Here is a 113,014-nt window from a genome sequence, read left to right as displayed (position 1 = left end):
CTATCGGCTCGGTGCTCGACGAGGTGCAGCAGTTTCGGCCGCGCGCCATTGCTTATGCCGCCATGTACCACAAGGAGGTGGCGCTGTCGGACAGGTTGGCGGGCACGGTCGGCGTCATGATCAACTGCCGCGAGGCGGCCGGCCGCGTCACCGCGCTGGTGCCGGACGAAGAGGGCGGCGCGCGGGAGATCGTGCGTTATCTCCTCGTCGCCGGCCGACGGCGCATCGCCTTCATCAACCTGCCGGGCATTCTCGCCGGCACGCTGCGCGAGATGGGGTTTCGCGCGGCGCTTGAGGAGGGGGGCATCGACCCCGTCGGCGTGTTGCCGGCAGTGCGCCGCAGCGTCTACAGCGACCGCGCGCCCAGCCTTGTTGCCTCTCATGTGGAGGCGCTTCTGAAATCCGGTCAACGGCCTGATGCCATCCTGTGCGGCAATGACCGCGTGGCGATGGAAGTCTATGCGGCGCTTGCCCGCGCCGGCCTTCGCATTCCGGATGATATCGCGGTGGCAAGCTTCGACAACCAGGTCGAGCTTGCCTCGCGGCTGGACCCGCCATTGACGACGATGGCCCTGCCGCACCGCGCCATGGGCCGTCTTGCCATGGAGATCCTCCTGGCCGAGCAGCCCGAACCGCCGCATCTGCGGAAACTGCCGTTCCATCTGGTCGAACGGGCATCCGTCTGAACATCGAATAGTGTCTAACAGGAGGAGAATATCAATGAAGACTTCGATGGGTAATCGTTTACTTTCCGCGCTCTTCGCGTCCGCCGCGCTGGTCGCAACCGCCGGTTTTGCCGAGGCGAAGACCGTCATCCACGTTATGCACCAGGGCGATCCCGGCTGGGTGAAGGCCTATGGCGACGTTGCCGCCCGCTTCGAGGCCGCCAATCCCGATGTCGACATCGAGATGATCTACGCGCCGCATGATGCCTATAACGAAAAGTTCAGCGCCGCCGTCATGGCCAAGCAGCTGCCCGATATCATGGAGCTCGATGCTCCGTTCCTCGCCAACTATGTCTGGTCCGGCTATCTGCAGCCCGTCAAGCCGCTCATTGACAAGGATCTGCTCGATGACATGACGGATTCGAATATCGCCCAGGGCACCTATCCGATCGACAAGGACCTCTATGCGCTCGGCCTCACCGACTCCTCGGTCGTGCTCTACGGCAACAAGAAATATCTAGAAGCCATTGGCGCCCGCATTCCGAAATCGGTCGACGATGCCTGGACCCGCCAGGAGTTCGAAGGCTATCTCGAGAAGCTTTCCAAGCTCGAAGGCGTGAAGTGGCCGATCGACACCTTCCGGGGTTACGGCATCAAGACCGAGTGGATCACCTATGCTTACGGCCCCCTGCTCGAAAGCGCCGGCTGCGACCTGATCGACCGCAAGACCTGGAAGGCCAGCGGCACGCTCGATGGCGAGGCCTGCGTCAAGGCGCTGACGATGATGCAGGACTGGGTGAAGAAGGGCTGGGTGGTACCGACGTCGTCGGGCACCAACCAGTTCTACGCCGAGGGACAGCCGGCCGCGCTCGCCATGGGCGGCCACTGGTTCTACGCCGAGGCATCTGCAGCGATGAAGGACAATATCGTCGTCATGCCGCTGCCGAAGATCGGCGACAAGGGCGTGAGCCCGAACGGAACGTGGATCTGGGGCATTTCCGCAACCTCGGAAAACCCTGAGATCGCCGGCAAGTTCCTGAGCTTCCTGCTGAAGGACAAGGACTACCGGGAGTACGCCAAAACCCAGTCTGCCTATCCGGGCCTGAAGAGCTTCGCCGCCGCATCCCCGCTCTATGCGGAAGGCGGTCCGCTCGCCATCGCCTTTGAGCAGGCTTCCAAGACCGCGATCGCCCGTCCGCCGCACCCGGCCTATCCGACGATCACTTCGGCCTTCATGCAGGCCGTCGACAAGATCTTCAACGGTGGTGACGCGCAGGAAGCGCTGACGGCCGCTGCCAAGAAGATCGACGAGGATATCGAGGACAACGCCGGCTACCCGCCCTTCGACGAGCAGCAGTAAGAGGTTTTGACGGGGCCGGTTCTCGGGCCGGCCCTACACCATCTCCGGACGATACCGATGAGGAGGAAACAATGACTTTGCAACAGACCTCCACGCCCGCTTTGCGGCGTCCTGCCGCACGCCGCGACAAGCAGCGGCTCTGGCAGGAAATGGCGATGATCGCGCCTGCCGTTCTGCTTCTGACGATATTCCTGATCACGCCGTTCCTTTTGTCCTTCTGGACGGCGATGACCAACCAGCCGCTCGTGCCGCGCCCGACGCCGGTGCGCTTCGTCGGCCTCCTGAATTTCGAGCGCGTCTTCACCGATCCGTTGTTCTGGACCGCGCTGTGGAACGTTACGCGCTTCACCATCTGGGTGCTGCCGGTGCAGTGCGGCCTCGCCTTCCTGACCGCGCTGCTCTTGCATCAGAAGCTGCCGATGCAGAACCTGCTGCGCGGCCTGTTCTTCCTGCCGGCGATCACCTCCATGGTGGTGGTCTGCGTCATCTGGGGCACGCTGTTTCAGTATCCGAGCGGCCCGCTCAACCAGATCGTCGGGTTCCTTTCCGGCGGCACGATCCAGCCGATCGACTGGCTCGGCGACCCCAACTGGGCGATGTTCTCCATCGTGTTGCTTTCGGCCTGGCAGGCCTATGGCTTTCAGATGATCATCTATCTCGCCGGCCTGCAGGGCATTCCCGAAGAACTATACGATGCCGCCCGCATCGACGGGGCAAGCGCGCTGCGCCGCTTCTGGCACGTCACCATGCCCGGCCTTCGCCCGACCCATGTCTTCGTGCTTGTTATCACCACCATCCAGGCCTTCAAGCTCTATACGCAGGTGGCGATCCTCACCCAGGGTGGCCCGAAGGAAAGCACCGAAACCGTTGTCCACTACATGGTGCGCGCCGGCTTCGAGGAGCAGAAACTCGGCTACGCATCGGCCGTTTCCGTCATCCTCTTCGTCATCGTTCTTCTGATCGCGCTCCTGCAACGCAAACTCCTGAGGCGCTTCGATGTCTGATATCGCTTTGAGCCAGCCAGCCCCGCTGGCAATCGCAACGGGCAGCGGCAAGAGAAGCCTGCGCATCGTGCAGAGCCTCTGCATCCTGGTCATCGCGCTGGTGATGATCTCGCCGCTGTTCATGTTGCTGATCGCCAGCCTGAAGGACGACCGCTTCCGCATCCTCGCCGACATGGGCAGTTTCCGCGCCTTCTGGGTCAGCGACCCGACGCTGTCGAACTACAAGGAGATCGCCCATTTCTCCGGCGAGCTGGCCTATGGCCGATATCTCTTCAATTCGCTGGTGATCCTCGTCGCCACGGTCGTCTCGGGTCTGGTCATCAATTCCATGGCGGGCTTCGTTCTGGCCTGGGGCTCGCTGCGCGGCAAGGCGGTCCTCTTGGCGCTGGTCGTCGCGCTCTATGTCATCCCGCAGGAAAGCATCATCATGCCGCTCGTCGTCATGATGTCGCGGGCGGGGCTGACGGATACCTTCGCGGTGCAGATCCTGCCCTGGGTGGCAAGCCCGCTCTATGTCTTCCTCTTCTACCAGTTCTTCGCGCAGCTGCCGAAGGAACTGTATGAAGCGGCGGAAATGGATGGCGCATCGGCCTTCCGCATCTACCGGTCGATCTACATGCCGCTCAGCCTGCCGGCGCTCGCCACCGTCTCGATCCTCATGGGCATCGAAAGCTGGAACCAGTATCTCTGGCCGACGCTGGTCACCCAGACCGATTATGCTCGGCCGATTGCCGTCGCCATCGCCACCTTCTTCGGACAGGACAGCATCTACTGGGACCGCGCCATGGCCGCCTCGGTGCTGATGATGATCCCGGTCCTCATTCTCTATCTGGCTTTCCAGCGCTGGTTCGTCAGTTCATTCGTCGGCTCCGCCGTGAAAGGTTGATTATGTCTCTGCAGGCCAAGTCCGAAACGTCAGCACCTGAAACCATCGAAGCGGCGCTCCCCGAAGGCACGGTGCTGCATCTCTGGCTGAAGGCACGCCATGCCGCCAGCGAGGCGAAGCTCTTCGTCGCCGTTGATGGCAACGACATCGGCGAGCCCTCGACCCGCCGCACGGGGGAATTTGAATTCTTCGCTGTGACGCTCGCGAAAGGCGGTTGGGCTACGCTGTCCTATGATGCGGCAACCACAGCGCTCTCCGTCGCTTATGTCTTCCGGCCGGAAACCGTGATGAAGGAGGGCATCAGCGTCCTCCACAGCGATGCCCGCACCGCCGCCCCCAACGTGCCCGACAGCTACCACTTCCGCCCGCCCTTTGGCTGGATGAACGATCCGAACGGTTTTGGACGGTTCGGCGGAAACGCTCACCTCTTCTACCAGCACTATCCTCATGAGCCGCGCTGGAACACCATGCACTGGGGCCATGCCGTCTCGAAGGATTTCGTCCGCTGGACGCATCTGCCCATCTTCCTCTTCCCGGCGGCGCATCTATCGGAAAAGGACGATGGCCGTGGCGGCGCCTTCTCCGGCTCAGCGATCCCCGGCACCGGCCCGGAAGGCGAGGAAATCCGCGTCTTCTACACCGAGCATGTGCGTGACCGGCAACCGGAAGAGCAAATCCAGCTTTCCGCCGTCAGCCGCGACGGCATCGTCGCCGGCCTGCCGGAAACCATATTGCCGCTGCGCCCGGAAGGCTTGAACCTCACCACCGATTTCCGCGACCCCTATGTCTTCAAAGGCCCGGACGGCCGCTTGAAGATGCTGCTCGGCAGCCGCGACAGGCAGGGCGGCGTAGTACTGCTCTATGAAACCGCAGACGCGCAAGGTGCCGATGGCTGGACCTTCCTCGGCATCATCCATCGCGAGGACGGTTTCGGCATGACGGCGGCGGAATGCCCCTGCATGGTGCCGCTTTCCGGCAAAAACGGACAGACCCGCTGGGCGCTGATCTTCGGTCTGCTCACCAGCCGCGACCCGGCCACCGGCCGCCGCAACCTCACTTCCGTCACCGTCGGCGGTTTCGATGGCCGCACCTTCACCGCGGAGTTCGAACAGGAGTTGGATTTCGGTTCGGATGCCTATGCCTTCCAGGCCTTCGTTGATGGCGACGAGCCGGTCGGCATCGCCTGGCTCGCCAACTGGACGGATTTTTCCAAGAAGGACGATTTCCCGACGGCCATGACCCTGCCGCGCCGCGTGCTTCTCGATGGCGACACCGTGCTGACCCCGCCGGTCGCAGCCGTCGAAAGCCTGCGCCATCAGTTGCTGGACGACACCGCGCTTGCCGCCGGCAAGACCGTGCCGCTCGGCACCGGCGCCGTCGAGATCACACTTGATCTCACCGAGCCGGGCGCCGCCTTCGATCTCACCTTCGATCATCCGGATGTCGATCTCGGTGTGAAACTCGATGCCGATGGTCTGGCGATTGTCTTCGACGCCCGCACCGATAAGACGCCGCCGCGTTACATCGCCACCGGCGCGAAACCGTCGAGCCTGCGCATCTTCCTCGATGCCGGTTCCATCGAGGTCTTCGCTGACAACGGCCGCTGGACGGGGTCCAAACGCATTCCGGGCTTTGCCGCCGCACGTTCGGCAACGCTCACCGGCGTCGTCGCCGAGGCCGGCGTCTGGCAATTGAAACTGTAAGGGAGGACAGACAATGGCATCGGTAGCAATCGACCGGGTTCTGAAACAATACGGCGCAGCCTCGGTAATCCACGGGGTTTCCGCGGATATCGAGGACGGTGAGTTCGTCACGCTCGTCGGACCGTCGGGCTGCGGCAAGTCCACGCTTCTGCGCATGCTGGCGGGGCTGGAGGATATCAGCGGCGGTGAAATCCGTATCGACGGCCGCGTCGTCAACGACGTCGCGCCGAAGGAGCGCGATATCGCCATGGTGTTCCAGTCCTACGCGCTCTATCCGCACATGACGGTGCGCGAAAATATGGGCTTTGCCCTCAAGCTGCAGGGGCGCGACAAGGCGACAATTAACAAGCTGGTGAGCGAAGCCGCCGGCATTCTCGCACTTGAACCCCTGCTGGAGCGCCTGCCGAAACAGCTTTCCGGCGGCCAGCGCCAGCGCGTCGCCATGGGCCGCGCCATCGTACGCCATCCGAAAGTGTTCCTGTTTGACGAGCCGCTGTCCAACCTCGACGCCAAACTGCGGGTGACCATGCGCAGCGAGATCAAGGAGCTGCATCAGCGCCTTGGCACGACCATCGTTTACGTCACCCACGACCAGATCGAGGCGATCACCATGGCCGACAAGATCGTCGTCATGCGTGCCGGCCGCATCGAGCAGATCGGCAAACCGCTCGATCTCTACGACCGTCCGGATAACACCTTCGTCGCCGCCTTCATCGGCTCGCCGTCGATGAACCTCTTCGAGGGTGGCGTCAGCGACGGCGGCTTCCGTATCGAAGGCGGCGTTTCCCTGCCACTTCCGCCGCAATTGAGCCAAAGCGCGGCGCGCACCTACGGCATCCGCCCGGAAGACCTCGACATTGCTGAGACAGGCATTCCGGCCACCGTGCTGACTGTCGAGCCGACTGGTGCGGAGACCCATCTTTCGGTGCGTGTCGGCACGCAGACGGCAACCATCGTGCTGCACCGGCGGGTCGATTTAAAGCCCGACCAGCAAATTCACCTCGCGCCCAAATCCGAGAAAATCCACCTCTTCTCCGCCGAAGGCAATCGGATAGACTGATCCTCCGGCGCCTCCCGCTGAGCCGCGTCCGTCATTTGACGGGCGCGGTTCGGTTCCGGTACCATCCAGCCTTGCGTCTTGGTTTTGGGGTGGTCGGCCCTTCAGTTGATCGAATGGACCAATTGCGCGGCGATCTGCTGCCACAGTTCGAATCTCTTCAAGAGCGAAGATGTCAAGGTAGAGCGCTCGCGGGTCTCGCGCGCCATTGCGCAACGGCGCGAACTGGTAGGTTCACGGTGCAGGATAGGCCATCGCTGGCGACCGATAATGTTACCCGCCGCCACCGCTTGACATTTACCGGCACGGAAACCATCTGACGCCCGGTTTCTGCGAAATGGGGATTATCGATGACCACGGTACAAGAACGGCAGCCTGAACAACATGCATTCGAAGCTGATGTCAGCCGGCTGCTGCACATGATGGTGCACTCGGTTTATTCGGACAAGGACGTCTTCCTCCGAGAGCTGATTTCCAACGCGGCGGACGCCTGCGAAAAGCTGCGTTACGAGTCGATTTCCCGGCCGCAGCTCTCGACAGATGGAGCTCAGCCGGAAATTCGGGTCACGCTCAATGATGAGGCTTCGACCCTTGTCGTCGAGGATAATGGCATCGGAATGAGCCGCGACGAGATGATCGACGCGCTCGGCACGATCGCGCGGTCTGGAACTCGCGCTTTCATGGAGCGGCTGGAGGCGGCCAAAGCGGGGGAGAAAGCCGAATTGATCGGCCAGTTCGGCGTTGGTTTCTATTCTTCGTTCATGGTTGCCGACAAGGTCGATGTAATCTCCCGGCGCGCCGGGGAGGAGCAAGCCTGGAAATGGTCGTCCGATGGCAAGGGCAGCTATGAGATCGTGGCTGTTGACCTCAGCGAAGCGCCCGTCACGGGAACGCGTGTCGTGCTGCATCTGATGGACGACGCAAAAAAATATACCAGCAAATGGACGGTCGAAAAGATCATCCGCGACCAGTCCGGCCATGTGCCGGTTCCCATCCGCCTCGCGGAGAAGGAAGGTGCCGAGGCTTCTCAAGTCACCGATGGTGCGGCGCTGTGGACCAAGCCCAAGAGCGAGATATCAAAGCAGGATTACGACGATTTTTATCGCGGTGTATCCGGCCAGTACGACGAGCCGCTGACCAATATCCATTTCCGCGCCGAGGGCCGCCATGAATATACGGCGCTTGCCTTTATACCCGGCTCGCAGCCGTTCGATCTTTTCGATGCAGATCGTCACGGTCGCATGAAACTCTACGTGAAGCGCGTCTTCATCACCGATGAAGCAGAGTTGCTGCCACGCTATCTGCGTTTCGTGCGAGGTATCGTCGATACGTCGGATCTGCCGCTGAACATCTCGCGCGAGATGATCCAGGATAGCCCGATCCTTGCCGCCATCCGCAAAGGTGTCACCAGTCGCGTGCTGACGGCGCTGGAAAAGATGGGCGAGGGTGATGCCGAGACGTTCGGTAAATTCTGGGATCTATTTGGGGCAATCGTCAAGGAGGGGATCTACGACGATTTTGAACGCCGCTCCCAGCTGCTCAAGCTGTCTCGTTTCCGCAGCACCGCGTCGAACGAGGCAACGCGCAGTCTGGCCGACTACCTGCGTGACATGAAAGAGGGGCAATCGGCGATCTACTACATCACGGGCCTTTCCCTTGATCAACTGAATGCATCGCCACAGCTCGAAGGCTTCCGCGCCAAGGGGATCGAAGTCCTCCTGCTCACAGATTCCGTCGATAGCTTCTGGACGACAAATGCCCGGGACTTTGAAGGCAAGCCGTTCAAATCGATCACGCAGGGCCTGTCCGATCTGGACGACATAGCTGGCAACGATGAGGGCGGCGGCGACAAGCATGAAGCCTCTCCGGAAGTTGCCGCGTTTATCGACTTTGCTCGAGGGTTCCTTGGGCAGGAAGTCGCCGATGTCCGCGTCTCTGGCCGATTGACCGAGAGTGCGGTTTGCCTTGTCGCCTCTGAACATGGCCCGGATCGACAACTCGAGAAAATACTCCAGGGGGCAGGCAGGCTACAGACCGCATCGAAACCGGTCCTCGAGGTCAATGCGCAGAGTAGTCTGGTGAAGGCCATCGCCGCGATGAAAGACCAGGCCTTTCGGGAAGATGCTGCCTGGCTTCTCCTCGATGAAGCGCGAATCTTGGACGGCGACAGGCCAACAAACCCGCGCGCGTTTGCTGAGAGACAAGCCAGGCTTTTCGCATTGGCGATGGCGCAGAACACATAGTCGCCTGATATTATCGGGCCTCGGGCGATCGCCTGAGGCCTCGTCATATGCTGGTCAGGTTAGAGATAAGATAGTAGCCTAAAACAAAGAACTGGCTAGCCGCGAGCGTCGTCACTGAGGGTCCGCGGTTCGAATCCGGCCAAGGCCAAACCCTCACGGCATCTGAGCCCCACTCACAGCAACGTACACCGCATAAACAGACCGTGTTGCCGCAATAAACAGCCGGTTGCGTCTCGGCCCGCCGAAGGTGAGGTTGGCGACGGTTTGGGGGATGCGGATCTTGCCGATCAGTTTGCCTGCGGGGTCGAAGCAATGGACGCCATCGGCGGCACTCGACCAGAGGTTCCCGTTCATATCGGTGCGGATGCCGTCCGGGATGCCGGTGTCGATCTGGCAGAAGACGCGGCCGTTGGCGAGGCTTGCGCCGTCGACCACGTCGAAGGCGCGGATGTGGCGCGGCAGGTTTTCGTCGTGGCTGGCTGCCGAATCCGCGACGTAGAGAATGGTCTCGTCGGGCGAGAAGGCAAGGCCGTTCGGCTGGGTAAAATCGGTGACGACGGCGGAAAGCGCGCCGGTCGCCGGGTCGAGCCGGTAGACGTTGCGGGTCGGCTGCTCCGGCACGGCGCGATAGCCTTCATAGTCCGACATGATGCCGTAGGTGGGATCGGTGAACCAGATCGAGCCGTCCGATTTCACCACCACGTCGTTCGGCGAATTGAGCCTGGCGCCCTCGAAACGATCGGCGAGCACGGTGATCGAGCCGTCGACCTCGGTGCGGGTGACGCGGCGCGTCCCATGTTCACAGGAAATCAGCCGTCCCTGCCGGTCGCGTGTATGGCCGTTGGTGAAGTTGGAGGGTTGGCGATAGACGGAGATGCCGCTCTCCGGCGTCCATCGCAGCATGCGCTGGTTGGGAATATCGCTCCATAAGAGCTGGTTCGCGTCGTTGAACCAGACAGGCCCCTCCGCCCAGCGGCAGCCGGAATAGAGTTCGTCGAGGCCGGCGCTCGTGACGATCAACTGCCGGAAGCGCGGGTCGTGAATTTCGTAGATGCTGGCCTCGGCCATGGCGGTCTTCCCAATTATCGCATGCCGGCCCGGCGGCCGCCGGCGAGCATGATGACGCTGATGATGATGAGGCCGGTCATGATCAGGCGGATGCCTGCGCCGAGCCCGTAGGTGTTGAGCATGGAGACGACCAGGAACATGAAGAGCGATGCGCCCCAGATCCCCGGCACGTTGGAATCGCCGCCGGCGACCGCCGTGCCGCCGATCACGACGACGGCGATCGACATCAAGAGATATTCCGAGCCCATGTTGAGCGCCGCGCCGCCGGAAAAGCACGCCAGCAGATAGCCCGCGACCGAGGCAAGAACGGCGCAGAAGAGGTAGGTGACGAAACGCGTGCCGTCGACCGGAATGCCGGCCATGCGGGCTGCCGGCATGCTCTGGCCGATCGCCGAGATCCAGCGCCCATAGATGGTCTTCTCGAGCAGGAACCAGGCCAGCAGCGAGATGAGGAGTGCGACGATCGCCACATTCGGCACGCCGAGCGTGTGCGACGTGGTGAATTCCGCCAGCATGCTCGGCGGCTTGATGCGCAGTCCCCGGTTCGTCCAGATCGCGGCGGACTGCACGATGAAGCTCATGGACAGCGTGGCGATGATCGGCGGAATGCGCAGCGCCTTGATGAGCGCATAGTTGCCGAGGCCGACCACGAGGCCGATGACGATGGCGACGAGAAGACCGGGCAGGATCATGCCGTTTTCGACATTCATCAGCTTCAGCGCCACCGTGCCGGCAAGCGTCATGGTGGCGGGAACCGAGAGGTCGATATTGCCGGGGCCGAGCGTGATGACGAACATCTGGCCGATGCCGACGATGACCGAGAAGGCCGCGAAGGTGAGGGCTGCCTGCGACAGGCCGAGCGTGCTGGCGCCGAGCGTCACCATGATCGTCAGGAACCAGACGATGAAGGCGGCAAGCCACGACCAGATCCACGGTTTGCGAAAGAGGCGAAGGAGAGGGGTCATCGGCGCTTCTCCCGCTTTTCCAGGCGGTTCAACATCAGACGAAGTCCAAGCACGATGATCAGGATTGCGCCCTGCGCCCCGATCTGCCAGTCCGGCGAGATCCGCAGGAAGGACAGGAACGAGCCGGCGAGCGTCAGCGTCAGCGCGCCGATGACGGCGCCGATCGGGGAGACGCGGCCGCCGATGAACTCGCCGCCGCCGAGGATCACGCCGGCGATCGACAGCAGCGTGTAGCGCAGCGCGATATTGGCATCGGCCGAGGTGGTCAGGCCGACGAGGGCTATGCCGGCGAGCACAGCGAAGAGTCCGGCAAGGCCATAGGCGGCGGCGCGCGCCGCGACGATCGACCAGCCGGCGCGCTCGACCGAGCGCTGGTTGCCGCCGATGCCGCGCATCAGCACGCCGAGCGAGGAGCGCATGACGAGGAGATGGGCAACCACGGCGATGACGATGCTGGCGACGATCGCCATCGGCGCCAGCGGCGGCTTGACGGTCATCAGCCAGCGTACCCAATCGGGCGCCTGCCCGCCCGGCGCCGGCAGCAGTAATACGGCAAGGCCGCCCCAGACGAAGCTCATGCCGAGGGTCACGACGATGGAGGGCAGGTCGCGCAGATAGATGACGACGCCAAGGGCCGCATAGGTTGCGATCGCCCCGGCAAGGATCAGCACGCCGGTCACGGGAGCATCCCGCAAAAAGGTTGCGGTGACGCAGGCGACGAAGCTGACGAATGTGCCCATCGAGAGATCGAGATCGTTCACCGCCATCACGATCATCTGGGCGATCGTCGCCAGCGCGATCGGCACAGCCAGGTTGAACAGCAGGTTGAGTCCGACATAGCTCATGGCGCGCGGCTGCAGCCAGAAGACGGCGGCAAGCAGCAGCGTCAGCGACAAGGCGGGAATGGCAAGACGCATCGCGTCGGACGACAGCCGGACCGTCATGCGGCGACCCCTTCGAAGGAGGCGGCGATGATATTCTTCTCGTTGACGGCGTCGCCGGCAAGTTCGGCCGTGATGCGGCCTTCGCGGAAGACATAGACACGGTCGCAGAGGCGGACCTCGTCCATTTCGGTCGAGTACCAGATGAAGGTCCGGCCATGCGCCGCTTCCTCGCGGATGATCGCGTAGACCTCCTGCTTGGTGCCGACGTCGACGCCGCGCATCGGATCGTCCATCAAGACGACAGGCGCGCGTGTCGCCAACGCCCGGGCAAAGAGCACCTTCTGCTGGTTGCCGCCGGAAAGCGACAGGATGCGATTGTCCATATCGGGCGTGCGGATCTCGATCCGCCGCTTCCAGTCAGCGCCCTTCGTCTCCTCTTCGCCCGCGCGGATGAGGCCGCGCCGGGAGAGGTCACCGAGCGAGGCGATGGAGAAATTGCGCAGGATGCTCCACAGCTCGAAGACGCCGTTGAGGCGTCGATCGCCGGCGACGAAGGTGACGAGCGGATCGCGCTCCGGCAGCCAATTGCCGGATTGGGCGGCATGCAGGGCGAGCAGCAGCTCGGTCTGCCCGTGGCCGGCCAGACCCGCCAGTCCGATGATCTCACCCTTGCGCGCCGCAAAGGGCAGGCCTTTCGCCTGATGGGACAGAATGAGCGGGGCGGTGGAGTGTTCGCGCGCCGAGCGCTGCTTGGTCTCCTCCTTCGCAACGGTGCCCATCGCTTCCACCAGGCCGTGATGGTCGAAGCCCTGCGCCGGGCGCTCGGCGACGACACGGCCGTCCTTCATGACGACGATGCGATCGGAGGTTTCGAGGATCTCGTGCAGGATATGCGAGATGAAGATGACGGACCCGCCCGTGGCGATGAAGCGGCGGACATGATCGAGCATCTGCCGGGCAAGGCTTGCATCGAGCGACGAAGTGGGTTCGTCGAGGATCACCAGACGCGGCGCAATGCCGGCGTCGGAAAAGGCCATTGATATCTCGACCATCTGCCGCTCGGCGATCGAAAGATCGCCCACAGTCCGGCTGCTGTCGATGCCGTGGCGGGGAAAGACGGCATCGAGGCTTTTCTCGATGATCTCTGCGGCGCGCCTGCGCCAGCCGAAGCCGCCGAGATGGCGATGCATGATACGCGTGTTCTCGACGATCGAAAGGTTTGGGCAGAGCGATAGCTCCTGGAAGACGCAGCGTACGCCGCGGGCACGCGCCGCGTTGATACCGTAGCGCTCCAGCCGCTCGCCGTCGCTCGCCACGCTTCCTTCTTGCGGCGTGAGGCCGCCGTTGATCACGCTGACGATGGTGGACTTGCCGGCGCCATTGTGTCCCACCAGCCCGACGCATTCGCCCGGCATGACGCGGAGGGTCACGCCGTCGAGTGCCCTGACCGCGCCGAAGCTCACCTTGGCGCCCTCGACGGCGATCACCGCCTTCAAAACCTCATCCATGCTGCCCGCCATGCCTGCTTCGCAAAGAATGCCGCGCGGCCAATTGCGGCCGCGCGGCAGTCGTCGGGAGATTTACTTTGCCGACTCGATGACCTTGATTGCGTCCGCCTGCGTGTATTCCACATTGGCGACGCCGCCGGCCTGGGTATTGGCGAGGTTGGTTTCGAGATTGTCCTGGTCGATGCGCAGGAAGGGCACGACGAGGTCCTTCTTCACCTCTTTGCCGTCGAGGATCTGCTGCGCCACCCAGAATGCGAGCGTCGAGACGCCGGGTGCGATCGACACGGACATGGTCTCGTAGCCCTTCGCGTCCTTCTGCTCCTTCCACCATTTCAGCTCGTCTTCGCGGTTGCCCATGATGATGATCGGCATCTTCCGATCGGTCGCGGCAATCGCCTGTGCGGCGCCATAACCGTCGCCGCCCTGCGTCACCACGCCGGCGATGTCGGGCAGGCTCGGCAGAATGCCGGCAACAGCCTTCTGCGCCACGTCCTGCGCCCAGTCGCCGTGAACGGAGCCAACAATCTTGAACTGCGGGAACTGCTTGACGCCCTCGTGAATGCCGGCCGAGATCTCGTCGTCGACGAAGACACCGGCAAGGCCGCGGATCTCGAGCAGGTTGCCGCCGTCCGGAATCTTCTTCGACAGGTACTCGACTTCGCTGCGGCCCATTTCCTTGAAGTTGACGGCGATGCGCCAGGCGCAGGGTTCGGTCACGATGCCGTCGAAGGAAACGACGGTGATGCCGGCGTCGCAGGCTTCCTTGACCGCACCGTTCAGCGCCGTCGGCGAGGCGGCGTTCAGCACGATGGCGTCATAGCCCTGCAGGATCATGTTCTGGATCTGCGCGGCCTGCTCCGTCGCCTGGTTCTCGGCAGTGGTGAAGGGGTCGGCTGCGGCAACGGTACCGGCCTTCACGGCCTCGCCCGTCACCTTGCCCCAACTCGTCAGCATGGCCTGGCGCCACGAGTTGCCGGCATAGTTGTTGGAAAGGGCGATTTTCTTGGCCGACGTGTCGGCAAAGGCGGAAACGGGCATCGCGGCGCAAGCAATAGCGGCCGATGCCAGAAACATCTTGCGGATTGTCATGTCTTCCTCCCTGATGATCGCGCCGGCGGCGGATCGCTTCACTCCTGCCGGCCCAATCGGGCCCGAGTGAAAATTGTTCTTGCACTGAGCTTCCTCCTCTCAGTAAGGGCAGGATGCGGGAGATCGATCGGCCTGTACAGTGTCAAGGCGGCAAGTCGTTTGCGGGTTTTGCGCAACAAGCTGCGGGTTTACGCAAGACGGCGGCCCTTCCGCGGGCGCTTACTGGGAAGGGATCGCGGCGGGTTGAGGAGCCTGCTGGCATCTCGGGGAGGAACTGACGATGCTGCATCTTTCACCCGCAGCCATGTTCGACCACTATCTCGGCATTTCCCGGCTGCTCGCGGGCCAGCTCGATTTCCGCTCGGCCATCCGTTCCGTCGCAGCCGAGGTCGCCCATATCATCCCGCACGACCATCTCGATGTCTGCGTGCTGCTGGAGGGCGGCAATTACCACACGGCCTACGAGACGGGGATCGAGACCGCCTGGGGCGATCTGGCCGGCGCGCCCGTCGTCAACAGCCCCATCCGCTCGCTGCTCCGGGGCGAGGTGGACTTTCTGCTGGCGGACGACGCCATGACGGATCCGCGTTTCCACTTCGAGGGTGCGTTCAAGCGGCCGATCGTCGAACAATCGCTGAGGAGCCGCCTGCATGTGCCGATGAAGGTGCAGGGCACGATCATCGCGGCACTGTCCTGTTCGTCGCACCGGGCGGGCGTCTATACGATGGAGGATATTGAACGCGCCCGCATCATCGCCGACCTGCTGACGCCCTATTTCTTCGCGCTGCAGGCGGCCGAGCAGGCGCAACGCTCGGCCATCGTCGAGGCCGAAGCCCGCGCCCGCGAGGAGGGATTGCGGCAAGGTGCGCTGAAGCTTACCGAAGCCCTGGAGCAGGAACGCCAGCGCATCGGCATGGACCTGCACGACCAGACGCTTGCCGACCTGACGCGGCTTGCCCGGCGGATCGATCGGCTGTCGCGCAACGGCGAAGTGGCGTCCGAGGCACTGGAGCCCGTTTCCCGTTCACTCCAGCATTGCATGCAGGATCTGCGGCAGATCATCGAGCAGGCGAAACCCTCCGTGCTCCAGCTCTTCGGCCTCGCCCAGGCGATCGAGCATCATCTCGACCGGTCGACCCGCGACACCGGATCGGCCATCGAATGGGGCCTCGTCGACGAGACCCACGGCGCGTTGGAACGACTGGAGCCGACCGTCAGCGTCGCGCTGTTTCGCATCGCCCAGGAAGCGATCAACAATGCGGTGCGCCATGCCGCTCCGCTCACCGTCACGGTGCGGCTCGAGGCCGACGACGAACGGCTGTCGATCGAAATCTTTGACGACGGAACCGGGCTCGCCAAGGCGCGGGGACGGATCGGCGGCGGCATCGACAATATGAAGACCCGGGCGCGGCTGATTTCGGCGCGCTTCACCACCGGGCCTGGCCACAACAATCGCGGCACCGTGGTGCGTGTCGTGCTGCCGCTTGGCCCACACGACCCGGCGAACGGGCCAAACTGAGGAGAAGGGCACGATGAAAGTTCTGATCGTCGAGGACGACCCGCTGCACCGGTCCTATCTGCACGAGGCCGTCAACGCGGCCCTGCCGGAATGCGACACGGTGATCGAGGCGGAGAACGGAACCGTCGGCGAGAAGCTCGCCCGCGACCACAAGTCGGCACATATCGTCATGGACCTGCAGATGGCGAACCGCAACGGCATCGAGGCGGCGCGCACCATCTGGAAGGAGCGGCCGGAGACCCGCATCCTGTTCTGGTCGAATTATTCGGACGAAGCCTATGTGCGCGGCGTCTCGCGCATCGTGCCGGATGGCGCCGCCTATGGCTATGTGCTGAAATCCGCCTCCGACGAGCGGCTGAAGCTTGCGCTGCGTTCGATCTTCATCGAGAGCCAGTGCGTCATCGACCGCGAGGTGCGGGGCCTGCAGCAGAAGAGCCTCGGCCAGACGAACGGCTTCACCGATTCCGAATATGAGATCCTCGTCGATATCGCGCTCGGCCTCACCGACCGGGCCATCGCCAAACGCCGGGGTCTGTCGCTGCGCAGCGTGCAGAACCGCCTGCAACAGCTCTACGACAAGCTCGACGTCTACCAGAGCGCCGGCGACGACCACGAGGACGGCCGCTTCAATCTGCGCGCCCGCGCCGTCACCGTCGCCTTCCTGCGCAAACTGCTGAATTACAGCGCACTGGAGCGGGCGGAGGCAGAGCTGCAGGAGTGGCTTGACGGAAAGTAGTGTCCCCGCGGCGTCTGCCTTTCACGGCGCATGCGCCAGCGCGATCGCGTCGGCAGCTTCCTCGCAACGATCCACAAGCGTGCTGGTCGCCACGCGAATATGATTGCTGGGCAGGACGGAGAATTTGCTGCCCGGATTGACGGCGATATTGCGTGCGGCGAGCGTCACCATCGCGAATGGTTCGGAGACGACGGGCACCCACAGGCACAGGCCCTGGCCTGGCGGTATCGCCATTCCCCGTTCGCAGAGTGCGTCGGCAAGAGCGTCGCGCCTCTGCTGATAGATCGCGCGCGCCTCGCCGATGAGCCGCCAGGTTGCGGGATCGCGCAACAGCCAGGCGGCGGCACTCTGCAGGATGCGGCTGGTCCAGCCGGCGCTGAAGGAACGGTAGGACTGGATCTGGTCGACGATCGGCGCGGAGCTCGACAGGACGGCGAGACGCAGATCCGGACCGAGGCTTTTCGAGAGTGAGACGATATGGATCGTCCGCTCCGCAAATCGGCCACCCAGCGAATGCGGAGGCGCTGCCGACACGTCGCCGACGCCATCGTCCTCGATGACAAGCGTATCGCTGCCTTCCAGCACATCTCCGAGTTGATCGAGGCGGGATGCACTGACCGTCGTGCCGGTCACGGAATGCAGCCGCGGCTGGAACAGGAAGGCCGCCGGCCGTTGCTGCAACGCCTCGCGCAGCGAATCCGGCAAGGGGCCGTCGCCGTCGCAGGCGACGGGGATGATTTTTACCCCGAGATCTTCCAGGATATCGAGCAGCCGCATCGCGGTCGGATGTTCGATCGCGACCGACGAACCCGGAGAGACCAGCGCATGCAACACCGTATAGACGGCGTTGTAGCCGCCATTGGTGGCCAGAAAGGCTTCCGCCTCATAGGGCCATCGCACAGAAACGGCGTCCTTCAGCTCCGGCACGATACGACTGCGCTCATAGCTGTTGAGGTCGGCGGCTGACGCGCCATAGGCCATTGCTTCGGAAAGGCGGGGAAGAAGTGCAGCATCCGGCCCGGCCAAGGTGAGGTCGAGCACACCAGCGGCATAATTTCCCGAACTCGCAAGACGCTCCGGCCTGGCGACAAAGCGGTCGCCGCTGACCCAGGTGCCGTTGCGCCCCCGGCCGCTGATGATCTTCTGCCGCCGCAATTCGCTCCAGGCCTGGGAGATCGTCGCTGGGCTGACACGCAATTCGTAGGCGATATCGCGAATCGCCGGCATGCGCGTGCCGACCGGCAGGGCACCGGCGCGGATCAGTGCACTCGTTTCGAGGGCAATCCCCCGCATGCTGCGATCGGCTATTTTTTCGGCAAACCAGGAGGCTTCGATCGTATCGCCCATTTTTCTCTCACTTTAAATGTTCAATAACGTAATAACATTTGTACTCATCATTTTGAACATTTAATTTCCCGCTCGTCGAGCCATTTCAGTGAGTTTTTGCATGCCTGTGACGCTTCGCATCGCCCTAAGAGACTGGGATTACATGACGCCGCTTGTTCTCGGCGATGTCAGTTCGTCCCGTCTCGACATCAAAGTGGATCGCGTCGGCACGCTGGTCTCCAGCCTTGGCGATGACCAGGCTCATGACGCCGCGGAAATGTCCTTCAGCCGCTATTCGCAGATGCGTCATGACGGCGATGATCGGATATTCGGCATGCCGAACTTCATCATGCGCAGCTTCCGCCATCGCTGCATCATCACCGCCAAGGGCAGCCCGATCCGCACGCTGTCCGATTTGGCCGGCAAGAAGATCGGGGTGACTGGCTGGCGCGATTCCGGAAATACATGGACCCGGGCCGCGCTGCGCCGCGAAGGCGTCGGAGTCGAGGATGCCATGTGGTATGCCGGACGCCTGACGGAGGCCCATCCGATCGCCGACCGGCTCGATGGTTTTGGACGGCCCGGCCGCATCGAGGCGGTCCCCGGCGAGCGCCCGATGGTCGATCTCTTGCTGGATGGCGGGCTGGATGCCGTCTTCACGCCTTTCATGCCGAAGGGTTTTTTCGAGCAGGAATCGCCCCTGCGCCAAGTGCTGGATGATTTCCGCGCCGCTGAAGTCGCCTACTTCCACGAGGTCGGTTACGTCCCGGGCATGCATCTGATCGGCTTCAAGGCTGATATCGTCAGGGAGCATCCCTGGATCATGGATGAACTCAGCGGGCTGATCGACGAGTCCCAGCGTCTCTGGCTGGAGAAGCGTGAGAAATATGCCGACACCACGCCCTGGATGATCGACGAATTGCGCCGCTGCGCGGCCGACCTGCCGCCGAACTGGAACGTCAGCGGGTTTGCCGAGAACGAGGCGATGATCGCCGACTTTGCCGAGGAACTTTACGAACAGAAGATCATGCCGCGCCGTTTGACGCCCGCCGAGCTGTTTCCGTGGCACGCCAAGGCCCGGTGAACGAGGCCAGCGAAACTCCCTCACAGGCCTCGACGTTGAATTAACATTTTCGCAAAACCAAAAAAGGGGAATGACATGCATTCGAAACTGATCGCTTCCGCCGCCCTGATGGGCTTGATGATGACGACGTCGGTCTTCGCCGAGGAGTCCGCCGTCGCCAAGCAGACCGTCAACGACGCGCTTCGCGCTCGCCTGCCGGAGAAGATCCGCACGGACGGCAAGATGATCTCCGTCAACAACGGTTCTTTTCCTCCCTATGAGATCGTCACCGGCACGGAACTGACCGGCGCCAGCGCCGATCTGACCGATGCGATCGGCCAGATGCTCGGCGTCACGATCGAGCACGAAACTGTCAGCGGACTGACCGCATTGCTCGCCGGCATCAATTCCGGCCGATACCAGTTCGCCTTCGGTCCGATCGGTGACTTCAAGACCCGTGAAGAGGCCAATGACTTCGTCGACTGGGTTCAGGAATACGTGGTCTTCTCCGTCCAGAAAGGCAATCCGAAGGCCATCGCTTCGCTCGACAGCGCCTGCGGCAATCGCATCGCCGTCATGGCCGGCGGCTCCGCCGAAAAGGTGATCCAGGCTCAGGTCGAAAAGTGCAAGACGGCGGGCAAGCCAGCGCCCGAAGTGCAGTCCTATACCGACCAGCCGAGCTCGATCCTGGCGGTCCGCTCCAAACGCGCCGATGCCTTCTTCTCGTCGCAGGCACCGTTGACCTATTTCGTGTCTCAGGCAAACGGCCAGCTGGAACTGAGCGGCGTCGGCCAGAAGAACGGCTTCGACGACCTCTATCAGGGCGCCGTCGTGCCGAAAGGCTCGCCGCTCGGCCCCGTTTTGCTCGACTCGATCAAGGCGTTGATGGATAACGGCACCTATGCCGCCATCATGAAGAAGTGGGGTCTTGAGAACAACATGATCAAGCAGCCCGGCCTCAATCTTGGTGGAGCCCTGCCGAAATGAGCAATCACGGCGTGACTGCCGCATCGCCTTCGGGCGGTGCGGACTTCCGGGATGTTGCCCACGCCCACAAGCCCTTTCGAACGGGTCGGCTCGTCCTATGGATGGCCGTGCTCCTCATTGCCGCGAACTTCCTGTGGATCGTCGCCCATAACGAGAATTTCGGCTGGCCCGTCGTCGCGGCCTATTTCTTCGATCCGACTGTCATCAGCGGCCTCTATGTCAGCCTGGGTCTGACTGTGATCGCCATGGCCATCGGCATCGTTCTCGGCCTCGGGCTGGCAATCGCCCGGCTGTCGAACGACCGGCTCGCAAAGTCGCTGGCATCGCTGTTCATCTGGTTCTTTCGCGGCACGCCGCTCTTGGTGCAACTGATCTTCTGGTACAATCTCTCGACCCTTTTTCCTGAACTTTCGATCGCCATTCCGTTCGGCCCGACGCTGGCGAGCTGGGAGACCAATTCGGTGATCACGCCGATGACGGCGGCGATCGTCGGTCTTGCCTTGAACGAAGCGGCCTATATGGCCGAGATCATTCGCGGCGGCCTGCTCTCGGTCGATCGCGGCCAGTTCGAGACGGCGGAAGCCTTCGGCATGACCAAGGGCAGGGCGCTGTGGCGGATCATCATTCCGCAGGCGATGCGCTCGATCGTGCCGCCGACGGGCAACCAGCTGATCAGCATGATCAAGGCGACCTCGCTCGTCAGCGTCATCGCCATGGCCGATCTGCTCTATTCCGTCCAGTCGATCTACAATCGCACCTTCGAGATCGTGCCGATGCTGCTTGTCGCGGTCCTCTGGTACCTGTTCATCACCTCGATCCTCAATCTCGGCCAGAGCTATATCGAGGCCTATTACGGCCGCAGCGAACGGCGCAACAATGCCGTCGCCGCCAAATCCGAGACCCTTGTCGAGGAGGCAAGCCATTGACCGCCGCCGCGATTGCAAAGCCGCTCGTCAGAGCCCGCAACGTCCACAAGTCCTTCGACCAGCTCGAAGTGCTGAAGGGGATCGACCTCGACGTCATGCCGGGTGAAGTCGTCGTCGTGCTCGGCCCGTCCGGCTCGGGAAAATCGACCTTCCTGCGCTGCATCAACCATCTCGAAGCGATCAATAAAGGGTTCATCGAAGTCGATGGCGAACAGATCGGCTATCGCCTGCGCAAGGACCGGCTGGAAAAGCTGTCCAGCAACAGGATCGCTCATCAGCGGCGCAAGATCGGCATGGTGTTCCAGCAGTTCAATCTCTATCCGCATATGACGGTGCTGCAGAACATCATCGAGGCCCCGGTCGGCGTGCACGGAGAAAGCCGCAAGGCCGCGACCGAGAACGCCATGCGGCTTTTGGAGCGGGTCGGCCTGTCGGAAAAGGCGGGGAGCTATCCCCGCCAGCTCTCCGGCGGTCAGCAGCAGCGCGTCGCCATCGCCCGCGCGCTTGCGATCAAGCCGAAGCTGATGCTGTTCGACGAACCCACCTCTGCGCTCGACCCGGAGCTCGTCGGCGAAGTCCTGTCCACCATGCGCGATCTCGCCAAACAGGGCCTGACCATGATCGTCGTTACCCACGAGATCGGTTTCGCCCGCGAGGCGGCCGATCGGGTGGTGTTCATGGACGGCGGCAATGTCGTCGAGATGGGCAAGCCAGAGGATGTCATCGGCAATCCGCAACATCCCCGGACCCAGGCCTTTCTCGCCCGTTTTCTCTGAGCGATGTCAGTCGGTTGCTTCGACCCTCGGGCCGGAGCAACGGTTCTTTCGATCAATACTGGATGTTTTCATGCCCACGCTCGACAATGCCTATGCCCGCCTTTCCGATTTCGAAGCCATGGAAGCGCAGTTGAAGGCGACCCGCCAGTACCTGCATGCCCATCCGGAACTCTCCTTCGAAGAGGCGGAAACGGCGCGTTATGTCGCAGAAAAGCTGGAAGGCTGGGGTTATGATGTGACCCGCAATGTCGGTGGCCATGGCGTCGTCGCGCGGCTCAGCGCCGGCCGGGGTAACAAGGGCATCGCCATTCGCGCCGATATGGATGCATTGCCGATCATCGAGGCAACCGGACTTCCCTATGCCAGCAGCACGCCCGGCAAGATGCATGCCTGCGGCCATGACGGCCACACCACTGTGCTGCTTGGGGCGGCCGAATATCTTGCCCGCACCCGTCGCTTCAACGGCACGGTGACGCTGATTTTCCAGCCGGCGGAAGAGGCGGGCAAGAATAGCGGCGCCCAGGCGATGATCGCCGACGGCCTGTTCGAGCGGTTTCCGTTCGACGCCATCTTCGGCCTGCACAATCATCCTGGTGCTCCCGAAGGCACCATCCTGCTGCGATCCGGCCCGATGATGGCGGCGTCCGATACCGTCGAGATTACCATCAAGGGCAAGGGCGGCCATGCCTCACGGCCGCACCTGACCATCGATCCGGTGGTCGTGGCGTGCAACCTCGTCGTCTCGCTGCAGACGATCATCTCGCGCAACCTGGATCCAACCCAGACGGCGGTCATCACCGTCGGCACCATCCATGCCGGCGATGCCGTCAACGTCATTCCGGAATATGCCAAGCTCGCCTTGAGCGTGCGCTCCTTCGAACCTGGCATTCGCGATCTCTTACAGGAGCGCATCACCAAGCTTGCCCACTCGGTGGCCGAGGGTCACGGTGCTTTGATCGAGATCGACTATGATCGCGGCAATCCTGTCGTCGTCAACTCGCCTGCCGAGACGGATTTTGCCCGCATCGTCGCGGCCGAACTGATCGGCGAAGACAAGGTCGCGACCTGCCCGCTCATTCCCGGCAGCGAGGATTTTTCACACTTTCTCGAGCATAAGCCGGGCAGCTTCCTGCGCCTCGGCAACGGCATGAATTCCGCCATCCTGCATAGTGCCAAATATGACTTCGCCGATGCCAGCCTGACGGTCGGTGCGGCAATGTGGGCAAGGCTCGCGGAGCGTTACCTCCGGGACGACACCTGAAATCCCGGCTGCCCAGCTTTTACGGCGTCCCATTTGGAGCTTGCACTTTTTTGTAGCGCGAAAGGATTTCCTAGTCCTTTTTCATGCGAGAACATCCCTTCAGGATCTCTCGTCGCAATCCAGGATGCGCAGCATGATTGCCAACTATCACGACGCCGGACTCGACTTGTCCTGCGATCTCGAATTTTACGCCCTGATGGCGGAAAGCTTCGAACGAAGCGTCGGACGCCGCCTGGCGCCGGAGGGCCAAGGGGCCGAATGGCTTTACCACACGTCGCCGGCCGTAGTCCTTGCTCACAACACCGAAGCCGATCCACGCTTCATCTACGCCAACCGTGCGGCCCAGGCCTGCTTTGAATATTCATGGGACGAGTTCATCACTTTGCCGTCGCGTCTTTCCGCAGAGGCGCCGGACCGTGCGGAGCGCGAGAGATTGCTGAATGCCGTGGCAGCCAACGGCTTTATCGCCGACTACCGCGGACTTCGCATCGCCAAGTCAGGGCGGCGTTTCTATATCGAGAAAGCCATCGTCTGGAATCTCGTCGACCGCAACGGACGCCGTCACGGTCAGGCGGCAACGTTCGATTCCTGGCAGGACGAGCAGGTGAGCTGAGCGCTGGTGGTGTTCGACCAGGTTCCTCAACGCCGGCATTCCGTCGCTGTTGGCAGCTGACAATAGCGGACAAGGGACGGTGGCGGCTGGGCAATGCGATGTCGTATATCGCTGAGAGTTAGACAAGCATTGGATAACAGTGCGTTTGTCCAGGATAAGCTTGCCTCGCCAGTTATCGGGAGGCATGGTCTGTCCCTGAACAACGGAATCACGACACTGCGGGCGAAGCCCTTGGCCATGCTGGGAAGCTCGCGGCACATCGTAGACATGGCTGGCTAATGTTTTCCTTTCTGCACAGTTCGGACCTTCATATTGGCAAGCGATTTGGCAATCTTCCGGAGGATTTGAGAGGGCGCCTGCGTGAGGCCCGGCATGGCGTGATCACCAGGCTTGCCAATGCGGCGCGAGAGCATGGGGCGGGCGTTGTCCTGCTGGCGGGCGATACATTCGATACCGAGACGCCGACACCCGCCGTGCTTCGGCAGGCGCTTGGCGAGATGGCCCGGAATACGCCGCTGCGCTGGGTCCTGCTTCCGGGCAATCACGATTCGCTGCTGGCGGACCAGCTCTGGAGCGCGGCGCGCGGCGTGTTGCCCGACAATGTCACTCTGGCGACGGAAGCAGCACCCCTTGCGCTTGGACCTGACGTCGTCCTGCTGCCGGCGCCTTGCACGACCAGGAGGCCGGGCCGCGACCTGACCGAATGGATGACCGGTGCCGACACGCCGGACGGCGCTATCCGCATCGGCCTCGCCCATGGCCCGATCCAGGAATTTTCGGAGGATGCCACGGCCACGAACGTGATTGCGCCGAACCGCGCGGCGTTGGCCGGCCTCGACTATATGGCGCTTGGCGATTGGCACGGATTGGTGGCGGTGGACGCCAGAACATATTACAGCGGCGCTCCCGAGCCGGACCGTTTCAAGCATGACCGGCCAGGGCAGGCGATGGTCGTTTCCATTGCCGGACAGGGGGCGATGCCGACAACGACGGCGGTGACGACCGCCAGCTTTTCCTGGCAGACATTGCAGCTTCCGCTGCTGGCATCGGAAGACGGTGTTGAAGCGCTGAAGGCCGCATTGCCGGAACCGTTCGCGCGGCGACAAACCCTGTTGCGCGTCGCGCTGTCCGGCCGTGCCCGGTTGAACGGGCGGACGGCAATGATCAGCCTGCTGGAGCAGGTCGCGCCGGAATTTGCACATCTGGAGATCGATACCGACCTCCTAGGGACCGATTGCGAGAGCGATGATCTCGAGACCATCGACCGAGCCGGTGCGCTGCGCGATGCTGCGGACTTGCTGCTTGCCGAAAGCCTCGACGAGGCCCGTTCCGGCGACGACAGGACCGTGGCGCGTCAAGCATTAATCCGGCTGTTTTCTTATTGCGAGGCGATCGATCGATGAAACTGACCGCCCTTCGCCTCCACAATGTCAAACGCTTTGCCGGCCGCGGCATATCAGTCGAAGGAATCACCGACGGCGTCAATGTGCTGAGCGCCGCCAACGAACATGGCAAATCAACCTGTTTCGAGGCGCTGCATGCCCTGTTTTTCCAGCCGCACAGCGGCACGCCAAAGAACGTGCAGATGCTGCGTCCCTATAGCGGCGGCAATCCGATCGTCGAGGCCGATATCACGATCGACGCCGGCCGCTACCGCCTGACCAAGCAATTCTATGGCGGACGGCGCGCCAGCGTCACCGATCTCGGCAGCGGTCGGCTCGTCGCTCAGGCCGACGAAGCCGAGGCTTTCATCGGCGATCTCATTTCCGGTGGAACCTCCGGCCCGGCAGGCCTGCTCTGGGTGCGCCAGGGCGTCACCGGCATCGAAAATCGCAGCAAGAGTGAGGAAGAAAACGACAAGCGGGTGCGCGAAAGCCTGCTGTCGTCGGTGCAGGGCGAAGTGGAGGCGCTGACCGGCGGACGGCGCATGTCGGCGGTGCTTGAAGCCTGTGAGGAAGAACTCAATCGCCTGGTCACCGCGACGCTCCGGCCGAAGACCGGAGGCCGCTTTGCCGCCGCTCTCGAGGAGCGTGACCGGCTGCAGGAGGAGGAGGCGCGGCTGGCCAAGGAGGTGGAGATGCTGCACGGCGCGCTCGACCGCCGCCGCTCCGTGCAGGCGAGACTGAACGAGCTGGAAAATCCGGACGAGGAGGCCGGCCGGAAGGCGGCGATTGCCAATGCCGAGGCGGTGCTCGAAGCCGCCAAGCTGCACGAGAGGGAACTCAAGGCGCTCGATGCCGAGGCTGCCTTGGCCGCCAGCCGCCGCGAGGAGGCGCAGCAGGCATATGAGCGCTTCCGGGCCGCATTGAACCGCAGCGGCGAACTCGCGCGGCGTTTCGCCTTGGCGGCGAACGAGCTTTCCAATGCAGCCGAGCGACGCACGGCATCGCTGGTTGAAAGCGAGGCCGCAACGGCGGAGGTGCAGGCGGCCGAAGAAGACGAGCGGGTCAACCGCGAATTACTCGCGCGGCTGGAGGCGGCACTGCGTTCGCGCCACGCCGCCGAGCGTCTGGCCGAGGTTCGTCTGCGTCTCGAACAGGCGGAAGCGGCGCGGCAGCAGATCGAGGACGGGGAGGCGGCGCATGCATTGCTCGCCATTCCAGCCGATGGGATCGAACGGCTCGAAGCGCTGGATCTCAAGATCGTTGGCCTGCGTGCAGCCGCCGAAGTCGACCTTCCCACGCTCCGGATCGACTACCTGAAAGACGCCTCCGGATCGGTGAGCATGGACCACCAGCCTTTGCCTGGGGGCGAGGATAGGAGCTTTGCCGGAATGGCGAGGCTCGACATAGCAGGCGTCGGCACCCTGACCATTCATTCCAGCCGGCAGGTTGAGCAGGACGGAGCGCTGGAGACCGCGCAATCCGCCCGCCAAACATTGCTTGCCAAGCTCGGTGTCGACAGTCTGCTCGCGGCGCGGCAGCGCGACATTGCCGCGCGGAGCAAACACGAGGAGCTGGTGCGGGCGCGCCAGCGGCTCGCCGATCTCGCCCCGAAGGGCATCGACGCCCTTCACCTCGACGCCGCCCGATTTGCCGAACTCAGCCAGGGTCCGATCGAACTCGACGCCGACCCGGAAGAGGTGCGCGCCCGTCTCGCGGATGCGACGCGGCGCATCGAACTGGCGCGGAACCGGGCGCGGGAGGCATCGGTGATGCGCACCGAGGCCGGCGAGGCGATATTGCGCGCGCAGACAGAGCACGCCAGGCTTGGTCAGGAACTCGAGGCCATCGAGGCGATCATCGGTCCCGAAGCCGGCCGAAATGCCGTGCAACAGGACCTTGCCGTAAAATTGTCCAGCGCCAAAGAGCGGTTCGATGCGGTCGAGCTCCGGGCCGGACCTTTGCGCCGGACAGCGCGGGACCTCGCAGGCGCAGAGGCCGCCCTTGCCCGGGCGCGCTCGGTTGCCGACGCCGCAGGACGCGAAATTGCCAGGCTTCGCGAGGAGCTTGCCGATCTCGGCGGTCAGATCCGCACCCGCTCGGACAGCGCGGTGGAAGAAAACTGGTTGGAAAGCCGGGATTTGCTTGCAGCGGCGCGCGAACAGGTGAAGCGTTTCGAGACGGAGGTCGGGGTGCTCGATCGCCTGCGCAAGGCGCTGACGGCGACGCGGGCGGCGGCGCGCGACCTCTATCTCAAGCCGGTCATGAACGAACTCGCCCCGCTGCTCGGCCTGCTGTTCGACGATATCTCGATCACCTTCGACGGCGACACGCTGCTACCGCAGATCGTGCGCCGCAACGGCCAGGACGAGGATGTTGATCGGCTGAGCGGCGGCATGCGGGAGCAGCTCTCGGTGCTGACCCGCCTTGCATTCGCCCGGCTGCTTGCCCGCGACGGCCGGCCGGCGCCTGTCATCCTCGACGATGCGCTTGTTTATTCCGACGACGACCGGATCGAGCGGATGTTCGATGCGCTGCACCGCCAATCCCGCGACCAGCAGATCCTCGTCTTCTCCTGTCGGCAACGCGCCTTCGCCAAGCTTGGCGGAAACGTGCTGACCATGCAGCCATGGCAGCCGGATTGATCGAGATCGATGCTCAGGTAACGCCGACGCGTCGCTCAAGCCACAGATAGGCGGCAGCCGTCCAGGAAAAGCCGAGGCCACCGCAGCCTTGGCCGGTGACCGGGTCGAAATATTCTGCAAAACCTTCCGTTTCGATCGCTGTGATCGTGGATCGCCGCAGCTTTTCGGCGACAGCCGTGTGGCCGTTGCGCTTCAATCCGTCGATCAGAAGCCAGTTGATGATTGCCCAGGCGGGACCGCGCCAGTAACGCTTCGGCTCCCAGCTGGCGATGCCCGGCTTCGTCGTCGGAAAGGCGACCTTGAGATCCTTCGACCAGGCCTTCATTTCCGCAACCAGCGCGTCGGCAATCTGCTTGTCGAGATCCAGTGAGAGGAGGGGGATGAAACCGGCTTGCGTCGCCGCTTCGACATCTTCTCCCGAGATCAAGTCTTGCGAGACGAAGCGCGCGAGGTCCGGCCGCCATTGGGCCATGATCGCCTTGCGAGTGCGGTTGTTGAAGGCAGCGGTCTCGATCGCGTCCTCGGTCCGGTCGAACAGCCGGGCAAGGTGCTCGAGGTCTTCGCCGGCCTTGAGCAGGATAGCGGTCGTCTGGATCTCGGCGACCTTGAAGGACGCCTTTTCCCATTGTTTCGCCGGATCCCAGCCGCAGGCGGCATAGGTATCGACCAGATGAATGAAGCGGCGGTAATCCTCGTCACGCGGACGCATGTCGGCATCGACATGGCCGGTATCCTTGCGCACGACAGGGGTATCGGTGGTGGTGGGTACACGAGCGAGCGCGATGTCCCAGGCGGGAGAATTGTCGCTGCCGCTTTCCCAGGGATGCAGCAGCGCGACCAAGCCGGTGCCATCGGGATCGCGGGCGGAATACCACCAGCGATGCCATTTCAGCGCCGCTTCGTAAAGTGGCAGGGTACGGGCTTCGGCACCCTTGCCGGCGGCTTCATGCAGCTTGCGCAGTGCGATCGCAAAGACCGGCGGCTGGGTTATGCCGGAGGTCGCGATCGTGTGCTTCGTGCGCCAGACATCCGGTCCAGGAAAATAGGTTTCGCTTGGGGCGTGGAAGACGATATGCGGGATCATCCCGTCCGCCCACTGGCCCTCGACCAGCCGCTCCAGCTCGCGATAGGCGCGGTCGGTGTCGTAGAGCGCGAAGCCCATGGCGACGAAGGCGGAATCCCAGTTCCACTGGAAAGGGTAGAGCCGGTCGGTCGGCACCGTATAGCCGCCGCGATCGTTGGCGGCGAGGATGCGCTTGGCTTGGTCGACATGCATGTTCATTTCGGGAACTCCGGTATTCTCAGGCCAAGACGGCCGGAAACGACTTGCCGCTTTCGGGCGAAAGCCAGGTGATGCGCTTCTGGTCGAGCTTCAGGCCAATCGTCTCGCCGCTCTTCACGGTTTCCGAGGCCGGCAGGATGACGCGGACCGGCTGATCGTGGATCGAACCGGTCAGAAGCAGATGCGAGCCCATCGGCTCGGCAACGCGCACTCTCATTTCGAGACCCTGCGGCAACGGCGCGAGTTCGACGGCCTCGCCACGCAGGCCAAGGATGACTTCATTGCCGGATTCCCCAGGCGCTGCAAACTGCTCGGACCCTGCCGCCACCTGGCCGTTCGAAACCGGCACCTTGATGAAGTTCATCGGCGGATTGCCGATAAAACCGCCGACAAAACGTGTTGCCGGGTGATTGTAGATCTCGACCGGATGGCCGACCTGTTCGACCACGCCGCCATGCATGACGGCGATGCGGTCGGAAAGGCCCATGGCTTCCGTCTGGTCGTGGGTGACGTAGATCGTCGTGGTCCCCGCCGATTGCAGCACGGTCTTGAGTTCCGTGCGCATTTCGAGGCGGAGCAGCGCATCGAGGTTCGAAAGCGGCTCGTCCATCAGGAGAACCTTCGGTTCGACGGCAAGGGCACGAGCGACCGCGACGCGCTGGCGCTGGCCGCCGGAAAGCTTGTTCGGGTAGCGGTCGAGATATTGCTCGATATGCAACAGGCCGGCGGCCTTTTCGACCTGCGCCTTCACCCTGGTGTCGTCGGCCTTCTGCATCCGCAGCCCGAAGGCGACGTTCTCATAGACCGTCATATGCGGAAAGACGGCGTAGTTCTGGAAGACCATCGCCAGGCCGCGATCCTTAGGCGGTAGACCGATCACCGACTTGTCGCCGATACGGACATCGCCTGATGTTGCGGTCTCGAGGCCGGCGATGATGCGCAGCAGCGTGGTCTTGCCGCAGCCGGACGGACCGAGCAGCGAGACGAATTCGCCGTCGTTGATCGTCAGCGAGACCTCTTTCAGCGCCTGGAAGGCTCCGAAGCTTTTGCGGATGCGGTCGATGACAATATTGGCCATGTCGATGGTCCCGTTATTTGGAGGAAATGCCCCAGATCGCGAAGAGGTAACGCCTGACCGCGAAGATGAAGACAACCGAGGGAAGGATGAGCATCAGGCCGCCGGCAAAGCGGTAGTGCATCGGGCTTTCCGAGAGCACCGTCAGCAGGTAGGCGGTCAGCGTGCGGTTGCGCACCGTCAGCACCGACGCGGCAAAGACCTCGTTCCACGAGATGACGAAGGCAAAGACCGCTGTCGCGACGATGCCGGGCAAAGCCAGGGGCGCGACCACCTTGAAGAAGGCCTGGATGCGGGTGCAGCCGAACACCCAGGCGGCTTCTTCCAACTCTCTGGGCACGCCGAGGAAAATGCCCTGGGTGACGAGCGCGGCGAACGGAAGCGCCAGGACCGTATGGATGAGGCCGACGCCGACGATCGTATCGTAAAGGCCGAGCCGGATGAAGGAGACGGTCAGCGGCAGCGCCAGGATTGCCAGCGGGAAGGCGCGGGTCAGCAGCACCAGAAGGCGGTAACTGTCCTTGCCGCGGAAATCGTAGCGGGCGAGTGCGTAACCGGCCGGCGCGCCGAGCAGGATCGAAAGCGCCACCGTGATGCCGGCCGCACCAAGCGAGTTGAGAAAGGACTGGACGACGCCTTCGGTCTTCAGGAAGAGAAAAAAGGGCTCGAGGGATAGACCGGTGGGAAGGCCGGTCTTCGGCCAGACATAGACGCCCTGGCGACCGCCGAGTGCGCCGAGCGCCACCAGATAGATCGGCACCAGCACCCAGGCGCAGAGTGCGGCAATGCCGCTCCAGAGCAGCCAGCGTTGTGAAGAGATGAAGCCGGCGGCTTTGGGTGTGTCTGCGGCCGCGCTGATGGTGTCCGTGGTCATGGCAGGCGCTCCGGATCGACCTTCAAGGCCTTCAGATAGATGAGCGTGGCGGCGAGCGAGATGATCATGATCAGCACCGCATAGGCGGCAGCGACGCTGTAGTTCTGGTTCTGGTTCTGCCAGTTGTAGGCCTCACCGACGAGGACCGGGAAATTGCGCCCGCCGAGCGCATAGACCACCGCGAAGACCTCGAAGGCGAGCACGGTGCGCAGGATCAGCGCCGATTGCAGGGCGGGGCGGATCAGCGGCAGGGTGATGCGCCAGAAGCGCGTCCACGGACCAGCCCCGAAGATTTCGGCGGCTTCTTTGAATTCCTTCGGCACCTGGTTCAGGCCGGCGACGATGATGACCATGACGATGGCCGTGCCGCGCCAGATTTCGGCAACCGCAATGGCGATGAAGAGCGCGACCGGCGTCTGGTAGGAAAGCCAGCTTGCCTGCCTGCCGATGATGCCGAGGCCGAAGAGCAGCGAATTCAGATAGCCGGTATTCTGCAGGATCGACAGCCAGACGAGACCGGCGGCGAGATCGGAAATGCCGAGCGGGATTGTCCAGATCCAGAGGATCGTCTCGCGGCCGCGGCCGACTTTGGCGACCATCGTGCCCATGGCAAGCGCAATGGCGATCTGCACCGGCACGACCGCGATCGTCAGCAGGAAGGTGTTCTTCACGGAGCGGGTGAAATTGATGTCGGTGACCATGCGCTCGGCATTCGCCAGCGACGGCGCGCCATTGTCCGAAACCGCCAGCCAGATCGTCTGCACCAGCGGCATGACGAACAGCAGCGCCAGAAAGGCGACGGATGGCAGGATCAGCAGATAGGGGATCCAAGGTCGGCTATTGGTCATCGGCTTCCGCCTCGACGAGCAGAGGGTTGAAAGAGCGCCCGGGCATTTCGCCCGGACGCGTCGCGGGCGGATTTATTCGACCGGGCAGGGGCCGTCGCTCTTGGCATCGGGAGCCCAGCAGGCAGCCTTTGTGTCGGTCATCAGCTTGGCCATCGTGGCGCCCTGGGCCTTCAGCACGTCTGCGACGGGCTCGTTCTGCAGCACGATGCGCTGAAAACTGTCCATGTAGACCTTGTTGAATTCGCCGCCCTTGTCGCCGAGGCCGACCGGCAGCAGCGAGATGACCGCGTCCTTGGAAGCCTGGGTGGCCGTGACCGCCCCGGCGAGCAGCGCGACGCCGGCATCGAGATCCGGCGGCAGCTTGACGCTGAGGGTCGGGAAGAAGCCGACCTTGGAGGCGGTCAGCAACTGCGTCTCCGGCATGGAAAGGTGCTCGATGATTTTTTCTGCGCCGGCCTTGTCAGGCGCGCCCTTCGGAATGGCGAGACCAGCAACGACTGGCATGTAGCCGCGGCCCTTGGGACCCGCGGGAGCGGGGAAGACCACATAATCATCCGGTGCGGCGGAAATGGCATTCTTCAGTCGGGCGATATGGTCCCAGGCGACCATGACTTCGCCGGCAGCCAGCGGCTCCTGCATGAAGTCGTAGCTGGTCGAGTTCGGTGTCACATAGGTCCATAGCGCCTTCAGCTTCTCCCAGCCGGCCGCGGCGTCCGCACTTTGGAAGGTGCGCACGACACCCCCTGTGAAGGATGGATAGAAATAGCCCTGGAAGTACCGCGCCATCAGCCCCTTCGGGCCGGCCGGGAAGCCGATCTGCGGCTGGCCGGTCGCCTCCTGCATATTCTTGCCCCACGCGATCAACTGGTCATAGTTCAGCGCGTTTACGTCGGCGCCATCAGGCAGGTATTGCAGCGCCTCCTTTTTGGCGGCCATCACATAGGTCGCCTGCATCCACGGAATGTACTGCTGGGTGGACTTGCCGAGCTTGCCGAGATCGAGCAGCGACTGCGGCATGCCGCTCGCTGCCAGCTTCGTGGCGAGATCGTCGAGCGGTTCGAGCGTGTCCTTGTCGGCGAGCGGCGAAAGCTCGCCATGCAGCGCGCCGACGAGGCTGACGGTGCGCTTGCCGGCCTGGCGCTCGGCTTCCATGCGGACAGCAAACTGCGGCGGCTCTTCGACCACGTAATCAACCGCGCCGACGTCCTTCAGGAGTTCCTCGCGCACAACCGTCGCCTCCTCGATCGGGCGAAGCTGGGTGGACACGAACACCGTCTGGGCAAGCACCGGCGAGGCGAAGGCCAGCACGGTGGAAGCCAGAATTCCAAATGACATGATATGTTTCATCTTCTCCTCCTTCATTGTTTTTGTTTGAGATGCACTGCTGTCTATGCCGCCTTCAGGGGACGGCGATGGCTGTCGCGATCGACGAATTCGATCGCGTGAAGCTCCTGGAGTTCTTCGGCGGGTTCCCCGGCAATGGCGCGCAACAGCAGCGAGGCGAAGCTCGCGCCGAGATTTTCGCCGGTCATGCGCATGGTCGAGAGCGGAGGACTGGTAAAGGCGCCCATCGGCAGGTCATCATGGCCGACGATGCTGATCTGATTGCCGCCATCGACCTCGCGCAGTGCCCTCAGCGCCCCGATCGCCATTTCGTCGGTGGCGCAGACGAGCGCGGTCGGACGCGACGGCTGGCGCAGTAGTTCGAGCGCCGCGAGATAACCGCCCTGTTCCAACGGCGCACCTTCGGCGCAGAGGTCGGTGGCTAGGCCGCATTCCTCCATCGCCGCCCGCCAGCCGCAGCAGCGGTCATGTGCGAAATAATATTCCTGCGGGCCGGCGATATGGCCGATACGGCGGTGGCCGGTGGCATGAAAACGCAGCGTCGCGGCCCGAAAACCGGCAAAGCCGTCACCGTCGATAAACGGATGCGGCAGCCGGCTTTCGGTGCGGCCGTTGGTAACGAAGGGAATACCGCGCGACTGCAGGAATTCGACGCGCTCGTCCCTCCGCTTGGTGCGGACGAGAAGCATGGCGTCGACGCGCCGGCCATCGACGAAGCGGCGGCAGATATCGAGTTCGCTCTCGCCGCGCGGCACCGGCGCAATCACCAGATTGAGGCCGGCAGCAGCAAGATGTTCGGCGCAGCCCGACAACATATCGAGGAAATGCGGAGGGCCGATATGGCCGGGATCGCTCGGCAGCGTGACGGCGACCAGTTCGGCGCGCTGCCTGCGCAGACGGCGGGCCGAAGCATTCGGCCGGTAACCAACCTTGTCGGCAGCCTCGCGAACCCGCTCGCGCGTGGCCGCCGACACATCGGCATAACCGTCAAGCGCACGCGACACAGTGGTGATCGACAGTCCCAGCGATTGCGCGAGTTGTTTGAGATTGGCCAAGGTCTTCCTCCCGAAGTGAGAAAAAGATTCTCCAAAACGTTTTGGGAGTCAAGCCAAAACGTTTTGGATTTCTTGGCGACGTCATGCGTATGATCTTTCCATATGAGCAGAGACGTCACGGAGATATGCGAAGGGCGGGTCTTCTCAACGCAGCCTAGGCGGAACCACTATCTTGTGTATCTGGATACGCTCGGGAAGTTCGCACAGTAGTTCTGCGTCCCGTTCCAAATGGTGAACCTGCTGTGGATCGCCTTTCGTAAACGCGGTCATCGATTCCATGTCGGCCCAATACGAAATTGTCGTGAACCACGTCTCATCCTCACGGTCTTCGCGCAGCAGTTGAACGCCAAGCGCTGTCTTTAACAGGGGAGGAATTCCCACTGCCCGGTTGTAGGCTTCATATTCGTCAGCGAATTCCGGCTTCGTGCGGCCGCGCCAGATGCGAGCTATGCTTGGAACATTCGTCATGTCTTTCTCCCGGTGACATCTGACAAGCTGCGGTCGAGGAAATCGCGCACCAGCGGCAGTGCATTCTGGAAGATGGGTCGCCCAAGCGCGACGAAAAGTGTTCCCCGATGCAGCAGGCATAGAAGGCCTGCATGCGCAGGGACGCAGGCATCGAGTTGATGCTCGCTCAATCAGTGAGCTTGAGTGTCGCCGTAAACTGCGTCCCGTCCTCGCGGTAGTATTCCGCCTCGCCATGCAGTTGATTTACAAAGGCTTTAATCAGCCTTGTCCCCATTCCGGGTTCGTCCGATCGACCGTCGAATCCGATCCCGTTATCTGCGACGGTCAGCCTGGATTGCTCTCCCTCTGTCGCGTGCAGCATGACGCGAATATTTCCGGATTCTCGGCCCTCGAACGCGTATTTCATGCTGTTGGCAATCAACTCGTTGAGCAGGAGGGCAAACGGCGTTGCCTTGTCAGCAGCAATGACGATGTCGTCGATTTCAAAGGCGACGGACACGGCGCGACCATGGACGTCGACCAGCGTCTTGACGAAGGATGGAATGAATTCGCGCGCGGATATCCCGCTAAACTGGTCGAAGCCGTACATCTGCTCGTGAACGGCGGACATCGCAGAAATGCGCTGATTTAGTTTTTGAACGGCTTCCTGCTCAAAACCCTGTAAGCGCAACAGGGCCATCACCGTCTGCAGGTTGTTCTTCACTCGGTGATGTATCTCCCGCATGAGCGTTTCATTTGACCGCAACGCATCCGCAAGCTGCCTGGTGTGCAATGTGTCGACCTTGATGAGATTCTGGATCCACAAAGCGGCTGCCAAAGCTCCGATGAGGGCGAAGGCGATCAACGAAGCCGCAATTTTGGCATCCTCCCAAAAGGGCTGCATGATTACATGGATGTCTGCCGACGCAATGGCCACAAAAGGGGTGCGTTCGAGGATCCGGTATGCGACCAAGCGATCCTCATGGTCGACTGGCGACACGGAGCGGTAGGTGCCTGATGTCGCCTTCCTCATATAGTCGGTAAACAGCTTGTGGTTTCGCATATCGACCGGTCCGTCGGGTTCCGGGTATCGGGCGATAAGTTGCCCGTCGCGTCTGATGAGGCTGACGATCGAGTTCTCGCCTAACGCGACTGCGTCCCATATTGGCCTTAGAATGCTCGCGTCGAAGGCAATCACGGCGACGCCGGCGAACACGCCGTTTCGTTCTAGCCTGCGGCTGAAGACGAATATCTGCCGCTGGCTAAGGCGGCTGATGATCAGCGAAGATGTATATTCGTCGGCACCGTTTCTCAGCCGGACGAAGTAGTCGCGGTCTCTAACGTCGATCGGCTTGATATCGCGATCATTCGAGAAGAGCGTTTTTCCGTCGGCCCCGATGACATAGGCAGTCGCCAGAGGCGGGAGGTCGTTGACGGCAGCGGCAAGATCGCGCAGGCGATCCGGGCCGGGCAAAGATGTGCTCGGCCCCAGAGTATCATCGATCCGGTGCAGGGTCTCACGAGCAAGGGAATTCAACCAGTTCGCGTTGGCTGCAACGATTTTGGAAGCGGCGCTGACACGCTCGTCGCCACGGCGCACAGTTGTCTCGTAGCTGGATACCAGCCAGAGCGACAAGAGGGTGATCAGCGACAGAAACATCAGCGCGATGATCGCGAGCGATGCTTTTCCTACGGAGCCAACATATTTATCGCCACCGATCATCTCTTACGCCAAATTCCATTGTGCGGCGACGGCCAGATGGGGACATTGCAACGCATTCCGAACCATATCCGATAAGCTGATTTCTTACTCTCGAAAATTATGCGGCTCACGCTCCGGCGCTCTCAAGGGTACGACTTAGGATTGTATGTTCACAGTCTTTAGAGAATGACGTGACATCAGGTCAATCTCACTGCTTTCGAAAAGGAGTCAGAATGGTGGAGAAAACCTTTCATACGCGAAGCTCGGCTTCCGGCGTCCATTCGATCAAAATCTAATCAACCTCGTAACCTGATCTGAAAGTCGGTTTGGTAGGGAGCATGGACAGCGGCTCAGCAACAATAACACCTCTGCGAGAGCCTTCAGCCCCTCTTGACCCCGGATGGCGGGATTTCCGCGCCAGGACCATCCGATACCCGACACTACGCTGATACCAAGGTCATTCTGAATCGGATTAGAAATGCGAAAAAGAATACATGTGAGTCAATTGCGGGTGGGAATGTATGTCGAGGATGTTGAAATTCATGGAGAAGATACGACACGCCGGTTCAAACCGTTCCTGATCTCATCGGCCGGTCAGGTTGAGAGCTTGATGGCACGTCGCCTGATGACTGTCGTCATTGACGTCAGAAAAGGCTCGGATGTCGAACCAGGTGGGCCACAGGAAATCGATCGGGTTGCGTTTGACGCCCAGCTCCGCGCCGTGTTTTCGGCGCGGGAAATCGAGCAGGCGAGACAATGCGTAGAGGATACGAGACCGCAAATTCGCCACATGCTGGCTGACGCCAGGATCAAAGCCACTTTTGCCAGTGATGCGGCAAGCTCTGCTGTGGAGAGGATCATGTCTGCAGCCCTCGACAACGCCGGTGCACTCATCGCAATCGCGAGGCTGAAGGACAAGGATGAGTTGACGTTCCTCCACTCGCTGGCGGTTAGCGCGTTGATGATCACTCTCGGGCGCGGCCTCGGTCATGGTGAAGAGGAGGTACGGGTACTGGGACTTGGCGGCCTGGTTCATGATCTTGGAAAAATGGCGCTCCCCGACGAAATTTTAACGAAACCCGGCAAGCTGACGGCTGAGGAAATGAGTCTCGTTCGCGGGCATCCTCAGCGGGGATATGAGCTGGTTTCTCATGTCGCCGATGTGCCCAAGCAGGTGCTCGACATTTGCCGCCATCACCACGAGAAATTCGACGGCTCCGGCTATCCTAGTCGGCTCGCGGGAAAGAATATCCCATACGTAGCCCGGCTCGCGGCCATCTGCGACGTGTATGAAGCCCTGACGACAATCAGGCCGTATAAGCGCGCTTTCTCACAAGCTGAGGCGATCAACATCATGATGAATTCGCCAGGTCATTTTGACAGCCAGCTGCTATCCGCGTTCGTGTCAAAAATGGTGATCAGCGGCACGCTTCACTAAGCATGTCGCGAAAAGGTGCCGCGGTGGCCCATCCGTCCAATTGCCAGAGTTGACCGAGAGGTCGGCCTTAGCGTTTGCCGATCGACGGACTAAACACCATGAGGCTCAGAATTTCGAAGAGCACCTGTGCTGCGGCGTGGGCCGTGTTGGTCGTTGCGTCATATTGCGGGGCGACTTCGACGACGTCCCCACCCACCAGGTTGATCCCTTTCAGCCCGCGTATCAGTTCCAGGACTTCACGCGTGGTCAATCCACCGACCTCGGGCGTGCCCGTGCCGGGCGCAAAGCTCGGATCAAGGCTGTCGACGTCGAAAGAAAGATAAGTCGGGCCATCGCCGACGATGGATTTTGCCTTGGCAATGACAGCGGCAATCCCCATTCCGCTGATGTCTTCTGCGTGGATCACCGTCATTCCCGACGCATAGGAGAATTCCCACAAATATTCCGCCGAACCCCGGATGCCGATCTGGATCGTCCTTGTCGGATCGAGCACGCCGTCCAGCACCGCATTGCGGAACGGTCCGCCGTGATGAAACTTCGTCTGATCGAAGGCGCCGCTTGTGTCGCAATGGGCATCGATGTGAATGAGGCCGACCGGTTGCTGCCGACCGATGGCCTTCAAAATCGGTTGGCTGATGGAATGATCGCCTCCGACGGAAAGCGGGGCAACGCCGGCATCGACGATCTGGCCGACGCGTTTTTCGATGTCGTCGTGGCTGAGCTCCAGCCGGTAACGGCTCTGGAACGGCACGTCGCCAATGTCGGCGACCCGAAGATCGAAGACCGGCGCCGTGGCGAGAACGTGATTGTAGGGGCCGATCCTTTCGATAGCGCGAAGCGCTCTCGGTCCGAAGCGCGAGCCTGGACGATTGGTGACGCCAAGATCCATGGGGATGCCGGTGATCGCAACCTGGAGATTGCCGAAGTCCGGATCCTCGGCCGCAACCTGCATGTAAGGCGCGCTGAGGAAAGTCGGTATTCCGGCATAGGGCGCCAGTCTCGTGCCGTTCTTGGAGATGATCTTCTCCGCCACTTTCCGAAACTTCTCGTCGAAGATCTCGCCGCCATTGGCGTCCGCAAATTCTGCCCGCAGTTGTTCCAGCCGCGTTTTGTCCCACACCATGCGCTTGCGTCTCCGCTTCAGGTCCGTCTCGTCAGACAAAGAGGTTGAGAAAGCAATTGGTATCGTTGTAGCAATCGGTATCAAAGAGAAATCGACATGATCGCTGCAAAACCCAATTCCCTCGTTGCCCGCCTCTCTGCCCCGCCTATTCCTTCGGTCGTCGCCTGGAGCCGCGAATACAAGGGCGAAAAAGGACCGCTCATCGATCTGTCGCAAGCCGTCCCCGGCTATCCCGCGCATCCGGAAATGCTTCGTCTTCTGGCCGAGGCGGCCGGTCAACAGGCGATGACCGGATACGGGCCGATCGAGGGCGAACCTCTGTTGCGCAAGACCTATGCGGCTCACCTTGCCGAGCTTTACGGCGCCGAGCTTTCCGCCGGCAATATCCATATCACCGCCGGCTGCAATCAGGCCTTCATGTGTGCGGCGATCGCGCTTGCGGGCGCCGGCGATACGGTGGCGCTCACCAATCCCTTTTATTTCAATCACGACACAACGCTGTCGATGCTGGGCATCGGGCGTCGATTGGTCGATTGCGCCGCCGCCGGCGGGTTCCTTCCCGATCCGCGTTCGGCCGAGGCTGCACTTGCGGCCGGCGCGAAGATGCTTGCCGTCGTAACACCCAACAATCCCACCGGAGCGGTGTATCCGCCAAGCCTGCTGCACGAGCTTTTCGTCCTCTGCCGGAAATATGGCGCCTGGCTGATCCTCGATGAAACCTATCGCGATTTCCTTGGCGAGGATTATGGGCGGCCGCACTCTTTGCTGTCCGAGCCGGACTGGGAGGACACGCTCGTTCTTCTCTACAGTTTTTCGAAATCCTTCTGCATTCCCGGTCATAGACTGGGTGCGATCACGGCAGGCCCCAAGCTCATCGCCGAGATCGCCAAGGTCATGGACAATATGCAGATCTGCGCGCCGCGCTCGGCTCAGATCGCCGTTGCATTGGCCCTCCCGGCGCTTGCCGATTGGCGGGCCGGCAATCGGCTGGAGATCGCCCGCCGGGCCGATGCGTTGAGGCAGGTCTTTTCCGGGCTGCCGGATTGGAAGATCGGAGCGATCGGCGCCTATTTTGCCTTTGTCCGCCATCCCCACGCCGATCGATCGTCTTCAGAGGTTGCCGAAAAGCTCGCCAGGGAAGCCGGCATAGTTTGTTTGCCCGGCGCCTATTTCGGGGAGGGACAGGAGCGCTACCTCAGACTTGCCTTCGCCAACGCGGATGTGGCCTCGATCGGATTATTATCCGAGCGCCTTCGCTAGACCGCTGCGATCGGCCTCCGCCGGAAGTTGATGATAGCCACCGCGCCAGTAAAGCAGGGGTCCCATGTCCTGCCGGATTTCGATAGCGCAGACATGTCCGACCAAAATCGCATGAGAATTGTAGTGGAATGCGGTTTCGAGCTTGCAGTCCAGGACCGTCAGGGCATTTTCAAGGGCGGCGGCACCCGTCTTGAGGCGATACCATCCCGCGTCGCCGTAACGTTCGGCGCCTTTTCGCCCGTCGAGACCGGCAAAGGATTGGGCCACCTGCTGCTGGTCGGCGGCGAGCACGTTGACACAGAAGCAGCCGTACCGCTGCAGCGCCGGCCATGAGGAAGACGCGCGGTTGACACTGACGATGACGGAAGGCAACGCCGCCGAAAGCGAGGACACCGAGGTTGCGGTGAAGCCGGTGCGGTCTTGCCCGTCGCCGACCGTAATCACGCTGACCGCCCCTGCCAGATGACGCATCGAAAGCTTGAAGTCCGCCTCGCTGATCAAAGCCTCGGCACTCATCGGGCTGACTCTTTCGTTTTGGCAAAGCGGTTTACAGGCATTGAAAGACCGAGGTTTTCACGCAAGGTCTTGCCCTCGTATTCCTCGCGGAACAGCCCGCGGCGGCGAAGCTCGGGCAGGACCAGCCGCACGAAGTCGTCGAGACTCGACGGCAAGGTCGGAAACATCAGGATGAAGCCGTCGGCGGCGCGCGTCTCGAACCATTCCTCCATGAAGTCGGCAATCTGGGACGGCGTGCCCGTGATGCCATTTCCAGTATGTTTCTCGGCATAGTGCCGGATGAGTTCGCCGACGGTGTGGCCGCCTTTCACGAAATCGACCAGCTCGTCGAACAGAGCGCGTGACCCCTTCGGCGCCGCCGGCAGCCGATCCATAGGGAAGGGCTTGTCGAGAGCGACGTCGTGCAGGTCCGCTTCCAGGAATTCGGAGAGCATCAATCGGCCGACATCCGGATGCATCTTGTCGATCAGATAATCGACCTTGGCCTTTGCCTCGGCCTCGGTTTCACCGACATTGATCACGATGCCCGGCATGATTTTCAGATCGTCCGGATCGCGTCCATAGGCCGGCATCCGGCGCTTGACGTTTTCGTAGAAGGCCCGGTTACGCTCGATATTCGATGCGAGGCTGAAGACGATCTCGGCGGTTCGCGCCGCCATGTCCATTCCGGGTTCCGAACCGCCCGCCTGGGCGATGACAGGACGGCCCTGGGGTGTTCGCGCGATGTTGAGGGGTCCGCGAACCTGGAAGTGCTTACCTTTGTGATTGAGCGCATGGTGCTTGTCCTTGTCATAATAGACACCGTTTTCACGGTCGAGAAGCAGTGCGCCTTCCTCGAAGCTGTCCCAAAGACCGAACACGACATCGACGAATTCGTTGCCGCGCTCATAACGAAGCGCATGCGGGTCGAGCCCCTCGCGGTTGAAGTTGTAGCCGGTTTCGTCGTGATCTGACGTGACGACGTTCCAGCAGACGCGGCCCTTGCTCAGATGGTCGATCGAGGCGAACAGACGCGCGACATTGTATGGCTCGTAGTAACTGGTCGAGACGGTCGCCACGAGACCGAGATCGCTGGTGGTGACGGCCAGAGCCGAAAGCAGCGAGAGGGGTTCGAAACGGTTCATCTTGGTCGGAATGCGGGCAAGCGCATTGGCGTCGCCGACGGCAGCGGCGGGGGAATCCGCCATGAACATGAAATCGAATTTCGCCGCTTGGGATCGTTTGGCGACATCGAGCAGATGGGCGAAGTCGTTGGCGCCCTTGACGTCGCTTGCCGGATGCAGCCAGGAGGCAGGATGAAAGCCGAAGGTATAGACGAAAGTCCCGAGTTTCATCTTGTCGGTCCGCGCCATTGAGCTCTCCTGCTTTGTCGGGTCATGCCGCCAACGCAAGGCGACTGAGCGAATTATCGCCCGGCGCAAATTTTCATCAATATCGCCCAGCTGGGTTCCGTTTTAGTTTTTCTAAAGCATTGGCTTGGGCGCCGACGCCACAGCCTGCTGACGGGAAATAGCAACGAGCCAATCGCGGAATTCGCGCCCATGCGGCTTCTGCAACGCCGCACGATCCCAGGCGAGGAAATAGCTTTCACGCAGTGCAATGCGTATGTCGACCGGAATGACGAGCGTTTGCGCCGCGAGCTCATCCGAGATCATCGACATTTGCGCCAGCACGACGCCGCGTTTGTTGACGGCAGCGTCAATCGCACTGCTCGACAGGGTGAAAGAGAGGCCTGATGTCGACGCATCGAAGGAAACGCCGGCCTTGGCGGCAAACTCCGCCCAGCTGGGATAAGGAGTGAAGTGTCGTTCCCACTCGACATGCAGGAGGGGCTGTTCGAAGAGATCGCGAGCCGCATGCGCGCGATCCTGCATCAGCGCCGGCGAGCAGGCCGGCACGACCCAATCCCGAAACAGTTCGGTGTAATGTTCGTGCTGCAGCACGTCCGACCCATAGCTCACGCGGAAATCGACATCATCGAAGCCGATCCGGGGCTCTTTGTCGCGTCCGATGATTCTCACCTGCACGTCGGGATGAAGGGCCTGCCAGTCGAAGATGCGCCTGCCGATCCATTTGTTGACGACAGAGGACAGCGCACTGAGGACCAGTGCCGTCTCATTGCGCGCTTTTTCCAGCAGTTGTTCGGCGCGCGCAAATTGCTCGAACCCCTTCGATATCTCCTGATGATAGAGCCGGCCCCAGGCGGTCAACTCGACGGTTCGTCCGCTGCGCTCCAGAAGTGAAACTCCCAGAAAGCTCTCGATCTTGCGAATCTGCTGGCTGATGGCCCCTGGCGAAACCTTGAGCTCCAGTGCCGCAGCCGTCACGCCGCCGCAGCGCCCCACGGCCTCGAAGGCTTGCAAACTCTTCAGCGGGATCGTCTTGAAGCGCTCATCGGTCACTTGCACAGCCTCTCGTGATTTGCGCCACTCAATTTGCCATCGGATGAAAGGTCCCCGCAAACTGGAACCGGTTGCCTGGATGGACAAACTCGACATAAGTCACCGTGCGGCCATTCTGCCAGGTCTGGCGGATGAGGCTAAGGCAGGCCTCGCCTTTCTCTGTCTGCAGGATTCGGGCGGTCGCACTATCGGCCGAAACGGCACGAATGACATGTTTGGCCTTGGACCAGGGAACCTCCTGCAGCAGCCATTTGCCGGGGGGAGTTGAGGCAAAGCTTTCTTCTCTCGCCCGCGGGACGGCATCAAGCATGATGATGCGCCGCTCGATGGCATTCGGTCTGCCGTCGACGATGTGCAGGCATTGAAGCCTGAGGACTTCTGCATCGGCAGCTTCCGACAGCTGCTGCGCTTCCGCCTCTCCGAGGCGCTCGATCTTGCGGGCGAGGATTTCGAAGTGGTGTTCGTGCCCGGCCAGTTCCGCCTCGGTGCTGATATCCTGGATATCCATCACCGTGCGGTCGATCTGGGGGGAGGCGACGAACGAACCGGTCTTGCGCCTTCTGACGATCATGCCGCGCTCGGCCAGCGCCGACAGCGCCTTGCTGACCGTCATGCGCGAGCATTGATATTGCGCCACGAGTTCGCGCTCGACGGGAATGCAGTCACCTGGCCGCCAAATGCCGCTGATGATCTTCGTCTCGATATCCGTAAAAATACGCTGGTAAATCGATACCAAGTCCGCACCTCATCCGGCGTCAACGATCATAAGTTCCGGAACGGTCGGGTCGCGCCGGTGCAGATCGCTGCCGCCCGGCACAAATTTTGCGTTCCTCGTCTTTTACATTGACACTCTAGGCCCGCCTATATCTATTTGTATAGTCAAAAGCGGAGCATAGAAATCCGCGCAGAGGAAATCGAAGTCGAGAACCAAAACTCCTCCACCGGGGGAATGAAAACTGGAGAGATGATCATGAAGGCCAATTCACTGCTGAAGGGTCTGGTCGGCGCTGCGTTCCTCATCGGAGCAGCCGTTTCCGCCCACGCAGCCGACACGCTTGCGGCCGTCAAGGCAGCCGGCACCCTCAAGGTTGGCACCGAAACAGCTTTTGCCCCGTTCGATTATATCGATGCCGGGGAACATACGGGCTTGAACGTCGACCTCTTTGCCGAGATCGGCAAGGAACTCGGCGTCAAGATCGAGTGGGTCGCCCTTCCCTGGGACGGTGTCTTCCCCGCGCTCGAGGCCGGCAAATTCGATGTCGTCGCAGGTCCTGCAACAATTACCAAGAAGCGCTTGGAGCGCTATCGCTTCACGCCGCCGATCGCCGAAGCGACGATTGCCATTTTGAAGAAGGCTGGCGATACGACGATCAGCAAGCCGGAGGATATTGCCGGCAAGACGATCGGTGTCGGCAAGGCAACCGCTCAGCTCGACCAGTTGAAGGAGTTCTCCGCCACCCTGCCGACCAAAGTCGACGTGCGTGAATATCCCGCCTTTACCGAATCCTACGCCGATCTCGCCGCCGGCCGTATTGCCGGCGTTGCCAATTCGCTACCGAATATCGCCTTCGTCGCCAGCCAGCGAAAGGGCACGTTCGAAGTCGTTCTGCCGCCATTCGGCAAGAAGTCTTATTTCGGCTTTATCGGCCTCAAGGATGCCGATCATGCGCCCCTGATGGATGCGATCGATGCCGCGATGCTCAAGATCAAGGCAGATGGACGCATGGCCGAGTTGCAGAAGAAGTGGTTTGGTGCGTCTTTCGATACGCCTGATGCTGTCAAGGATCCGGCATTCTGATGAGCCACCGGTGAACGAACGCGCCCCGCCAATGGTCGGGGCGCAATCTGCCGTGGCATCAGAGCTCACGGCCGCAGCGCCAGGCAAACACCGCCCATGTCCATCAAACTTTTCGAACTGCTTCTGCAAGCCTCGATCTACACGGTAACGATCAGCGTGGTTTCTATCCTGATCGGCTTTGCGATCGCGATCGTTATTTCCGCCATGCTGCTGTCGCGACAGCAGCTCTTCGTCCTGCCGGCGCAAATTTTCATCAGTTTTTTTCGTGGCGTGCCGCTGCTGGTGCAACTGCTGCTGATCTATAACCTGCTGCCGGCGATTGGCCTCAACGTGCCGAGTATCGTTGCGGCCGTCGTTGGTCTTTCGCTGTGTACGGCAGCCTATCAGGCTGAAAATCTGCGTGGCGGTTTTGCCAGCGTTCCCATGGGTCTTGTCGAGTCTGCCGAAATGGTCGGCATGACTCCCGTTCAGATCTTCCGCCGGATCAAGGCCCCGATCGCCCTGCGCCTGACTTTCCCGGCGCTCGTCAACGAAGCGATCCTTATCCTGAAGGCGTCGTCGCTGGTCTCGGTCGTCGGGGTCATCGAGCTGACGCGCATGGCCCAGGACCTTGCCGGCAGCACCTTCCTGCCGCTCGAGATTTTCGCGTCCGCAGGGCTGATCTATTTCGTCATCAATTGGATCGTCGCCCTTGCGGGCGGCCTGATCGAACGCTCCCTGCCGGGAGTGCCGCGATGACCTTCGACATCAATGTGATTTTCAACAACCTGCCCGATATCGTCAGCGGTGCATGGCTTACCCTCCTCATCTGGATCGTCACCACGCCAGTCGCTGCTGCGCTCGGCTTCCTTATCGCCGTTGCCAGACGTTTTGGCGGCGTCATCCCGGACAAGGCGTTCGGCATTGTCATTGCGGTGCTGCGCGGCACGCCCTTCCTCATCCAGATATTCCTCGTCTACTACGGCGGGCCCTTCGTCGGCTTGTCACTCGATCCGATCCCGGCCGGCATCATCGGCCTTTCCATCTACGGCGCGGCTTATTTCAGCGAGATCTTCCGCTCGGGTTTTGCCGCCGTCCCGAAGGGACATATCGAGGCCGGCCTGTGCGTCGGCCTGACACAAGGGCAGATCATCCGGCGCATATTGCTGCCGGAGATGACCATGCTGGTGCTGCCGCCTTCGATCAACATGACGATCATCCTCATGAAGGAGACGGCCGTGCTGTCCATCATCACCGTGCCGGAATTGACGGCGACGCTGAGTGCGATCGGCTCGCAGCAATATGCCTTCGTCGAGGCGCTCTTCGTGCTTGCCCTATTCTATTGGGCGCTCGTCGAAATCACCGGCTGGCTCGGTCATCTCGCCGAAACGAAACTCTCCAGATTCAGGTTTTTCAACATATGAGCGTTCCTGCGATCGCAGTCAAAAATCTCGTCAAGACGTTCGGCGGTTCCACCGTGCTGCACGGCATCGACCTCGATATCGTGCAGGGACAGGTTTCCTGCGTCATCGGCCCGTCCGGCTCCGGCAAGAGTACGTTGCTGCGCTGCATGGCCTTTCTCGAGGAATCGACGAAGGGGACGATCGCCATCAATGGCGAGGTGCTTGGCTTTACGGAAAACGCCAAAGGCGTCCGTGAGCGGGTGCCGGCGGCGGCGAACCGGCGGATACGATCGCAGATCGGGATGGTTTTTCAGCAGTTCAATCTCTGGCCGCATATGACGGCGCTCGGCAATGTCAGTGAAGCGCTGAAGACCGTTCACAAGATGAGCCGCAGGGATGCAGAGGAGCGGGCCATGGCCCAGCTCGTCAAGGTCGGCCTCGAGGCCAGGGCAGGGCACTATCCGTCGCAGCTTTCCGGAGGTCAGCAGCAACGCGTCGCCATCGCCCGGGCACTCGCCCTCAACCCGAAGATCATGCTGTTTGACGAGCCGACCTCATCGCTCGATCCCGAGCTGACCGGCGAAGTGCTGAACGTCATGCGCGATCTCGCCGCCGAGGGCATGACGATGGTCGTCGTTTCCCACGAGATCGGATTTGCCGCGACGGTCGGCCAGCAGATCGTCTTTCTCGATCACGGCAAGGTGCTGTTCACCGGCCCGCCGCAGGACGTCTTCAAACGGCCGAGAAACCCCCGGCTCGAACAGTTCCTGGACACCTATATCGATCGCGGAGCCTCGATGCTGCTCTGACGTTCATGTCCTTCCTGATCGTCGGAAAGACCTCCAACTCCGACGTCGGGTTCAGGCAATATCGTCTTCGAGTATCTTCACGGGCCGGTCCCACTGGATGAGAACGACACAGCCGGGGTCACTCCAGACCGAGTGTTCGCTGCCCGGCGCATTGACGATATAACTGCCGCTGGAGTAATCGCCCGTCTCGTCGGATTGAACGCCATCGAGCACCAGGATGGTCTCGAGCCCCTCGTGACGATGACGGGGAACGGAGGCGCCAGGCTCATATTTCAACAGCGCCACGCCCGGCTGATCGCCCTCGAAGGGCCGGATCCAGTGAATGGTGACCGCGTCGCGAAAAGGGCCGAATTCCAGCGCCTTCCAGCCGCCCGAGGTCAGCAGTTCGCGGGTCGTGTCAGGCATGGATAATGCTTTCCAGTATGTCGTCGACATGGGCGGTCCAGCCGACGATCGCGCCCTGAGCGCGGATCATGGCGATGGCTGCGGCTTTGAATTCCGGGAAATAGCTTTCCGTCGCCTCCTCGGCGAGCAGGCACTCATAACCGCGGTCGTTTGCTTCACGCATCGTCGTCTGCACGCAGACTTCGGTGGTAACGCCGGCAAAGACGAGTTGTTTGATACCCTTCTGCTGCAGCACGGTGCCGAGTTCGGTGGCGTAAAAGGCGCCCTTACCGGGTTTTTCGATGACGACTTCGCCCTTCACGGGCGCGAGTTCCGGCAGGATTGCTGTGCCGGGCTCGCCCGAGATCAGGATGCGGCCCATCGGGCCTTCGTCGCCGATCCTGAGCGCAGGATTGCCGCGGTCGCGTTTGGCCGGCGGCAGGTCGGAAAGGTCCGGCCGATGGCACTCCATCGTATGGATCACAGGCAGGCCGGCATTGCGGAAGCCCTGGATGAGGCGTTTGACATCGGGAACGATCCTGGTGATGCGGCTGACATCGTTGCCGAGGCTTGCACCGAAACCGCCGGGCTCGGCGAAATCGCGCTGCATGTCGATGACGATGAGGGCGAGCTCGTCGTGCTTCACCGGAAAGGCAAAAGGTTCGGCCTTGATCTTCACCATCAATGATGTCCCGCCATGTGGGCGCCGATCACGCCGATATCGGCCGAGCGTGCCGGTGTTTCGTAAACCAGCTTGCCTTCCGAAATGACCATGATGCGGTCGGAAATCTCGAGCAGTTCGTCGAGGTCTTCGGACAGCAGCAGCACGGCGGCACCCAAATTGCGTGCCTTCATGATGCGGGCGCGGATTTCGGCAACGGCCGAGAAATCCAGACCGAAACAGGGGTTCGAGACGATCAGCAGATCGACATCGCCGGTCAGTTCGCGGGCGAGCACCGCCCGCTGCACGTTGCCGCCCGAAAGCGCTGCGATCGGCGAGGAGGAAGAGGCGGTCTTGACCTTGAAATCGGAGATCAGCGCCGAGGCGCGCTTCTTCATGCCGCCCCTGTTCAGCCAGATCGCGTCCTTGCCGTCCGGCTTCAAGTCGAAGGTGCGAAACGCAAGGTTCTCGCTCACGCTCATCTTGGGCGCGCAGGCATTCTGCAACGGCTCTTCGGGGATGAAACGCACCTTGTTCTTGCGGGTCTCGTCACGGGTGGCGCCGTAAGCCTCGCCATTGACCATGACCTCACCGGTATCGGTCGGGCGCTGGCCGGCGAGAATCTCCGTCAGCTCCTTCTGGCCGTTGCCCGATATGCCGGCAATGCCAACGATCTCGCCGGAGCGGACCGTCAGCGCGTCGATCTCGATCGTCTTCAGGCCGGAGCGATCGGGGGCCTTCACCTGGCTGACGGTCAGCACGGGTCTTGCCGCTTCGGCCACCGGCAGGCGGCTGTCGAGCTCGGCGAGCTTGACGTCGCCGATCATCATCGCCGCCATCTCGGCGGTGGAGAGTTCGCCGACCTTGCCGGTGCCGACCAGCTTGCCGCGCCGCAGGATCGAGACGGCATCGGCGAACTTCGTCACCTCGTGGAACTTGTGGGAAATCATCAGCACGGTGAGTTCGCCGCGCTCGGTCATTCCGCGCACGATGCCGAGCATCTCGTCGGCTTCGGCCGGCGTCAGCACCGAAGTCGGCTCGTCGAGCACGAGGAAGGAGCGGCCGAGATAGAGCTGCTTGACGATTTCGAGCTTCTGTTTTTCGCCGGCGGCAAGTTCACTTACCGGCCTGTCGAGCGGGATCTTGAACGGCATGCGCTCCATGAAGGCGGCAAGGTCCTTGCGCTCCCTGGCCCAGTTGATCACCGCGGGGACTTCGGTGCGGCTGATGACCAGGTTTTCCGCGCCAGTCAGAGAGGGAACCAGGGTGAAATGCTGGTAGACCATGCCGAGCCCATAGGCTGCGGCATCCTTGGGGGAGGCGACCGCCACCTCGCGGCCGTCGACCGACAGCGAACCTGAGGTCGCGTGATAGAAGCCCATGATGCATTTGACGAGCGTCGACTTGCCGGCGCCGTTTTCGCCGAGAAGGGCGTGGAAAGAGCCGGCCGGAACGGCGATCGAGACGTTGTCGAGCGCGGTGAACGAACCGAAGCGCATGGTCATCCCGAGCGTATCGATACCGACCGCCTTGCCGGCCTTGGGGAGGGGCGTGTCGCGAACGGTGCTCATGGCAGCTGGCTCACAAAGGTTTCGGAATTGGAGACGGCGCCGAAGACGCCGCCCTGCATCTTCACCATCTTGATGGCGGCGAGGTGGTTTCCGTAGTCGGTCGCGCCGCAGCAGTCCTCCAGCAGCAGGCATTCGTAGCCGCGGTCGTTCGCCTCGCGCATCGTCGTCGAGACGCAGACATCGGTGGTGATGCCGGTGAGGATGATGTTCTCGATGCGCTTCCGGTTGAGGATGAGTTCGAGGTCGGTGGCGCAGAACGAACCTTTGCCGGGCTTGTCGATGATCGTCTCGCCTTCGACCGGGTAGAGTTCGGGGATGATGTCCCAGCCGGGTTCGCCCCGCGTCAGGATGCGGCCGCAGGGGCCGGGATCGCCGATACCGGCGCCGATCCGCTGCGAGCGCCAGCGTTTGTTGGCCGGCAGATCGGCGAGGTCGGGGCGATGGCCCTCGCGGGTATGGATGATGTGGTAGCCCTTGGCCCGCATAGCGGCAAGCACGCGTTTGATCGGTTCGATCGGCGCCTGCACCAGCGACAGGTCGTAGCCCATATGGTCGACATAGCCGCCCTTGCCGCAGAAATCCGTCTGCATGTCGATGATGATAAGGGCGGTGTTATCAGGCCTCAGAGCGCCGTTATAGGGCCACGGATACGGATCGGCGTCGATAAAATGCCCTTCGGTTTCGACCATCGCGTCCATCATTCTCTCTCCTATTCCGCGGCAGGTTTGAGGGGTTCGCCGTAGCGGCGCATCGGCTTGTCAAATCCGCAGGACGTGCCGTCCTTGACCTTTATCTCGTCTTCCCATGGCAGGCGGTATTTGCCTGCGACGAGGTCGTGCATGTAGGTATAGGGCGCATCCTGCGCGCCACCGGCGACGGCGACATAGCCGCGATGGCCGAACTGGTAGATATTGTTCTCCACGCCCCAGCCGAGCCGCGCCTCGCGCACCAGGTCAGGACGCACCTCGGCGGTGATGATCTCGTTGACGCGGCCGGAGGTGCCGTGGGCGATGATCGTGCCGTCGAAATTGCAGATCATGCCTTCACCCATGGAATCGAACGTGCCGTCCGAGCCGCACATACAGACATTGGCGGTGATCATCAGGTTGCAGAAGGCATTGGCCTGGTTGGTGAAGCGCCAGGCCTCGCGGATCGGCGCCGTGTAGCCGGCTGTGCGGATCATGATTTCGGCGCCCTTATAGGCGCATTCGCGCGCCATCTCCGGGAACATGCCGTCATGGCAGATGATCAGTGCGAGCTTGGCGCCTCGCGGGCCTTCGATGACAGGGATGCCAAGATCGCCGGGCTCCCAGGGCTCGACGGGGATCCAGGGATGCATCTTGCGGTAATAGAGCTTCAACTCGCCTTGATCGTCGATGACGATGCCGGAATTGTAGGGCATGCCGCCAGGGTTCAGCTCCATGATCGAGAAGCAGCCCCAGATCGCATTGTCCCTGCAAGCCTTCCTGAAGGCCGCGACCTCCGGCCCGTCGAGCGTGCACATGATCTCCGGATTGATGTCCATGGAGAGGCCGTGCAGCGCATATTCGGGAAAGACGACGAGGTCCATGCCCGGCTGGTTGCGCCGCGCTTTGGCCACCAGATCGACGATCACCTGCGTCTGTTTTGCCAGATCCGCTTTGGTGACCGTCACCGGCAGCTGGAGTTGTACCAGGCCGATACCCACACCGTGTTCGGATTTGTTGAGGCCGCCAAGTCCGTTCATCGGCAAGCTCCGTTATTTCGTAAGCGACAGCGCACCCGGCGCACCGGCGAGCGAGCGGGTGGGCGAGGACGTGGCGATCAGGATGATGAGGGTAAGCACGTAAGGTGCCGCGTAGAAGAGGTAGTAGCCTTGCGTGACGCCGACCGATTGCAGCGCCGGGCCGAGCGCGCCGGCGCCGCCGAAAAGCAGGGCAGCGAGAAAGCAGCCGATCGGGTTCCAGCGGGCAAAGATCACGAGCGCCACGGCCATCAGGCCCTGACCCGACGAGATGCCTTCGTTCCACGAGCCCGGATAGTAGAGCGACAGATAGGCGCCGCCGATCGCCGCCAGCGAGCCGCCAGCGGCGGTCGCCAGCAGGCGAACCCGGTCCGGGTCGATGCCCATGGCTCGGGCCGCGTCGGTGCTGTCGCCGACAACGCGCAGGATCAGGCCGATGCGAGTGTTCTTGAAGGCCCAGAACAGGAAGAGAGCCAGCGCTGCGCCGATGAAGAACAGCACGTTGATATTGAGTGCCGCCTGGATCTGCGGAGTGCTCGACCAGCCGCCGAGCGCAATCGAGGGCAGTTTCGGCGCCACCGGCTGGATGAAGGATTTGCCGAGGAAAAACGCCATGCCGAGACCGAACTGCATCATCGCGATGCCGATGGCGATGTCGTTGACCTTCGGGAATTTGCAGATCCAGCCGTGGATGAGGCCGAAGACTGCGCCCGCCGCCATGGCGGCGAGCACGCCGAGGGTCGGCGAGCCGGTGATGACGGCCACCGCATAGGCCGTCATGGCGCCGAAGACCAGCGTGCCTTCCAGGCCGAGATTGATGCGGCCGGAGCGCTCGGTGATCGTCTCGCCGAGGCTGACGAAAATGAATGGTGTGGACACGCGGATGGCGCCTGCGAAGATCGCCAGCGGCACGCCCCAGATGCCGATGCCTGTCTCTTCCATCAGAGGCTCCTTTTCCAGAGGTCGGGATTGAAGATCTTGAAGCGGCCGTAGAAGGTCTCGCAGAAGAGAATGACGATGAAGAGCGTCCCCTGCAGCACCAGAACCGTCGCATCCGGCAGGCCCATGCGCCGCTGGATGAGGCCGCCCGAGGCGTCGATGCCGCCGAGCAGGATCGCGACCGGAATGATCGCCAGCGGATTGTGCCTGGCGAGGAAGGCGACGAGGATGCCGGTATAACCGTAGCCGGCGGCAAGCGAGGCGTTGGCGCTTCCCTGCACCGCCGCCACTTCAATCATGCCCGCCAGACCGGCAAAGCTGCCGGCAAGTGCGGTAAATCCCGCGATCAGTTTGCCCACAGGAAGTCCCTGGATCTGGGCGGCGCGCACGTTGCCGCCGGCGATGCGGGCGGCAAAACCGTAGCTCGTCGCCTCGATCACGATCCAGGACACAATGCAGGCGAGGATGCCGATGACGAGACCCCAATGCACGTCCATGCCGGGAATCTTGCCGAGCATATAGTCCGCCGGCAACGGCCTGGTCGACGGCTTGTTGAGGCTTGCAGGATCGCGGAGCATCCCTTCGACGAACTGGTTCATCAGGGCAATGGCGATATAGGATAGCAGCAGCGACGAGATGGTTTCGTTGACGCCGCGGTAGTGGCGCAGGAAACCGGCAAGGCCGATCCAGATGCCGCCGACCACCATGGCGGCGATCGCCATCAGAATGAGGGTGAGGATGACAGGCGCGGTGCCGGCAAGCGGCAGAGCCATGGCTGCGGCCGCAACGCCGCCCAGCACGACCGCTCCTTCCCCGCCGATGATGACGAGGCCGAGACGGGCGGGCAGGGCGACGCAGAGCGCCGTCAGGAGAAGGGGTGCGGCGCGGCTTAAGCTGTTCTGCACCGAAAACCAGCTGCCGAAGCCGCCGGTATACATCAGTTGGAAGAGGGTGACCGGCGACTTGCCGACCGCCAGGATGAAGAGGGAGAAGAGCGCAAGACCGATCAGTATGGCCGCAAGGCCGATGACGACAGGTTCGGCTCGCCGCGCGATCCATTCGAGGACGGGGCGCAGCGAAGCCGGTTTTTCCGCGATGGCGAGTGCGGGGTCATTGGCCTCGATGGTCATGGCGCTTCTCCCTTCGCGGTTTACGCCGTGGACCCGACGACGCCCTCAACCAGGTAATTCATGCTCTCGAGCTCGATCGCATCTTCGGCGTAGCTCTTGTCGGCAGCCACGACGGTGTCGCCCTTATTGTCCTTCAACGGGCCCTTGAAGACCGAGAAGCCGCCCTTCATCATCTCCGCCTGCGTGGCTTCGAAAGCCTTGCGGCCCTCCGCCGACACGGCGGGGCCGAGCGCGCTCATCTTCACGAAGCCGTCCTTCAGGCCGCCGCGCACGAAGTTGCCGAGCTTTTCGCCGGCCTGCGCCTTCTTGACGAAATCGCTGTAGACGTTGCCCCAGGCCCATTCGGCGCCGGTGAGGTATTTTTCGGGAGCAAGCGGGCTCTGATTGGCGTGATAGCCGCAGACGAAGGCGCCGCGGCCGGCCGCCGTCTCGACGACCACTTTGGGGCTGTCGACGTGGCAGGTGATGACGTCGGCGCCCTGATCGACCAGCGCATTGGTGGCTTCGGCTTCCTTGACGGCGAGCGACCATTCACCGGTGAAGATCACCTGGCAGGTGATAGCGGGATCGACCGTGCGCGCGCCAAGCAGGAAGGCGTTGATGTTCTGCAGAACCTGCGGGATCGGCTTGGCGGCGACGAAGCCGATCTTCTTGCTCTTCGTCGCATGACCGGCGGCGATGCCGTTCAGATACTGGCCCTGGAATATATAGCCGAAATATGAGCCGGTATTGGCGGGGTTCTTGCCTTCCTGCCAGAGGCCGCCGCAATGGCGGAACTGGATATCGGGATATTTGGCGGCCATGGCCAGCATGTGGGGATCGAAATAGCCGAAGGAGGTCGGAAAGAGCAGGGTCGCGCCGTCGAGATTGATCATCGACTCCATGGTCTTCTGGACATCGACGGTTTCCGGCACATTCTCTTCTTCGACCAGCGTCACGCCCGGCAGCGCCTTGACCACGGCGGCACCTTCCGCATGCGCCTGGTTGTAGCCGTAGTCGTCCTTGGGGCCGACATAGATGAAGCCGACGGTCAGCGCGGTCTGGGCTGCGGCTGGAGAGCCGATCAGGCCCGGCATGGCGCCGGCGAGCGCACCGGCAGCGGAAGCCTGAAGGAAGTTGCGGCGGTTCATGGAAAGGAGTTTGGTCATCGGAATGCTCCTTGCGGCGCTGGGCCGGTTTCGAACGTGTACAGAAAAGTGCATGCAATGTGCGTGCCAGAAATCAATCTATTGTTTTTTATAATTTATTTATTTCTGCAAAATGCACACTCCGAAAAGTGCATGCAGATTGATCGATTTCTTGCGCAAAAAGTAATCAACAGGTATTTCTTGGTCATCGTGACTGCCTGATTGCTGATACTTCGCGCAGGCCAAGCTCTCTTATTCATCAGAAAGCGAAAATTTAACAATATCTTCCCTGCTCGATTTGACTTATCGAGTCTCGGACGGCATCTGTATGCAGAGTGTTGATGTGAGCAGATTCGTATTGTGAAGCAGACCAGGCGCAGAGAAGTGATCCGCACCGGAACCACCGTCGAACAGATGGTGCGGGCGATTTCCGACATGATCGTCACAGGTGAAATCCTGCCGGGCGCGAAGTTGGACGAGGTATCGCTCGCGGTTCGTTTCGAGGTTTCGCGCACGCCGGTACGCGAGGCCTTGCGTGAGCTGGGCGCCATGGGATTGGTCGTCCGCGAGCCAAACCGCAGTGCCCTCGTGACCAATGTCACCGAGGCCTATCTGCATTCGATGTTCGAGGCGATGGCGGAGCTTGAAGCAATCTGCGCCAGGCTGTCGGCCGAGCGCATGACGGTCGATGAGCGGCGCGCGCTGGAGTTGGAGCATCGGGCATCGGTGAGGCTGGTGCATGCCGGCGCCGAAGAGGAATATTCGGCTCACAATACCGAATTTCACACCCGGCTTTATCGCGGTGCGCATAATGATCATGTTTTCGAGATGGTGACGCAGACCAGGGCGCGGCTGGCACCTTTTCGACGGGCACAGTTCCGTTTGCCGGGGCGCTTGGCAAAATCCTATGAGGAGCACGGCCGGATCGTGACCGCGATCATGCGCGCGGACGCCGCGGCCGCGGGGCAGGCGGCCTATTCCCATGTGGAAATTGTCAGCGATGCCAGCGCGGTATTTGCAACGGCCGGGGAGTAGAGAGGACGCGGCGCCCGAAATCAAGCGCCGCCCCCGCTACAAGACAAAGGGCTCCCACAACCAAACGCTCCAGTTGTTTCGCGGCGTCTACTCCGCGGCTTCGACGAAACGGTGGCGTTCGTAGAGGAACTTCAGCACGGCCTCGCGGCATTTGAGATATGTCCGGTCGGAGGCGAGTTCGATGCGATGGCGCGGACGAGACATGGTCACATCGAGCACTTCACCGATCCGGGCCGCCGGGCCATTGGTCATCATGACGATGCGATCGGACAACAATACCGCTTCGTCGACGTCATGGGTGATCATCACCATCGTATTGCCAAGCCGGGCGTGGATTTCCATCACCGCGTCCTGAAGATGGGCGCGGGTCAGCGCGTCGAGCGCGCCGAAAGGCTCGTCCAGCAACAGGATCTTCGGCTCCATTGACAGCGCGCGGGCAATGCCGACGCGCTGTTTCATGCCCCCTGATATTTCCGAAGGCCGCTTATCCCTGGCATGCGCCATCTGCACGAGGTCGAGGTTGGCCATGACCCAGTCGTGCCGCTCGGCCTTGGTCTTTGTTCGGCTGAAGACCTTGGTGACGGCGAGATTGACGTTCTCGTAGACCGTCAGCCAGGGCAGCAGCGAATGGTTCTGGAAGACGACGGCGCGTTCCGGACCCGGTTCGTTGACCTCGCGGTTTTCAAGCAGCACGGCGCCTGCGGATACCGGAGTCAGGCCGGCAATCAGGTTGAGCAGGGTAGACTTGCCGCAGCCGGAATGGCCGATGATCGAGACGAATTCACCCTCGGAAATCGTCAGGTTGATGTCCTTCAGCACCTCGGCGCGCACGCCGCCCCGATCGAAATGTTTGTCGATATGGTCGAGTTTGAGATAGGCGTTCATAGGTGCGTTCCTCAGTTGGCCATGGCGCCGCGGGTGACGAGTTTGCCGAGCGCAGCCACCAGCTTGTCAAGGGCGAAGCCGACGATGCCGATATAGGCGAGCGCGACGATGATGTCCGGAAGGCGCGACGAGTTCCATGCGTCCCAGATGAAGAAGCCGATGCCGACGCCGCCCGTCAGCATTTCGGCCGCGACGATGGCGAGCCAGGAGAGGCCGACGCCGATCCTGAGGCCGGTGAAGATATAGGGCGCTGCCGAAGGCAGCATGATCTTCCAGAAAAACTCGAACTGGTTGAGGCGCAGCACTTCGGCGACGTTGCGGTAGTCCTGCGGGATATTGCGGACGCCGACGGCGGTGTTGATGATGACAGGCCAGATCGACGTGATGAAGATCACGAAGATTGCCGAAGGATTGGAATCCTGGAAGGCTGCCAGCGACAGCGGCAGCCAGGCGAGCGGCGGGACCGTGCGCAGCACCTGGAAGATCGGATCGAGGCCGCGCATCGCCCAGATCGACTGACCGATGATCGCCCCGATGATGACGCCGGCGACTGCGGCAAGGCCAAAGCCATACACGACGCGCTGCAGCGAAACGAGCACGCGCCAGCCAAGCCCGATATCCTGGGAGCCGTAGTTGAAGAACGGATAGGCGATCAGGTCGTAGCTCTCCTGCCAGACCTGATGCGGCGAGGGCAAGGACGCATCCGTCGATGAACAGAGCACCTGCCAGACGAGCAGGATGAGCGCCAGCACCACGGCCGGCGGAACGACATTGCGAAGTGCGGTCAGCGCCGCTCGACGAAAATCGATCCGCGATCCATGCTTGCCGGAAAATGGCAGAACCTTTGCCGCCGGCTTGGCAGAGGCGACCGTGGAGGGATTTTGTTTATTTGCCAGGGCGGACATCGACGCGCTCCTCATACGAATGAAAGGCCGGCGCGCCGATCGCGCGCCGGAGCGGGTCAGGCGACGGCCTTGATCGAAAGGCTGTCGAGATAGGCGGAGGGATTTTCAGGGTCGAAGACCTTGCCGTCGAAGAAAGTCTCCTTGCCGCGAGACGACGACGCGGGAATATCGGCCGCCGCGACGCCGAGATCCTTGGCGGCCTCGCGCCAGATGTCTTCGCGATTCACCTGGTTGACCAGCGCCTTGACGTCGGTGCTCGCCGGCAGATTTCCCCAGCGGATGTTTTCCGTCATGAACCAGGTATCGTGGCTCTTGAACGGGTAGGAGGCACCGTCCTTCCAGAACTTCATGTAGAGGTCGGTGGCCTTGACCTCGCGGCCGTTGCCATAATTGATATCGCCCTTGAGGCGGCCGAGCACGTCCTTGGTCGGAACGTTGAACCACTGGCGCTTGCCGAGAATGTCGGCCATCTCCGCCTTGTTGTCCATGCTTTCGCACCATTGCTGAGCTTCCATGACAGCCATCAGCAGCGCCTTGGCAGCATTGGGATTCTTTTCGATCCAGTCGGCGCGCAGCCCGAGCGCTTTTTCGGGATGGCCCTTCCAGAGCTCGCCGGTGGTGGCGGCGGTGAAGCCGATGCCCTGATTGACGAGCTGCTCGTTCCACGGTTCGCCCACACAGAAGACGTCCATGTTGCCAACCTTCATATTGGCAACCATCTGCGGCGGCGGCACGACGATTGTCGAAACGTCCTTATTCGGATCGATGCCGCCGGCGGCGAGCCAGTAACGGATCCAGAGGTCATGGGTGCCGCCCGGGAAGGTCATCGCGGCCTTGATCTCCTTGCCTTCCGCCTTCTTTTTCTCGAAGGCGGCCTTCAGCTTAGAGGCATCGAGCTGCACGCCGGTTTCGGCATATTCCTTGGCGACGGAAATGCCCTGGCTGTCGAGGTTGAGCCGGGCGAGGATTGCCATCGGCACCGGCTTATTGTTCTGCGTCACCTTGCCGGTGTGCATGAGATAGGGGAGCGGCGAGAGAATATGGGCGCCGTCGATGCCATTGGCCGCGCCGCCCAGCACGAGATTATCGCGGGTCGCACCCCAGGACGCCTGTTTGGCCACATCCGCTTCCGGAAGGCCATGCTTGTCGAAAAAGCCCTTTTCCTTGGCGATGATCAGCGGTGCGGAATCGGTGAGCGCGATAAAGCCGAGCTTGACACCTTTCACCTCGGGCCCTGCTCCGGCTGCGAAGGCGCCCGATGGAAAGGCAGTCTTGACGGCGCCGATGAGGGCAGCCGCTGCAGTCGTCTTGAGCATGCCGCGGCGGGTCATGCCGGTTGTCGAAATCCCAGTCGTCGAATTTTTTGTCATGCGCAGGTTCCCTCTGCTGGCTGAATTTGGACACAAAAAAACGCCGCCGGAAATTGCGTCCAAGGGATGAGAGATCCCGGATTGCAAAGACCTTGCGACGTCGGTGTCTAATGCAGGCGCTTATGCCGCGCCTATCCGCCCCGGTCGCCGTTGACCGGTGCATCTAAGAACGTGCAAGCAGCGTGCCAATTTCGAGAGGAGTTGGTAACAGCATGAAGCAAAAGGAGAAATGCCAAGAATTAACGATTGCCTATTTCTTGGGCGCTATCGTTTTCTGCTTCCGTTTTGTGCGATTGCCACGATAGTCACAGCCATGGAAGCGCTCTATTTGTGCAGTGCACGCAACATTAAAGCCGCGATGCAGCTGGCCGGATGGATGTCTTTCCAGCGGCAAAGCTCAACAGGAGAGGGGTAATGCGTGGCGATAGCCTTCGCTCTCACCTCATTCAGTGCAGCAAAGATACGAGTCCGTAGAACGCTGCGGATATTGCTGCCGCCGCCGGCATCGTGACGATCCAAGCTATCACGATGTTGCCGGCCAATCCCCAGCGCACGGCGGAAACACGGCGAGCCGCGCCCACTCCGACGATTGCTCCGGTGATGGTATGCGTCGTCGAAACGGGAATACCAAGCCACGTCGCTCCGAACAGCGTCAGCGCTCCGCCCGTCTCCGCGCAGAAACCTTGCATGGGGTTGAGCCGGGTGATCTTCGACCCCATGGTATGAACGATCCGCCATCCGCCAAACAGCGTACCGAGAGCCATTGCTGACTGGCAGGTAATGACCACCCAGAACGGCACGTAGAATGTCGGGCCGAGATATCCCTGGCTGAACAGGAGCACCGCGATGATGCCCATCGTCTTCTGCGCATCGTTTCCGCCGTGGCCGAGCGAATAGAGCGAAGCGGACACGAACTGCATGATGCGAAAGGTCCGATCCACCGCAAACGGCGTCTGCCGGACGAACAACCAGGAGACGGCGAGTACCAGCACCAGTGCAAGCAGGAAGCCGATGGCTGGTGAAAGGAAAATGGCGCCGACCGTCTTTAGGAGACCATTCCAGACGATCGAGCTGAAGCCAACCTTTGCCAGACCGGCCCCCACCAGCCCACCGACAAGCGCATGCGACGAACTCGATGGAATCCCGAAAATCCAGGTGAGGATATTCCAGATGATGGCGCCCATGAGCGCGGCGAAGATCAGTTGGGGCGAGACGATCGCGGGATCGATGATGCCGGTCCCCAGCGTCTCGGCGACATGCAAGCCGAAGAACAGGAAAGCAATGAAATTGAAGAACGCCGCCCAGGCGACCGCATACTGCGGCCGCAGGACGCGGGTCGAGACGATCGTGGCAATGGAATTGGCCGCATCATGAAGGCCGTTGAGAAAGTCGAAGAACAAAGCGACGACGATAAGGCCGACCAGCAGCGGCAGAGCGAGGGAGGCATCCATCAGACGTTCTCGATGAGAATGCCGCTGATCTCGTTGGCGACATCCTCGAAGCGGTCGACGACTTTCTCCAGCTCTCCGTAGATTTCGCTGCCGATCATGTAGGCCATCGCATTGCCGCTGGCGCCATGACGCAAGAACAGATCCTTCAAACCCTGGTCGTGGAGCTCATCGGAACGTCCCTCCACTCGGGTGACTTCCTCCGCGATGGCGGCGAGACGCTGCGCATTGGCCCCCAATCTGTCGAGCAGGGGTATCGCTTCCGCGACAAGATTTGCCGCCTTGACGATTTCGCTGCCCATCTCCTGCATGAGCGGATCGAAGCTGGATTGCTCGAACAAGCGGATCGTCTTGACTGTCTTGTGCATCATGTCGATCGAATCATCCATCGACTGGATAAGGTCCTTGATGTCTCCCCGGTCGAAGGGCGTGATGAAGCTTCGGCGAACGGCAAGAAGAACGTCACGCGTGATGTCGTCGGCCTCGTCTTCCAATGTGACGATACGTTCGCAGTTTTTCTCGACGTCATTGCCCTTCAGGAGTTGGTCGAGGGCGTAGGCCGCGGCAACGACGGTCTTCGAGTGCTTGGAAAACATGTCGAAGAATCTGTCTTCCCGTGGCATCAGCTTGCGAAAAATGCTCATCATGCCTGGGAACCTTCCTCGTGCGGCCGATTGTCATAAATCTGTCATAAACACGCTCAGGCAATTGAAGCAACATGCAAATTCGGTAATTCATCTACTATGACGCCGAGCAAGAAAAGCAGGAAGCCCCGACCGGACAAGTCCCAGCCACTGCTACGGCAGCTCGCTGCTGTTCCTGAAACGCTGTTCGCCGGTGCATTCCGTCAACAGTACGGCGCTCTTTGCTTTCGCTACGGCGATGCCGGATCCGCGATCGAAATCCTGGTGATCACATCGCGTGAGAGCGCACGCTGGGTCATCCCAAAAGGATGGCCGATGAAAGGGAAAAAGCCTTTCGAAGCAGCGGCAATCGAGGCGTGGGAGGAGGCAGGCGTGCGCGGGGTGGTGAAGAAGAAGCCGGTCGGCCGTTATACCTATCTGAAAGAACTCGACAATGGCGATGTGGCCCCCTGTATCGTCGACATGTTTCAGATTGAAGTCACTGATATCAGCGGCGATTTCAAGGAGCGGGGCCAGCGTATCCTCGAATGGGTCAGCCCGGATGAAGCGGCACGCCGCGTTCGCGAGATCGAACTCAAGTCGCTGCTCGTCCAATTCGAAGCGCGCGGCGGAAAGAAGCTCGATCGCGGCTGACCATCTTCGCCGGCAGATAGCAGCGCCGCGCGTCTTTATCGCTCGAATGGTTCGCCGAGCGAAGCAACGCCGTTCAGTTTCAGCAGGCGACGGTCGGCGGAGATGATGCCGAGCACGATGATCGTGACAAGATAGGGCAGGCTCGACAGCAGCTGCGAGGGAACATCCAGTCCGGTTGCCTGGGCTGCAAGCCCCATCAGCGAGACTGCCCCGAAGAGGCAGGCGCCGAGGAAGATACGGCCGGTGAGCCAAGTCCCGAAGACGACAAGGGCGATGGCGATCCAGCCGCGGCCGGCGATCATCCCATCGGCCCAGAGCGGGGTGTAGACCACCGACGCATAGGCGCCGGCGAAGCCCGCCATCGCGCCGCCGAAGGCGATGGCGAGGACGCGCACTGAGATGACCGGATAACCGATGGCATGCGCGGCCTTTGGGTTCTCGCCGACAGCGCGGACGATGAGACCGAGCTTGGTGTAGGCAAACATCGCCCAGAGAGTAAGCGTCGCCGCGAGCGAAATCCACACGACGATGTCCTGGACGAAAAGGCCGCCGATAACCGGCAGTTCCGAAAGTCCGGGAAGGGCGAGCTTCGGAAGTCCTCTGACGGTGAGGCTTTCATAGGTCTTGCCGAAAAGCGCCGAGAGGCCCTGACCGAGAATGCCGATGGCAAGGCCCGCCGCCACCTGGTTTGCCCGGAATCCGAGGGTGACGAAGGCGAAAAGCAGGGAAAGGACAGCGCCGCCGGACCCGGCGACGACGAAGCCCAGGAGATGTCCGCCGCCCTGATAGACGACGATGAAGGCGAGCACGGCGCCGAAGGCCATCAATCCCTCGACCCCGAGGTTGAGGACGCCGGCGCGCTCGGCCACCAGTTCGCCGAGGGCTGCGAGAAGAAACGGTGTCGCGGCCGCAAGCATGCCGGCAAGAATGAACTCGATGGCGTTCATGACGGGCTCCGGTGGGCGGCGCGGCGCCATTCCAAGCGGTAGCGCACGAAGGCGACGGCGATGAGATAGGCGAGCAGCAGACTGCCTTGGAAGACGCGGACGGCGGCGATCGGCAGGCCGGCCGAGACCATGGCATTGTCGCCACCGATATAGATGACCGCCATGACCAGCGCCGAGACCACGATGCCGATCGGGTGCAGGCCACCGAGATAGGCGACGATGATGGCCGCATAGCCATAACCGCTCGCGACCGAACGCTGCAGCTGGCCGAGCGGACCGGCGACTTCGGCAGCACCGGCAAGACCGGCGGCAAAGCCGCCGATCAGCAGCGACAGCCAGATTGCCCAACCCTCCTTGAAGCCGGCATAGCCGGCAGCCCGCGGCGCCAAGCCGCCGACCTGCAGCTTGTAGCCGATGAAGCTCTTCTGCATGAAGACCCAGGCGGCAACCGACAAAGCGAGCGTAATCAGGAAAGAGACGTTGAGGCGGGTCCCGGAAATCAGGGTCGGGACCATCGCATCATACTGGAACATCACCGACTGGGGGAAGTTGAAGCCGTTCGGATCCTTCCAGGGGCCGAGCAGCAGATAGTTCAGCAGCTGCGCCGCAACGAGGCTCAGCATCAGCGAAACGAGGATCTCGTTGGCGTTGAGGCGCACGCGCCAGAAGGCAGTGAGAGAGGCCCAGAGCGCGCCGCCGATGGCGCCGAGCAGCAGCATCGCCGGCCAGATCCACTGGCCCGTTGCCTGGGGAAACCAGACCGGAATGGCCGAGGCGAAGATCGCGCCGAGAATGAACTGGCCTTCGGCGCCGATATTGAAGACCTTGGCGCGAAAGCCGATCGCCAGTCCCTGGGCGATCAGCAGGAGCGGGCCTGCCTTTAAGAGCACTTCCGAAAATGACGCCCAGGAGAGGAAGGGCTCGAAAAGCATCGCGTAGACGACCGCGACCGGGTCACGGCCCATCAGGATGTAAAGGCCGAGGTTGAGCGCGATCGCTATGACAAGCGCCAAGACGGGTGCAAGCAGGCTCGCGGCAAGCGAGGCGCGCTCCCGGCGCACCAGGGTGGGAACGAAAGCAGGGGACCAAGCGCTCATAGACGGACTTTCTCGGGTGAGGCTTGTGCCCCGATCATGTATCGGCCGATCTCTTCGGGCTGTGTGTCCCGCGTTTTTAGCGGCGGGCTGAGCCGGCCGTGATGCAGCACCTGGATGGAATCGCAGAGCTCGAACAGTTCTTCCAGCTCTTCGGAAATAACAAGGATCGCCATGCCCTGATTGCGCAATGCGACCAGACGGCTGCGAATGGCGGATGCGGCGCCGATATCGACGCCCCAGGTCGGCTGCGCCACGAACAGCAATTTGGGAGCCAGCATGATTTCCCGGCCGACGATGAATTTCTGCAGATTGCCGCCGGAAAGCGTCCCGGCTTCCGCATCCGGGCCGGGTGTGCGGACATCATACTGACGGATACAATCCTCGGTGAACGCCGTCGCCCGCGCCTTGTCGAGAAGACCATGGCGCAAAAGCTTCAGCGGATGGGCCGTCAGCAGGCTGTTGAGGATAAGCGACATTTCGGGCACGGCGCCGCGTCCGAGCCGGTCCTCCGGAACGAAGGCAAATCCAAGCGTCCGTCGCGCCGCGGCATCGAGCCTGCCGACATCCATCCCCATCATGTAGATCCGGTCGCGCTGGTCGCGCCCCAGCACCGTCTCGCCCGAGACCAACGCGGCAAGCTCGCTTTGGCCGTTGCCCGAAATACCGGCGATCCCCAGAATTTCACCGGCATGCACTTCGAGGCTGATGCCGGAGAGCGACACCGCAAAGGGATCGTCCGGCTGATAGTCCAGACCGATGATCTCCAGCCGCTTTTCCCCGCCGGACAGCGGCAGCGCCGACAAGGGTTCGGGCATGTCGCGGCCGATCATCATGCGGGCAAGGTCATGGGCATCATGTTCACGCGGGTCGACATTCCCGGTCACCCGGCCGCCGCGCAGAATGGTCGCCCGGTCGCAGATTGCCCGGATTTCCTCGAGCTTGTGGGAGATCAACAGGATGGAAACGCCGCCGTCGCGCAGCCGGCGCAGCGTGTCGAACAGCTTCTCCACCAGTTGCGGCGGCAGGACGGAGGTGGGCTCGTCAAGGATCAGCAGCTTTGGATCGGTCATCAGGCTTCGGATGATCTCCACCCGTTGCCGCTCGCCGACGGACAGCGCATGCACATGGGCGAGCGGGTCGACTTCAAGGCCGAACTCCCGTCCAAGCGTCCGGATGCGTTCCTTGAGCTCAGCCTTGCGGCCCGGCACGACCAGCCGAATATTCTCCAGGACGGTCAGGGTCTCGAACAGCGAAAAATGCTGGAAGACCATGCCGATACCGTTGCGCCTTGCCTCCGCCGGAGAGGCGAGGCGCAAGGGTTTTCCTTCCCAGACGACGTCTCCGTCATCCGGTTGCTCGACGCCGTAGATCAGCTTCATCAGCGTCGATTTTCCCGCGCCATTTTCTCCGAGAATCGCATGGATCGATTGCGGAGCCACGTCCAGATCGATGGCCTGGTTGGCGTGGATCTGGCCGTAGCTCTTCGAAATGCCGCGCAGCGACAGGAGCGTGGTCGTCATGACTTATTTCGGCAGCGGCGTGGACACGCCCTTGACGTGCCAATTCATGGCGATGATCTCGGGGTCGGCCAAGGTCGCGCCGGATGCGACACCTTCGCTGCCGTCGGCCTTGGCGATCGGCCCGGTGAACGGCGAGAAGCTGCCGTCGGCGATCTTTGCCTCGATCTCCTTGATCTTGGTCATGACGTCAGCCGGAATATCCGAATTCCAGTCGACCACTTCGACGACCTTGTCGGCGACGCCGAGGAACGCATTGGCCCCCTTGAAGGTACCGGCGAGATGGGCATCGACCGAAGCTTTGAAGAACGGTGACCAATCCGTCGCGACGCAGCCGAGATAGGTCTTCGGCGCATATTTCTTCATCGAAGAATTGAGGTTGAAGGCATAGACGCCGGCTTCCTCGCAGGCCGAGATGACGGACGGCGTGTCCTGGGCGTTGGAGAAGATCACGTCGCACTTCTGCGCAATCAGCGCCTTGGCGGCTTCCTGCTCCTTGGCCGGGTCGAACCAGGAGTTGACCCAGACGACCGAGACTTCGATGTCGGGCTTGACCGCCTGGGCGCCGAGCGTGAAGGCATTGATCGAGGTGATGAGCTCGGGGATGGCAAAAGCCGACACGGAGCCGAGCTTGCCGGTCTTGGAAAGCGCTGCCGCTGCCATGCCGAGCAGATAGGTACCCTGGAAATATTTGGCGGCGAAAGGCGAGAAGTTCGGAGCGACCTGGAAGCCCGAGGCATGCAGAACCGTGACGCTCGGATCACGGCGGGCGATCTGCAGGGCGCCGTTCTGATAGCCGAAAGAGCCGGCGACCAAAAACTTGTTTCCGTCGGCGACGGTCTTGTTCATGATGCGGTCGGCATCCGGGCCTTCGGCAATATTCTCAAGCACGGTGACCTTCACCTTGTCGCCGTAAGCGGCCTTGATCGGCTCGAGACCGGCGGCCAGTGCATGTCCCCAGCCGACATCGCCGATCGGCGAAGGGACGACGAGCGTGATGCCGAGCGGCGCGTCGGCGGCCAAAGCAAGGCGGCTGCCGAGCACACCGGCAAGGCCGGTGGCGGCAGCGGCCGTCATCAGGTTTCTGCGGGTCAGTTTGGTCATGGTCTCAGTTCCCTCTTTTGGTTTTCTAGAATTTCACGGCGGATAGTGCAGCTTCCGCCTCGGCAGCCAGCTTGGCCTCGTCGAGCCCGGGGAATTCGCCCTTCTGCCAGACGATGCGGCCATTGATCATGGTCATGTCGGTCGCCATGCCGATGCCGACGCGGGCAATCAGGCTCAGCGGGTCGTGCCGCGTGCCGACATAATCCATGCGGCGGGTGTCGATCGCAAACAGGTCGGCGGCCATGCCGGGCGCCAGTCGGCCGATATCGCGCCGGCCGAGCAGGCTGGCACCCCCTGACGTGCCGTAGCCGAGGAAATCGACCGGAGGCGGCACGGGGTGGGTGCGGGTGGATGATACGAGGCACTGCAGCATGTAGGCGGAGTGCAGGCAGTGCATCAGGTTGGAATTGTCATTGGAGGCAGCACCGTCGCAGCCGAGACCGACGCGCAGGCCGAAAGCGGCCATGGCGGGAATATCGGTGACTTCTGCGCCGACCAGATAGACGGGTTCCGAGCAGTGCGCCACCCCGGTGCCGCTGGCCGCCATCTTCCTGAGTTCGTCGTGGGTCAACTCCCAGCAATGGGCATAGAAGGCGTCGGGTCCGGCAAAGCCGAGTTCTTCCAGATAGTCGACCGTGCGCATGCCGTGACGCGCCTGGATGACCGGACTTTCGCCCTCGCCGACATGCGTGTGCATTATGACCCCGCGATCACGCGCCAGTGCCACCGATTCCACGAACGTCTCACGGTAGCAGTTCACCGGCTGGCAGGGCGCGACCACGACCTGGCGCATGCTGAAGCGGCTGGTATCGTGGTAGGCGTCGATCAGCCGGGCGCAGTCGGCGATGAATTCGTCCGTCGTTTCCAGCATCTCGTCGGGAATGGTCGAGCCTTCCGACTTCGGCAGGGTGTTGCCGCCGCGGCCGGCATGGAAACGCATGCCGAGCAGCTCGGCCGCTTCGAACTGGCGATCGATCAGCCGCTTCCCGGCATGCCGGGGGAAATTATACTGGTGATCCAAGGCCGTGGTGCAGCCATGCTTGATCATCTCGGCCATCGCGGTGACGGAGGAGTGGTAAAAGCACTCCTCGTTGAGCTGCGAAAAGATCGGGTAGATGCGGTCGAGCCACTCGATCACCGAGAGCTTCGTCCAGTCGAGATCGGCGCGGTTGCGCACGAAGCACTGGAAGAAGTGATGATGGGTGTTGACCAAGCCTGGATAGACGAACCAGCCGGCAGCATCCTGAACGGTCGTGCCGGGAGGCAGTGCGTCCGCCGCGAGATTTTCGCCGATCGCCACGATCTCTGGGCCGCTGGTCAGCAGATCGACATTGCGATGGACGACCGGTCCCTTGCCCTCGTCGACGATCACGGCCGCGCAATTCTTCAGGAGGTAGCCGGCCATCATCACGCCTCGCCCGGTTCGATCTGGGGTTCGGGCTTCAATTCGTGCAGCCGGTGAATGCCTGGCATCTCGATGAAGTTGTCGAGGGCGCGCAGCGCGCGGGACCAGAGCCGGATGGCGGGATAGGAATCCAGTATGACACCGCCATCGGGGGCCAGCGCCACATAAGGGAAGCAGGCGATATCGGCAATTGTCGGCCGGTCGGCTGCGAGGAAACGCATGCCGCGAAGGCCCTGCTCGACAAGCCCGGCCTCAAGTTCGCGAAGCGCGGCGATGCCCTGGGCCTGCAGCGCGCCGATATCGCCCGGCCGCAGCAGCATTTCGTGAAGCCGCGCTGCCCCGAGGCTTGCCGTCAGCCGGCCGGAGAACGACAGCCACTGCTGCACCCGCGCCGCTTCCTCGGCCCTGCCGCCGCCGAGCCATTCAGGTGCTGCCTTGGCGGCGAGATAGACGAGAATGGCCGAGGATTCGGTCAGGATCAGGTCGCCATCCTCCAGGATCGGAATCGAGCCTGCCGGGTTGAGCGCAAGCAGCTCGGGGCCGCGATGCTCGGCGCCGGGATGAAAATCTACCGGGCGGAGTTCCAGCTTCACTCCGGTCAGCGCCGCCATCAGGCGCACCTTGTAGCAGCTCGGCGAGAGAATGTAGTCGTAGAGCTTCATTGCGCCACCAGCTGTGCGCCATAGGTATAATTGTGGCGCTTCAGCCAGCGCCGGTAGGCGATCGATGTCAGATCGGCCCGCGTCGGGATTTCCATGCCGGGGTCGAGCGGCAGCAGCCGCGGAATCTGATTTTCGAGGATCGAACGGTCCTGCAGAAAGATCGTCTGCTGGAAGTGGATGAGGTCGGTCATCGCGGTCTCGTCGTCAAAGAGCGCCATCCATGGCCAGACGTCGCAGAGGTCCTCGGCCAGCGGCTGCACGAAAAGCGTGATGACATCCCATTCGCTCGGGCGCGGCGGGCAGGTTTTGTAAAGCACGGAGCAGGTCGGTGCCGGCACGCGGTACATGTATTCCGTGGTGATGCCGCCGCTTGCCGACTTGGCAGCCTGCGGCTGGTAAAATTTCACCTGCGTCGCCCAGACCTCGTCTTCTTCCTCGCGGATCTCGACCTTGTAGTTCTGAACCTCGGTGTGCGGCTCGGCGCCGAGAATGTCGGTGTGGACGAAGGGGAAATGGGCGATGTCGAGAAAATTCTCGACGGCACGCAGCGGCGAGCAGCGCACCCGCACCACGCCGACATCGACGAAGCGGCGGCCGGGCTGGTCGGCCTCGGGAATCGGGAAAAGCTCCTTCTTCGGCGCGCCGAGGGAGGACCAGACATGACCGTAACGCACGCGCACCGGCAGTACACGACCGTCGCCGCCCGTCACCTTGGCATTGCCGTCGCCATCGCGCGCCACTTCGATCGGCTCGCCCATCAGTGCCGTCCTGCGACCGGCGCTGTCGAGCTGGCTGAAGAGCCCGACCGGATACCATTCGTCGGTCATCGCCTGCATGGTCATTGGCCGATCTCCTTCCTCTGAAGATCTTCGGCCCGGCGGCGCAGGCTCTCGGCGGCCCGCGAAGCGCCAATGCCCGCCGCGGGGCCGGTGTCCGGCTTCAGCAGCACGTGGATCAGTGTCTGTCCATCTTCTTGAGCGGATAATAGCAGACAGATGGTCCCGCTTGTTGCATTGAACTCGAGCAAGCCTTCAGGACTTGCCTTCGCGCCAGCAGCCGCCTCGATCGCCGCAATGCCGGCCAACGCCGTCAGCGATCGCAGGGGAATGAGGCCCTCAAGCCGCGGCGGCTTCGCAGCCGGCGTGCCCACCGCGACCCAGATCACGTTGTCCGCCTCCTCGACGTCATGGGTGGCGACGCGGATGGTTTCCGGTGGCGCCAGCCCTGGATGGGCCGGAATGCGGAGACAGTTTCCGGCCTGACCATAACTCCAGCCGTGATAGATGCAGGAGAGCGCCTCGCCGCGCACGAAGCCGTGAGACAGACGCATGCCGCGATGCGGACAGCGATCGGCCGATGCCGATATGCGCCCGGAAGCGCTGCGCCACAGGGCAATCGATCCGGCTGCCGTCCGTGCCGGCATGACGGTGCCGGCTGGCAAATCCCGGGACAGAGCGACTGGCGTCCAAAAGCCGGTCGTAGCGGATGGCATGACTAGAGTTCCCAAACAAAATCATATGCTTGCCGAGCACGTCCCGCCTCCGCATCGAGGCAATTCCGCTCAACCTTATCAGGTTTGCATAATTATTTCGCATTGGCAATATTGAGTAAATAATATGCACGGCGCAAAATACACGGTAGCCGGTACTATGCTCTTTCGCCGATGATCGTCGTGCGTTCTATGCTCTCGACCCATACGTCGATAGGCCCGAGAGAGCATCCCATCTCCATCATGTCGATCAGCTCCTCCGGCCCGGCAACCTCAAGTTCGATCCGCATGGGACTCGTATGAGAGATGGTGTGCGACAGCCCAAGCTTGGCGGCGTGGCGCCGGATCCAGGGGACAAAGGAGGCGGCCTCGAGATCACCGACGATCGTCATCCGTTCCAGGAGGTGGCTTGTATCTTGTCCCGTCATCACGCTCGCTCTTGCTTCCCCATACTATAACGCCTGGATGACCGTGCGGAAGGGGTCATCGTCAAGGCGAGGATGCTCGGCCGATCATGACGTGCTGCATTGACAAGCCTCTTCCGCTCAGGTCTACTGGTCCACTTACCGGACCAGTAGACCTGAGCGCGGGGAGGGGGAAAGCAATGGATGTTCGAGCAATGCTCGAAGACGACGTTGCGACGCTCGGCGGAGCGCCGAAGAAGTCGATGAAAGACTTCGTCGTCCAGAAGATTGCGACCTTCATAGCGACGGGCATCCTCAAAGTGGGCGATCCCTTGCCAAGCGAGCGCGAATTGGCTTCCGCGCTGTCGGTCAGCCGCGAGACCGTCCGTGGCGCGATCCTCATCCTTTCCACGCATGGGATTCTCTCCGTCGCGCATGGGACCCGAACCGTGGTGGCATCGGAGGATGTCGGCGAATTGGCTGTCCAGGCTGCGCGGTATCGCGACATTGCGGCCTACAGTCTCGACAATGTTCATGAGGCGCGACTTCTCATCGAAGCGCAGGTCGTCAGGGCTGCCGCGGTCAAGATGGAGCCTTCAACGCTTGATTATCTCCGCAAGTCGATCGCAGCACAGGAGGCCGCCTGTGACGATCCTGTCCGTTTTTTGATATGTGACCGGGAATTTCACACCGCTATCTACCGTTCCAGCGGCAACGCGGTGCTGGCTGATATGGCCGCCGACCTCTATTCCTACCTTCTCAGCCACCGAAGGCGCGTCGTATCGCAGCCCGGAAGCATCGCCACCAGCATCGCCGATCACCGGATGATCCTTGCCGGCCTGGAGACGCGGGACCCGGATGCTGCGGCCGCGGCCTTCGCAATCCACGAAACCCGTATTTATACGACGACCAAGTTACTCTTCTCGTAGTTCGCAGGGAGGCGAAACACGATGCATATTCTCATTATCGGCGCGGGAGGAATGATCGGCCGGAAGCTCGCCGCCACACTGGGGCGCAGCGGTTCCCTCGGCGGCGATACAATCACGCGCATGACGCTTGTGGATGTAACGCCTCCGCCGGTGCCCGCCGACATCTCCGTGCCGGCGGAAGCGCTGGCGGCCGATATTTCCGAAAGCGACGCAGCGGCAGCACTTGCGGCGGGTCGGGCCGATGTGATCTTCCATCTCGCCGCGATCGTTTCCGGCGAAGCCGAGCGCAATTTCGACCTCGGCTATCGGGTCAATCTCGACGGCACGCGAGCCTTGCTGGAAGCGATCCGCCGGGAAGGCAGTCGCCAAGCCTATGTCCCCCGTTTCGTCTTCTCCTCGTCGATCGCGGTCTATGGCGCGCCCTTTCCCGATCCCATTCCCGATGACTACGTGCTGGCGCCCCTCACCAGCTACGGAGTCCAGAAAGCGATATCGGAGCTTCTGCTTGCCGACTATTCGCGCCGCGGCTTCGTCGATGGCATCGGAATTCGGTTGCCGACCATCGTCATCCGCCCCGGCGCGCCGAACGCCGCCGCATCGGGCTTCTTTTCCGGAATCCTGCGGGAACCGCTCGCAGGCCAGCGTGCCGTTCTGCCGGTCGAAGAAACCGTCAAGCACTGGCTGGCGAGCCCGCGTTCGGCCGTCAACTTCCTGATCCATGCCGCCACGCTCGATACAGCGTCGCTGGGTGTCCGGCGCACGCTCACCATGCCAGGGGTTGCCGCCACCGTTGCCGACCAGATTGATGCGCTGCGCCGTGCCGCCGGCCCCGAAGCGGCGGATTTGATCGATCGGCGCCGCGACGAGGTCATTGAGGAGATCGTCGCCGGGTGGCCGAAATCCTTTACGCCGCAACGCGCGGCGCAACTCGGATTTACCGCTGAAAGCAGCGTCGACGAGCTGATCGAGGTCTACCTCGCCGAAGATGCTCCGGGTGCATCCCGATGAGGTTGGGGAGACGGCGCGACCCGGATCATGCGGCAGGGGCCTGACCAGGCACCCCCACAGATGCGGGATTGCCGTGCTTGAAGAACTTGAGAGAGAAGATTACGGCCGCCGGCAAGACATAACGACAATACGAATACATAGCATGTAGCGCTCGATATCTGGGAGGAGAGAGTATGGCAGGCGTTCAATTCGCGGATGTGCGGAAATCATTCGGTGCATTTCCGGTCATCAAAGGCGTGGATATCGATATCGCCGACGGTGAGTTCGTGATCCTGGTCGGCCCCTCGGGTTGCGGCAAATCCACCCTGCTGCGGATGCTGGCCGGACTTGAGAACATTTCCGGCGGCGAGATCAAGATCGGCGGGCGCGTGGTCAACACGCTGCCGCCCAAGGATCGCGACATCGCCATGGTGTTCCAGAACTATGCGCTCTATCCGCATATGACGGTGCAGCAGAACATGGGCTTCTCGCTGATGCTGAACAAGGCGCCGAAGGCGGAAGCCGAGAAGCGGGTGAAATACGCCGCCGGCATCCTCGGTCTCGACAAATTGCTCGACCGTTATCCGCGCCAGCTTTCCGGCGGCCAGCGCCAGCGTGTCGCCATGGGGCGGGCGATCGTGCGCGATCCGGAAGTCTTCCTGTTCGACGAACCGCTCTCCAATCTCGACGCCAAGCTGCGCGTCGCCATGCGCGCCGAGATCAAGGAGCTGCACCAGCGGCTGAAAACGACGACGGTCTACGTCACCCACGACCAGATCGAAGCGATGACCATGGCCGACAAGATCGTCGTCATGCATGACGGCGTCGTCGAGCAGGTCGGCACGCCGCTCGAGCTCTACGACAAACCGGCCAATCTCTTCGTTGGCGGCTTCATCGGCTCGCCGGCGATGAACATGATCAAGGGCCGGCTCGATCCGGAGAACCCGACACGATTCAGGGCACCCGACGGCACCGCGCTGCCGGTCGCCAATCCGCCCGCCGACGCCATCGGCCGCGATCTCGTCTATGGGCTTCGCCCGGAATACATCCTGCTCGATGCCAATGGCCTGCCCGGTGAAATCGTGGTGATCGAGCCGACCGGCTACGAGACGCATCTTATCCTCAAGCTCGGCGGCAGCGACCTCAGCTGCGTCTTCCGCGAACGTGTCAACGCGCGGCCGGGCGAAACCCTGCGCGTTGCGATCGACGCCGCGCATGTTCATCTCTTCGATGCCGAGAGCGGCCGGAGATTGACCGACTGAGGCCGGCCGGTGGCGGCGCGGGGGCGGAGGAGCCCTCTCGTTGCCTGCAGGCAGGCACACATCCCCTCTCAGGGATGCAATGAGCGGCGTTCACCAAGCGGGAGGTGAGTGCCGGCAAGTTCGTACCCGCTTTTTTTGATGAGGAGGAATCTCATGAGGATCAGAAGACGTGACTTTCTTGCCGCCTCGGCTGCCGTCGCCGGCGCCGCCGGCCTCGGCATCCGGCCATCCCTGGCGCAGGCCGAGCCGACTTACACGCCGGAAAGCGGCGCCAGCCTTCGCCTGCTGCGCTGGACACCGTTCGTCAAGGGCGACGAGGAGGCATGGCTTGCCAACACCAAGAAATTCACCGAAGCGACCGGCGTCGAGGTGCGCATCGACAAGGAAAGCTGGGAGGACATCCGCCCGAAGGCCGCCGTCGCCGCCAATGTCGGCTCCGGCCCCGACCTCATCATGTGCTGGTTCGACGACGCCCACCAATATCCCGACAAGCTGGTCGATCTGACCGAACTCGGCAATTATCTCGGCAACAAGTATGAGGGCTGGTACGACGGCGTGAAGGGTTATGCCACACGCGGCGACACCTTCATCGCCATGCCGCTGACGGCCATCGGCAATGCCGTCGTCTATCGCGACAGCCACGTGAAGGCTGCCGGTTTCAACGAATTCCCCAATGATACCGCAGGCTTCCTCGAGCTTTGCAAGGCGATGAAGGCAAAGGGCACGCCGGCCGGCTTCCCGCACGGCAAGGCAGTCGGCGACGGCAACAACTATGCCCATTGGCTGCTGTGGAGCCATAACGGCATGATGGTCGACGAAAGCGGCAAGGTAACGATCAACAGCCCGGAAACGCTGGCGTCGATCAACTATGCCAAGGAGCTCTATGCGACCTTCATCCCCGGCACCGAAAGCTGGCAGGACGTCAACAACAACCGCGCCTTCCTCGCCGGCCAGGTTTCGCTGATCGCCAACGGCGTCTCGGTCTATTACACCGCCAAGAACGACCCGAAGCTCGCCGAGATCGCCAAGGACATCCGCACGACGAACTTCCCGATTGGTCCTGTCGGCAAGAGCGTGGAACTTTGCCAGACGAGTTCGCTGCTTCTCTTCAAGCACAGCAAATATCCGGAAGCGGCCAAGGCCTACATCAAGTTCATGATGGAAGCCGACCAGATGAATGCGTGGATCCAGGGCTCCAGCGCCTATTGCTGCCAGCCGCTCAAGGCTTTCGCCAAGAACCCGATCTGGACAGCCGATCCGGTCCACGCGCCCTATGCGCGCGCCTCGGAAAAGCTGCGTCCGAACGGCTATGCCGGCCCGCTCGGTTATGCCTCGGCGGCAACCATGGCCGACTACGTTCTGGTCGACATGTATGCGGCGGCCGTTACCGGCCAGATGTCGCCGGAAGATGCGATGAAGGAAGCCGAACGCCGGGCAAACCGCTACTATCGCGTCTGAGCCACACCTCGAACAAGCGGCATGCCGGCCTTCGGCATGCCGCAAGATCTGGGGGTTCAAAAGGCGATCTGGGAGATAAGCAATGTCGATGGCAAATTCGGGGGATAGACGTGGGCCGGTCTCTTCGCTCCTGCAGAACAACAATGTGCTCGGCTTCCTGTTCATGCTGCCGGCGGCAGTATTCCTCGTCTGCTTTCTGACCTATCCGCTGGGGCTCGGCGTCTGGCTCGGCTTCACCGATACGAGGATCGGTCGCGACGGCATCTTCATCGGACTGGAGAACTACCAGTTCCTGATGGACGACAGCGTCTTCTGGCTGTCGGTCTTCAACACCGTTCTCTATACCTTCGTCGCCTCCGTGCTGAAATTCGCGCTCGGCCTCTGGCTGGCGATGCTGCTCAACCAGCACCTGCCGTTCAAATCCTTCTTCCGGGCAATCGTATTGCTTCCCTGGGTGGTGCCGACGGTGCTTTCGGCGCTCGCCTTCTGGTGGATCTACGATTCCCAGTTTTCGATCATCTCCTGGTCGCTGATGCAGCTCGGGCTGATCAGCGGACCGATCAACTTCCTCGGCGACCCGATCAATGCGCGCATCTCCGTTATCGTCGCCAATGTCTGGCGCGGCATTCCCTTCGTGGCGATCTCGCTGCTTGCCGGCCTGCAGACCATTCCAGCATCGCTGCAGGAGGCTGCCTCGCTCGACGGCGCCACCAGCTGGCAGCGTTTCCGCTATGTGACGCTGCCCATGCTGACGCCGATCATCGCCGTCGTCATGACCTTCTCGGTGCTTTTCACCTTTACCGATTTCCAGCTCATCTACGTGCTGACCAAGGGCGGGCCGGTCAACGCTACGCATCTGATGGCGACGCTGTCGTTCCAACGCGGCATTCCCGGCGGCCAACTCGGCGAGGGGGCGGCCATCGCGGTCGCCATGGTGCCCTTCCTGCTCGGCGCGATCATGTTCAGCTTCTTCGGCCTGCAACGGCGCAAATGGCAGCAGGGCGGCCAGGATTAGGAGCCAAGATTAGGAGAATATCGATGTCGACACATTCCAACACCGCCGATCAGGCCCTGACCGATAATGCCGAAGGCATGAGCTATCTGAACCGCCTGCCACGGCGGATCGTGATGCTCTACTTGCCGATGGCCATCTTCGTCTTCGTGCTGCTCTTCCCGTTCTACTGGATGGCGATCACTGCGGTGAAGCCGAACGAGCAGCTGACCGACTATACCAATTACAGCCCGTTCTGGGTGGTGGGAGCAACGCTCGCGCATATCAAATATCTGTTCCTCGAAACCTCCTATCCGGGCTGGCTGTGGAACACGATGCTGGTGGCGGTCTGCTCCACCTTCCTCTCGCTGGTGGCCTCAGTCTTGGGCGCCTATGCCATCGAGCGCGTCCGCTTCACCGGCTCCCGATCGGTCGGCCTGGTGATCTTCCTCGCCTATCTCGTGCCGCCGTCGATCCTCTTCATCCCGCTTGCCTTCATCGTCTTCAAGCTCGGGATCTACGACTCGCGGCTGGCGCTGATCTTTACCTATCCGACCTTCCTCATTCCCTTCTGCACCTGGCTGCTGATGGGCTATTTCCGCTCGATCCCCTTCGAGCTGGAGGAAAGCGCACTGGTGGATGGCGCCAACAGGTGGCAGATCCTCACCAAGATCATCCTGCCGCTGGCCGTCCCCGGGCTGATTTCGGCCGGCATCTTCGCCTTCACGCTGTCCTGGAACGAATTCATCTATGCGCTCACCTTCATCCAGTCATCGGAAAACAAAACCATTCCGGTCGGCGTCCTGACCGAACTGGTGCGCGGCGACGTGTTCGAATGGGGAGCGCTGATGGCCGGTGCACTGTTCGGCTCGCTGCCGGTGGTCATCCTCTATTCGTTCTTCGTGGACTACTATGTCTCCTCGATGACCGGTGCAGTGAAGGAATAGCAATCTGCTGGATTTCGCTGCGTGGCAACGATGCGCAAACTGCGCGCTCGCAGTGAAACCAGCGTCCCGGGGTGGTTGTTCGATAATACTTGCTACGCCGCTAATTCGTGTAGGGGCTATTTAGAGATGCGACAGTCTCGCCTCTCGACGTTCTGATCAAGGTCAACGTTGAGCGCAAGGATGACGACCTCCAGCCCGGTCGAGACCATGAGGGGTCGGAATCTTGATGCCCTGTTTGACCACCATGTCGCATAAAGAATTGCATCGCCTCGAAGTTTATTCAGACGATCCGTGATCAGCGCCTGAGCGTCGTCCAGGCCGCTGAGCTGCTTGGGCTCAACCGAAGTCAGGTGCACAGGCTGTTGCAGGCCTGTACATCGATCCTCTGTGTCGCCTCGCCGTAGAAGAACGTTCGCAGTGTCTTCTGCGAGAGCGGCGGAAGCAGCTTGTCGCGGAGGAGCTTCAGGTTGGCGCGGCCAACTCCCGCTCCGCCCTTGCGACGACCGGGCTTTTTCGGCAAGACCGCCAGGACGCAAAGGGAGCATCCGCTTGAAGCATATCCAAATCATCGGCATCGGCACGGGCAACCCGGAGCACCTCACCATACAGGCGATCAACGCCATGAACGCGGCCGACGTGGTCTTCCTGCCGGTCAAGGGCGCCGGCAAGGAAGAACTTGCCGATATCCGCCGCGAGATCTGCCAACGCTATATCACGCGGCCAGCTGCCCGAATTTCGGAGTTCGCCGTGCCGCAACGGCAGACGGCAGAGAGGAGCTATGCGCAAAGCGTCGATGCCTGGCATGGCGAAATCGCCGGTATCTATGGAGAGCTGATCGCTAGTCTGCCGGATGAGGGCAGCGGCGCCTTTCTCGTCTGGGGCGATCCCAGTCTCTACGACAGCACGATCCGCATCATCGAACGCGTGCGACGGGAAAGCGGCCTGGATTTCGATTACACCGTCATTCCCGGCATCACCAGCATCCAGGCCCTGGCTGCCAGCCACAGGATCCCGATCAACCTCGTCGGCAAGCCGATCGAGATCACCACGGGGCGCCGGCTGGCGCAGGACGGGCTTCGGAGCGACAGCACCATCGTGATGCTCGACGGCGAACAGGCTTTTGCCAAGATCGACGATCCCGATGCCGAGATCTTCTGGGGCGCCTATCTCGGCACCCAGGATGAAATCGTCAGATCGGGCCGGCTTGGCGATATCGCCGCCGACATCGTGACGCTGAGGGCCGAGGCCAGGCAGCGGCACGGCTGGATCATGGACATCTATCTCCTGCGCAAGGGATGCGATTTCGAGGAATAGCCGTTCCGACCCGTTTCTCTCATGCTTTGCCGGCCCGGCCGCGATCATGTAAGAAATGCTCAGAGGATTGAGAATGAGTGTTGAGGCCGCAAGGGCAAACAACAGGACAGGCGAGGCGGATCTGCACGATCACCTGGCAGCAAAAATGCGCGCACGCGGCGCCTGCCCCGCCCTGTCAGCGCCGATGCCGACCGGCGACGGCCTGCTTGTGCGGCTGCGGCCAGCCGGCGGCGCGTTGACGCTGCCGCAATTTGCAAGCCTTGCCCGCTTAGCCGCAGTTCATGGAAACGGCATTCTGGAAATCACCGCACGCGGCAATCTGCAGATCCGCGGGCTCAGCGCCGAGACGGTCGGACCGCTCGCTGCCGATATCGATGCCGCCGGCATTGTCGTGCCGGAGGGGCCGGCGATCGAGATCTCGCCGCTGCACGGCATCGATCCGGAAGAAATAAACGATCCGGCCGCAATGGAAACGGCATTGCGCCGCACGCTCCGCGATCAGCTTCGCTCGCCACGGCTCGCGCCAAAACTATCGCTCGTCGTCGACGGCGGGGGAGCCTTCGGCTTGGCGGCGGTTTCCGCTGATATCCGTATTGTCGCGCAATCCCCCGCAGATTGGCTTGTGGCGATCAATGGCGACGGTGAAAGCGCAACGCCGGTCGCGATCGGTTCTGCGGAGGCGGCAATATCGGCGGTCGGCGACATTCTGAGCCTGTTGGCAGATCTCGGGCAGGGCAAGAGGGCACGCGATATCGATCCGGCGCTGCTGCGGGCGCGTTTTCCGGCGATGGATGGCATTCAGTTCTTTCCGTCCCGCGCGGCAGGGGTGCCGCTTTCCGGCCCGCACAGGCTCGCCGACGGCAAAACCCTGCTCGGCGTCAGGCCGGAATTCGGACAGATGAGGACGTCCGATCTCTCCGCCCTGCTCGATCTCGCAGAGAGCCAGGGCGCGACAGCCATCCGGCTTGCGCCCGATCGCGGTTTCTTCCTGATCGGACTTCCGGCTGATACAGTGCCGGCTATGCAGGTCGCCGCGGCCAGACTTGGCTTCAGCGCCCAACCCGGCGACAACAGCGAGCATATCGCCGCCTGCGCCGGCGCCGGCGCCTGCGGCTCCGCCTTCTACGAGACGAGAACTCTGGCGCGCCGCATCATCGCTGCGGCACCTGCCCTCTTCGACGGTTCGCTGACGCTGCATCTGTCAGGCTGCGCCAAGGGCTGCGCCCATGCACGGCCGGCGCTGACCCTGACGGGCTCGCCGGAGGGTTATGACCTCATCCTCAATGGGCTTGCTGCGGATCGGCCGGACGAACGGATCGCTGGCGGTCGGATCGATTTCGCTATAGAGAGGCTCGCCCGCTCCATCGAAGACAACCGAGGCGCTGGCGAATCGGCCGCGGCCTGCCTTACACGGCTTGGCACAACCGGCGTTTCAAAGGCGCTGCGACAGGAATAGGAATGCCAGACTACGATTATATCCGCAGCGGCGACGCGATTTACGAGCGTTCCTTTGCGATCATCCGCGCCGAGGCCGATCTTTCGCGCTTTACCGAAGATCAAGCCGAAATCGCCGTGCGCATGATCCATGCCTGCGGGCTCGTCGAGGCGGCGGAGCATTTCCTGTTCTCCGCCGATGTCGTCGGCGCGGCGCGCGATGCGCTGAAAGGTGGGGCGCCGATCTTCTGCGACGCGGAAATGGTATCCCATGGTGTCACCCGGGCGCGGCTGCCCGCGCTGAACGAGGTGATCTGTACGCTGCGTGATCCCGCGACACCGGAGCTTGCACGCGAGACCGGCAATACCCGCTCGGCCGCCGCCATGCATCTCTGGCTCGATAGGCTCGGCGGAAGCGTTGTCGCCATCGGCAATGCGCCGACCGCCCTCTTCCATCTGCTCGAACTCCTGCGCGACGGCGCCCCGAAACCTGCGGCGATCCTCGGCATGCCTGTGGGCTTCGTCGGTGCCGCCGAATCCAAGGATGCGCTGGCGGAGAATTCCTACGGCGTCCCCTTCGCCATCGTCCGCGGCCGGCTCGGCGGCAGCGCCATGACGGCAGCCGCCATCAATGCACTGGCGAGGCCCGGCCTATGACCACAAGCGGCCGTCTCATCGGCGTCGGGACGGGTCCCGGCGACCCGGAGCTCCTCACCCTCAAAGCCGTGCGCGCCATCGAAGCCGCTGACGTCATCGCCTATTTCGCCAAACAGGGCAGGGGCGGCAACGGCAAGGCGATCGTCGAACCGCTGCTGAAATCCGGGGTGACGCTGCTGCCGCTCTATTATCCGGTGACAACCGAGATCGACAAGAACGACGAACGCTACCAGAGGCTGATCACTGAATTCTACGATCAGTCCGCCAAGTCGGTGGCCGACCATCTCGATGCCGGGCTGACAGTCGCCGTTCTCAGTGAAGGCGATCCGCTCTTCTATGGCTCCTATATGCATCTGCATGTCAGACTTTCCCAGCGCTACCCGACGGAAGTGATTCCGGGCATCAGCGCCATGTCGGGCTGCTGGTCGCTGGCCGGCATGCCGATCGTCCAGGGTGACGATGTGCTTTCCGTACTGCCGGGTACGATGCCCGAAACCGAGCTGACACGTCGTCTTGCCGACACGCAAGCCGCCGTCATCATGAAGGTCGGCCGCAATCTGCCGAAGATCCGCCGGGCCTTGGCGGCAGCCGGCCGGCTTGCGGAAGCCGTCTATGTCGAGCGCGGCACCATGGCCAATGCGGCGATGGAAAAGCTTGCCGACAGGAGCGATGGCGATGCGCCGTATTTTTCGCTCGTGCTGGTGCCTGGCTGGGAGGCGAGCCGATGAGCGGCAGGCTTTTCGTGATCGGCACCGGCCCCGGCAATCCCGAGCAGATGACGCCGGAGGCTTTGGCCGTCGTCGACCAGGCAACGGATTTCTTCGGCTACGGACCCTATCTCGACAGGCTGCAACTCCGCGACGATCAGCTGCGCCATGCCTCGGACAATCGCGAGGAACTCGACCGGGCGGGGGCAGCCCTGGCCATGGCGGCTGACGGCGCGAAAGTCTGCGTCGTCTCCGGCGGCGACCCCGGCGTCTTTGCCATGGCCGCCGCCGTCTGCGAGGCGATCGAGAACGGGCCGGCCGCCTGGCGCTCGGTCGATCTCACCATTCTGCCCGGCATCACGGCAATGCTGGCCGTGGCGGCAAGAGCCGGCGCCCCGCTTGGTCACGATTTCTGCGCCATATCGCTGTCTGATAATCTAAAGCCTTGGAATATAATCGAAACCCGCCTTGAGCTGGCGGCGAAAGCGGGTTTCGTCATCGCGCTCTACAATCCGATCAGCCGGGCGCGGCCGTGGCAACTCGGCGATGCCTTCAAGCTGTTGCGCAACCATCTGCCGGCAACAACGCCGGTTATTTTCGGGCGCGCCGCCGGGCGCCCGGACGAACGCATCGCATTACAGCAGCTGTCGCAAGCAGACGCGTCGATTGCCGATATGGCGACCTGCATCATCATCGGCTCCGCCGAGACACGCGTCGTCGCGCGGCCGGGCAGGCTGGACCTCGTCTATACCCCGCGGTTCATGGCGGGAGGAAACAGGTGATCGATCACTGCCAGCGCCGCTTCGACCGTGTCGACCGTCGTGACCGCGGAGGCAGGCGCACGCGCGACCATCAACACCTCGATGCCGAGCAGCCGGGCTGCCTCGATCTTCGCATAGGTGGCGGCACCGCCGCTGTTTTTGGCGACGATGATGTCGATGTGGTGCTGCCTCAGGAGATCGCATTCGCCTTCCAGCGTGAACGGACCGCGATCAAGCAGATAATCGACATGATCAAGCGCAAGCGGCGGCTCGACAGGATCGACGCTGCGGACAAGATAGTGATGTTGCGGCGCGGCTTCCGCATGATGCGCGCCCTGCCGGCCCGTCGCCAGGAAGACATGGCGGGGGGAAGGGCCGAGCGCTTCGATAGCCGCCGGAATGCTCTGCACCTCCCGCCAGCGATCGCCGGCTTCGCGTTGCCATTCGGGACGGCGCAGAGCGATCGCTGCGATACCGGTGACCTCAGCGGCAAAAGCGGCATTGGCCGAAATCCGTTCGGCAAAAGGATGCGTGGCGTCGATCAGCAGATGATAGCCGCCGGCCGTCAGGAAATCGGCGAGTGCGGCAGCGCCGCCGAAACCGCCGATGCGGACCGGAACAGGCTGTACGGCCGGTTTCTCGGTGCGTCCGGCAAGCGACAGCATAACATCGCAATCGTCGCGCGCCGCGAGCGCCGCGGCCAACAAGCGCGCCTCGCTGGTGCCGCCCAGGATCAGGATGCGGGGTCTTCCCATGTCTGATATCTCTCCTGCGTCCGGCCAGCGCTGGCTGACTATTATCGGCATCGGCGAAGATGGTCCAGAAGGGTTGGGTGAGGAGGCGAAGAGGCTGATCGCGGCAGCACCTGCCGTCTTCGGCGGTGCGCGCCATCATGCACTCGCGGCCTCGCTGATATCAGGCGAAAAGCTTTCCTGGCAGAGCCCGTTCGAACGCTCGGTCGACGCCATTCTTGAAAGGCGCGGCACGCCTGTTGTCGTGCTCGCCTCCGGCGACCCCTTCCTCTACGGCGTCGGCGCAACGCTCTCCCGCCACGTGGCGGCGCACGAGATGCGCATCATTCCGGCGCCCTCGGCCTTCAGCCTTGCTGCCTCCCGCCTTGGCTGGCCGCTGCAGGAGGTCGCGACGGTCTCGCTGCATGGACGGCCGATCGACCTGATCCGGCCGCATCTGCATCCCGGGCGGCGCATCCTCGCGCTCACCTCGGACGAAAAAGGCCCCGGCGACCTGGCTGCCCTGCTTGCCGCGACCGGCTTCGGTCAGTCGCAGCTTACCGTGCTCGAGGCGCTTGGCGGCGCGCGGGAGCGGCAAAGACGTGCTGTGGCGGCGGATTTCGATCTCGTGGACATCGATCCTCTGAATGTCTGCGCCGTCGATGTTGCGGCAGGGGAGGGGGCTCGCATCCTGCCTTATGCTGCAGGGATCGAGGACGAGCTGTTCGAGCATGACGGACAAATCACCAAGCGTGAAATCCGGGCGATGACGCTTTCGGCGCTCGCGCCGCGTCACGGCGAACTGCTCTGGGATATCGGCGCCGGCGCGGGCTCGATCGGCATCGAATGGATGCTCGCCGATCCCAGTCTGAAGGCAATCGCTGTCGAGCAATCGCCGGAGCGGGCCGCACGGGTCGCCCGCAATGCAACCGCCTTCGGCGTGCCGCATCTTGCCGTTGTCGAGGGGACAGCGCCCCTCGCGCTGAAGGGCCTGCCGGAACCGGATGTGATTTTCCTCGGGGGCGGCGGCAGCGAACCGGGTGTTATCGAGACTGCGATAGCCGCGCTGAAGCGGGGAGGGCGGCTCGTTGCCAATGCCGTGACGCTGGAGATGGAAGCCGCGCTGCTCGGCGAACATGCCAAACGCGGCGGCTCCCTCACGCGGATCGAAATATCGCGCGCCCAGCCCGTCGGCGGCATGAGCGGCTGGCGGCCGGCGATGCCGGTGACGCAGTGGCGCTGGACGAAAGGATGACGAGATGACGGTGCATTTCATCGGCGCTGGCCCAGGTGCTGCGGATCTGATCACGGTGCGCGGCCGCGATCTCATCACCCAATGCCCGGTCTGTCTCTATGCCGGCTCGATCGTCTCGCCCGAACTGCTGCAATATTGTCCGCCGGGCGCACGCATCGTCGATACGGCGCCGATGTCGCTTGACGAGATCGAGGCGGAATATCTTCGCGCTGCCGCGGCCGGCCAGGATGTCGCCCGGCTGCATTCTGGCGATCTCTCCGTCTGGAGTGCGGTGGCCGAACAGGTGCGCCGGCTGCAAAAACACGGCATCGACTATACGATGACGCCAGGTGTTCCAGCCTTTGCCGCCGCCGCCTCGACGCTTGGGCGCGAGCTGACGATCCCGGCAGTGGCGCAGAGCCTGGTGCTGACCCGCGTTTCCGGCCGCGCATCACCGATGCCGAACGACGAGACGCTGGCAAAATTCGGCGCGACGGGCGCCACGCTGGCGATCCATCTGGCCATCCATGCGCTGAGCCAAGTGGTGGAGGAATTGACCCCGCTTTACGGCGTCGACTGCCCGGTCGCCATTGTCGTCAAGGCCTCCTGGCCGGACGAGCGCATCCTGCGCGGCACGCTTGCCGATATCGAAGCAAAGGTTGCGGTCGAACCGATCGAACGCACGGCGATCATCTTCGTCGGCCCTTCGCTCGCGGCCGAGGATTTCCGCGAGAGTTCACTTTATGATCCGGCCTATCAACGCCGGTTCAGAGGCAGGGAATAACTTCAAGCGATTGGCCGCGCCAGCGTATCGTGACAATCGTTCCCCCGCCGTCCTGACACCAAAAACAGTATCAGGCGACGTTTCACTCAGGTCTCAAACCCGCGCGCTGAGATAGTCCATGCTGGTGCGAAGCGCCCCGGCCGGGTCCTTGACCGCATGAACTTCCGCTGCAAAGGGCTCAAAAGAGAACGGACCCTTATAGCCAGCCTGCAGCAGCGCTCTGATCTGCCCGGCATTATCGAGCCGGTCGTCGCCGTCCACGAGCACGCGATGGGAATCGCGCATCTCGGCAACGGAAACTGTGGGATCACTGACGCTGGAGATGTGCACGAGGCCGGCCAGCTCAGGGAAGGTCGCCGCTTCGCCGGCAAGGTGATGGTGGAAGGTGTCGTGGACAAGCCTGAAGGTCGATTCCGCGCCGAGCTCCCTGATTGCCTCGGCCGCCTCGGTCTTCGAGCGAAGCGAGCAGATCTCGAAACCGAGCGGCTCGACGAGACCGATGATGCCGGCCTTCTCGAGCATCGGCTTCAGCGCCGCCAGAGACCGGCGCAGATTGGCCTGCCGTTCGCCATCGGCGCAGCCGGTGCCGTCGTTCTTCGGAACGAGGACGAGCGCCTTGGCGCCCGACGCGCTGGCATAGTCGATCAGTTCCTGCGCTTCGGCAGCCCTGGTCGCGTTCCACTCGTTGAAGCGCTGCAGGGCGTTGATCGAGATGATCGTCAGCCCATGGCGGGCAGCCGCGTCCTTGATCGTTTCGGGTTTGGTGCCGTCAAGGATGGCATTGCCGGAAAGGTCGTTGCGGATCTCGACGGCATCGATGCCGAGCGATTGGGCCAGCGCGAAAAAATCGTCGATGGCAAGCGACGGGGCGGCCATGTGGTTGAGCGCAAAACGGATCGTAGTCATGACTGGTTCTCCTCCTGATCTCCGCGTCACGGCGGAGCGGTCCTCGTGAATGGGTCAGCGAATCTCTATCGGAATTCGCGTCGCAATCCATCCGTCATTGCCGGCGGCCGCTTTCATTGCTGAGAGAATTTCCAACGAAATGATGGAATTCCATCATTGTTTAGATGTTCTCCGAGATATGAATATCGAAAGGCAGGAAGAGTTGTCCGGGAACCGCCGTTTCGCCGTTTTCGATAGCGCTCGTCATCAGCACCATCAGCTCCTTGCAGAGGGCAGGCAGGGGCGTGCCGATCGCCATGGCGACGATATCGTCGGCAAGACCGGCTTTGCTGTCGGGGGTCAGCTCGTTGACCACGAGAACGACCTTGCCGCCGACGCTTTCTTCGCGAAACGCCGAGATTGCCCCCTCCATGCCGCCGCCGCAGACATAGAGGCCGACGAGATCGGGATGTTTCTGCAGCAACGTCAAGGTTGCCTCATGGGTGATTTCGGCGGTCTCGAGATTGATCAGCGTGTCGACGACATCGAACTCCGGTGCATTCTCGCGAAAATAGGAGCGGAAGCCGATTTCCCGCAACTCATGGCCGTGAAAACGGTGGCTGCCGACGAAACAGGCGACCTTGCCGGGCTGGCGCGCCGTGCGCGCGATCGTCCAGGCGGCGGTGCGCCCGACCTTGCGGTTATTGACCCCGACATAGGCGTCGCGCACGCCCGTGGCGAGATCGGAGAGCAGCGAGAAGACAGGAATGCCGCGCTCCTTCAGTTCTTCCACCGCCGTCGTCACCGCCGGATAGTCCGGGCCGACGAGGGCAACGGCCTGGTTGCGGGCGCCGAGCGTCTTGATCTTTTCGACGATCGCAGCCGGTGTCGCGGCGGAGGGAAATTCGATCTGCGTCTGGATGCGCGCCGTCGTCAGCGCCCGCGCTGCCGTTTCGATCTCGCGCGCGAAGCTCTGGTAGAAGGACTGCGTTGGTTTCTGCAGCAGGAAGGCGAGCTTGTATTGCGGCAGATCCTCGAAGACACGCTGCTTGATCAGGCCGACGGCGTGATAGCCGATCGACTGCGCCGCATCATAGACCCGCCGTGCTGTTTCCTCGCGCACCCGGTGGCGCGCGTTGAGAACACGGTCGACGGTGGCGACGCTGACGCCGGAGGCGCGGGCAAGATCGGATATGGTTGGACGGCGCATGAGCGTTCCTGATGTATTCAATCATGAATGCAAGCCATTCATGATGGCTTTTGATAGAATATATCAAGCCTGCATTGAGCGCCTGCCAAAGTCAACCTATTCTCCCAGGCAAGGGCATAACGGGAGGCGGATAATGGCGACCCAGACAAAGAAACGTGACTACGACCTGCTCGGCGAAAGCGGCCGCACAGCCGTCGAGACGGGGCTGGCGGCAGCCGAATGGTATCACACCGACATTACGCGCAAGGACATGAAGGCGCTGATGCAGCGCTCCGATGCGCCGGCGATCCGCGACACGGTCATCTGGCTCGGCAGCATGGCGGTCTTGGCCGGGCTTGGCATCTATTTCTGGGGCTCGTGGATCGCGCTGCCCATCTTCCTTGCCTATGGCGTGCTCTACGGCTCGGCCTCCGACAGCCGCTGGCACGAATGCGGTCATGGCACCGCCTTCAAGACGCGCTGGATGAACGATGCCGTCTATCAGATTGCCTGCTTCATGATCATGCGCAATCCGGTGACCTGGCGCTGGAGCCATGCGCGCCACCACACCGACACGGTGATCGTCGGCCGCGATCCCGAGATCGCCGTCATGCGGCCGCCGGATCTCTTGCGGCTGGTGCTCAATTTCTTCGGCATCCTCGACGCCTGGCATGCCGTCGTCGACATGCTGCGCAATGCCTTCGGCGGCGTCAGCGCGGCGGAAAAAACCTTCATTCCCGAGATGGAGCAGCCGAAGGCGATCCGTTTCGCCCGCATCTGGCTGGCGATCTATGTCGCGACAATCGCCGCGGCGATCGCCACGGGCTCGATCCTGCCGCTGATGCTGATCGGCCTGCCGCGCCTTTACGGCGCCTGGCACCATGTGCTGACCGGACTGCTGCAGCATGGCGGCCTTGCCGACAATGTCACCGACCACAGGCTGAACAGCCGCACTGTCTACATGAACCCGATCAGCCGCTTCATCTACTGGAACATGAACTACCACGTCGAACATCACATGTTTCCGATGGTGCCCTACCACGCGCTGCCGCAGCTGCATGCGATGATCAAGCACGACCTGCCGGCGCCGAACCCGTCGATCTTGTCCGGTTATCGCGAGATGATCCCGGCCTTCCTGCGCCAGCTGCGCAACGAGGACTATTTCCTGAAGCGCGAATTGCCGGCCACCGCGCGGCCGTATCGCGAGGAATTCCACAACGAGCTGGCTCCGGCCGCGCAATAACGACAATCGAGGGAGGATAAGATGAGCGGAAACTGGATTGAGGTTTGCGGCAAGGACGAGATCGACGAGGAGGATGTCATCCGCTTCGATCACGACGGGCGCACCTTCGCGGTCTATCGCAGCCCGGATGACGAATTCTTCGCCACCGACGGGCTCTGCACACACGAACATATCCATCTCGCCGACGGGCTTGTCATGGATGAGATCATCGAATGTCCGAAACATAACGGCCGCTTCAACTACAAGACGGGCGAAGCCAAGGGTGCGCCGGTCTGCGTCAATCTCAAGACCTATCCGGTCAAGATCGAAGACGGCGCCGTCTTCATCTCGCTCTGAGGGAGCTGGACGTGGCTCATTTCGTTATCCTGGGCGCGGGCGAATGCGGTGCGCGCGCCGCCTTCGCCTTGCGGGAAAAGGGCTTTGCCGGCGAAGTAACGCTAGTCGGCGCCGAGCCGCTTCCGCCCTATGAACGGCCGCCGCTGTCGAAGGCCGGCTCCACCGATGCAAGCGATCCGAAATTCATCGCGACGGCGGAAAAATATGTCGAAAACGGCATCCGGCTGCTGACCGGCCTCGAGGCAAGGGATCTCGACCCCGCGTCCAGGACCGTCACGCTTTCGGACGGTACCGTGCTTTCCTACGACAAGCTTCTGCTTGCGACGGGTGCCGCTGCACGCTCCTTCCCCGGCGCGCCGCAGGGCCGCCCGCATATTCGCGCGCTGAGGACCCATCACGATGCGGCGGCGCTGCGTGATGTCATGAAGCCGGGACGGCATATCGCCATCATCGGTGGCGGGTTCATCGGACTGGAACTTGCGGCAACGGCGCGGCTGCTCGGCGCCGAGGTCACGGTCATCGAAGGGCTGGAACGCGTGCTGAAGCGCGGCGTGCCGGAGGAGATCGCCCATCTCATCACCGAGCGCCACCGCGCCGAGGGCGTCGATATCCGCTGCGGTGTCTCCATCGAGGCGCTGACTGCGGAAAACGGCAAAGCCCAGATCAGATTGTCGAGCGGTGAGGCGATCGAAGCCGATCTCGCCCTTGTCGGCATCGGTGCCCGGCCGAATGTCGAGATCGCCGAAAGAGCGGGGCTTACTATCGAAAACGGCATTGCCGTCGATATTCATCTGCAGACCTCGGCGCCGGATGTCTTTGCCGCCGGCGACTGCTGCTCCTTTCCGCTGTCGATCTATGGCGGCCGGCGGGTGCGGCTCGAATCCTGGCGCAACGCCCAGGAGCAGGGCACATTGGCTGCGGCCAACATGCTCGGCCTCGACGAGGCCGTATCGGCCGTGCCGTGGTTCTGGTCGGATCAATACGACATGACGCTGCAGATTGCGGGCCTTGCCGAAGGAGCCGCCACGCATCAGCGCCGCGATCTCGGCGCAGGCGCCTTCATTCTTTTCCATCTCGACGCCACCGGGCGACTGATCGCCGCAAGCGGCATCGGGCCAGGCAATGCCGTGGCGCGTGACATCAGGCTCGCCGAAATGCTGATCGCCGCGCGTGCCCATCCGGACCCGGCAGCGCTCGCAACCAGCGACATCAAGCTGAAATCCCTGCTGGCCGCGTGAGCTGGCCGATATTTTCACCGCTTTTTTCGAAGGAATTTGACGATGAAGAAACATAGACGCGCAACCGTCGCCGATCTGCTTGCGGAAAAAGGCAAGCGCCAGCTCACCATGCTGCGCGTCACCACGCTGGAGGAGGCGGAAGCCGCCGAAAAAGCGGGCATCGATATCGTCTCGGTGCCGCCCTCGCTGCTCGGGCCGGTCTTTCGCGAGGCCGCGCCCACTCCCTTTGCCATTCCGGGGCTCGAATATGGCGACCATGTCTCGGCGGAGGATTATCTGCGCGCGGCTTTCGCGGCGCTGAAGGCCGGTGGCGATGCGGTCTATTGCGCCGCAAGCCTGCAGACGATCCGGCGCATGCGGGACGAGGGCATCCCCGTCTGCGGCCATCTCGGGCTGATCCCTTCGAAGGCGACCTGGACCGGCGGCTTTCGCGCCGTCGGCAAGACCGCGGCGAGTGCGGCCGAGATCTGGCGGCAGACCAAGGCGCTGGAAGAGGCCGGCGCCTTCGCCGCCGAAATCGAAGTCGTGCCGGGGGATGTCGCTGCCGCCATCAGCAGCAACACCTCGATGCTGATGATCTCCATGGGGGCCGGCAGCGGCTGCGACGCCCAATATCTCTTCGCCGACGACGTGCTTGGCACCAATCGCGATCACTATCCGCGCCATGCCAAGGTCTATCGCAACTTCGCCGCCGAACATGACCGGCTACAGCGCGAACGCATCGCCGCCTTCACCGAGTTCGCCGAGGATGTCAGGACCGGCGCCTATCCGGAAAAGCGCCATCTCGTCAGCGTCGACGACGCGGAGCTGAAGGTTTTCCTGGACCGGCTGCGGAGTGAGACGGGCAATAGCTAGGGGCAAACCCGCTCTCTTGTCTCGATGATGTGGGAAGCGCCGCAAAGGCGCTTCCTTTCCATTGGCTTCCGTCCCGGCCTGTGTCAGGAATGATCCGTTCGACCCATTCGGAACGGAGTATTCGGTCCCCTGTGACGATCGGCTTTGCGCATGCGGAATTGATTGCGGTGCTCGTCGCGGTGACGGGGGACGAGCCGCGCGTGATGACCATCCGCTCCGGCAATGCGCTGCCGTCAGGCCCCTTCGAAATGGGGCATCGCACGCTGCAATCGGGGCTGCGCGAGTGGGTGCAGGAGCAGACGGAACATCCCGTCGGCTATCTCGAACAGCTCTATACCTTCGCCGACCGCGACCGGAACAACGACATCCCAGGCGGACGGACGATCTCGATCAGCTATCTCGGCCTCGTCAACGAGCAGTCGGGCGCCGGCCGGCCGGGATGGCACGGCTGGTACGAATATTTCCCCTGGGAAGACCATCGCCAGGGGCGCCCAGCAGTGCTCAATGAAATCATGACGCGTCTGAAGATCTGGGCCGATGCCGATCCGGCAAGGCGCGACCATCGCCATCGCCGGGCGGATTTCACCTTCGGCCTCGACGGCGGCGGCTGGAACGAAGATCTGGCGCTGCAGCGCTACGAATTACTCTACGAGGCGGGGCTCGTCTCGGAGGCCGGATGCGGGGTGGAGGCCAATCTCGGCCGGGCGATGTTTGCCGATCACCGCCGCATTCTTGCGACCGGGATCGCCCGGCTGCGAGCCAAGATCAAATACCGTCCCGTCGTCTTCGAGCTGATGCCGGAGAGCTTTACCCTGCTGAGACTGCAGCGTACCATCGAGGCCTTGGCCGGGCTGACGCTGCACAAGCAGAACTTCCGCCGGCTCATCGAACAGCAGGAATTGGTCGAGGAAACCGGCGGAACCGAAAGCGAAACCGGCGGCCGGCCGGCGAAGCTCTTCCGCTTCCGCCACACGGTGCTCGAAGAACGGGCGCTTGCCGGAACGAAATTACCGCTCTCCCGCAATTGACATATGCTCACTGTGAGAATATCTCTTTGCCTATGATATGCTCAAAGAGAGCATAATTAGGAGCCGGTCATGAATTATCCTGTTTCCGCATCCTCGCTCTATGAGCGCGTCAGCCGCGTCATTCCCAAAGCCGAATGGATGACGTTCGAAAATGACGTCGACGCGATCCTCGAGCTCAAGCGCCGCCGCAACGCCGTCATTCTCGCGCACAATTACCAGACGCCGGAGATCTTCCACGGCGTGGCCGATATCGTCGGCGACAGTCTGGCGCTCGCCCGCAAGGCGATCGAGGTTGATGCCGATGTCGTCGTGCTGGCCGGCGTACATTTTATGGCCGAGACCGCCAAGCTGCTGAACCCCGAAAAAACCGTGCTGATCCCCGATCTCGGCGCCGGCTGTTCGCTGGCGGACTCGATCACGCCCGAGGATATTGCGCTGCTGCGCCAGGCCCATCCCGGCGTGCCCATCATCACCTATGTCAACACATCGGCCGCGGTGAAGGCCGCCTCCGACATCTGCTGCACATCCGGCAACGCCAAACAGGTCGTGGAATCGCTCGGCGTGCCGAAGGTGCTGATGATCCCGGACGAATATCTGGCGCGCAACGTCGCCCGCGAGACGGATGTCGAGATCATCGCCTGGCATGGCCATTGCGAGGTGCATGAACTCTTCACCGCCGAGGATGTGCGCCAGCTGCGTGAAAACCATCCCGGCGTAACAGTGCTCGCCCATCCGGAATGCCCGCCCGACGTCGTGGCCGAAGCCGATTTCGCCGGCTCCACCGCCGTCATGTCGGACTATGTCGGCAGGCAGAAGCCGGCGCGCGTCGTGCTGCTCACCGAATGCTCGATGAGCGACAATGTCGCCGTGCACCATCCCGATGTCGAGTTCATTCGCCCCTGCAATCTCTGCCCGCATATGAAGCGGATCACGCTGGCCAATATCCGCGCCGCCCTTGAGGAAAACCGCCACGAGGTGACGGTCGATCCGGCAATTGCCGTGGCTGCGCGCCGCGCCGTCGAGAGGATGCTGGCGATATGACCGAAGTCCTCGAGCATCTTGCCGGACGCACGGTGATCGTCGGTAGCGGCCTTGCGGGGCTGATGACCGCACTGACGTTGGCGCCCGAGCCCTCCGTGATCGTCACCCGCGCCGCCCTTGGCGCGGAGACGTCGAGCGCCTGGGCGCAGGGCGGCATCGCCGCCAGCATGGGCGCCGACGACAGCGCGGCGCTGCACCTTGCCGATACGCTTGCCGCCGGTGACGGGCTCTGCGATCCCGTGACCACCGCCTGCATCATCGCCGAAGCACCAGCCGCAATTGCCGCGCTGGAGCGAGCCGGTGTGCGTTTCGACCGGAATGCCGCCGGCCAACTGTCGCTCGGGCTGGAGGCGGCCCATAACCGCCGCCGCATCGTCCATGCCGAAGGCGACGGGTCGGGTGCTGCGATCATCGCCGCGCTGATCGAGGCGGTGATGAAAACACCTGTGATAACAGTCCTCGAAGGCTTCGAGACGCGGCGGATTCTGATGGAAGGCGAAAAGGTCGCCGGCCTGCTCTGCGCGACCGCGAACGGGGCTGCCATTCTGCCGACATCGAAGGTGGTGCTCGCCACCGGCGGCATTGGCGGGCTCTACGACGCCACCACCAATCCGATGGGCAATTTCGGCCAGGGGATCGCGCTTGCGGCAAGGGCGGGCGCTGATCTCGCCGATATGGAATTCGTCCAGTTCCATCCGACAGCACTCGATTCCCGCCGCAGGCCGCTGGCGCTCATCAGCGAGGCGGTGCGCGGCGAGGGGGCCTTGCTCGTCAACGAACGAGGCGAACGTTTCATGGCCCGCACTCCAGGCGCCGAGCTTGCGCCGCGCGACGTGGTGGCGCGGGCGATCAGCGTCGAAATTGCCCGCGGCGGCAAAGTCTTCCTCGATGCCCGCATTGCTCTCGGCCACCGCTTTGCCACGCGCTTTCCCGTCATCGCCGCCCTTTGCGGCGAGGCCGGCATCGATCCGGCAAAAGACCTCATCCCGGTACGCCCGGCAGTTCACTATCACATGGGCGGCGTGGCCACGGTTGCAAATGGCCGCAGCTCGGTGCCCGGTCTCTGGGTCGCAGGCGAAGCGGCTTCGACCGGCCTGCACGGCGCCAACCGGCTTGCCAGCAATTCGCTGCTGGAGGCGGCTGTGATGGGCATGCGGGCGGCACGCGACATATCGGGCATCCCCGCAAGCGCTGCCGGAAGCGCCTTCACCGAGAGCCTGCCGGTGCCTGCCGATGCATCGCTCGTCCGGTCGATCGTCTCGCGCCATCTCGGCGTGCTGCGCAATGCCGGCGCCATTCATGGCGCCATCGCCGCCCTGCTGCCGCTTGCCGAAGGGAACAGCCCTGCCGCCGATCCGGCCATCGTCGCGCTCTCGATCGCGGTTTTCGCCAGCTTGCGGACGGAATCACGCGGCGCCCATGCCCGCACCGATTTTCCGCTGAAGCTCGGCGATGCAAACCGCCGCCGGATGCGCCTTTCCCAAGTGCTGGAGATCGCCCGCGCGACCCCGCCCTATTCCCTTGCAAGGAGTGCCTGATGAGCCTCGTTCCCCTTCCGCGCCTGATCGTCGAACCCTTGGTCAGGCAAGCGCTGCTCGAAGATCTCGGTCTTGCCGGCGACATCACCTCGGCCTCGGTCATCCCTGCAGATCACCGCTCGACGGTGGTGATGGCCGCCCGGCAGCCGGGCGTGATCGCCGGCCTCGATGCCGCGGAACTGGCCTTTTCCCTCGTCGATCCGGAGATCGTCATGCGCCGCCATCTCCAGGACGGCGATGCGGCCAAGCCGGGTGACGTGATCGCCACCATCGAAGGCCCGTCGCGCGGTCTGCTGAGCGCCGAGCGCACCGCGCTGAATTTTCTCGGCCATCTCTCGGGCATTGCGACGGTGACGGCCGGGATTGCCACCGCCATCAGGGGCACCAAGGCTTCCGTCGCCTGCACGCGCAAGACGACGCCGGGGTTGAGGGCGCTGGAGAAATATGCGGTGCGGGCCGGCGGCGGCATGAACCACCGTTTCGCCCTTTACGACGCGGTGCTGATCAAGGACAATCACGTCGCCATCGCCGGCGGCGTCGCCGAGGCGATCCGCCGGGCGCGGGCCGGCGTCGGCCATATGGTGAAGATCGAGGTCGAAGTGGACACCCTCGATCAGCTGCGTGAAGCGATGGAGACCGGCGTCGACGCCGTCCTGCTCGACAATATGACGCCGGATCAGCTGCGTGAGGCGGTCGCCATCGTCGCCGGCCGGGCCATCACCGAGGCATCCGGCCGCGTCACGCCGGCAACGGCCCCCGCGATCGCGGCCTCCGGCGTCGATCTCATTTCCGTTGGATGGCTGACGCACAGCGCGCCGGTACTGGATATCGGGCTCGATTTCGTCGCGGCCGCGTCCACAGCGGTAACAGGCCCGAAACGGATTGCACAGGTCCTGTGACCCGTCAGGCGTGTTTCGGCTGGGCTTCCTTGTCGCTGTCGAATTCCAGCAACTCGATCATCACGCCGAGATCGGGCACCGTGTCATAATAGGCATACCGCCCGTGGCCGCCATCGAATTCACCACTCTGGAGCAGGCGGCGCGGGCTTCGTGAACGAACGATCGCAAGGCAATTCTAGACTGGCCGCGCCTCGACGGTTCATGGCGGAGCGATTTACGCCTGCCCTTGAAACAGCTCAATCGTAAACGTTACGGCCTCGAAGCCCTTCTCGACTACGGCTGAAACGCCAATTCATGGTCGTCTGGGCGATCGCCTGCATACGAAGGAGGCATTGGAAACTGTCCAGATGCTGGTCGCTCACAAGAAAAATGCGCCGGAAAACGCAGATGCCAGCTGAAGGTGCGGCAAGAAAATTACGAGCTAAGCGCTCTAAATATTAGAACGCTTATTTTTCAGCCGCCGGACCGCTCGATTACAGAGAAATTTTTTCCGTTATTTCAATCACATAATTGACGATCCTGCCCACTTCGATCTCGATACCGTGGACTTCGCCTGTTTTTTCAGCACAAGAATTGAAGCGTTTAAAATCTTGCAGAACGCCGGATATTCATGAGACAAACGACCTGCGAGTAGAAGCGGTCTGAGCCTCGGTTCTGGACATTGCTCGACGGGTAAACCTGTCGAGAGGATGTCCTAATGCAGGGAAAAACCAGTGATCTCGCCCCGAAATCCGCAGAGATCGACGCTGGACCTGATCATCTTCGCGCGCAGCGTTGTTTTGTATGCCTGGCCAGCAAGCGCCCTGAAAAACGCGATTGCGCAATTGCCGGGCTCGTCGCAGATGGCTTCGATCCGGAGCGCGTCGCCGATCACTATCCGTCCTTAAAAATCGAACACCAATTGCGAAAGGTCGACCCATGTCCCGCACCAAGCTTGCCTTTTATGCACTTGCCGCAATCCTTTCTGCCGGCGCCGCCTCCGCCGCCGACAAGGTGATCTTTCAGCTCGATTGGCTGCCGGGTGGCGACAAGGCGCCGATCTACGTCTGTATCCAGGAAGGTTTCTGTTCGGACGCCGGCCTTGAGGTGGAGATCGCCTCCGGTCGCGGCTCGACCGACGCCATATCGCGCCTTGCCTCGGCGTCCTCCGACATCGGTATTTCCGATATCGGCGCCCTGATGGCCGCGCGCGCCAATGAGGGCGTCAAGGTAACCGCCGTCATGTCGCTGTTCAACAAGGGGCCGCATGCCTTCTACGTCGCCAAGGGCGGTTCGATCGCAAGCGTCGCTGACGTCAAGGGCAAGACGATCGCGACGTCGCCCTTCACATCGTCGAATGTCTACCTGCCGCTGGTGCTCAAGGATGCCGGCATCGACATGGCGGATATCAAGCTCATCAAAGCCGATCCCGGCGCACTTGGCCCGATGCTGATGACCGGCAATGCCGATGGCATCATCGCCTGGATGACCGACCTGACGCGCTACAGCAACCAAGGCAAGGAAGCTGGCAAGGAGATCGTTGCCCTGCCATGGTCGGCAGCCGGGCTCGAGCTCTATTCCGCATCCCTCATCGCCAGCGACGATTTCCTCGCCAAGCGTCCGCAGGTCGCCGCCCGCTTTATCGCCGCCTACAAGAAATCGGTCGAATTCGCCAAGGACAATCCGGAGAAGGCTGCCGCCGCTGTCACCACCATGGTACCGGAACTCGGCTCGGAGGACGTCCAGGGTTCGCTCAAGGACACGCTGCCGTTGATCTTCAACGAGGTGACGGAGAAGGACGGCCTCGGCGGCTTCGAAGCCGCCCGTCTCGCCGAAACCTGGCGCCGTGTCTCTGAAGCACAGGATATCGATCCGGCCAAGCTCGATCCGGAAACCATGGTCAACCGCACCTTCGCCGTAACGGAGTAACCTCGATGGCGATGCCCGCTATCCGCTTCGACAGGCTGGGACAAGTTTTCGAAACTCGGTCCGGGCGCACGGAAGCCCTGCGAGACGTCAGTTTCGATGTGGTCCGGCATGAATTTGTCTCGATCCTCGGCCCTTCGGGCTGCGGGAAATCGACCCTGCTGCGCATGATCGCCGGCCTGTTGAAGCCGACATCCGGCTCGGTAGACGTCTTCGGTCTGCCGGTGACGGCCCCGCGTGACGACATCGGGATCGTCTTCCAGAAGCCGACGCTGCTTCCCTGGGCGACTGTCGAAGACAATGTCGTATTTCCCGCCCGCCACAAGACCGGCCGGGTAACGGCAGAGGAGCGCGGGCGGGCGGGTGAATTGCTGAGCATGGTCGGGCTTGCCGGCTTCGAGAAACGCCTGCCGGACGAACTGTCCGGCGGCATGCAGCAGCGTGTCGGCATCGCCCGCGCGCTGCTCATGGATCCGGATATCCTGCTGATGGACGAACCCTTTTCGGCGCTGGATGCCCTGACACGCGAGGTGATGGGCTTCGATCTGCTGCGCATCTTTTCCCAACGCCCGAAGACCGTGGTCTTCATCACCCACTCCGTCAGTGAGGCGGCGCTTCTGTCCGACCGCGTTTTGGTGATGACCGGACGTCCGGGCTCGATCCTGACCGAAGTCACCGTCCCCGTCGGCCGGCCACGCGGCCCTGAAACTGCAAAGGACAAGGCGATCCATGACCTCTCCAATTACCTCCGCGATCTCCTCCTCACCCGTCAGGCGGCGTGAGGCCATGCGGAGCCGCACACCGGTTGCTCTCCTCAAGCAGGTGCTGGCGTTGCCGGGCATTGCGACCGCCGCGGCCCTGATCGGCACGGTGCTGCTGTGGGAAGCGGTCGCGCGGCTCCTGTCGATCCCGACCTATCTGCTGCCGCCGCCAAGCGCGATCCTCGGCTCGTTCTCCTCCATCGGCTTCGAGCGCTGGATCGGGCACATCGCCGCGACGTTGCGGGTGGCGCTGATCGGTTATGCGATGTCCATCTTTATCGCCATTCCGCTCGCGGTGGTCATGATGCGCTCGCCATTCCTGTCGCGAACGCTCTATCCGCTGCTCGTCGTAGTGCAGTCGACGCCGGTGGTGGCGATTGCGCCGATCATGATCGTCGTGCTCGGAGCCGGCGATGCGCCACGTATCGTTATCACCTGTCTCATCACCTTTTTTCCGCTCGTCGTCTCGACCGCAACGGGCCTTGCGGCAACCCCGCCGGATCTGATCGAGCTGTCGCGAAGCCTGCGCGCCTCGGGCTTCCGCGAGATCACCCAGATACGCTTGCCGTTTGCGGTGCCCTACATCTTCTCGGCGCTGAAAATCTCGATCACGCTTGCCGTCATCGGCGCCGTGGTTGCGGAGTTCTGCGCATCCGAAGCCGGCGTCGGCTATTTCATCCAACTGTCGACCTCCCTGTTCAAGCTGCCACAGGCCTGGGCCGGCTTGCTGCTGCTCGCCGCCATGTCGCTCTTGCTATTTCAGGCCGTGGTCCTGACGCAGAAGCTCCTCTTTCCCTGGAGCCTGCCGAAAAACGGCTGAAATCCATCCGGAGTAGAAGCAGTCGGGCCCTGCCCGGACATTGCTCCTCAACCGCCGGTTCGCCGGCACTCACGTAAGGAGAATAATATGAATATCCAGACAGACACCCTCGCGGAACTCGCCAAGGAAGCGACCATCGGCGGCATGGGCACGACCGTTGACCGGGAAATCCCCGTCATCGACCTTTCTGACTTCGACCACCGCAAGCACGAGATCGCCGATGAACTCTGGCAGGCCTCGGTCGATATCGGTTTCTTCCAGGTCTACAATCACGGCATCGCTCAGGACGATATTGACGCGGCCTTCGACACGGCCTGGACATTCTTCGAACTGCCGGTGGAGGTTAAGGCGAAAACCCCGATGCCGAAGGGCATCAATGCCGGCTGGGAGTTCAGGGCGCAGGTCCGTCCCTCCACCGGTACGCCGGATAACAAGGAGAGCTTCCAGCTCACCCTGCCGGACATGATCCGCCTCAATCTGTGGCCGAGCGAAGACGATCTTCCGGGCTTCCGCGAAAAGATGCTCCGCTTCGAGCGACAGAACTGGGAACTCGGCATGCGCATCCTCTCCTGCTTCGCGCTGAAGATGGGCTTTGCCGAGGATTTCTTCACCAAGGCGCATGACCCGTCTTCGGACCAATATCAATCGACGCTGCGCCTCATCCACTACATGTCGATGGAAGGCGCCAAGCCGGAAGACTTCACGTCGTGGCGTGCCGGCGCGCATTCGGACTTCGATTGCTTGACCATTCTTCACCAGAAGGAGGGCGAAGGCGGGCTCCAGGTGTGCCCGGGCAAGGATGCAGCCCTGAAGGAATGGACGGACGTTCCGCCGCGCAAGGGCTATATCACCTGCAACATCGGCGACATGCTGATGCGCTGGTCGGACGACCAGTTGCAGTCGACGCTGCACCGGGTGCGTATGCCGCGCGAGAATGAATACATGGGCCGCCGACTGTCCCTGCCCTTCTTCTGCCAGGCAAACCGCGATGCCGTCATTGAGGGTCCGCTCGGCAAATACGAGGCGATCACCGCCGGCGAATACCTGACCCGGCGCATCAACGCCAATTTCGCCAAGAAGTGACGTTGAAGATGGGCCGTTGCGGTGACATCGTGGAACGGTCAATCCGACTCCCGTCAGGCAACGGACCCATCATGCTTCATGGACGCGCGCTGCGTTATATAGACGAGGTGGCCCGACAGGGCTCCATCCGCAAGGCGGCAAGGACATTGCATGTCGCCGCCTCCGCGGTGAACCGCTATATCCTGGAGCTTGAGGAAGAGCTGCAGGCACCCATTTTCGAGCGCCTGCCGCGCGGCCTGAAGCTCACGAGTTCCGGCGAAATCCTCATCCAGCACATTCGCGAGACACTGCAGGCGCATCAGCGGATGCGGTCGCAGATCCAGTCCCTCAAGGGGCTCAATCGCGGCGAGGTGGCGCTGGCGACCATGGCAACGCTCGCTGCGGGTCGGATTGCCGAAATCGTTGCCGCTTACCGAGAAGAACATCCGCAGGTCAGCCTGCGCATCATGGTCGGCGACCGGACGACTGTTGCGGAGATGGTTGCACTCGGCCAGGCCGATATCGCCATTGCCTACAACCTGCCGGACGATACTCGGCTGCAACGCGCCGCCGAATTCCACCATGCGCTGGGAGCCGTCGTGGCGCCCGCCCATCCCCTCGCAAACCGCAGGACCGTGCGCATGTCCGATTGCCTGCTCTATCCGCTGGTTCTGGCGGATCGATCGCTGTCGCTGCGCGAGGTCGTCGAGGCGACTGCCCCGGCGCGTGCCACCCTTGTTCCCGTCGTCGAGACCAATTCGATGGAACTGATGAAGCGCCTTGCCCGGACAACGCCTCACATCACCTTCCTCAACCGGCTCGATGTCGACCGCGAAATGGCGACCGGCGACCTGGTCTTCATTCCGCTGACGGGAACCGGCTCGCTGCAACGGCTGAATATCCTCCACCGCGCCCGCGGCTCGCTTTCGCCCGCAGGCAGCCATTTCATGCAATTCGCGCAGGAGCGTCTGCTCGCCTCGTTTGACGAGAACTGACCGCTCGGTAACCCATCCAATCGAGACTCACCATGAACGATCTTTCGCTGTTTCCCAGCTTTGCCGCCCGTCTGGCGAGACCGGAGCGCATTCGTCTTGCGAAGGCGCGCGTTCCGGTCGCGCTGCTTGCAAATGACGTGCCTGGTGCTGCGGAGGTGGATCGGGACGGCTCCGCCCTCGTCGATATTCTGGTCGAGAACGGCAAGATCGCCGCGATAACGCCGGCCCTTGCCGATGGTGGCGAAGATGCAGTCGCGCTCGACGGCCGCCACGTCTGGCCGCTTCTGATCGACGCGCACGCCCATCTCGACAAGGGTCACACCATGGGACGTGCGCCCGATTCCGGCGGCACGCATCCCGGCGCGCGCGCCGCGACGACGGCGGACCGGCTTGCCCACTGGAATGCCGACGATCTCCTGCGACGGATGGAATTCGGTCTTGCAACGGCCGACGCCCATGGCGTGGCCGCTATCCGCACCCATCTCGACAGCCACGAGGGGCAGGCGGAAATCACCTGGAGCGCATTTGCCGAAATGCGCGAACGTTGGAAAGGCCGCATCACCTTGCAGGCTGCCGGCCTCGTGCCGCTCGATGCCTATCGCGGCGACTATGGCGCCCGCCTTGCCGATATCGTTGCCGCCCACGGCGGCTTGCTCGGCGGCGTCACCCGCGCCTCCGGGGGCACCCATGGGGCAGGCCTCGACGATATCGATCTGCTGCTCGACCGGTTGTTTGCGCTGGCCAAGGAACGGGGACTGGATGTCGATCTCCATGTCGACGAGGCGGCACAGGCGGATTCCCTGCCGCATGTGGCACGTGCCGCCATCCGCCACGGTTACGAGGGGCGCGTGACATGCGGCCACTGCTGTTCGCTTGCGCTTCTGGGCGAGCAAGAATTGCGGGACACGATCGCGCTGATCGCCGATGCCGGCCTCTCGATCATCACGCTGCCAACCGTCAACATGTATCTCCAGGATCGCGAAGACGGCCGCACGCCGCGCTGGCGCGGGGTCACGCCCGTGCAGGAATTGCAGGCGGCTGGCATTCCGGTCGCCGCGGCCGGCGACAATTGCCGCGATCCGTTCTTTGCCTATGGCGATCACGACATGCTGGACACCTGGCGGCAAGCGGTGCGCATCCTTCATCTCGACCACCCTTACGCGGATGCGCCCGCTCTTGCCGGCCCGGCACCTGCTGGCGTCATGGGCATCGACGTCGGTACGATCGGCGCCGGTCGGCCGGCAGACCTGATGATCCTCGAAGCCTGGAGCCTCGACCAGGTTATCGCCCGTCCGCACTCCGACCGCGTCCTCCTCCGCAAGGGGATCTTCGCCAACAGGACATTGCCCTCCTACAGCATGCTCACAGATTTCCCGACCCCTTGAGCCGCTCCCTGGGAGACAAAAAACGGACCGGCGAAGCCCACATCAAGACGCTTGGCCTGTAGCGCGGCGCCGATTTTGTCGGGGACAGCCCGTAATACGGGCCGTCGTTTGCTCAATAACCTGCCGCCAGGGAACGCAAGCCGCATCCTCACGGAAGTGTTGGCAAAGCATCTTCTCGGCGAGCGACATGCGAAAATGCAAATAATCGATGAAATTTCTTCTTTTTTATAGCAAAGCCGCTATGCGCGGCGGCTTTATAGCTTTAACATGATGTCTTGACCGCCGGTGCGTTTGCGCGCCTTGGCTTTCGGGGGTGAGAACCGAGATGCAACGGACATCCGGGCAAATGTCGACGAACAGGCTGTGCCTGCTCGGAAGACCGCGATTGCTGGCGGCGGGGAAGGAACTCCCCTTGCCGGAGAAGTCTTATTTTCTTCTCGCCATGCTCGCTGCCGAAGCCGATCTCGAACTCGACCGCGAAACCGTCAGGCGGCAACTCTGGCAATCGGAGCTGCCGGAAAAGCGGGCAGGTAGTCTGCGCCAGCTCCTGGCGCGCATCGAACAGAGCATTCCCGCCGACCTTCCGCCGCTGCTGGCCGCGACCCGAACCCATATCGGCCTTGCCGCCGGCTGGGAGGTCGATGTTCATATCCTGAAACAGAAAGGGCCGCTCGCACCCGAAGACGGCGGCCTCCTGAACGGCGAATTGCTCGAAGGCGTCAAATCGCCGACGCAGGGCGCCGAGGACTGGCTGACCTTCGAGCGCCAGCGCATCGACGAATTGCGCTCCACCCATCTCGCCCGGCTGGTCGAAACATCAGACGATAGATCTGATGAAGAGCAGGTCACGCTTGCCAGGCGCCTGCTGGAACTCGATCCTGCCAGTGAGACTGCTTATCGTGCCCTGATGCGCACCTATGTCAGGATGAACGATCCGGCAGCGGCGCGTCAGGCCTATCTGAAGTGCAAAAGCCAGCTGAAGGACGACTTCGACACCGAGCCGGAGGAAAGCACCACCGCTCTTGCCCGCGAACTGAACCTGGTGCCGGCGGCACAAGCGGCTTCAGGTCATTCTCAGCCGGGGCCGAACCTCGCGATCACTCTGCTCGGTCAGCCGCGCATCATCATCCTGCCGCCGGAAAGCATTTTTACCGATCCGCTGATGGAGCGCGTCGGCAGGGCGCTTCTCGAAGACGTCACCATCGGCCTCAGTCAGCAGCGCGGCTTCAAGGTGATCGCGGCGCATACGAGTCTGGAAATCCTCAGCCGTTCGATCGATCCGTCGCGCGCCGTGTCCGGTCCGCTCGACCTCAGCTTCGACTATGCGGTCTACGTCACCATCCAGGGTCGCGACGAGGATGTCTTTGCGACCTGCCGCCTGACACGGACGACGACATCGGAGGTGATCTGGGCCATCGAGTTGCCGCTGGTCATGCAGAAGATCAGCGAATCCTTCGCGCATCTGACGCGGCGCATCGTTTCCTCGCTCGCCGACACGATCGAGCGCCACGAACTGGCGATGCCGATCGGCGAGGCGCCGCCGTCCGCCTATCGTCTCTATCTGGAAGGCAAGCGGCTGATCGCCCAGACCGATCTGCAGCATCTGCGCCAGGCGCGCAAATGGTTCAAATCCTCGCTCAATCGTTATGAGCATTTCTCGGCTGCGCATGCCGGCGTGTCGCGCGCGCTCGGTATGGAATGGCTGATTCGCGGCATGCGCGACAAGGAACTGCTCGATGAGGCGAACGGCGCTGCCCGGCAGGCGCAGCAGTCCGACCCGAACAGCGGCCGGGCCTACCGCGAGCTCGGATTCGTGGCGCTCTATCGCCGCCGCTTCGACGAAAGCCTGGAATATTTCCAGCAGGCCCAGGATCTCAATCCCAATGATGCCGACATCCTCGCCGATTTCGCCGACGCGCTTTCCCATGATGGCGATTTCGATCGGGCGCTGGAGCTCAGCCGCGCGGCCTTCAAACTCAATCCGCTGCCGCCGGACTATTATTACTGGAACCTCGGCGGCATCCATTTCATGCGCGAAGAGTATGAAATGGCGATCGAGGCGCTGGAACCGGTGAAGGCCAAGCAGGCAACCGCCCGCCTGCTCGCCGCCTCGCATGCTATGGCGGGCGATACGGCCAAGGCCAGGAATTATGCCAGGGTGGTGCTGGAAAACTTCCCCGATTTCCGCAGCGAGGATATCCGCCATTTCGTCCCCGATCGCGATCCCGCCTATACCGAACCGCTGATACAGGGCCTGCATCTTGCCGGTCTTCCCTGATTGCGCGGCCTTTTAACGAAGCCTGTAACGCTTAAATGACGCAGGTAATGTTTCCCTCTGATGGTTAACGGCAGCAAGGCGCTGCCCAACCAATCGGAGATGGAACATGAAGACGAATGCTGAAAGCACTGCAGTTCAGACACCGTCGCTGCGCTTCTCTGCAGCTGCCAGAGCAGCCATGAAGCAGGATGAACTCAACGTTTCCGCCAATGCGCTCGAGAGCCTGACGCATGCGCTGAGGTTCCGCTAAGGAACAAATCGGTATGTCCGCTTTCACCGACCTTGAAACGCTTGCCGGTGACCTCAAACGATCATCGGCAGGCGTCAGCGATTATCATGACCGCGCCGTCACGCCGGCGCAGACCTTCGCGGCCATCAGGCCGCATCTGCGCGATTTCGGCATCACCCGCGTCGGTCTGTTGACCGCGCTCGACGTCCTGAACATCCCCGTCGCCTTCGCAACGAGGCCGAACAGTCATACGCTCTCGGTCTTTCAGGGCAAGGGCATCGACAACGAGGCCGCCATGACCTCGGCGGCGATGGAGGCGGTCGAGACGCGGATCGCCGAAATTGCCCCCGCCGACCTGACGCAGGCGACCGTCGAAAGCATGCGGGCGGAGCGTGCCGCCATGATCGACCTCGACAATGTCGCACGCTGCGCGCCCGACGAGATCGGCAGCCGTCCCATTCCCTGGTGCTCCGGGCTCGACATCCTGTCCGGCAGCAGCGTCTTCGTACCCTGGTGGCTTGTCGGTCTCGACCATCGCGGCGAGAGGCCGCCGGGCTTCGAGCAGTCGAGCGATGGGCTGGCCTCCGGCAACACGCCGTCCGAGGCGGTCCTGCATGGGCTTTGCGAGCTGGTGGAGCGCGACGCCTGGGCCCTGACCCAGCTGAAATCGCCGGAGCGCCTGAAGGAAAGCCGCATCGACCCGGCCTCCTTCGGCGATGCGGTGATCGACGTCATGACCGACCGGATCACCCGCGCCGGCATGAAACTGCTGTTGCTCGACATGACAACGGATATCGGTATTCCCGCCTTTCTGGCCGTCATCATGCCTGGCAATCTTTCCGACCGTGTCGACGCACGCTGGTCGCATGTCTGCGGCGGTTGCGGCTGCCACCCCGATCCCGTGCGCGCCGCGCTGCGCGCCATCACCGAAGCGGCGCAGAGCCGGCTGACTGCGATTGCCGGCAGCCGCGACGATTTCTCGCCGCGCATCTATCAGCGGCTCGACAGGAGTGCGGCGATGCAGCAGGTGGTCGAACTGTGCGAGGGCGACGGCCGGATGCGCCCGTTCCAGCCCCGTCATCACCGCAAGGCGACGATCCAGGAGACCATCGGCCATATTGCCGACCGGCTGGTGGCCACCGGCATCGAGCAGATCGTCGTCGTGCCGTTTCCGCACCCGGCCCTGCCGGTCTCCGTCGTCAGAGTGATCGTGCCCGGCCTGGAGGTCGATATCTCAGGCCAGTACATCCAGCTCGGCATGCGCGCCGTCAACACCATAAGAGGAGCCGAATCATGAAGGTGCTGTTCGTCGGCCCGAGCCTGGGCAGCGATCTTGCCGCGGCAAGGGCGATGTCTTCCTGCATCGACTTCCGGCCGCCGGCCGCCGCCGGCGACATTCTGAAAGCCGTTGAGGACGGCGCCACCGCGATCGGCCTCGTCGACGGCTATTTCGGCGATCTGCCTTCGGTCTGGCACAAGGAAATTCTGTACGCGCTCGAACACGATGTCGCCGTTGCCGGCGGCGCCAGCATGGGCGCGTTGCGGGCAGCCGAATGCGCCCCCTTCGGCATGGTCGGGCTCGGCTCGATCTTCGAGGATTATGAGTCCGGGCGGCTGCTCGACGACGAGGCCGTCGCGCTGGTGCATGCGCCGCAGGAACTTGGCTGGCTGCCGCTTTCCGTGCCCTGGGTCGATTTCGAGCCGACGATCGATGCGCTTTACGCCAGCGGCGAGATTTCACCCGGCGAGCGCAAGAAGCTTCTGCTTGCCGGCCGTTTCCTGCATTTTTCCGAGCGCACCTATGCGAAGGTGGCCGACGAGTGCCATTTCCGTAAACCGCGCCGCGACCACATCCTCGCCGCCATTCGCGGCAACCGCGTCGAGCGCAAGCGCAACGACGCGCGGCTGGTATTGGAATGGCTGCGCAGGGACAAATTCCTTCCCGTCAACCGTGACTGGCGCTTTGCCGCAACCTCGCACTGGGAGCTCCTGCACGCCGAAGTCACGCGCAATGCGGTTGCTGTAACGCTTGAATAACGGTCGCGGCACAAAGATGCAGTAGTGGATGGAATCGTAGGGTTTCACGGCCAACGAAGGCGGGAACGATGTTTGAACAACACAACGAAGGTACAGGCAGCGAATACGCAAGGATCTTCCGGCTGCTGTCGGCAGCCAAGGAGGAGGCTGAAAAGCTTCAGCTGCGTAATCTGATGCACCTGACGAACATGGCGCTGCTGCAGGTCGTTATCGATTGGGACGGCATAGATCCCGACAGGGAGCTTGACGTCAATCTCGAGAAGCTGCTCGGCAGCAAAGCCAAGATCGCAATGAAGGATGCCAGCGAGAATCTAATTCTGATCGATCGCCATTGACCCTCATGCGGCCCGTTGGATTGCGTGAAGGACCGGTTTATTCGGCCGCGTCAGCGTCCAACTGTTCGGTGTTGGCGATCGCCTGGACGAGCTTCAGAATCTTCTTGCGAAGAGCTTCGTTCTTGATCGAAAAGAACGCCGCATTGAGAAGGACGCCTTCGCGCGAAATAACGAATTCCTCGCTTGGAGCAGGGTTGTCGTTGGCCGTAGCAGGGGTCGACAGGTCGTCGAAAAACGTCCTGACATCGACCTTCAGCGCGCCGGCGATTTCGACCAGCATGCTGGCGGAAACGCGGTTGGAACCCTTTTCGTATTTCTGGATCTGCTGGAACGTTACGCCGACACGATCTCCCAGTTCCGTCTGAGAAACTTTCCTCAACAGACGCTGGATGCGGATCGTCTTTCCGACGTGAACATCTACTGAGTGCGGTTCTTCTTTCATTTATTTCCCTCCTGATACAGCGGAGATCAGGCCATTTGCCATATCTCCGCCTGACAACTTTTACCCGAGATGAATAAAGCTAGCAATTGCTCGGTTGTAAGTCGTCCCAAACCGATACAACGCGTCTGCGTCATTATCTCACCACACATCACCAGCAAAAAACATGCCAAAGTAGCACTTTTGCCGGGCACGTCATTATTTTCGTGATGTTGACGCCTGTCGGCGGGGCGTGTGCAGCGAATCCGGGGGTGATATGCATAAAAACAATGAGCGAAGAGCGTTGCCTCACCCGGTCCATGCAAATGCGCTTTAAGTCTTTGATAACCACTGCGCTCTTTTGGGGTGGTGCTTTTTAGAACGCCCAGAGACGCTGCGCATTGGCGAAAAGCAGCTTCGAGCGCTCGGCCTCATCAACGCCGGAAAGCATAGCATGGGTCGCCGCGACCCAGGTGGAGAGGCCGCCGCCGAGCGTGCAGACCGGCCAGTCGCTGCCCCAGACGACACGATCCCATCCGAAACTTGCGATCACATGTTCGATATAGGGCCGCAGCGTTTGCGCGGTCCAGGTCTCGGCATCCGCATAGGCAACGACGCCCGAGACCTTGCAGACGACGTTCGGCCGCCGGGCAATTTCGGATATGCCGGCCTTCCAGGGCTCAAAGGCATTCGAGCGGATATCGGGCACGCCGCAATGGTCGAGCACGAACTGCACATCGGGCGCGAGATCGACGAGGGCCGCCACCCGGCCTGCCTGATGCGGCAAGGTGCAGAGGTCGAAGGTCAGGCCGCTGCCGCCGATGCGCCGGATGTTTTCGCGGAACAGGGCGCCTTCGGAGACGTCGTCGGGCACGACATGCAGCACGCGGCGGAACCCCTTGACGAAGGGATCGGCCTTCTGTCGCTCGAGATAGGCGGCAAAACCTTGCTCCTCCGGTCGGCAGGAGACGATGGCGCCGGCAAGCAGACTGCCTTCCTTTTTGGAGATGCCGGCGACGTGATCGGTCTCGGCCTGCATGGCGGCGGGATCGACGTCGACCTCCATATGCAGCGCCGTGGTGATGCCGCAGCGCCGGGCCTCAGTCGCATAGGTCTCGTAGAGGAAATCACGATCGAGAGCGGGCGCCTGGGAAAGCCAGGGATAGGGCAGCGCCGACCGATCGATGATGTGCAGATGGGTGTCGATGAACACGCTCTCTCCTCCAAGAGTGGTTTTGCGGCAACCTACCCCTGGCGAATGGATTGTTCAAATAGAAATTCCCGGCGGTCAAAAATTCCAACTTTTGTTGGATTTCCGCGACAGCTTATAGGCTGGCCGTGTCTTCCCGAACCGATAGAATACGGTCGATAAGACCCCATTCCACTGCTTCTTCCGCCGTCATGAAGCGGTCGCGATCCATCCCGCGCTCGAAGTCTTCATAGGAGCGTCCGCAATGCTGCGCATAGAGCCGCGTCATGCGCTGCTTGGTCTTGAGGATTTCTTCGGCGTGAATCAGCATGTCCGAAGCCTGCCCTTGGAAGCCACCGGAGGGCTGGTGAATGAGGATGCTGGCGTTGGGCAATGCAGCTCTTTCACCGGCCTCGCCTGCCATCAGCAGGAACGATCCCATTGACCGGGCTGTCCCCATGCAAAGCGTATGAACCGGCGCGCGGATAAAGCGCATGGTGTCATACAGGGCGAGGCCGCTGGTCACGGCACCGCCCGGCGAATTGATGTAAAGATTGATCGGCTTCTTTGGATTCTCGGCTTCAAGAAACAGCAATTGCGCGCAGACAAGGGCGGAAACGGTATCGTTAACCTCGCCGTTGAGGAAAATGATGCGTTCGCGCAGAAGACGGGAGTAAATGTCAAAAGACCTCTCTCCTCTGCTGGATTGTTCTATGACCATAGGGACGAGTTGCATCGCTTCGCGCATCGGCGAACTCCAATCTTCCAGAATTTAAGGGGCTTGCCGCGTCAGGCGGCGAGCATGACGGGCGGACTGTTGCTGTTCGCGGCCGCTTTCGCCATCCGGTCGAGCCTCGCGTCGGTCAGTTCGTGGATAATGCGCAGGCGGGTGCCGCCGGTCGCGTTCGGGACGATCGTGAACGTCACCGAGCTTTCAAGGAAAGGTGGAGCGTTGTCGCGCAGGCTATAACGGACTTCCTCGCCAGGTGTGATAGTGGCCGGTTCGGGATCGGCCAAAGCGTCTTTTGGTAACCAGTTTTCCCGAAATTCGGGGATGCTGATTGCACGCCAGACTTTGTGCGGCGGTTCATCCAGATCGAATTCCAGTTCGATGCCGTCTTTATGCTCGGTGGCCTTTCCGTCGTTCATTGGTCCATATCCTTCAGCAAGACCTTGAGAGCTTCGATGCGGGCAGGCCAGTAGGCACGATATTTCGCCAACCATTGCGCGATGAGAGCCAGTCCCTCCGGATTGACTTCGTAATTCACGAAACGCCCCTGCCGTTCTTCCCTCACGAGCTTTGCGCTCCGCAAAACCGAGAGATGTTGCGACATTGCCGGTTGACTGATCTCCATGCCCGCGCGCAAGGCGCTGGCGTTCATGCCGCCCGCCGCCAGCTTCTCGAAGATCGCGCGGCGGGTTGGGTCGGCCAAGGCTCGGAAAATGTCATTCTCGATCATGCCGACACATAAGCACGAACTTATGCAATTCGCAAGTCTGCTTCGCGACGGGCTTTTCCGAGGGGACCCGTCAGCCGGAATGGCCGACATCGGCGCCGGCGAGCAGCGAAAGCTGGGCGGCGGTCTTCTGCACCAGCATGATCGTCTGGGTGATATCGGGCGCGGACGGCGCATTGACGAGCGCGATGAACGGGCAGGTGAGGGCGGCGATGCAGCGTCGGTCCGGCCCGAGCACCGGGGCGGAAAGATTGTAGACGCCCGCCGTCTGGGCGCTTGCCATCATCTCGTAGCCGCGCTCGCGGATCTGCTCGAGGCGGTCGTAGAATTCGGGCCCGAGTTCGATGTCGGCGCGGCTGCGCACATGTTCCGAGATCATCATCTCCCGCTCCTCCTCGCTGCGGAAGGCGAGCAGCACATGCCCCGAACCGGTGTCGAAGAGGCTGATATGGGCGCCGATGCGGATCGAGAACCCCCAATAGTCAGGTGCCTCCTGTTGAGCGATGACAACCGCCGCACCGCGATCGAAGACGGCAAGGTGATTGGCCTGGCGCGTGCGCTGGGCGAGATCGCGCATCAGCGGCGTGGCATAGGAGGCGAGCCGGCGCACCGGCGCGTGCAACTGGGCAAGACCGAAGAGCTTCAATGTCAGCGAATAGCGATCGCCGTCCAGCCGGGTGACGTAACCGCGGCGCACCAGGCGATCGAGCATGCGGTAGAATTCATTGGGGCTGCGGTCGAGCCGCTTGGCGATATCGGCCTGGGTGAGGCCGGTATCGACACCGGCGAGCAGTTCCAGGATATCGAGGCCCTTGTCGAGGGCAGGAGCGCGGTAGCGGTCTGACTCGTCGGTCTCCATTCCTTCCTCCTGTGAATACCATTCTGCATATACGCAGAACTGCAGCCGGAAAAGGAAAACTTCACGCTTGACCCTTGGCCAATCGTCTGTTTGTCTATAAACAGACAAATCATGACTGAAGACGTCGCCCGATATCAGGTGAAACCGCGTGGCCTTCCCGGCACCAGGACTGGGCGGCAAGCCGCCAACAATATCTTGCCGGACGACCGTCGAAGCGCGCAAAATGAGAAAAGGCCCGAGCCTCGCCCCCGAGCCTCATCAAGACAAACCGCATTCCGTCGTCCAGCATAGACACTTCCAGAAAAGGCCCGTGATATGACAAACAGACTTTCCGGCAAGACCGTTCTCATCACCGCCGCCGGCCAGGGCATCGGCCGGGCGACGGCGACAGCCTTTGCCGCGGTCGGCGCCAAGGTCCACGCGACCGACATCAACACCGAGGCGCTGGCGACGCTGGCCGCCGAAACCGGCGTTTCCACCCACAGACTGAACGTGCTCGAAGACGATGCGGTCACGGCCCTCGTCGCCGAGATCGGCGCTGTCGACGTGCTGTTTAACTGCGCCGGCTTCGTTCATGCCGGCTCTATCCTCGAGATGAAGGATTCCGATCTCGAATTCGCCTTCGACCTCAACGTCAAGGCGATGATCCGCACCATCCGGGCCGTGCTGCCGGGCATGATCGAACGCAAGGACGGGTCCATCGTCAACATGGCCTCTGTCGCCTCCAGCATCAAGGGCGTGCCGAACCGCTTCGCTTATGGCGTCACGAAGGCGGCGGTAATCGGGCTCACCAAATCCGTGGCCGCCGATTACGTCGGCCAGGGCATTCGCTGCAACGCCATCTGCCCCGGCACGGTTGAAAGCCCGTCGCTGCAGGACCGCATGCGCGCCCAGGGCGATTACGATGCGGCGCGCGCCGCCTTCATCGCCCGCCAGCCGATGGGCCGGCTGGGCTCGCCGGAGGAGATCGCCGATCTCGCCGTCTATCTCGCCGGCGCGACCTATACGTCGGGCCAGGCGATCGCCATCGACGGCGGCTGGACGATCTGATTGAGAGCAGTTCCAGCAGAAATGCGCAGCGGTTTTCCCAGGCAAAGCGCGAAGCGGTTTTGCCGGGAATTGCGTAAAACAAAGACGTAAAGCGTGAGAAGCGAATCTGAAAGATCGCAACGCGCTTTAGCCGATCACGCGGCCGGCGGCACCGCCGGCCGATCCGGCCGCCGCCATCGGCCCCATACAATTATAATCGGGAGGAACAACCATGACCCGCATCACCGATCTTCGCGTCTTCGATCTTCGCTTTCCCACGTCGCAAAGCCTGGACGGATCCGATGCGATGAACCCCGATCCGGACTATTCGGCCGCCTATGTCATTCTCGATACGGACGCGCCTGATCTTGCCGGCCATGGCCTGACCTTCACCATCGGCCGTGGCAACGACATCTGCTGCATGGCGATCAAGGCGATGCGCCACCTCGTCGTCGGCGCCGATCTTGCCGAGATTCTTGCTCATCCCGGCCGCTTCTGGCGGCATCTGACCAGCGACAGCCAGCTGCGCTGGATCGGCCCGGACAAGGGCGCCATTCATCTGGCGACCGGCGCGGTGGTCAATGCCGTCTGGGATCTGCTGGCCAAACAGGCCGGCAAGCCGGTCTGGCGGCTCGTTGCCGATATGTCGCCGGAAGAGATCGCCGATATCGTCGATTACCGCTACCTCACCGACGTGCTGACCCGCGACGAAGCAGTCGAGATCCTGAAGCGCGCCGAGGCGGGCAAGGCCGAACGTGTCGCCATCCTCGAAAAAGACGGCTATGCCTGCTACACGACTTCGGCCGGCTGGCTCGGCTATGGCGACGAAAAGCTCCGCCGCCTCTGCCAGGAGGCGATCGACGCCGGCTTCGACCATATCAAGATGAAGGTCGGCCGCGACCTGGAAGACGATATCCGCCGCCTCAGGATCGCCCGCGAGGTGATCGGTCCCGATCGTTACCTGATGATCGACGCCAACCAGGTCTGGGATGTCGGCCAGGCGATCGACTGGGTCAAGGCGCTCTCCTTCGCCAAGCCTTTCTTCATCGAGGAACCCACGAGCCCCGATGATGTCGCGGGCCACCGCAAGATCCGCCAGGCGATCAGCCCGGTGAAGGTCGCGACCGGCGAGATGTGCCAGAACCGCATCATGTTCAAGCAGTTCATCGCCGAGGGCGCGATCGACATCGTGCAAATCGATTCCTGCCGCATGGGCGGGCTGAACGAGGTCCTCTCGGTGCTGCTGATCGCCGCCAAGTTCGGTCTGCCGGTCTGGCCGCATGCCGGCGGCGTCGGCCTCTGCGAATATGTGCAGCATCTGTCGATGATCGACTATGTCGCCGTGTCCGGCACCAAGGACGGCCGGGTCATCGAATATGTCGACCATCTGCACGAACACTTCCTCGACCCCTGCCGGATCGAGAACGCCGCCTATATGCCGCCTACCTTGCCGGGCTTCTCTATCGAGATGAAACCGGCCTCGATCAGCAACTATACGTTTCGAGGTTAAGGAAACTTCGCCGCCGCATGTTAAATTCCTGATTTCGACAGTCTTTCTTGTCGATGACGGGCTTCCAATCTGACGGGACTGCTCCAATTCACTTGGAGGCGGCGAAGCTTGCTTTTTGAAGCGCCGAGGAATATTTTCAAACTGTGAATGCGGAGGGGGCCCAGCACCAGCAGGCCAGCAAATTTTATTGAACTCT

Annotated in this window: 110 protein-coding genes and 1 pseudogene (1 of these 111 only partly in view); 60 read left to right on the top strand and 51 right to left on the bottom strand. The window is 62.2% G+C overall.

From position 1 onward, the window contains the following. From NE851_RS06315 to htpG, 7 genes are all read left to right on the top strand, one after another. A protein-coding gene (locus NE851_RS06315) for a LacI family DNA-binding transcriptional regulator (RefSeq protein ID WP_127429877.1) crosses the window boundary here: on the top strand, positions 1-686 show its 3' portion. Its footprint begins 325 nt before the window's first position; 686 of the gene's 1,011 nt are visible here — the last part of the coding sequence; its start codon lies beyond the left edge, outside the window; its stop codon occupies positions 684-686. 46 nt (positions 687-732) lie between these two features. Then, the gene (locus NE851_RS06310; protein ID WP_254956318.1) at positions 733-2,025 is read left to right on the top strand and encodes an ABC transporter substrate-binding protein; all 1,293 of its coding nucleotides are present in this window, start codon (positions 733-735) and stop codon (positions 2,023-2,025) included. A 71-nt stretch (positions 2,026-2,096) separates the two neighbouring features. Next, the gene (locus NE851_RS06305) at positions 2,097-3,029 is read left to right on the top strand and encodes a carbohydrate ABC transporter permease (RefSeq protein ID WP_127429875.1); all 933 of its coding nucleotides are present in this window, start codon (positions 2,097-2,099) and stop codon (positions 3,027-3,029) included. Further along, positions 3,022-3,915 carry a carbohydrate ABC transporter permease gene (locus NE851_RS06300; RefSeq protein WP_028757242.1) on the top strand — a complete coding sequence of 298 codons (894 nt, stop codon included), beginning with the start codon at positions 3,022-3,024 and terminating at the stop codon, positions 3,913-3,915. The genes NE851_RS06305 and NE851_RS06300 overlap by 8 nt, the downstream gene beginning before the upstream one ends. A gap of 2 nt (positions 3,916-3,917) precedes the next feature. Beyond that, positions 3,918-5,618: a glycoside hydrolase family 32 protein gene (locus NE851_RS06295; protein WP_127429874.1), complete on the top strand. Its 1,701-nt coding sequence runs from the start codon at positions 3,918-3,920 to the stop codon at positions 5,616-5,618. 13 nt (positions 5,619-5,631) lie between these two features. Further along, a complete protein-coding gene (locus NE851_RS06290) occupies positions 5,632-6,678 on the top strand; it encodes an ABC transporter ATP-binding protein (RefSeq protein WP_132573372.1) in 1,047 nt (348 codons plus the stop codon). 347 nt (positions 6,679-7,025) lie between these two features. Next, positions 7,026-8,918 carry a molecular chaperone HtpG gene (gene htpG / locus NE851_RS06285; RefSeq protein WP_097542558.1) on the top strand — a complete coding sequence of 631 codons (1,893 nt, stop codon included), beginning with the start codon at positions 7,026-7,028 and terminating at the stop codon, positions 8,916-8,918. Positions 8,919-9,071: 153 nt separating this feature from the next. On the opposite strand, the gene NE851_RS06280 is transcribed toward htpG, so the two are convergent. From NE851_RS06280 to NE851_RS06260, 5 genes are all read right to left on the bottom strand, one after another. Next, positions 9,072-9,986, bottom strand: coding sequence for an SMP-30/gluconolactonase/LRE family protein (locus NE851_RS06280; RefSeq protein WP_097596067.1), 915 nt, complete (start codon positions 9,984-9,986; stop codon positions 9,072-9,074). Positions 9,987-10,000: 14 nt separating this feature from the next. Then, positions 10,001-10,951, bottom strand: a complete 951-nt coding sequence (locus NE851_RS06275; protein ID WP_047612104.1) for an ABC transporter permease — start codon at positions 10,949-10,951, stop codon at positions 10,001-10,003. Continuing rightward, the gene (locus tag NE851_RS06270) at positions 10,948-11,895 is read right to left on the bottom strand and encodes an ABC transporter permease (RefSeq protein ID WP_097596066.1); all 948 of its coding nucleotides are present in this window, start codon (positions 11,893-11,895) and stop codon (positions 10,948-10,950) included. The genes NE851_RS06275 and NE851_RS06270 overlap by 4 nt, the downstream gene beginning before the upstream one ends. Continuing rightward, complete coding sequence (locus NE851_RS06265) at positions 11,892-13,343, bottom strand: sugar ABC transporter ATP-binding protein (protein ID WP_127429872.1); 1,452 nt, start codon at positions 13,341-13,343, stop codon at positions 11,892-11,894. Before NE851_RS06265 ends, NE851_RS06270 begins: the two co-directional genes overlap by 4 nt. Before the next feature lie 72 nt (positions 13,344-13,415). Beyond that, a complete protein-coding gene (locus NE851_RS06260) occupies positions 13,416-14,432 on the bottom strand; it encodes an ABC transporter substrate-binding protein (protein WP_097542561.1) in 1,017 nt (338 codons plus the stop codon). A 280-nt stretch (positions 14,433-14,712) separates the two neighbouring features. Between NE851_RS06260 and NE851_RS06255 the strand changes: the two genes are divergently transcribed. Together NE851_RS06255 and NE851_RS06250 are read left to right on the top strand one after the other, a co-directional pair. Further along, complete coding sequence (locus NE851_RS06255; protein ID WP_063475765.1) at positions 14,713-15,951, top strand: GAF domain-containing sensor histidine kinase; 1,239 nt, start codon at positions 14,713-14,715, stop codon at positions 15,949-15,951. Between the two features lie 13 nt (positions 15,952-15,964). Continuing rightward, positions 15,965-16,687, top strand: a complete 723-nt coding sequence (locus NE851_RS06250) for a response regulator transcription factor (protein ID WP_008536437.1) — start codon at positions 15,965-15,967, stop codon at positions 16,685-16,687. Between the two features lie 21 nt (positions 16,688-16,708). On the opposite strand, the gene NE851_RS06245 is transcribed toward NE851_RS06250, so the two are convergent. Further along, positions 16,709-18,034 (bottom strand): aminotransferase-like domain-containing protein, encoded by a 1,326-nt coding sequence (locus NE851_RS06245; protein ID WP_127429871.1) that lies wholly within the window; start codon positions 18,032-18,034, stop codon positions 16,709-16,711. Positions 18,035-18,134: 100 nt separating this feature from the next. On the opposite strand from NE851_RS06245, the gene NE851_RS06240 reads away from it, so the two are divergent. The 8 genes from NE851_RS06240 to NE851_RS06205 all read left to right on the top strand — a co-directional run bounded on the left by NE851_RS06240 (position 18,135) and on the right by NE851_RS06205 (position 27,666). Further along, positions 18,135-19,097: a nitrate ABC transporter substrate-binding protein gene (locus NE851_RS06240; RefSeq protein WP_183907644.1), complete on the top strand. Its 963-nt coding sequence runs from the start codon at positions 18,135-18,137 to the stop codon at positions 19,095-19,097. Between the two features lie 75 nt (positions 19,098-19,172). Continuing rightward, positions 19,173-20,063 carry an ABC transporter substrate-binding protein gene (locus NE851_RS06235; protein WP_047612092.1) on the top strand — a complete coding sequence of 297 codons (891 nt, stop codon included), beginning with the start codon at positions 19,173-19,175 and terminating at the stop codon, positions 20,061-20,063. Further along, a complete protein-coding gene (locus NE851_RS06230) occupies positions 20,060-20,989 on the top strand; it encodes an amino acid ABC transporter permease (RefSeq protein WP_132573369.1) in 930 nt (309 codons plus the stop codon). The genes NE851_RS06235 and NE851_RS06230 overlap by 4 nt, the downstream gene beginning before the upstream one ends. Then, positions 20,986-21,765 (top strand): amino acid ABC transporter ATP-binding protein, encoded by a 780-nt coding sequence (locus NE851_RS06225; RefSeq protein WP_028757324.1) that lies wholly within the window; start codon positions 20,986-20,988, stop codon positions 21,763-21,765. Before NE851_RS06230 ends, NE851_RS06225 begins: the two co-directional genes overlap by 4 nt. Before the next feature lie 70 nt (positions 21,766-21,835). Further along, positions 21,836-23,026: a M20 aminoacylase family protein gene (locus NE851_RS06220; protein ID WP_127429868.1), complete on the top strand. Its 1,191-nt coding sequence runs from the start codon at positions 21,836-21,838 to the stop codon at positions 23,024-23,026. Between the two features lie 133 nt (positions 23,027-23,159). Then, positions 23,160-23,639, top strand: coding sequence for an MEKHLA domain-containing protein (locus tag NE851_RS06215; protein WP_164735881.1), 480 nt, complete (start codon positions 23,160-23,162; stop codon positions 23,637-23,639). A 278-nt stretch (positions 23,640-23,917) separates the two neighbouring features. Beyond that, a complete protein-coding gene (locus NE851_RS06210) occupies positions 23,918-25,042 on the top strand; it encodes a metallophosphoesterase family protein (RefSeq protein WP_127429867.1) in 1,125 nt (374 codons plus the stop codon). Further along, positions 25,039-27,666, top strand: coding sequence for an AAA family ATPase (locus NE851_RS06205; protein WP_254955514.1), 2,628 nt, complete (start codon positions 25,039-25,041; stop codon positions 27,664-27,666). Before NE851_RS06210 ends, NE851_RS06205 begins: the two co-directional genes overlap by 4 nt. 13 nt (positions 27,667-27,679) lie before the next feature. Here NE851_RS06205 and NE851_RS06200 read toward each other — a convergent pair whose 3' ends face one another. The 8 genes from NE851_RS06200 to NE851_RS06165 all read right to left on the bottom strand — a co-directional run bounded on the left by NE851_RS06200 (position 27,680) and on the right by NE851_RS06165 (position 36,314). Beyond that, positions 27,680-28,948 carry an MGH1-like glycoside hydrolase domain-containing protein gene (locus NE851_RS06200; RefSeq protein WP_127429865.1) on the bottom strand — a complete coding sequence of 423 codons (1,269 nt, stop codon included), beginning with the start codon at positions 28,946-28,948 and terminating at the stop codon, positions 27,680-27,682. Between the two features lie 19 nt (positions 28,949-28,967). Continuing rightward, on the bottom strand, positions 28,968-30,026 hold the full coding sequence (locus NE851_RS06195; protein ID WP_047612080.1) for an ABC transporter ATP-binding protein: 1,059 nt from the start codon (positions 30,024-30,026) through the stop codon (positions 28,968-28,970). Between the two features lie 13 nt (positions 30,027-30,039). Next, entirely contained in the window at positions 30,040-30,897 is an 858-nt protein-coding gene (locus NE851_RS06190) for a carbohydrate ABC transporter permease (protein ID WP_127429864.1), read from the bottom strand. Further along, the gene (locus NE851_RS06185; RefSeq protein ID WP_047614591.1) at positions 30,894-31,745 is read right to left on the bottom strand and encodes a carbohydrate ABC transporter permease; all 852 of its coding nucleotides are present in this window, start codon (positions 31,743-31,745) and stop codon (positions 30,894-30,896) included. The genes NE851_RS06190 and NE851_RS06185 overlap by 4 nt, the downstream gene beginning before the upstream one ends. 72 nt (positions 31,746-31,817) lie before the next feature. Further along, the gene (locus NE851_RS06180) at positions 31,818-33,092 is read right to left on the bottom strand and encodes an ABC transporter substrate-binding protein (protein ID WP_097596073.1); all 1,275 of its coding nucleotides are present in this window, start codon (positions 33,090-33,092) and stop codon (positions 31,818-31,820) included. Between the two features lie 41 nt (positions 33,093-33,133). After that, positions 33,134-34,144: a LacI family DNA-binding transcriptional regulator gene (locus tag NE851_RS06175; RefSeq protein ID WP_254955513.1), complete on the bottom strand. Its 1,011-nt coding sequence runs from the start codon at positions 34,142-34,144 to the stop codon at positions 33,134-33,136. Between the two features lie 144 nt (positions 34,145-34,288). After that, on the bottom strand, positions 34,289-34,612 hold the full coding sequence (locus tag NE851_RS06170) for an antibiotic biosynthesis monooxygenase family protein (RefSeq protein WP_097542572.1): 324 nt from the start codon (positions 34,610-34,612) through the stop codon (positions 34,289-34,291). A gap of 166 nt (positions 34,613-34,778) precedes the next feature. Continuing rightward, positions 34,779-36,314, bottom strand: a complete 1,536-nt coding sequence (locus tag NE851_RS06165) for a sensor histidine kinase (RefSeq protein ID WP_097596057.1) — start codon at positions 36,312-36,314, stop codon at positions 34,779-34,781. A 457-nt stretch (positions 36,315-36,771) separates the two neighbouring features. On the opposite strand from NE851_RS06165, the gene NE851_RS06160 reads away from it, so the two are divergent. Next, a complete protein-coding gene (locus NE851_RS06160) occupies positions 36,772-37,731 on the top strand; it encodes an HD-GYP domain-containing protein (RefSeq protein ID WP_254955512.1) in 960 nt (319 codons plus the stop codon). Between the two features lie 67 nt (positions 37,732-37,798). Here the strand turns inward: NE851_RS06160 and speB are convergent, their stop codons facing one another. Further along, the gene (gene speB, locus NE851_RS06155; RefSeq protein WP_097622441.1) at positions 37,799-38,854 is read right to left on the bottom strand and encodes an agmatinase; all 1,056 of its coding nucleotides are present in this window, start codon (positions 38,852-38,854) and stop codon (positions 37,799-37,801) included. Between the two features lie 96 nt (positions 38,855-38,950). On the opposite strand from speB, the gene NE851_RS06150 reads away from it, so the two are divergent. After that, entirely contained in the window at positions 38,951-40,114 is a 1,164-nt protein-coding gene (locus NE851_RS06150) for an aminotransferase (protein WP_097622440.1), read from the top strand. Here the strand turns inward: NE851_RS06150 and NE851_RS06145 are convergent. The 4 genes from NE851_RS06145 to hutC form a co-directional block, all read right to left on the bottom strand. After that, on the bottom strand, positions 40,094-40,630 hold the full coding sequence (locus NE851_RS06145; protein WP_047614579.1) for a flavin reductase family protein: 537 nt from the start codon (positions 40,628-40,630) through the stop codon (positions 40,094-40,096). The genes NE851_RS06150 and NE851_RS06145 overlap by 21 nt on opposite strands. Next, positions 40,627-41,982: an LLM class flavin-dependent oxidoreductase gene (locus NE851_RS06140; RefSeq protein WP_025570094.1), complete on the bottom strand. Its 1,356-nt coding sequence runs from the start codon at positions 41,980-41,982 to the stop codon at positions 40,627-40,629. The genes NE851_RS06145 and NE851_RS06140 overlap by 4 nt, the downstream gene beginning before the upstream one ends. Before the next feature lie 111 nt (positions 41,983-42,093). Beyond that, a complete protein-coding gene (locus NE851_RS06135; RefSeq protein ID WP_025570096.1) occupies positions 42,094-43,032 on the bottom strand; it encodes a LysR family transcriptional regulator in 939 nt (312 codons plus the stop codon). A gap of 28 nt (positions 43,033-43,060) precedes the next feature. After that, positions 43,061-43,768: a histidine utilization transcriptional repressor HutC gene (hutC, locus tag NE851_RS06130; protein WP_025570097.1), complete on the bottom strand. Its 708-nt coding sequence runs from the start codon at positions 43,766-43,768 to the stop codon at positions 43,061-43,063. Positions 43,769-44,002: 234 nt separating this feature from the next. On the opposite strand from hutC, the gene NE851_RS06125 reads away from it, so the two are divergent. The 4 genes from NE851_RS06125 to NE851_RS06110 all read left to right on the top strand — a co-directional run bounded on the left by NE851_RS06125 (position 44,003) and on the right by NE851_RS06110 (position 47,021). Continuing rightward, complete coding sequence (locus tag NE851_RS06125; protein ID WP_025570099.1) at positions 44,003-44,830, top strand: transporter substrate-binding domain-containing protein; 828 nt, start codon at positions 44,003-44,005, stop codon at positions 44,828-44,830. Positions 44,831-44,926: 96 nt separating this feature from the next. Continuing rightward, positions 44,927-45,568: an amino acid ABC transporter permease gene (locus tag NE851_RS06120; RefSeq protein ID WP_025570101.1), complete on the top strand. Its 642-nt coding sequence runs from the start codon at positions 44,927-44,929 to the stop codon at positions 45,566-45,568. Continuing rightward, entirely contained in the window at positions 45,565-46,233 is a 669-nt protein-coding gene (locus tag NE851_RS06115; protein ID WP_025570102.1) for an amino acid ABC transporter permease, read from the top strand. Before NE851_RS06120 ends, NE851_RS06115 begins: the two co-directional genes overlap by 4 nt. Then, positions 46,230-47,021: an amino acid ABC transporter ATP-binding protein gene (locus NE851_RS06110; RefSeq protein WP_025570103.1), complete on the top strand. Its 792-nt coding sequence runs from the start codon at positions 46,230-46,232 to the stop codon at positions 47,019-47,021. The genes NE851_RS06115 and NE851_RS06110 overlap by 4 nt, the downstream gene beginning before the upstream one ends. 51 nt (positions 47,022-47,072) lie before the next feature. Here NE851_RS06110 and NE851_RS06105 read toward each other — a convergent pair whose 3' ends face one another. From NE851_RS06105 to NE851_RS06070, 8 genes are read right to left on the bottom strand one after another with little or no spacing between them, the layout of a single operon-like run. Continuing rightward, positions 47,073-47,426, bottom strand: coding sequence for a cupin domain-containing protein (locus tag NE851_RS06105; RefSeq protein WP_097596054.1), 354 nt, complete (start codon positions 47,424-47,426; stop codon positions 47,073-47,075). Then, a complete protein-coding gene (locus tag NE851_RS06100) occupies positions 47,419-48,087 on the bottom strand; it encodes a cysteine hydrolase family protein (RefSeq protein WP_025570106.1) in 669 nt (222 codons plus the stop codon). Before NE851_RS06100 ends, NE851_RS06105 begins: the two co-directional genes overlap by 8 nt. After that, positions 48,087-49,637 carry an ABC transporter ATP-binding protein gene (locus NE851_RS06095; protein ID WP_254955511.1) on the bottom strand — a complete coding sequence of 517 codons (1,551 nt, stop codon included), beginning with the start codon at positions 49,635-49,637 and terminating at the stop codon, positions 48,087-48,089. The genes NE851_RS06100 and NE851_RS06095 overlap by 1 nt, the downstream gene beginning before the upstream one ends. Next, the gene (gene biuH / locus NE851_RS06090) at positions 49,634-50,335 is read right to left on the bottom strand and encodes a biuret amidohydrolase (protein ID WP_025570110.1); all 702 of its coding nucleotides are present in this window, start codon (positions 50,333-50,335) and stop codon (positions 49,634-49,636) included. The genes NE851_RS06095 and biuH overlap by 4 nt, the downstream gene beginning before the upstream one ends. 11 nt (positions 50,336-50,346) lie before the next feature. Further along, positions 50,347-51,363 (bottom strand): formamidase, encoded by a 1,017-nt coding sequence (locus tag NE851_RS06085; RefSeq protein ID WP_047612049.1) that lies wholly within the window; start codon positions 51,361-51,363, stop codon positions 50,347-50,349. A gap of 12 nt (positions 51,364-51,375) precedes the next feature. Beyond that, positions 51,376-52,302 carry an ABC transporter permease gene (locus NE851_RS06080; RefSeq protein WP_025570114.1) on the bottom strand — a complete coding sequence of 309 codons (927 nt, stop codon included), beginning with the start codon at positions 52,300-52,302 and terminating at the stop codon, positions 51,376-51,378. Next, the gene (locus tag NE851_RS06075; protein ID WP_025570116.1) at positions 52,302-53,429 is read right to left on the bottom strand and encodes an ABC transporter permease; all 1,128 of its coding nucleotides are present in this window, start codon (positions 53,427-53,429) and stop codon (positions 52,302-52,304) included. The genes NE851_RS06080 and NE851_RS06075 overlap by 1 nt, the downstream gene beginning before the upstream one ends. A 20-nt stretch (positions 53,430-53,449) precedes the next feature. Further along, entirely contained in the window at positions 53,450-54,577 is a 1,128-nt protein-coding gene (locus NE851_RS06070) for a BMP family ABC transporter substrate-binding protein (protein ID WP_025570118.1), read from the bottom strand. A gap of 339 nt (positions 54,578-54,916) precedes the next feature. Here NE851_RS06070 and NE851_RS06065 point away from each other — a divergent pair, with 339 nt between their 5' ends. Continuing rightward, the gene (locus NE851_RS06065; RefSeq protein ID WP_025570068.1) at positions 54,917-55,591 is read left to right on the top strand and encodes a GntR family transcriptional regulator; all 675 of its coding nucleotides are present in this window, start codon (positions 54,917-54,919) and stop codon (positions 55,589-55,591) included. Between the two features lie 87 nt (positions 55,592-55,678). Here NE851_RS06065 and NE851_RS06060 read toward each other — a convergent pair whose 3' ends face one another. The 5 genes from NE851_RS06060 to NE851_RS06040 all read right to left on the bottom strand — a co-directional run bounded on the left by NE851_RS06060 (position 55,679) and on the right by NE851_RS06040 (position 60,846). Then, entirely contained in the window at positions 55,679-56,476 is a 798-nt protein-coding gene (locus NE851_RS06060) for an ABC transporter ATP-binding protein (protein ID WP_025570514.1), read from the bottom strand. 11 nt (positions 56,477-56,487) lie between these two features. Continuing rightward, positions 56,488-57,381: a nitrate ABC transporter permease gene (gene ntrB, locus NE851_RS06055; protein ID WP_025570515.1), complete on the bottom strand. Its 894-nt coding sequence runs from the start codon at positions 57,379-57,381 to the stop codon at positions 56,488-56,490. Positions 57,382-57,437: 56 nt separating this feature from the next. Continuing rightward, positions 57,438-58,751 (bottom strand): CmpA/NrtA family ABC transporter substrate-binding protein, encoded by a 1,314-nt coding sequence (locus tag NE851_RS06050; RefSeq protein WP_047612030.1) that lies wholly within the window; start codon positions 58,749-58,751, stop codon positions 57,438-57,440. A 446-nt stretch (positions 58,752-59,197) separates the two neighbouring features. Next, positions 59,198-60,202, bottom strand: coding sequence for an inorganic phosphate transporter (locus tag NE851_RS06045; protein ID WP_025570519.1), 1,005 nt, complete (start codon positions 60,200-60,202; stop codon positions 59,198-59,200). Beyond that, entirely contained in the window at positions 60,202-60,846 is a 645-nt protein-coding gene (locus tag NE851_RS06040; RefSeq protein ID WP_025570521.1) for a DUF47 domain-containing protein, read from the bottom strand. Before NE851_RS06040 ends, NE851_RS06045 begins: the two co-directional genes overlap by 1 nt. Before the next feature lie 96 nt (positions 60,847-60,942). Between NE851_RS06040 and NE851_RS06035 the strand changes: the two genes are divergently transcribed. Further along, positions 60,943-61,476 (top strand): NUDIX hydrolase, encoded by a 534-nt coding sequence (locus tag NE851_RS06035; protein WP_063475746.1) that lies wholly within the window; start codon positions 60,943-60,945, stop codon positions 61,474-61,476. Between the two features lie 35 nt (positions 61,477-61,511). Here NE851_RS06035 and NE851_RS06030 read toward each other — a convergent pair whose 3' ends face one another. From NE851_RS06030 to NE851_RS05990, 9 genes are all read right to left on the bottom strand, one after another. Continuing rightward, on the bottom strand, positions 61,512-62,423 hold the full coding sequence (locus NE851_RS06030; protein ID WP_097596052.1) for an ABC transporter permease: 912 nt from the start codon (positions 62,421-62,423) through the stop codon (positions 61,512-61,514). Then, positions 62,420-63,520 carry an ABC transporter permease gene (locus NE851_RS06025; protein ID WP_097542581.1) on the bottom strand — a complete coding sequence of 367 codons (1,101 nt, stop codon included), beginning with the start codon at positions 63,518-63,520 and terminating at the stop codon, positions 62,420-62,422. Before NE851_RS06025 ends, NE851_RS06030 begins: the two co-directional genes overlap by 4 nt. Further along, the gene (locus tag NE851_RS06020; protein ID WP_097622430.1) at positions 63,517-65,040 is read right to left on the bottom strand and encodes an ABC transporter ATP-binding protein; all 1,524 of its coding nucleotides are present in this window, start codon (positions 65,038-65,040) and stop codon (positions 63,517-63,519) included. The genes NE851_RS06025 and NE851_RS06020 overlap by 4 nt, the downstream gene beginning before the upstream one ends. Positions 65,041-65,043: 3 nt before the next feature. Continuing rightward, complete coding sequence (locus NE851_RS06015; protein WP_097622429.1) at positions 65,044-66,141, bottom strand: BMP family ABC transporter substrate-binding protein; 1,098 nt, start codon at positions 66,139-66,141, stop codon at positions 65,044-65,046. 25 nt (positions 66,142-66,166) lie between these two features. Then, on the bottom strand, positions 66,167-67,546 hold the full coding sequence (locus tag NE851_RS06010; RefSeq protein ID WP_097622651.1) for an amidohydrolase: 1,380 nt from the start codon (positions 67,544-67,546) through the stop codon (positions 66,167-66,169). A 2-nt stretch (positions 67,547-67,548) separates the two neighbouring features. Next, the gene (locus NE851_RS06005) at positions 67,549-68,208 is read right to left on the bottom strand and encodes a glutathione S-transferase family protein (RefSeq protein WP_028756311.1); all 660 of its coding nucleotides are present in this window, start codon (positions 68,206-68,208) and stop codon (positions 67,549-67,551) included. Beyond that, complete coding sequence (locus NE851_RS06000; protein WP_097596050.1) at positions 68,205-69,050, bottom strand: aromatic ring-hydroxylating oxygenase subunit alpha; 846 nt, start codon at positions 69,048-69,050, stop codon at positions 68,205-68,207. The genes NE851_RS06005 and NE851_RS06000 overlap by 4 nt, the downstream gene beginning before the upstream one ends. Next, positions 69,047-69,700: a Rieske 2Fe-2S domain-containing protein gene (locus NE851_RS05995; RefSeq protein WP_097622428.1), complete on the bottom strand. Its 654-nt coding sequence runs from the start codon at positions 69,698-69,700 to the stop codon at positions 69,047-69,049. Before NE851_RS05995 ends, NE851_RS06000 begins: the two co-directional genes overlap by 4 nt. A 155-nt stretch (positions 69,701-69,855) precedes the next feature. Beyond that, the gene (locus NE851_RS05990) at positions 69,856-70,125 is read right to left on the bottom strand and encodes an acylphosphatase (protein WP_097622427.1); all 270 of its coding nucleotides are present in this window, start codon (positions 70,123-70,125) and stop codon (positions 69,856-69,858) included. Between the two features lie 176 nt (positions 70,126-70,301). Between NE851_RS05990 and NE851_RS05985 the strand changes: the two genes are divergently transcribed. The 12 genes and pseudogenes from NE851_RS05985 to NE851_RS05930 all read left to right on the top strand — a co-directional run bounded on the left by NE851_RS05985 (position 70,302) and on the right by NE851_RS05930 (position 81,569). Beyond that, a complete protein-coding gene (locus NE851_RS05985) occupies positions 70,302-71,030 on the top strand; it encodes a FadR/GntR family transcriptional regulator (RefSeq protein WP_025554837.1) in 729 nt (242 codons plus the stop codon). A 21-nt stretch (positions 71,031-71,051) separates the two neighbouring features. Further along, positions 71,052-72,038, top strand: a complete 987-nt coding sequence (denD, locus tag NE851_RS05980; protein WP_097622426.1) for a D-erythronate dehydrogenase — start codon at positions 71,052-71,054, stop codon at positions 72,036-72,038. Positions 72,039-72,211: 173 nt separating this feature from the next. Next, positions 72,212-73,279, top strand: coding sequence for an ABC transporter ATP-binding protein (locus tag NE851_RS05975; protein WP_025570637.1), 1,068 nt, complete (start codon positions 72,212-72,214; stop codon positions 73,277-73,279). A gap of 153 nt (positions 73,280-73,432) precedes the next feature. Beyond that, a complete protein-coding gene (locus NE851_RS05970; protein ID WP_025570636.1) occupies positions 73,433-74,737 on the top strand; it encodes an ABC transporter substrate-binding protein in 1,305 nt (434 codons plus the stop codon). Between the two features lie 82 nt (positions 74,738-74,819). Next, complete coding sequence (locus NE851_RS05965; protein ID WP_028758286.1) at positions 74,820-75,752, top strand: carbohydrate ABC transporter permease; 933 nt, start codon at positions 74,820-74,822, stop codon at positions 75,750-75,752. Positions 75,753-75,775: 23 nt separating this feature from the next. Beyond that, complete coding sequence (locus tag NE851_RS05960) at positions 75,776-76,675, top strand: carbohydrate ABC transporter permease (protein ID WP_097622424.1); 900 nt, start codon at positions 75,776-75,778, stop codon at positions 76,673-76,675. A gap of 226 nt (positions 76,676-76,901) precedes the next feature. After that, positions 76,902-77,046, top strand: a pseudogene (locus NE851_RS05955) (helix-turn-helix domain-containing protein); the annotation flags it as partial. Positions 77,047-77,224: 178 nt separating this feature from the next. Beyond that, positions 77,225-77,989 (top strand): precorrin-6A synthase (deacetylating), encoded by a 765-nt coding sequence (cobF, locus tag NE851_RS05950; RefSeq protein ID WP_097622423.1) that lies wholly within the window; start codon positions 77,225-77,227, stop codon positions 77,987-77,989. 73 nt (positions 77,990-78,062) lie between these two features. Beyond that, complete coding sequence (gene cobG, locus NE851_RS05945) at positions 78,063-79,445, top strand: precorrin-3B synthase (RefSeq protein ID WP_097630181.1); 1,383 nt, start codon at positions 78,063-78,065, stop codon at positions 79,443-79,445. Positions 79,446-79,447: 2 nt separating this feature from the next. Further along, positions 79,448-80,080, top strand: coding sequence for a precorrin-8X methylmutase (locus tag NE851_RS05940; protein ID WP_025570630.1), 633 nt, complete (start codon positions 79,448-79,450; stop codon positions 80,078-80,080). Then, positions 80,077-80,808 (top strand): precorrin-2 C(20)-methyltransferase, encoded by a 732-nt coding sequence (locus NE851_RS05935; protein WP_097622421.1) that lies wholly within the window; start codon positions 80,077-80,079, stop codon positions 80,806-80,808. The genes NE851_RS05940 and NE851_RS05935 overlap by 4 nt, the downstream gene beginning before the upstream one ends. Beyond that, positions 80,805-81,569, top strand: coding sequence for a precorrin-3B C(17)-methyltransferase (locus NE851_RS05930; protein WP_047611991.1), 765 nt, complete (start codon positions 80,805-80,807; stop codon positions 81,567-81,569). Before NE851_RS05935 ends, NE851_RS05930 begins: the two co-directional genes overlap by 4 nt. On the opposite strand, the gene NE851_RS05925 is transcribed toward NE851_RS05930, so the two are convergent. Continuing rightward, a complete protein-coding gene (locus NE851_RS05925) occupies positions 81,533-82,303 on the bottom strand; it encodes a cobalt-precorrin-6A reductase (protein ID WP_097622420.1) in 771 nt (256 codons plus the stop codon). The two genes, NE851_RS05930 and NE851_RS05925, sit on opposite strands and share 37 nt — an antisense overlap. Between NE851_RS05925 and cbiE the strand changes: the two genes are divergently transcribed. After that, complete coding sequence (cbiE, locus tag NE851_RS05920) at positions 82,302-83,534, top strand: precorrin-6y C5,15-methyltransferase (decarboxylating) subunit CbiE (RefSeq protein WP_097622419.1); 1,233 nt, start codon at positions 82,302-82,304, stop codon at positions 83,532-83,534. The genes NE851_RS05925 and cbiE overlap by 2 nt on opposite strands. A gap of 4 nt (positions 83,535-83,538) precedes the next feature. Further along, positions 83,539-84,297 carry a precorrin-4 C(11)-methyltransferase gene (gene cobM, locus NE851_RS05915; protein WP_028758292.1) on the top strand — a complete coding sequence of 253 codons (759 nt, stop codon included), beginning with the start codon at positions 83,539-83,541 and terminating at the stop codon, positions 84,295-84,297. Positions 84,298-84,390: 93 nt separating this feature from the next. Here the strand turns inward: cobM and NE851_RS05910 are convergent, their stop codons facing one another. Both NE851_RS05910 and NE851_RS05905 read right to left on the bottom strand, forming a co-directional pair. Then, positions 84,391-85,203 carry a TIM barrel protein gene (locus NE851_RS05910; RefSeq protein WP_097622418.1) on the bottom strand — a complete coding sequence of 271 codons (813 nt, stop codon included), beginning with the start codon at positions 85,201-85,203 and terminating at the stop codon, positions 84,391-84,393. Between the two features lie 160 nt (positions 85,204-85,363). Beyond that, positions 85,364-86,392 carry a LacI family DNA-binding transcriptional regulator gene (locus tag NE851_RS05905; protein WP_097622417.1) on the bottom strand — a complete coding sequence of 343 codons (1,029 nt, stop codon included), beginning with the start codon at positions 86,390-86,392 and terminating at the stop codon, positions 85,364-85,366. Between the two features lie 133 nt (positions 86,393-86,525). On the opposite strand from NE851_RS05905, the gene NE851_RS05900 reads away from it, so the two are divergent. The 8 genes from NE851_RS05900 (at position 86,526) to nadC (ending at position 94,549) form a co-directional block, all read left to right on the top strand. Continuing rightward, entirely contained in the window at positions 86,526-87,614 is a 1,089-nt protein-coding gene (locus NE851_RS05900; protein ID WP_254955510.1) for a fatty acid desaturase family protein, read from the top strand. Between the two features lie 21 nt (positions 87,615-87,635). Beyond that, on the top strand, positions 87,636-87,950 hold the full coding sequence (locus tag NE851_RS05895) for a MocE family 2Fe-2S type ferredoxin (protein ID WP_047611977.1): 315 nt from the start codon (positions 87,636-87,638) through the stop codon (positions 87,948-87,950). Between the two features lie 11 nt (positions 87,951-87,961). Beyond that, positions 87,962-89,188, top strand: a complete 1,227-nt coding sequence (locus NE851_RS05890) for an NAD(P)/FAD-dependent oxidoreductase (protein WP_254955509.1) — start codon at positions 87,962-87,964, stop codon at positions 89,186-89,188. A 42-nt stretch (positions 89,189-89,230) separates the two neighbouring features. Next, positions 89,231-90,043 (top strand): 3-methyl-2-oxobutanoate hydroxymethyltransferase, encoded by an 813-nt coding sequence (locus NE851_RS05885; RefSeq protein WP_097630179.1) that lies wholly within the window; start codon positions 89,231-89,233, stop codon positions 90,041-90,043. Positions 90,044-90,072: 29 nt separating this feature from the next. Further along, positions 90,073-91,071, top strand: a complete 999-nt coding sequence (locus NE851_RS05880; protein ID WP_174824420.1) for an NUDIX hydrolase — start codon at positions 90,073-90,075, stop codon at positions 91,069-91,071. A gap of 69 nt (positions 91,072-91,140) precedes the next feature. Further along, the gene (gene nadA, locus NE851_RS05875) at positions 91,141-92,112 is read left to right on the top strand and encodes a quinolinate synthase NadA (protein WP_097630178.1); all 972 of its coding nucleotides are present in this window, start codon (positions 91,141-91,143) and stop codon (positions 92,110-92,112) included. After that, positions 92,109-93,650, top strand: a complete 1,542-nt coding sequence (locus tag NE851_RS05870; protein ID WP_254955508.1) for an L-aspartate oxidase — start codon at positions 92,109-92,111, stop codon at positions 93,648-93,650. Before nadA ends, NE851_RS05870 begins: the two co-directional genes overlap by 4 nt. Further along, complete coding sequence (gene nadC, locus NE851_RS05865; protein ID WP_254955507.1) at positions 93,650-94,549, top strand: carboxylating nicotinate-nucleotide diphosphorylase; 900 nt, start codon at positions 93,650-93,652, stop codon at positions 94,547-94,549. The genes NE851_RS05870 and nadC overlap by 1 nt, the downstream gene beginning before the upstream one ends. Before the next feature lie 694 nt (positions 94,550-95,243). Here the strand turns inward: nadC and NE851_RS05855 are convergent. Further along, entirely contained in the window at positions 95,244-95,423 is a 180-nt protein-coding gene (locus NE851_RS05855) for a hypothetical protein (RefSeq protein ID WP_063475724.1), read from the bottom strand. A gap of 44 nt (positions 95,424-95,467) precedes the next feature. Between NE851_RS05855 and NE851_RS05850 the strand changes: the two genes are divergently transcribed. The 11 genes from NE851_RS05850 (at position 95,468) to NE851_RS05800 (ending at position 106,356) form a co-directional block, all read left to right on the top strand. Then, positions 95,468-96,457 (top strand): ABC transporter substrate-binding protein, encoded by a 990-nt coding sequence (locus NE851_RS05850; protein ID WP_063475723.1) that lies wholly within the window; start codon positions 95,468-95,470, stop codon positions 96,455-96,457. 5 nt (positions 96,458-96,462) lie between these two features. Next, on the top strand, positions 96,463-97,236 hold the full coding sequence (locus NE851_RS05845) for an ABC transporter ATP-binding protein (RefSeq protein ID WP_063475722.1): 774 nt from the start codon (positions 96,463-96,465) through the stop codon (positions 97,234-97,236). A gap of 4 nt (positions 97,237-97,240) precedes the next feature. Beyond that, the gene (locus tag NE851_RS05840) at positions 97,241-98,035 is read left to right on the top strand and encodes an ABC transporter permease (RefSeq protein ID WP_063475721.1); all 795 of its coding nucleotides are present in this window, start codon (positions 97,241-97,243) and stop codon (positions 98,033-98,035) included. An 87-nt stretch (positions 98,036-98,122) separates the two neighbouring features. Further along, positions 98,123-99,118 (top strand): isopenicillin N synthase family dioxygenase, encoded by a 996-nt coding sequence (locus NE851_RS05835; RefSeq protein ID WP_063475720.1) that lies wholly within the window; start codon positions 98,123-98,125, stop codon positions 99,116-99,118. 2 nt (positions 99,119-99,120) lie between these two features. Further along, the gene (locus NE851_RS05830) at positions 99,121-100,092 is read left to right on the top strand and encodes a LysR family transcriptional regulator (protein ID WP_097630175.1); all 972 of its coding nucleotides are present in this window, start codon (positions 99,121-99,123) and stop codon (positions 100,090-100,092) included. Between the two features lie 32 nt (positions 100,093-100,124). Next, entirely contained in the window at positions 100,125-101,477 is a 1,353-nt protein-coding gene (locus NE851_RS05825) for a cytosine deaminase (RefSeq protein ID WP_063475718.1), read from the top strand. Between the two features lie 325 nt (positions 101,478-101,802). Further along, on the top strand, positions 101,803-103,755 hold the full coding sequence (locus NE851_RS05820) for an AfsR/SARP family transcriptional regulator (protein ID WP_047611942.1): 1,953 nt from the start codon (positions 101,803-101,805) through the stop codon (positions 103,753-103,755). Between the two features lie 106 nt (positions 103,756-103,861). Then, positions 103,862-104,005 carry a hypothetical protein gene (locus NE851_RS05815; RefSeq protein WP_164735880.1) on the top strand — a complete coding sequence of 48 codons (144 nt, stop codon included), beginning with the start codon at positions 103,862-103,864 and terminating at the stop codon, positions 104,003-104,005. A 13-nt stretch (positions 104,006-104,018) separates the two neighbouring features. Beyond that, positions 104,019-105,281 carry a YcaO-like family protein gene (locus NE851_RS05810; RefSeq protein ID WP_183902907.1) on the top strand — a complete coding sequence of 421 codons (1,263 nt, stop codon included), beginning with the start codon at positions 104,019-104,021 and terminating at the stop codon, positions 105,279-105,281. Further along, a complete protein-coding gene (locus tag NE851_RS05805) occupies positions 105,278-106,021 on the top strand; it encodes a TfuA-like protein (RefSeq protein ID WP_183907622.1) in 744 nt (247 codons plus the stop codon). Before NE851_RS05810 ends, NE851_RS05805 begins: the two co-directional genes overlap by 4 nt. A gap of 68 nt (positions 106,022-106,089) precedes the next feature. Next, positions 106,090-106,356, top strand: coding sequence for a hypothetical protein (locus NE851_RS05800; RefSeq protein WP_004668299.1), 267 nt, complete (start codon positions 106,090-106,092; stop codon positions 106,354-106,356). Between the two features lie 37 nt (positions 106,357-106,393). Here the strand turns inward: NE851_RS05800 and NE851_RS05795 are convergent, their stop codons facing one another. The 6 genes from NE851_RS05795 to NE851_RS05770 form a co-directional block, all read right to left on the bottom strand. Then, positions 106,394-106,798 carry a helix-turn-helix domain-containing protein gene (locus NE851_RS05795; protein WP_028759063.1) on the bottom strand — a complete coding sequence of 135 codons (405 nt, stop codon included), beginning with the start codon at positions 106,796-106,798 and terminating at the stop codon, positions 106,394-106,396. Between the two features lie 352 nt (positions 106,799-107,150). Then, positions 107,151-107,987, bottom strand: a complete 837-nt coding sequence (locus NE851_RS05790) for an amidohydrolase family protein (protein WP_254955506.1) — start codon at positions 107,985-107,987, stop codon at positions 107,151-107,153. A gap of 112 nt (positions 107,988-108,099) precedes the next feature. Continuing rightward, positions 108,100-108,711, bottom strand: coding sequence for an ATP-dependent Clp protease proteolytic subunit (locus NE851_RS05785; RefSeq protein WP_183905594.1), 612 nt, complete (start codon positions 108,709-108,711; stop codon positions 108,100-108,102). A gap of 41 nt (positions 108,712-108,752) precedes the next feature. Next, positions 108,753-109,112: an SRPBCC family protein gene (locus NE851_RS05780; RefSeq protein WP_028759066.1), complete on the bottom strand. Its 360-nt coding sequence runs from the start codon at positions 109,110-109,112 to the stop codon at positions 108,753-108,755. Next, on the bottom strand, positions 109,109-109,423 hold the full coding sequence (locus tag NE851_RS05775) for an ArsR/SmtB family transcription factor (RefSeq protein ID WP_254955505.1): 315 nt from the start codon (positions 109,421-109,423) through the stop codon (positions 109,109-109,111). Before NE851_RS05775 ends, NE851_RS05780 begins: the two co-directional genes overlap by 4 nt. Before the next feature lie 70 nt (positions 109,424-109,493). Then, complete coding sequence (locus NE851_RS05770; RefSeq protein WP_047611921.1) at positions 109,494-110,279, bottom strand: IclR family transcriptional regulator; 786 nt, start codon at positions 110,277-110,279, stop codon at positions 109,494-109,496. A gap of 315 nt (positions 110,280-110,594) precedes the next feature. On the opposite strand from NE851_RS05770, the gene NE851_RS05765 reads away from it, so the two are divergent. After that, entirely contained in the window at positions 110,595-111,329 is a 735-nt protein-coding gene (locus NE851_RS05765) for an SDR family oxidoreductase (RefSeq protein ID WP_047611919.1), read from the top strand. A gap of 211 nt (positions 111,330-111,540) precedes the next feature. After that, the gene (locus NE851_RS05760) at positions 111,541-112,818 is read left to right on the top strand and encodes an L-fuconate dehydratase (RefSeq protein ID WP_254955504.1); all 1,278 of its coding nucleotides are present in this window, start codon (positions 111,541-111,543) and stop codon (positions 112,816-112,818) included. Positions 112,819-113,014: the final 196 nt, after the last annotated feature.

Origin of the sequence: Rhizobium anhuiense bv. trifolii (assembly GCF_024346605.1) — a bacterium.
In the GTDB taxonomy this organism is placed as follows: Bacteria; Pseudomonadota; Alphaproteobacteria; order Rhizobiales; family Rhizobiaceae; genus Rhizobium; species Rhizobium anhuiense.
This window is presented reverse-complemented; position numbering and strand designations above follow the sequence as displayed.

What these genes read in the sequence shown, in the direction of transcription:
- NE851_RS06310 (WP_254956318.1), top strand. Translation starts at nt 733, where the DNA reads ATGGGTAATCGTTTACTTTCCGCGCTCTTCGCGTCCGCCGCGCTGGTC.
- NE851_RS06305 (WP_127429875.1), top strand. Translation starts at nt 2,097, where the DNA reads ATGACTTTGCAACAGACCTCCACGCCCGCTTTGCGGCGTCCTGCCGCA.
- NE851_RS06300 (WP_028757242.1), top strand. Translation starts at nt 3,022, where the DNA reads ATGTCTGATATCGCTTTGAGCCAGCCAGCCCCGCTGGCAATCGCAACG.
- NE851_RS06295 (WP_127429874.1), top strand. Translation starts at nt 3,918, where the DNA reads ATGTCTCTGCAGGCCAAGTCCGAAACGTCAGCACCTGAAACCATCGAA.
- NE851_RS06290 (WP_132573372.1), top strand. Translation starts at nt 5,632, where the DNA reads ATGGCATCGGTAGCAATCGACCGGGTTCTGAAACAATACGGCGCAGCC.
- htpG (WP_097542558.1), top strand. Translation starts at nt 7,026, where the DNA reads ATGACCACGGTACAAGAACGGCAGCCTGAACAACATGCATTCGAAGCT.
- NE851_RS06280 (WP_097596067.1), bottom strand. Translation starts at nt 9,986, where the DNA reads ATGGCCGAGGCCAGCATCTACGAAATTCACGACCCGCGCTTCCGGCAG.
- NE851_RS06275 (WP_047612104.1), bottom strand. Translation starts at nt 10,951, where the DNA reads ATGACCCCTCTCCTTCGCCTCTTTCGCAAACCGTGGATCTGGTCGTGG.
- NE851_RS06270 (WP_097596066.1), bottom strand. Translation starts at nt 11,895, where the DNA reads ATGACGGTCCGGCTGTCGTCCGACGCGATGCGTCTTGCCATTCCCGCC.
- NE851_RS06265 (WP_127429872.1), bottom strand. Translation starts at nt 13,343, where the DNA reads ATGGATGAGGTTTTGAAGGCGGTGATCGCCGTCGAGGGCGCCAAGGTG.
- NE851_RS06260 (WP_097542561.1), bottom strand. Translation starts at nt 14,432, where the DNA reads ATGACAATCCGCAAGATGTTTCTGGCATCGGCCGCTATTGCTTGCGCC.
- NE851_RS06255 (WP_063475765.1), top strand. Translation starts at nt 14,713, where the DNA reads ATGCTGCATCTTTCACCCGCAGCCATGTTCGACCACTATCTCGGCATT.
- NE851_RS06250 (WP_008536437.1), top strand. Translation starts at nt 15,965, where the DNA reads ATGAAAGTTCTGATCGTCGAGGACGACCCGCTGCACCGGTCCTATCTG.
- NE851_RS06245 (WP_127429871.1), bottom strand. Translation starts at nt 18,034, where the DNA reads ATGGGCGATACGATCGAAGCCTCCTGGTTTGCCGAAAAAATAGCCGAT.
- NE851_RS06240 (WP_183907644.1), top strand. Translation starts at nt 18,135, where the DNA reads ATGCCTGTGACGCTTCGCATCGCCCTAAGAGACTGGGATTACATGACG.
- NE851_RS06235 (WP_047612092.1), top strand. Translation starts at nt 19,173, where the DNA reads ATGCATTCGAAACTGATCGCTTCCGCCGCCCTGATGGGCTTGATGATG.
- NE851_RS06230 (WP_132573369.1), top strand. Translation starts at nt 20,060, where the DNA reads ATGAGCAATCACGGCGTGACTGCCGCATCGCCTTCGGGCGGTGCGGAC.
- NE851_RS06220 (WP_127429868.1), top strand. Translation starts at nt 21,836, where the DNA reads ATGCCCACGCTCGACAATGCCTATGCCCGCCTTTCCGATTTCGAAGCC.
- NE851_RS06215 (WP_164735881.1), top strand. Translation starts at nt 23,160, where the DNA reads ATGATTGCCAACTATCACGACGCCGGACTCGACTTGTCCTGCGATCTC.
- NE851_RS06210 (WP_127429867.1), top strand. Translation starts at nt 23,918, where the DNA reads ATGTTTTCCTTTCTGCACAGTTCGGACCTTCATATTGGCAAGCGATTT.
- NE851_RS06205 (WP_254955514.1), top strand. Translation starts at nt 25,039, where the DNA reads ATGAAACTGACCGCCCTTCGCCTCCACAATGTCAAACGCTTTGCCGGC.
- NE851_RS06200 (WP_127429865.1), bottom strand. Translation starts at nt 28,948, where the DNA reads ATGAACATGCATGTCGACCAAGCCAAGCGCATCCTCGCCGCCAACGAT.
- NE851_RS06195 (WP_047612080.1), bottom strand. Translation starts at nt 30,026, where the DNA reads ATGGCCAATATTGTCATCGACCGCATCCGCAAAAGCTTCGGAGCCTTC.
- NE851_RS06190 (WP_127429864.1), bottom strand. Translation starts at nt 30,897, where the DNA reads ATGACCACGGACACCATCAGCGCGGCCGCAGACACACCCAAAGCCGCC.
- NE851_RS06185 (WP_047614591.1), bottom strand. Translation starts at nt 31,745, where the DNA reads ATGACCAATAGCCGACCTTGGATCCCCTATCTGCTGATCCTGCCATCC.
- NE851_RS06180 (WP_097596073.1), bottom strand. Translation starts at nt 33,092, where the DNA reads ATGAAACATATCATGTCATTTGGAATTCTGGCTTCCACCGTGCTGGCC.
- NE851_RS06170 (WP_097542572.1), bottom strand. Translation starts at nt 34,612, where the DNA reads ATGACGAATGTTCCAAGCATAGCTCGCATCTGGCGCGGCCGCACGAAG.
- NE851_RS06165 (WP_097596057.1), bottom strand. Translation starts at nt 36,314, where the DNA reads ATGATCGGTGGCGATAAATATGTTGGCTCCGTAGGAAAAGCATCGCTC.
- NE851_RS06160 (WP_254955512.1), top strand. Translation starts at nt 36,772, where the DNA reads ATGCGAAAAAGAATACATGTGAGTCAATTGCGGGTGGGAATGTATGTC.
- speB (WP_097622441.1), bottom strand. Translation starts at nt 38,854, where the DNA reads ATGGTGTGGGACAAAACGCGGCTGGAACAACTGCGGGCAGAATTTGCG.
- NE851_RS06150 (WP_097622440.1), top strand. Translation starts at nt 38,951, where the DNA reads ATGATCGCTGCAAAACCCAATTCCCTCGTTGCCCGCCTCTCTGCCCCG.
- NE851_RS06145 (WP_047614579.1), bottom strand. Translation starts at nt 40,630, where the DNA reads ATGAGTGCCGAGGCTTTGATCAGCGAGGCGGACTTCAAGCTTTCGATG.
- NE851_RS06140 (WP_025570094.1), bottom strand. Translation starts at nt 41,982, where the DNA reads ATGGCGCGGACCGACAAGATGAAACTCGGGACTTTCGTCTATACCTTC.
- NE851_RS06125 (WP_025570099.1), top strand. Translation starts at nt 44,003, where the DNA reads ATGAAGGCCAATTCACTGCTGAAGGGTCTGGTCGGCGCTGCGTTCCTC.
- NE851_RS06120 (WP_025570101.1), top strand. Translation starts at nt 44,927, where the DNA reads ATGTCCATCAAACTTTTCGAACTGCTTCTGCAAGCCTCGATCTACACG.
- NE851_RS06115 (WP_025570102.1), top strand. Translation starts at nt 45,565, where the DNA reads ATGACCTTCGACATCAATGTGATTTTCAACAACCTGCCCGATATCGTC.
- NE851_RS06110 (WP_025570103.1), top strand. Translation starts at nt 46,230, where the DNA reads ATGAGCGTTCCTGCGATCGCAGTCAAAAATCTCGTCAAGACGTTCGGC.
- NE851_RS06105 (WP_097596054.1), bottom strand. Translation starts at nt 47,426, where the DNA reads ATGCCTGACACGACCCGCGAACTGCTGACCTCGGGCGGCTGGAAGGCG.
- NE851_RS06100 (WP_025570106.1), bottom strand. Translation starts at nt 48,087, where the DNA reads ATGGTGAAGATCAAGGCCGAACCTTTTGCCTTTCCGGTGAAGCACGAC.
- NE851_RS06095 (WP_254955511.1), bottom strand. Translation starts at nt 49,637, where the DNA reads ATGAGCACCGTTCGCGACACGCCCCTCCCCAAGGCCGGCAAGGCGGTC.
- biuH (WP_025570110.1), bottom strand. Translation starts at nt 50,335, where the DNA reads ATGGACGCGATGGTCGAAACCGAAGGGCATTTTATCGACGCCGATCCG.
- NE851_RS06085 (WP_047612049.1), bottom strand. Translation starts at nt 51,363, where the DNA reads ATGAACGGACTTGGCGGCCTCAACAAATCCGAACACGGTGTGGGTATC.
- NE851_RS06080 (WP_025570114.1), bottom strand. Translation starts at nt 52,302, where the DNA reads ATGGAAGAGACAGGCATCGGCATCTGGGGCGTGCCGCTGGCGATCTTC.
- NE851_RS06075 (WP_025570116.1), bottom strand. Translation starts at nt 53,429, where the DNA reads ATGACCATCGAGGCCAATGACCCCGCACTCGCCATCGCGGAAAAACCG.
- NE851_RS06070 (WP_025570118.1), bottom strand. Translation starts at nt 54,577, where the DNA reads ATGACCAAACTCCTTTCCATGAACCGCCGCAACTTCCTTCAGGCTTCC.
- NE851_RS06060 (WP_025570514.1), bottom strand. Translation starts at nt 56,476, where the DNA reads ATGAACGCCTATCTCAAACTCGACCATATCGACAAACATTTCGATCGG.
- ntrB (WP_025570515.1), bottom strand. Translation starts at nt 57,381, where the DNA reads ATGTCCGCCCTGGCAAATAAACAAAATCCCTCCACGGTCGCCTCTGCC.
- NE851_RS06050 (WP_047612030.1), bottom strand. Translation starts at nt 58,751, where the DNA reads ATGACAAAAAATTCGACGACTGGGATTTCGACAACCGGCATGACCCGC.
- NE851_RS06045 (WP_025570519.1), bottom strand. Translation starts at nt 60,202, where the DNA reads ATGGATGCCTCCCTCGCTCTGCCGCTGCTGGTCGGCCTTATCGTCGTC.
- NE851_RS06040 (WP_025570521.1), bottom strand. Translation starts at nt 60,846, where the DNA reads ATGATGAGCATTTTTCGCAAGCTGATGCCACGGGAAGACAGATTCTTC.
- NE851_RS06035 (WP_063475746.1), top strand. Translation starts at nt 60,943, where the DNA reads ATGACGCCGAGCAAGAAAAGCAGGAAGCCCCGACCGGACAAGTCCCAG.
- NE851_RS06030 (WP_097596052.1), bottom strand. Translation starts at nt 62,423, where the DNA reads ATGAACGCCATCGAGTTCATTCTTGCCGGCATGCTTGCGGCCGCGACA.
- NE851_RS06025 (WP_097542581.1), bottom strand. Translation starts at nt 63,520, where the DNA reads ATGAGCGCTTGGTCCCCTGCTTTCGTTCCCACCCTGGTGCGCCGGGAG.
- NE851_RS06020 (WP_097622430.1), bottom strand. Translation starts at nt 65,040, where the DNA reads ATGACGACCACGCTCCTGTCGCTGCGCGGCATTTCGAAGAGCTACGGC.
- NE851_RS06015 (WP_097622429.1), bottom strand. Translation starts at nt 66,141, where the DNA reads ATGACCAAACTGACCCGCAGAAACCTGATGACGGCCGCTGCCGCCACC.
- NE851_RS06010 (WP_097622651.1), bottom strand. Translation starts at nt 67,546, where the DNA reads ATGGCCGGCTACCTCCTGAAGAATTGCGCGGCCGTGATCGTCGACGAG.
- NE851_RS06005 (WP_028756311.1), bottom strand. Translation starts at nt 68,208, where the DNA reads ATGAAGCTCTACGACTACATTCTCTCGCCGAGCTGCTACAAGGTGCGC.
- NE851_RS06000 (WP_097596050.1), bottom strand. Translation starts at nt 69,050, where the DNA reads ATGACCATGCAGGCGATGACCGACGAATGGTATCCGGTCGGGCTCTTC.
- NE851_RS05995 (WP_097622428.1), bottom strand. Translation starts at nt 69,700, where the DNA reads ATGCCATCCGCTACGACCGGCTTTTGGACGCCAGTCGCTCTGTCCCGG.
- NE851_RS05990 (WP_097622427.1), bottom strand. Translation starts at nt 70,125, where the DNA reads ATGACGGGACAAGATACAAGCCACCTCCTGGAACGGATGACGATCGTC.
- NE851_RS05985 (WP_025554837.1), top strand. Translation starts at nt 70,302, where the DNA reads ATGGATGTTCGAGCAATGCTCGAAGACGACGTTGCGACGCTCGGCGGA.
- denD (WP_097622426.1), top strand. Translation starts at nt 71,052, where the DNA reads ATGCATATTCTCATTATCGGCGCGGGAGGAATGATCGGCCGGAAGCTC.
- NE851_RS05975 (WP_025570637.1), top strand. Translation starts at nt 72,212, where the DNA reads ATGGCAGGCGTTCAATTCGCGGATGTGCGGAAATCATTCGGTGCATTT.
- NE851_RS05970 (WP_025570636.1), top strand. Translation starts at nt 73,433, where the DNA reads ATGAGGATCAGAAGACGTGACTTTCTTGCCGCCTCGGCTGCCGTCGCC.
- NE851_RS05965 (WP_028758286.1), top strand. Translation starts at nt 74,820, where the DNA reads ATGTCGATGGCAAATTCGGGGGATAGACGTGGGCCGGTCTCTTCGCTC.
- NE851_RS05960 (WP_097622424.1), top strand. Translation starts at nt 75,776, where the DNA reads ATGTCGACACATTCCAACACCGCCGATCAGGCCCTGACCGATAATGCC.
- cobG (WP_097630181.1), top strand. Translation starts at nt 78,063, where the DNA reads ATGAGTGTTGAGGCCGCAAGGGCAAACAACAGGACAGGCGAGGCGGAT.
- NE851_RS05940 (WP_025570630.1), top strand. Translation starts at nt 79,448, where the DNA reads ATGCCAGACTACGATTATATCCGCAGCGGCGACGCGATTTACGAGCGT.
- NE851_RS05935 (WP_097622421.1), top strand. Translation starts at nt 80,077, where the DNA reads ATGACCACAAGCGGCCGTCTCATCGGCGTCGGGACGGGTCCCGGCGAC.
- NE851_RS05930 (WP_047611991.1), top strand. Translation starts at nt 80,805, where the DNA reads ATGAGCGGCAGGCTTTTCGTGATCGGCACCGGCCCCGGCAATCCCGAG.
- cbiE (WP_097622419.1), top strand. Translation starts at nt 82,302, where the DNA reads ATGTCTGATATCTCTCCTGCGTCCGGCCAGCGCTGGCTGACTATTATC.
- NE851_RS05925 (WP_097622420.1), bottom strand. Translation starts at nt 82,303, where the DNA reads ATGGGAAGACCCCGCATCCTGATCCTGGGCGGCACCAGCGAGGCGCGC.
- cobM (WP_028758292.1), top strand. Translation starts at nt 83,539, where the DNA reads ATGACGGTGCATTTCATCGGCGCTGGCCCAGGTGCTGCGGATCTGATC.
- NE851_RS05910 (WP_097622418.1), bottom strand. Translation starts at nt 85,203, where the DNA reads ATGACTACGATCCGTTTTGCGCTCAACCACATGGCCGCCCCGTCGCTT.
- NE851_RS05905 (WP_097622417.1), bottom strand. Translation starts at nt 86,392, where the DNA reads ATGCGCCGTCCAACCATATCCGATCTTGCCCGCGCCTCCGGCGTCAGC.
- NE851_RS05900 (WP_254955510.1), top strand. Translation starts at nt 86,526, where the DNA reads ATGGCGACCCAGACAAAGAAACGTGACTACGACCTGCTCGGCGAAAGC.
- NE851_RS05895 (WP_047611977.1), top strand. Translation starts at nt 87,636, where the DNA reads ATGAGCGGAAACTGGATTGAGGTTTGCGGCAAGGACGAGATCGACGAG.
- NE851_RS05885 (WP_097630179.1), top strand. Translation starts at nt 89,231, where the DNA reads ATGAAGAAACATAGACGCGCAACCGTCGCCGATCTGCTTGCGGAAAAA.
- nadA (WP_097630178.1), top strand. Translation starts at nt 91,141, where the DNA reads ATGAATTATCCTGTTTCCGCATCCTCGCTCTATGAGCGCGTCAGCCGC.
- NE851_RS05870 (WP_254955508.1), top strand. Translation starts at nt 92,109, where the DNA reads ATGACCGAAGTCCTCGAGCATCTTGCCGGACGCACGGTGATCGTCGGT.
- nadC (WP_254955507.1), top strand. Translation starts at nt 93,650, where the DNA reads ATGAGCCTCGTTCCCCTTCCGCGCCTGATCGTCGAACCCTTGGTCAGG.
- NE851_RS05850 (WP_063475723.1), top strand. Translation starts at nt 95,468, where the DNA reads ATGTCCCGCACCAAGCTTGCCTTTTATGCACTTGCCGCAATCCTTTCT.
- NE851_RS05845 (WP_063475722.1), top strand. Translation starts at nt 96,463, where the DNA reads ATGGCGATGCCCGCTATCCGCTTCGACAGGCTGGGACAAGTTTTCGAA.
- NE851_RS05840 (WP_063475721.1), top strand. Translation starts at nt 97,241, where the DNA reads ATGCGGAGCCGCACACCGGTTGCTCTCCTCAAGCAGGTGCTGGCGTTG.
- NE851_RS05835 (WP_063475720.1), top strand. Translation starts at nt 98,123, where the DNA reads ATGAATATCCAGACAGACACCCTCGCGGAACTCGCCAAGGAAGCGACC.
- NE851_RS05825 (WP_063475718.1), top strand. Translation starts at nt 100,125, where the DNA reads ATGAACGATCTTTCGCTGTTTCCCAGCTTTGCCGCCCGTCTGGCGAGA.
- NE851_RS05820 (WP_047611942.1), top strand. Translation starts at nt 101,803, where the DNA reads ATGCAACGGACATCCGGGCAAATGTCGACGAACAGGCTGTGCCTGCTC.
- NE851_RS05815 (WP_164735880.1), top strand. Translation starts at nt 103,862, where the DNA reads ATGAAGACGAATGCTGAAAGCACTGCAGTTCAGACACCGTCGCTGCGC.
- NE851_RS05810 (WP_183902907.1), top strand. Translation starts at nt 104,019, where the DNA reads ATGTCCGCTTTCACCGACCTTGAAACGCTTGCCGGTGACCTCAAACGA.
- NE851_RS05805 (WP_183907622.1), top strand. Translation starts at nt 105,278, where the DNA reads ATGAAGGTGCTGTTCGTCGGCCCGAGCCTGGGCAGCGATCTTGCCGCG.
- NE851_RS05800 (WP_004668299.1), top strand. Translation starts at nt 106,090, where the DNA reads ATGTTTGAACAACACAACGAAGGTACAGGCAGCGAATACGCAAGGATC.
- NE851_RS05795 (WP_028759063.1), bottom strand. Translation starts at nt 106,798, where the DNA reads ATGAAAGAAGAACCGCACTCAGTAGATGTTCACGTCGGAAAGACGATC.
- NE851_RS05785 (WP_183905594.1), bottom strand. Translation starts at nt 108,711, where the DNA reads ATGCGCGAAGCGATGCAACTCGTCCCTATGGTCATAGAACAATCCAGC.
- NE851_RS05780 (WP_028759066.1), bottom strand. Translation starts at nt 109,112, where the DNA reads ATGAACGACGGAAAGGCCACCGAGCATAAAGACGGCATCGAACTGGAA.
- NE851_RS05775 (WP_254955505.1), bottom strand. Translation starts at nt 109,423, where the DNA reads ATGATCGAGAATGACATTTTCCGAGCCTTGGCCGACCCAACCCGCCGC.
- NE851_RS05770 (WP_047611921.1), bottom strand. Translation starts at nt 110,279, where the DNA reads ATGGAGACCGACGAGTCAGACCGCTACCGCGCTCCTGCCCTCGACAAG.
- NE851_RS05765 (WP_047611919.1), top strand. Translation starts at nt 110,595, where the DNA reads ATGACAAACAGACTTTCCGGCAAGACCGTTCTCATCACCGCCGCCGGC.
- NE851_RS05760 (WP_254955504.1), top strand. Translation starts at nt 111,541, where the DNA reads ATGACCCGCATCACCGATCTTCGCGTCTTCGATCTTCGCTTTCCCACG.